Below are 115,343 nucleotides of genomic sequence, written 5' to 3'. Positions count from 1 at the left end.
CAGAGGAAAACCGATGAAACCGTTTATCGCTATTGCCCTTTCATGTTTGGTCTTTCTTGGCGCTTGGAGTCTACCTTGCTATCACGATATGGAAGATAGACGCTATCACCATAGCGTGGTTGATATTCTCCCTCATGAGCATACCGTGCGGATTGATGGCTTAACGCGGGTAAACCATCGTATCATCACTCATATTGTATCGCTGCAAGATGAATCGATGTCGAACCCAATCATTCTTAGCTTTAAAGGCAAATCAAGACCCTATTCCGATTCGAGTCTTTCTGTCTCTGGTAAAATGAATCTACTCTCCGTACAAGAAATCCGCCCTGCTTTGAACGATTCATTTCTTTCACCCTATCTAGTATTAAACGATGATCCTATCTATTTTGATATAGAAGTTCTATTACAAAATGAGGTGTTCTCTCTTATTAGAGATAAACAGACTGGACGAACAAAGCTTCTCGCTAAGCGGTAATAGATAATTTAATAAGTACACTTCATTGATAATATTTCGATACAAAGCACTCAACTATTGGCTTTTTAAATTCATTTTTCCTAATACAGTTTTTCTGAAATTACCATTTACTAATACTCTAATTGAACTTTCTACTGATTTCATTGTTTAACCCCAACGCTTTAATTAGTCTTACCTGATATAAATCATAAACTCAATTACGTTAAAAACGTATAAATCCAAATTTAGTTATCCTTTCGTTTATTTCACTTAATCATGAGTAATTATTCTAATTTCAAAATGGTTGGAGCAATCCATTTTCCATTTCATGAAAATATAAACGCAATCGATGTCATCGACTGAGAAATGACAAATGAAACAACATAACCAGCTGATTGTATGGGTAATAATATTTCAACTATTTTCAGTACTATCAATCTTATCAGCATGGAACAGTAAGCCTGTCCGCTAAATCGCGGCTCATAACACAAATAAAAATACAGTTATAAGGGAACGTTCATGCGAAACATCAACATTAGCTTATTGTCCGCCGCTATCCTTTCTACCTTCGCAAGTGGTGCATATGCAAAGATCTACCCCGACCAAATCGTACTAGACCAGCTGGGTGAGGACGTATGTCGCAGCGGTTATCGTCCACTCGACCGATATGAGGCAGAAGAACAAAAAAGTGCCTTACTATCACGTATGGGTCAATGGCAAATTACCGGACTTAAAGGGGATTGGGTGATCATGGGCCCGGGTTACAGCGGAAGAATCAAACAAGATTTACCGAATGGCAAAACCTTCTGTTACCCAGATGAAGCGCAATCTGAAATCCCCAAATACGCGGCACGCGCCGTACCTGAAGGCGGTGAAATCGACGTCCAATACGATTTAGTGACCGACCGTAGCAACTTCGTTCGTCCCTTAAGTTACCTCGCTCATTACCTCGGCTATGCATGGGTTGGTGGCAATAACAGTCAGTTCGTGGGTGAAGACATGAAAGTCGACCGCGTTGGTGATAGCTGGGTCATCCAAGGTAATAACAATGGGTCTTGTAGTGGCTACCGCTGTGGAGAGAAGTCCAGAATCACGGTCAATAACTTTACTTACACACTGAATGACAAAGACTTTTGGCATGGAGAGGTCATTGAATCCGAACGAGAATTGGTGAAAACAATTTCTGCAACAGCTCGAAACTACAGCAACACGCCACAGCAGATCGTTGTCGACCTTAAATTAGATGAATCAACTAACTGGTCGAAAACCAATAGCTATGGGTTCGCTCAACAGGTTAAAACAGAAAATGAATTTAAGTGGCCACTGGTTGGCAATACCAAACTGAGTATTACTTTTGAAGCGAATCAAAGCTTCTCAAATTCCAATGGCGCATCCACCAGCGAGCAAGTCACATTACAAGCTCGCCCAATGGTACCCGCGAATTCCGAATTGCCTGTGCGTGTCGAGCTTTATCGTTCCACTATCTCCTACCCTTACCGATTCAATGCAGACATCAGCTACGACGTAAACTTTAACGGCTTTTTACGCTGGAGTGGTAATGCATGGCACTCTCATCCAGACAACCGCCCTTATCGTAGCCATACCTTTACGATGGGACGCGGCAGCGAAAAATCTTCGGATATCCGCTACCAATGGGATCATCGTTACATCCCAGGTGAAGTGAAATGGTGGGATTGGAGCTGGGCCATTCGTGAAGCCGGACTGAGTAGCATGCAGTATGCAACTGGAGCAAGTTTACGTCCGTTCTATTCTTACGTGTCTGGTGATTTTTACGCAGAGTCACAATACGCAGGAACAATCGAAATCGGTAAAGCAACACCGCTTGGCCTTCAAGCGCGTTCAGCAAATGATGTATCTCAAAATAACACCCAACGTGTTGGAGATATTGAAGTCACGAGCAACTTTGATTCTGATGAGCTAAGTGCTCTTGGGTTCAGCAGCGCCGAGATGACGATCCACGCGGCAGAATAACACACAAAAACAACAATAAAGATCGCTAACACTTTGCCCGCGACTCCCCATCGCGGGCTTTTTTAATCAAACGAGCACGAGAATAAGCATCGGCAGAGTATCGATTTATAGAATGCCAACCAATTTAACTAACCATTCAGACATAATGCCTAAGTTTTTCAAATTGGGGATAACCGTTTGCTGTCGCAAGTAAAACCACGCCAAACCAGTATTGCTTATTCAAAAGCTAAAAAAATCATTGTCTTAAATTTAAAGGGTGGTGTTGGTAAATCAACCTTTTCTGCCAGCTTGGCAAGCAAACTCATCCATAACGGACATACGGTAGAGCTGGTCGATTTTGACAAACAACAATCTACTAACAGTTGGGCGAATAGCATTGAGGCACTGCCAAACCAAAGCTATAACCCTTCTCTGCGCAGCCTGTCTAACATCGCAGTGACGTTGAAAGTCAGCACCAACACTGATTACGTTGTGATAGATTCCCCTGCAAACTTTTCAGAAAGCGACTTAGTGCGCTATTTGCGTTACGTGGACTACATCGTGATCCCCATGCAGCCATCGCCTATCGATTTGCATGCGTCATTGCCGTTCATCAATACCCTTATCGAGAAACACGCCTTTAAGTCTCGTCAGATTAAGATTGGCTTTGTCATCAATCGTTGTGTCCATCAAGATGAGCGGATCGATCGTGTGATGCGGCTATTACGCTTTTTCCGTCAGTTTAAAACGCTCGGTATCATGAGTGAATCCCACGTCTATCAGCAACCTTTTATGGACAAACAACTCGTGGATGCCAAATGCGTTGACCCAAAATTGTGGGACAACGTCATTAAGTGGTTGAACTAGTGATTCGAACCTCCAAGCGCAAATGAAACTAACGTTGAGCAATCATAACGGATTGTTCAACACTAACTTAACCTCACACCTTTAAGCTTTTCTTTTAAAGCACTCAAAACCTCATAAGAATAATACTTTCATCACCTCAAGAGATTGATAAATAACAGAATTATTTTTCAACTATTTTCAGTGTTTTTTGACTTGTTTTATATGAAAGAGTACGCCCGCTTTTGGGCAATACGAGCCTAAAAGCTAACTAGAACTCAATCATTAAAATAAAGGACACTGTATTTATGCTGCACGTCAGTACGCCACTATCGATTACGCTTGCGCTTTCCTTCTTATCCACTTTTGCTCAAGCCAAAATCTATTCAGATCAGCTTGTTATCGACGAATTGGAAAATCATCAATGTAGATCCGACTATCGTCAGCTTACCTACCAAGAAGCACAAGAGCATAAAACAGCCATTCTATCGCGCATGCAAACCTGGGACATTGTGGGCCTCGAAAGCGGCTGGGCGATCATGGGCTCAGGCTACCATGGCCAGATCAAACCAGAACAATCGAGCCATAAAACTTGGTGTTACCCTATTCACCCAAATACAGAATTGCCCAAGCACCTTGGTATATCTATTGCGGAAGGGAGTAAGGCTGAAATTGAGTATGAACTCGTCTCCAATCAAGAGCTTTTTATTCGACCAGTGAGTTATTTGGCGCATACGCTTGGCTACGCATGGTTAAGTGGTAACGGGGGCAATTTTGTTGGCGAAGACATGGTTGTCAATCAAGTACATGATGGCTGGGAAATACAAGGAAACAACGCGGGCTCATGCAACGGTGAACGATGCTCAGAAAAAACGAAAATCACCGCCAGCGACTTTGCTTACCAGCTCAACCCTCATTACTTTTCACATGGCAACATCACTGAATCTACGGAAGATTCAACACACACAATTACAGCCTATGCGATCAACACTCTCGATCAAGCCAAACAAATCCACATTCAGTTTGATGTAGAGCAAACCGCAACTTGGTCTAAAACCGATAACTCCGCTTTTGCACAATCTGTTCATATCAGCTCCCCATTTCAATGGCCTACCATTGGAACCACATCACCTTGGTTTATTGTCAAAGGGAATCAGGCATTCTCCGACTTAACCTCTGGCACCAGTACTCTTCCTGCAACCAGAGAGGCAAACCTCACTGTGCCTGCACGCTCAATTCTCCCCATTCGTATTGAGCTCTCACATTCTAGAATCTCTTATCCGTTTCGTTTTCGAGCTGACATCAGCTATCGAGTCAATTTCGATGGGTTCTTACGTTACAGTGGTAATGCTTGGCATGCTCATCCAAAAGATAGACCGACAATCTCGCATACTTTCACGCTTGGTCGCGCCAGTGAACTCAAAGAAAACATCCGCTATCAATGGGATCATCGCTACATTCCGGGAGAAACGAAATGGTGGGACTGGAGTTGGGCGATTCACAATCACGGCTTACCCCTAATGCAGTATGCGGCTGGCGCAACACTTCAGCCATACTATTCTCATGTTTCCGGGCTCTTTGACGCCGAATCACAGCAGATAGGAATGATAGATGTAGGTCGTGAGTTGGCCGTAGATACGCCTTTAAATTGGGATAAAAACGCACACGTTCAACACCTTCAAATTGGTGATATCAGCGTTGTAACAGATTTTGATTCAAGCGTCTTAGACCGACTCGGCTTCCGCGCCGCTCACTTGTTGGTTCAACCCATAAACTGACCTACAACTAAAAAAAGAGACAAGCGGATGACTTGTCTCTTTCAGTATCAAACGTCAACTCTAAATGAATTAATCACGAAGCCATTGATGTTCCTGACTATCGCCCTGTTTATTGAAAAAAGTAGAATGCTGTTGCTTGAACTGGTCGGCTTTTATCTCTGAAATCGGCCATAGGCGGAAGTCTTCTCGAATGAAATGGTCATCAATCCCAAATTCTAGAGATTTCAACTTCGGACCGACAAATCGATAAATATAACCTTCACCCGACGCTTCACACAGCATAGGCACATGAGACATCGGTTGACCATTAACCGAAACAGACGCCCATTTGCTGGATTCAGGGTCGCAAGCGTCTTCATTCACAACATCGATTTCAAATTTGTTGTCTAAGGTCGTCCCTACAAAAACAGCGGTCGCGTCTTGCAAGTAAACTCTCCTAAGCAATAACTGCTTTGTGTCTTGTGTGCGTGTGGTTTGAATTCCATTGGAAAATGGTAAGAAATACTCCCAATGCCAATCCCACTCCATTCCTTTCTCAACAAAGTGCAATTGGGGAATAGTTTTCCACGCCACGAACGCTCCGACAGCAAATAGGAAAACAACAAAACTAATAATCAGTCGAATCAATACGCGCATTATGCTGGTTTTTCTACAAGTAGCTTAATCCCAAGGGCAACTAGTACAGCACCCGTTGCTCCTTCCATCCATTTCATAAAGCTGGCATTTTTTAATAAACTTTTCGCAGAATTGAGCGCACCTGCCAAACCACATTGCCAAACCATCGCGATCATAAAGTGAATAGAAGCCATGATCATAGATTGTAGTAATGGCGATCCTTCTGGATTTACAAATTGAGGTAGAAACGAAAGATAGAATACGGCGGTTTTCGGGTTTAACACGTTAGAAAGAAAACCTTCACGAAAAGAACGTTTACCACTGTAATCTTGGTGCGCTTGCTCAGAAACCGAGATTCCTTTATTCGATTTCATCAATGCACGTAAACTGCTCAACCCCAGCCATATTAGATAAGCAGCGCCCACCATTTTAACCATCTGAAACAGCTCTGCCGACTGCGCCAAAACGGCAGAAATACCGACTGCAGAGAAAAACGCATGCACAAACAAACCAAAACAAATCCCCAAACTTGTCGTGCAACCGTCTTTAAGCCCTGCTCGAGTGGTATTGCGGATCACCAAAGCAGTATCCAATCCGGGTGTCAGCGTCAAAATAGTGATGGCAATCAGGAATGCCTCAAAATTCAAAATATCCATATTTTTTTAATAAGTGATTAAGTATCACACATCAATACCGTCAAACCGTTTAATGCGCAAGCAACTTTTGTGATCTAAGTCGTTGAAAGTCACAGAGTGTCGATATCAAGGTCCATTAAAATGCATTGCGTATCATTGCCAACAATTCACATCGTTAACCTTCTCTCGGTTATCTATACAAGTACCTGAATTTGTGCACAATAGACCTGCATTATTTGTTAATAAATAGTAAATTAGACACACTTCTCTATCGACATTACCTTGATGCTGCATTTTGCTCTGTATCGGTGTCGAGAGATTCGAACATCACGTTCAAGGACCCCATTTGGGGCGTTTAAGGAAAGAACATAACAAAGAGTAGTCACATGAGCGCATTTCAAAAACTCGTCGAACATTCAAAAAAAGTCTCTAACTTTGGTCATTTATCTGCAATCGTAGGATGGGATCAGGCAGCCGTAATGCCATCAGGCGGTGCGGAAGCTCGCTCTAATGCGATGGCTGAACTAGAGGTTCATATTCACTCTCTTTTGACTCAACCTCATCTAGGTGATCTGTTTGCTCAAGCAGAAGAAGAGTCATTATCAGCACAAGACCAGTCGGTACTTCGTGAAATGAAACGCGATTGGCAGCAAGCGAACCTGCTACCTGAATCTTTGGTTCAAGCACAATCGCTAGCTGGCTCAAAATGTGAGCACGCTTGGCGTACCCAACGTGGCAATGACGACTGGGCTGGCTTCGAAAAGAACTGGGCTGAAGTGGTTAAGCTGTCGCAAGAAGAAGCACAAATTCGCGCAGAAGCTACTGGTACATCACCTTACGATGCGATGTTGGAATTGTACGAGCCAGGCACAACATCAGCATCTTTAGACGTGCTATTTGCAGACGTAAAGACGTGGTTGCCATCAATGATTGATGAAGCCATCGAAAAGCAAAAAGCGAGCAACATTCTGCTTCCAAACGGTCACTACCCAGCTGAGAAACAAAAAGCCTTGGGTCTGGAAGTCATGAAGCTGCTTCAATTCGACTTCGAACATGGTCGTCTTGATGAAAGTGTTCACCCATTCTGCGGTGGTGTGCCAACAGATGTTCGCATTACCACCCGCTACGATGAAACAGAGTTCGTGCAATCTTTGATGGGTATTGTGCATGAAACAGGTCACGCGCGTTACGAACAAGGTTTACCTAAATCGCTAGCAGGCACCACGGCTGGTGAAGCTCGTTCAATGGGTATTCATGAATCTCAATCGCTGTTCTTCGAGATGCAAGTGGGTCGCAGTCAAGCGTTCGTAGAGCACTTAGCACGTCTGGCCTCTAACCACTTTGAAGGCCCTGAGTTTGCACAAGACAACTTGTCAAAAATCTACACGCATGTAGACAAAGGTTTCATCCGTGTCGATGCTGATGAACTGACATACCCTGCTCACGTTATCTTACGTTACGAGATTGAACGCGATCTAATGAACGGTGTGATCAAGCATACAGACGTTCCAGAACTGTGGAACGAGAAGATGAAAGAGTACTTGGGTCTATCGACAGAAGGTAACTTCAAGAATGGTTGTATGCAAGACATCCACTGGACAGATGGTGCCTTCGGTTACTTCCCGTCATACACATTAGGTGCGATGTACGCAGCACAGTTTATGGCGGCAATGCAGCAAACCGTAGATGTAGATGGCGCAATTCTATCTGGCGACCTGTCGCCGATCTTTACTTGGTTATCTGACAATATCTGGAGCAAAGGCAGCCTGTTCTCGACCGATGATTTGGTGACTCAGGCAACGGGTGAAGTGTTAAACGCGAAACACTTTAAAGCGCACTTAGAAAGCCGTTACTTAAGTAAGTAACTCACGCCAAGTAACTAAACTAAAAAAGGCTGGTTTGATACCAGCCTTTTTATTTGCGCTAGAGTCTACTCAAAGCGCCCAGAAGCTTATCATTAAGCTAGATTACGTTTCACCGTACTCTTCATATTTTGCATGAAGTTTCTGAAGTGCGGCATGAAATCAGCGAATAACGGATGCTTGCGATCTTTCATCATCACAGGACCAAGCAGACGAAGTGCAACACCAACGCGTGTCGCATCTGCAGGTTCTAATCCGCTGCCCTGACCGATCTTATCTACGATATTCAACATGTCTTCGCGATCTTGGACTTCAAAGCTCAAGCTTTTTGCTTCACGGCCTTCTTCTACGTTTACTTCTTCAATAGTAATGCGGTAGTGGTTGTCTTTTCTCATCTCATTTCTCCAATCAATATTCACTCGCTTTTTAGAAAGCGTTCAATCTTTGGTTTGATGGTCATGGATGTAATGGTCATCAACACCATTGCTACAGGTAACGCAGCGAAAAGTCCTTTTAACCAAGCAGATCCAAATACGGATACGTCCTCAAACCCTATGTTGTTAGCAGCGGTGATAAACGCCATAACGGATTCCATAATCAGCGCCATAAAGACACCAACGACAAGGTTTTTCTGCTTTTCACTGGCTCGGCTAAATAACTTGCCAACCAGTTTGGTCATTAGCGTCATCATCACCATACCCGTTGGCACAAGGACGACAATCGCCATTAAGAATGAGTGCAGCCAATCGCTGAAGAAAGAATCGGAATAGCCTACGTTCATGTAAGTCATTACGCCTGTCAGTGTCCCTCCCATTAGTGTCATCATCCCTAATACAACAGCAATTTTATGAATCAGTGGCGTCTTCGCCGGTTGTGTCAGTTCATTCGACATGGTCAAGGATTCTGTCATTCAATTCTCGCTCTTGAAGTTACTCTCAATTAAGTTGATAATGTCAACTATAGTTATTTAGTTGACAATGTCAACCACTTTTGTTTGGAGTGTTACATGTCGAATCCAAAATCGCTGGATAATCTGTTCCATCTTGTGCACGTCTTAAAGCGTCAACTGCACGAGCAAATTGAGCAACTAGAACTCCCTATCGCGCCTATGCATGTGCGGGTGATAAAAATCATTAGCAAACAGTCACCATGTACTGCAATGGATGTGGTGAACTTCTTAAACCGAGATAAAGCACAAGTCACACGCTTAATTAAGACATTGATTGAAGAAGGCTTTATTGAGAAGAGACCGAATCCAGAAGATAAACGCAGCCAGTGTTTGTTGACCACCGAGAAAGGCAATGAAGTGTTATCGAAGATCAAAGCCGTCGATGCTGAGATCTTTCAAAAGATGACGTTAAATGTGTCCGAGGAAGAGCTAGAAGCGTTCCAACTTGTCGCTGGGAAACTGGCTGAAAACCTGTCGAAAAAGCCAAGCTAAAAAATGGTAATCATTTAGAAATCAGTTCAGCTATTATGGATTATTGGCTGAACTGAGGTATAGAAAGCACTAGCAAACCACCTCTTCTAGCGCGTGATAAACGAGTTTTCCATTAACTGTTTTGCTTTCCATTAGAGCGATAGAATAAATGGGAAGTAGTAAAGGTGATATCTCGACAGCATAAAGTGACGCTTGTTGATCGACATGGCGAGCAAGTGTGATGTGAGGAACATAGTCACGCGACTCCGTCACAAAGCCATGCAGTTCTATTGCCTCTATGAGTTCGTTTTGCAATGTTGTAACCGCTAAATTATCTTTAATCCCCAACCACGCCAGTTGTCTGCCACTTTGGCGAAATGAACCTAGATGATCGACGGTAATCTGCTCACAACGACTGCGAAGTTGATGAAAAATATCAATAAGACGCTGCGTTTCTTCTTCTGTCGATTCACCGATAAAGGCCAACGTGATATGAAAATTATCTTCGCAAGTATAGCGCCCTGCTATACCTTGTTGTTGAAGCCTATCTTGGATTTGCTTGAGCAGTGACTTACTGCGTTGATCAAACGTCAGTGCGAAAAATAATCTCATCTAAACGCTCCTACAACCACTCTAAATCTTCATAAGACTGATACTTTATGCTCTCTAATCGCGAGTGCAAATCACCACTGTGGATTTCTAATTTATGTCCATCTGGAGCTAAGAGATAAAGCGAATCCCCTTCACTCTTGTGTGTCATTATTGTTGCAAACAACCAAGCAGAAATGAATCGACAGATAAAAGAAAGCCCAGAGCGAACGTCTGGGCTATTGAACTACATTGCAGGAGCTAACTGAGGCTTATACAAACAGCACTCGCCGCTCGGTCTGGTTTTAAAGCGTCTGTGCAACCACATATATTGGCTTGGACTCGCTAAAATAGATTTCTCTACAATCTTGTTTACAAAGGCGGCAGCTTGGTCTGGATCGTTTTTCGGGAATCCTTCAACCGGAGCACTAATGGTTAACGTGTAGTGCCCGTTGTCACCTCGCACCATAGTAAATGGCACAATGGCACAGTCTGTTGCGTCAACCAACAAACTTGTACCCGTTGTGGTGCAAGCACGCTTAACCGCAAACAAAGGCGCAAACGTTGAACGACGCGTCCCGTAGTCATGATCCGGCGCATACCAAACACGTTCGCCAGTATTCAGCGCATTCAGCATAGCTTTCACATTTTTACGATCAATCAACGTTCGGTTGGAACGCGAACGGCCTTGATATTGAAAATAGTCAAAACAGGGATTGTTATTTGGACGGTAAACGCCCATACCTGATTTTTTAATGCCAAACGCTCTTGCTCCTAACTCTAGGTTCATAGAATGAACGGCAAGCATTAAAGCACCTTTGCCCTGTTTTTCTAGAGCTTCGATGTGTTCCATCCCCTTGATCGTCACGTGTTTGTTGACACGTTTATCAGACCAAAACCAAGCCATTGCGGTTTCAAATAGCGCAATACCCGCGTTGTCGATATTGTCTTTTAAAATTGCTTCACGCTCTTGAGCACTCATGTCGGGAAAACACAGCTCTAAATTACGTTTGATCGTGACTTGACGCTTTTTCATCAGTCGCATAGCAATACGACCAATTCCGCTTCCTAACGATAGCTGTACACGAAAGGGAAGAAGGCTAAGAAGATACATGATCCCTATGATGATCAATGTACCCCAATAGCGAGGAGCCAGAAATTCTGCCTTGAATTTTGGTGTATTTTGCTTATTCATGAATGTGTCATCAGACGAAACTCGCCTATAAAATCCTTAAAAACAACGATAAATGAAAGTAACTTTTATCATTGAGTGTGCTTATTATAGAAACTAAAGCGCGCGGATTTTATGGTTGTTCGACACAGGACACAATAAGAACTTTCTGATCTTGCGGTCGTCCGTAGCAAGTTAGACAAAAAAGAGGTGATTTCGCTCGAATCGCAACAAAAACACCGCACATAATGCTTACAACGTGCGGCATATGGCTAACTGACTTTTAATACCGAAGCATCCAATATCCCCTTCTCAACCAAATCTGTAAGGATGACTTTAGTTTTTTCTCTGAACAGATCGCGTAGCAATCTCACTGTTGGCGTAATTGACTGACGGCTCGGACAAATCAACCACAGTTCTGTCGGAGTGGGTTTATATGCACTCATGACATTGACGACATTTCCGGTAAGCAAGTCTTGCGACATATCCAAACAAGACTTTATCGCTAAGCCCTTCCCAGAAACACACCAACGCCTAACGAGATCGCCATCATTGGAAGCGCGATTACCTTTGAGTTTAATTTTGTGCTCGTTATGGCCATCATTAAATCCCCATACGTCCTGCAATGTATCGTGCAGTTGGTACAGCAAACCATTGTGTTCGATTAAGTCTCGCGGAGTCTTTGGTGCGCCGTGCTCTACAAGGTATTCAGGGGTTGCGCACAATAGCCTAGGCACATTGCAAATTTTAAAGCCGTACATGTTGGAGTCTGTTGGTGCTCCATAGCGCAGCGCCATGTCTACCGAGTCTCGGTAAAAGTCCACGTTACTGTCGCTGATGTTGCTTCTCAACGTGACCTTTGGATAGCTATCCATAAATTCATCGAGCCAAGGTGTAACTAAATTTCGCCCTAAATCGGAAGAGAGCGCGATTCGAACTTCTCCATCGATAATATCCAGATCTTCACGCATATTCTGTTTCGCGTGTTCTAACATTTCTAGCGCTTTTTCACACTGAGGAAGGTAACGCTCACCCGCACTGGATAAACGCAAATGACGTGTAGTTCGAACAAATAATTCTACCCCTAAGGAGGCTTCAACTCTCTTCACCGCCGCGCTGGCAGTTGCCGTTCTCATGTCTAACGCCGTCGCGGCTCCTGTGATGCTACGAAACTCTGCAACTTTGAGCACGACTTGAAGATCTTCAAGCAACATATTATCTAATCCTATTTGATAATCTTCGAAAAATTATGCGGTTTGAGCTAGGTTATTATGCTGCATCCGAACAGGAAGGAAAGAGGAAAAATAAAACCATATAAATTTACGCCAGCCAGCACACAATCACGATCGTTCTTCAAATCTGTGAAAAACACTGGCTTTCGTAATAAGCGCCATTTGTTTTTCCCTGCACGCAAGTGTACAGTCTCGCCTATCTTAGGTGATGCCAATCTTTTGCTTTAATTGGAATAATAATGAATCTCGACACCTTGCTCGCTTTTGGCGGTATTGTTTTCTTCCTTGCTGTCATTCCCGGTCCCAATGCTTTGCTGATTTTATTTACTGCACTCACGCAAAGCCGCCGTTTCGCGATCGCCAATATCCTCGGTGTTGCGCTTGGTTTTTTAATCCATGCGTTTGTTTCCGCAAAAGGATTGAGCTTGCTGCTCTCTCAGTCTGCACTTGCATTCAACATTCTAAAATGGATGGGCGTAGCGTATTTGATTTGGCTTGGTATCAATAACCTCAAAAGTGGCTTTAAGCTCGCAGACAAAAAATTGAGATTCGACCGTAAGATTGAAAAGCACACCTTGAAGCAAGCATTCGTTAAAGGCCTTCTGACAAATTTACTCAACCCGAAAATCGTCCTTTTTTACTTGTCTATCTTTCCGCAATTTGTCAAACCAGAACATATTCTAGAGCAGAGCATGATGCTAGGTGCGTTACAGGCAAGCATTGTGGCAGGCTGGTTCTTGTTTGTGATTTTCTTCGCGACAAAAGTAAAGGCGACACTGACCTCTCCTAAAACCAGTAAATGGCTTAATTACGTCAGCGGCGGTTTGTTTATTTTCTTCGGAATTGGTTTGGCCAATACCCGCTTCTAAGTAATCTAATCAAACACAACACTCGCTTTAGGGCGTGTTTGTGTTTGCTCGCTTCTAACCGAAGAACGCCGCTAACAGCAAGATAACCACAAACAACAAAGCCATTAACCCTAATAAATAGGACAGTTTTCCCGTGCCGCCTTTCGGTGCTTGATTGCAACATCCCATCATATTCTCCTACTTCTGTTTCATTCGAGTCGCACTCAATCTAGACCTTCCCCTAAGGGCAGAGTCAAACAATGGTGTATTTTCATCAAACTTCTAGGTTTCTGGTAATAATTAAATCGCTATAAACACCTTTACTTATATGCATTTTTTGATTCAATTTTGCGTTTTTTAAACAACGCAATCGATTATATTGATTACGAATAAACCACTGAGATTTCGGTTCATTTTTGAGTAAATACATACCATTTTTGGCTATATACCCGCTGATTCTCACAGACCTACAATACGCTCGTCTTACTTGTAGCACGCGGGTTCTACGACCCAAACGCGTGGCTCAATCACTAAAGGTATCGAATGAGCAATATCGCCAAATCCGCCGTCAAACTCAGTGTCTTTTCTGTCATCATGATTACGGTTACGTCCGTCGACAGCATAAGGAACATTCCGGGTGCCGCCTTATTTGGTAGTCACGCAATTTCTTTCTTCTTGTTGGCTGGGTTGTGCTTTTTCGTCCCGACTGCTTTAGTATGCGCAGAATTGAGCACCACTTATCCGCAGCAAGGTGGCGTATATTTATGGGGTAAGGAGACCATTGGGCCAAACTTCGGGTTTGCTACCGTGTGGTATCAATATGCGGAAAATATTGTTTATTACCCGCCACTGATTTCGTTCATTGTCGCCACAGGGACATATCCATTCTTCCCTGAACTAGCACAAAACAACATTTTTATGCTGGTGATGATTAACGTTATTTTCTGGGCACTAACCTTGGTGAACATCTTTGGGTTACGTTTATCATCAATCATCACCAATGTTTTCGGTACTTTAGGACTTATCTTCCCTATTCTTCTGATCATCGGTCTTGGAGGCTATTGGGCCTACACAAACCCTAGTGAGTCGCATATTTCACTGCGTCACGCATCAGATTGGTTACCCGATTTTTCACAAGATGGCATTGGGGCTGGCTTTACTGCCGTGGTATTGTCATTAACCGGCTTGGAGATCACCACATCATACGCCAGTGAAGTCGACAATCCGCAAAAGACCTATCCAAAAGCATTGATTTTCTCTACTGCTCTCATCTTGGTGTCCTTAACAGCATGCTCACTGTCTATCTCTTCCGTTGTATCGAGTGATCATTCAAGCTTGAGTGAAGGTGTCATTCTGGCATTTAAGGCTTTCTTTGATGACTTGAACCTGTCCTTCATGCTGCCAGTTATCGCACTCGCCATTGTCTTCGGTAGCCTAGCAAGCTTGAACAACTGGATCATCGCGCCGACAAAAAGTTTGCATGTGGCGGCAAAAGATCACTTCATGCCGATGGCGTTATCTAAGGAAAACAAAAACCAAGCGCCCGTTCCTCTGCTACTGCTGCAAGGTGCGATTGTCAGTGTTCTTTCACTGGTGTTCATCTTGGTGCCAAACGTCAATCAAGGCATGTGGTTGCTGAATATTCTGATGACACAACTTTACATGGTGATGTACATCTGTATTTTCGTCAGCTTTTTGGTTTCTCGTCGTAAGCACGCCGACATTGAACGTCCATTCCGAGTGCCTGGTGGGAAATTAGGGATGATGTTAGTCGCCACTTTAGGTTTGATTAGTTGCATGGTAACTATTTTTGTTTCTTTCGACGTGCCTGCTGGCATCAGTGAGAAGACTGGAGCCTACGCGCTTATCCTAGGCTTTATAGCATTCAGCTTACCTGCCTTGGCTGCTGTGATGTACCGAAATCGTAAACGCCGTCGACAAGTAGAGCTCATTGAGGCAATGGCAAATTAATGTGAATTAACCGCCTCAATCAATCAGAAGTAAGTAACAAAAAAGCCGCAGCACATAACGTGTTGCGGCTTTTTGCTGTTTCATTCTGCCGTTTAATGCCCGGCAGTTTTAGAAAGTAAGTTAACAATCATCACACCGGTGAGAATAAAGCTGATCCCAACGATCGCCGCTAGGTCGAGTTTTTGCCCGTAAAGGAAATAACCTACAGCAGCAACCAAAACGATACCTGCTCCACTCCAAATCGCATATACGATACCAACAGGCATGCTTTTCACTGTTACAGACAGTAGGAAGAAAGCAATCCCGTAACCAATAATGACAATGGTGCTCGGCATCATTTTGGTGAACTGTTCAGTTTTAGGGATTGAAGAAGTAGCAATCACCTCACATACGATAGCGATAGACAAAGCAACCAGTGGAGGCATAGAAACAAGCATTTTGAACATAAGGCAATCAACGCTCAATAAAACCTGAACTCGATGACATATCGAGTCTCTGAGCGGCGCATTATAATCAAAATCCTTTGATTAGCTATAAAAAGTGATACAAATCACATTTACGTGGACGTAATAATCAAACCTAAAAGTCATTATCTTCTAAATTGATAACACAGCTAGAGCCACTACGAGCAACAAGTAAAGATTCTGGGTCCGCGTAAACAATGTTGTTCAGCCCCAACTTTTGCATATCATCGATATGGTACGTCCACGCAGCATCGTCAGTATCACAGCCGGCTTTTTGCAACTTTTCACGCTTATTTATATGGCCATACATTGTGATTTTAGGGTTAACATCGACCAAAGCAAAAAATGCGTCTTCTTGTTGACGCCATAGACTGAGCGATTCGTGCCACTGCTCAAGTTCTTGCTTATCAAACCCGTCTTGCAACCATTCATTGCTCATCGCTCCGCCAAACCACAAAATCTCGGAACCCTTCATGACAAGTGTACTTGGTGCAGCGGTCAAAACGTAGTTTGCACAAGCCGACGCACAAACACCATTGACGATAAGGTGTATCTGATTGTTATACAACCAACGTCCAAGCTCCATGGCCGGACGATACTCACCGGAGTCACTGTCAATCATTAATGCAACAACACCATTTGGCTGAACATTGGCAAGATCAATCACTTGAGCGACTTTTTCTGCAGTGATTTCACCGTTAAAATACAAGGTTCGACCTTCGATATGTACCTCTTCAGACAAACTGCACCCAAACAAGCTCACGACCAACCCCGCTGCTAGACACTTATTCATGCATCCTCCATGATCCTAGTTCCAAAAATTGGTTAATCAACTAGAAATGAGTATTAGACACATTGCATATGTAGATCGTAAAAAGTGGCATAATTTTGACCGATGTCAACATATGCACACTAGCGCTTATTAATTTCAATCTTAACGATGAAGAAATAGAGTGATTGAGGTGCGTGGACGGATGACACTTAGCGGAGGGTCCCAGCAGATTCCCAAACCATTATTGTCGTCTCGACTCCGTTATGATTCGCTTTGTGTAAAGGACGAAAACCATGCCTAACATATAAGGCTTGGTTATGTGCTTCACATTGTAAGAAAAGCTTTGCGATACCAAGTTGAAGGACATGGTTTTGAGCGTGAGTGACAAGCGCTGCTGCATAACCTTTTCCTCTTGATGAGAACTCCACATACACGCCACCTAACCAATGTTCATACTCTGGAAAATGAACATTTTCACGAATTTTTAACTCCGCCACAGCAGCAAGCTTGTTGTACTCATCATGAAGAACAAAGGCCAAAGGAAATTCACGTCGACTGTTGGCTTTGAGTAAAACCTTTTCTTGAACTTGTGAAGGCGTAACACCCGGAACTGTGTACGCCCACTCATCAAAATACCACTGAGCAATAATGCTAGTTTCATCAGGGAAATCAGCAAGAAAATGGATGTTAAAATTCGGCCCTGACACTAGTGGCTGCCACCCACACTGCTCTCGACAACCTTTGCTTCATTGCCGACATCAACTTGGTTTGTATTAAACTCAGGTTGCTGAGCAAGTTCAAAGTATATGTGCATATCGATAGGCTCGGGTGTGTTGAGCAGCATCTTGCCGACTTCTCGCTGAAAATGACCATAATTACCAAGCTCTTCCGTTAAACCCAGTCGTTCATAACTGACTAAGTTCGCAAACATGCCATAAGCGTATTGATACCTCGTAGCATCCGCATGCTTTTCATGACCGAGTTGATTTAACGCTTGGTCAATTTCTTCTGGCGAGTAAGCTTCCTTATCGCCAAACTCTTTCAGCAAGAGAGTTGGTACCTGATGCGCAATACTCTGAATCGTCTCTTTCTTTTTAAACATACCGAACATGATGTCCTCCACTGACGATGATGACCCAAACAACGCACTTAAAGCACGCGTCGGTTAGCTGATTAAGGTATTTATTAGTATCACAGCTCAAGAATCATACTAACTTGATATCATAATAACCTACAAATGCTAGCCGACACGTTGCAGTAAGATGTAATCAGAAACCTTGCCGCAATCACAATTGGTCGTTCACTTAATCGGATATTCAATACGCTTTCGTTAAGCGTTATCGTCATCCGATTCCCATTATCAATAGAATCTAAAAAGTGTTTTGCAATCCTTCTTGCTTATCACAATCGCTTTATCTCATTACACTAAAATTCATTGGTCAGAGCACAAATAAGGAGCAAACCGTGACCTATTATTCTGTACTAGATGTAACCCCTACCAGCCAAGACTGGGTACCCGCTTATGTAAACGTTTCAAACGATTTAGTTGAGAAACACGGTGGCAACTACATTGCACGTACTAATGTTCATGAACGGTTGGAAGGAACGGGAGACTCACCAGCCCTTCGAATCATTATCGAATGGCCATCTCGGCAGGCTGCGCTCAATTTTATGAATGACCCAGATTATATTCCGCATCTTAAAGCTCGTACCGAAGGCTCGGTCAGTAATCATTATCTAATTGAAGGTAATGACCAACTTGCTTAGCTATTACGCCCAGTTAACCACTGGGCATTTTGTTTTATTGGGCAAAAGAAATCTTGTGCAAAGTCACATTTCGTATCGACATCCGTAAGCAATTGCGTTAGCTTTAGATGTATAGACGTCTAAAAAGTGAAGCTTAGGGAGAGAAAGCCGTGCCAATTAGAATTCCAGATCAGTTACCCGCTAGCGATGTATTAAGGACAGAGAACATCTTTGTGATGAGCGAGAGTCGAGCGGCAAGTCAGGAAATCCGTCCATTGCGAGTGCTTATCCTCAATTTAATGCCAAAAAAAATTGAGACCGAAACTCAGTTTCTTCGCCTACTTTCAAACAGCCCTCTGCAAGTAAATGTCGAGCTACTGCGTATCGATAATCGTCCAAGTAAGAACACACCAACTGAGCATCTTGATACCTTCTACCGTCAATTTGAAATGGTAAAAGGTAAAAATTTCGATGGCATGATCATTACTGGGGCGCCACTCGGTTTGGTCCAATTTGAAGATGTCATTTATTGGGACCACTTAAAAACCATCATGGAATGGGCAAAAGACCACGTGACCTCCACACTGTATGTGTGTTGGGCAGCACAAGCAGGTTTAAAACTGCTTTACGATTTACCCAAAAAAACCCGCAAAGAAAAGTTATCTGGGGTTTATCATCATAAAATTCACAACCCTTACCACCCAGTTCTGCGTGGTTTTGACGATACTTTCTTGGCGCCACATTCTCGTTATGCAGATTTCTCACGAGAGTTCTTAGAAGAACATACCGATCTCGATATTCTCGCCACGTCTGATGTTGCGGGTGTTTACCTTGCAACAACCAAAGACAAACGTAACGTCTTTGTCACTGGTCATCCTGAATACGACTCTCATACGTTACATAATGAGTACATTCGTGATTTAGGTGAAGGCATGGAGCCCGCTATTCCTGTTAATTATTACCCGAACAACAATCCGGATAACGGCCCTGTCGCAAGTTGGCGTAGCCATGGTCACCTGCTTTTCTCAAACTGGCTAAACTACTGCGTTTATCAACAAACGCCTTACGACCTGGACCATTTCAGCGAAGCCGCCTTTACCAAAGACGATTAATTCACTCGTAGAGATTGTGAACCAAGCCGCCAACTGGCGGCTTTTTCATACGAGTTTGCAAACCTGATCGCATTGTGTTTTTTCCTCATTAGGCTTTTGCACTGTAATTCATATCATGCTGAAAGAATTAGGGATGTGGGAAAGACAAATGAAGATCATAAAACTCAGCGCTCTTATACTGGCGACTCAGTTTGGCCTGCTCGGTTGTGTGACCGTGAATGAAGATGGTAATAGTCCAGTTGTAAAAGCCGACCCGGTCGCCATGGCTGAGTCTCGTATCGCACTTGGTTTGGGATACCTAGACGGTGGCAACATGATCCGAGCACATGATAACTTCCAACAAGCCCTCACCCACGCTCCAAGCTACTACCGTGCTCAGCTTTCTATGGCTCATTATTACGAAACGGTTGGTGAAGACAAAAAAGCAGAAGAGATGTACAAACGTTCTCTGCGACAACATTCCAAAAACGGTAACGTACTTAATAACTACGGCACATTCTTATGTAAGCAAGGAAGTTTTGAGAAAGCGGATAAAATGTTCAACCGCGCCATTGAACAGCCTTATTACTTCCTTATCCCTGCTAGTTATGAGAATGCAGGCTTTTGCGCACTCAAATCCGACAATACAGAAAGAGCAAAATACTATTTCACGCGCGCTATTGATCATGACCCTCACCGTCCAAAATCCATTCTCCAGTTAGCAAAGTTAGAAATAGAAAGCGGCAACTACACAGATGCACGCATTCGTCTTATGCGCTTTAATCAAATGTATGGGGTCAAAAAACCTTCGCTTCGTTTAATGGTTGAACTTGAAGGCGCAGCAGGTAATGAAGCACTTAAAAAGAAATACCAAACACAGCTCAATCGAATGTCTTAACTGTTGAACTTCAGCACACCACTTGGTATTCAGAAACAAAGAATACCAAGTGTTCCTTACTCCGTTTTATTCTTCGTTCATTTCTGCTCAGGGTAATGTAAGCTATTATTTAAAAAAGATTTTTTAGTTAAGGCTAATTTAGCACACCCCTATATCTGACGTTTTATATGATGCCAATCACACTTGATTGCATATTTGTTGCACAATCAGACTCAAAATTTATACATTCAAGTAGCTTATATAAGGATTAATAAAAACAAATAGAACCATATACCCTAGTAACCTCAAAATGCTTGGCTCAGCGAGATTGGCTCGGGTATATATCACAGATGTAAGGACACGTTATGTTGAAGTATAAACAAGCAGCGTTATTAACCGCCCTCCCTATTGCACTGCTAGGTTGCGGTGGCGGCGGAGGTGACAGCACAAGTTCCGCGACGAGCAATGGTCTTTCTTGGTCTGCAGGTGATTTCTCGCAGACAGCAGCCAGCTTAGCCAATAAATGCAGCGTAGCAAGAACGGGCACCGATCCGTATACCGGAAAAAATTACCCAGATAAAGCAGGCTCAACCCTGTATGAAAAGATGTTCCTTCGAGCATTTAGTAACGATACCTACCTTTGGTATGACGAAATCCCAGACAATAATCCAAACAATTATCCGTCTGTCGTCAACTACTTTGATTCACTCGTCACATCATCGACCACAGCAAGCGGCCAAAAGAAAGATCGTTTTCATTTCACACGTTCATACGACGAGGTGATGAAATCTCAACAAGCTGGTCTTGTTGCTGGTTTCGGTTTCAACTGGAAATTCGTTAATAGTTACGCGCCTCGAGAGGTGCTTATTTCTTACACAGAAGATGGTTCACCAGCATCACTCAATGGCGTTGAGCGTGGAGACAAGCTATTAAAAATTAACAGCGTGGATGTCGTTAATACCTCTTCCCAAGCAGAAGTGGATCTCATTAACCAAGCATTGTTCAACCCAGAGTTAGGACGTAATTACACGTTTACCTTTGAAGCGGTTAATGGCGGTATGAAGATCATTACACTCACCTCTTCTGATGTGGCAACAAGCCCTGTACGTAATGTAAAAGTTATCGACAACAACGGAACAAAAGTCGGCTACATGCAATACAACGCATTTGAAGTCACGGCACAGCAACCGCTTATCAATGCATTCAACCAGCTTTCAGCCCAAAATGTGGACGAAATCGTCATGGACTTGCGCTACAACGGCGGTGGCTTGATTTGGCAATCAGCGCAAGTCGGTTACATGCTGGCGGGTTCTCATCCAAACGCGACGTTTGGCGAGTTAATCTATAACGACAAGATCATGAACTCTGGCCAGGTACGAGATAACGTTTACAATTTCGTCGATAAAGAAATCAACTGGGCAACAGGAACGCTCACTAACAACCCTCTACCGACGCTTAGTGCAGAGCGCGTATATGTCTTAACGACGGATAACACTGCGTCTTCAAGCGAACTGCTGATCAACGGCTTGCGTGGTATCGACGTTGACGTTATTCAAATTGGCACAACGACAACAGGTAAACCTTACGGCTTCTCACCTCAGCAGAACTGCGGTAACGTGTATTACACCATTCAATTTAAATCTTCGAATGACAAAGGCTTTGGTGATTTTGCAGATGGATTTACCCCTACGGCAAAAAATCTTGTATCGTCTAACATTGGTATAGATGACAAAGTGGAAGGTTGTGTAGTGGCAGATGACTTAACCAAACCATTGGGTGATCCATCCGAAGGTATGCTGTCTGCAGCGCTAAACTACATGACAACGGGGGGAACTTGTCCTCCAGCACCTGCAATGGCTCGCTCATATCAAGCAATGCCGAGACTAGGTGGCACTCCACTGACTCAAGAAATTGACCCACTTCGACAAGAGGCGATTCATGTCAAAATTAACTAAAACAATGACCTTACTCACTGGAGCTGGACTTAGCCTTGTACTGATGGGGTGTTCAACATCAAGCAACAGTGATGCAGTTAATGCGTTAAGTATTAAAACCTCCGCAGATACCGTGAGCGAAATCCAAAGTGCAATTAACACGATTCAAGGAACACAAGCACCGACGAAGATCGCATCGAATACCTTTGAGACGAACTCACACTTATTGATCGTGTCGGGGCAATTAATGGAAAAGCACAACATGCCATTAAACGGAGCAGAAACTGAGTTGCCCGCTCAATATACCCTACAGTTACGCGGAGAAGATTGCGGGGTTTACTACGAGAAGGACGATAAATTTGTCCCTCTCACGAATATTCAATGTAGACCGAATCCAATTCAGGATTAATGAAAAAGCGCGCCGTCACTTTATCCAAAAGAACGGCGCGCTTCTTTTATTATCTATTGATTGCTCAATTTCTTTCTATAAGAAGTGGAACGTCAAGTTACCCGTGATGCTGCTTACTGTATCACTGTCTCCATCAATATCCACCCCAAAGGCTTGATAACTGGCACCGACAGAAATGTTGTCTAACAAGAAGTATTCCGCGCCAACACCATACATGTAAGAGACACCATCGTCTTTGTCCAAGTTGCTAAGGTTACCATTGTATTCGACGTTAAATGCGTTGATACCACCCTTCGCGTAAACGTGCAGAGGACCAAAATCGATACTTGGTTTAGCTGCTAGATAAAATGACGAGAAGTCCACATCGCCTCGATTACCGCCTAAATTCAAGTCAACTTGGCCGTGATTAAAATAACCTACTTCAATGCCGATCAGTGGCAAGATCCCCGTCCCTACATGAATGCCGTAGGTCGTGTCGTTTTCACTGTCTATGTCTGATTGACCAATTTGACCACCAGCATATAGCCAAGAGTCAGCAAGTGCTGATGTTGAGCATAGCGCCAAAGCCAATAACGAGAGTTTTGTTTTCATAGTTATACCTTTCCTGTTCGATTCCTGAACGGAACATCACGCGAACTGCATCGCGTTCCTTATGTAGCTAGCTAAATACTATATGCGAAAGTTTGATGGTTTTAAGACCGAGAAATGAATAATTTATGCTCAATATTGATTTGTGTGATTTACAGACAAAAAAACACCGGCGCGTTGCCGGTGTTTATCAAATAAATCTTCGAAATGTTCGACGATTATAGGAAGTGCAATGTCGCGTTTAGAGAGAACGTACCGATGTCGTCTTTACCCGCTGTGTAGTTCATGTAGCTTGCGCCAACAGACATTGGACCGAAAATGAAGTATTCAGCGCCTACACCGTACATTAGATCCAGATCATCGTCGTCTTTACCGCCAGACACTTTCTTATCCCACTGGTGGAAACCGCCTTTCGCGTAAACATGCAGAGGACCGAAGTCGATGCTTGGTTTAAGCGCAGCGTAGTAAGAAGTCAGTTTAGTATCTTTGCCATCTACTTTGAATTCACCGTGTTGAGTAACACCCGCTTCGATACCGATGATAGGCAGAATACCTGTACCTACGTGTACAGAGTATGAAGTGTCAGTCTCGCCTTTGAAGTCAGACTGACCTACAGAAGCACCACCATAAATCCATGAATCTGCCATTGCTGCAGAAGAAGCACTTAGAAGTGCCACTGCCAATAGAGTTTTCTTCATCATCAACCTTTACTCTTTATAATTACCCACTCCTGCACCGTCGCAGAGGTTGGTACTGCAAACACAAGGGAGGCGAATCATTGCCTCCCTTGTGACTTAAAATAACTTGTGAACAATTCTTAGCAAATACTATACCAATAGCGACCTAAACTGGACAAACCATTGATAAGTCGATGAACCTCACAAGAAAAACTGCCGCTATTGTACTTAGCGCTTAGCAAGCATCAATCGCATTTTTGACTCGTTTATCAGAAACCGGATACGGAGTGCCTAATTGTTGAGCAAAAAGGCTTACTCGAAGCTCTTCGATCATCCAACGCACTTCTTTCACGTTTTCTGGAATCACCATGCCTTTCGGAATCTTATTAAGTAGTTCTTTGTAATCACTCGCCACTGACTCGATTCTCAACATGTGTAAACGGTCTTTGTTTGGATCGATCGGTAGCTTCTCCATACGACGTTCAATCGCACGCATGTAACGCAGAATGTCCGGAAGACGCTTCCAACCACACTCTGTTGCGAAGCCTTTGAAAATCAAACCTTCCACTTGCGCTTTAATGTCAGATAACGCAAATGCCATGGTGAAATCCACTTTGCCTTTCAACTTTTTGTTGATATTGAAAGCCGTCGTCAGAATGGTTTCGACTTGTTGTGCAATATCCACAACTGTGTCACCCAACTCTGCACGAACGTGTTCTTTCAGCGCATCAAACTTCTCTGGCTCCCAAACCAAACCGCCCTGCTCTTCGATAAGCTTATCGACACCACAAGCAATACAGTCATCAATCAGATCAAGCACTTTCCCGTAAGGGTTAAAGTACAGACCCAACTTCGACTTGTTCGGTAAGTTAGAGTGCAGGTATTTGATTGGCGACGGCACGTTTAACAAGATCAGACGACGCTGACCCGCTTGCATAGCCGTCACCTGCTCGTATTCAGTTTCGTACAGTTTGATTTCTACACTGTCTTTGGAATCCACAATCGCCGGGTACGCTTTAACGTCGTAACCACCGCGTTTTTGTTGATATACCTTAGGCAGTTCACCAAAGCTCCAAGTATGTAAGCCTTGCTGCTCAATGTCATCATCGGCGACCTTAGACAGCGTTTCTTGAACTTTGTCTTTCAGGCTTTCTTTCAACGCATGAAGGTCGCTATTTTCCTTCAACTTGCGATTTCTATGGTCAACCGCGCGGAAAGTCACCTTCAAGTGCTCAGGAATTTGATCCATATTCCAATCTTCGCGCAGAACTTCCACACCAGTCATTCGACGAAGCTCTTTTTCAAGCGAATCTAATAAAGGTGCTTCCATTGGCGTCGAGCGAGCTAAGAAAGCATCAGCATAGTTTGGTGCAGGAACAAAGTTTTTACGAATCGTCTTCGGCAGCGATTTAATCAAGCTCACCACAAGCTCATGGCGCAGACCAGGGATCTGCCAGTCAAAGCCCGCAGGCTCAACTTGGTTAAGGATCGGCAGCGGTAAGTGTACCGTCACACCGTCGCTGTCTTCGCCCGGTTCAAACTGGTAGCTCAGCTTAAGTTTTAGGTTGTTTTGGTGCCAGAAGTTCGGGTAATCCAAATCGGTTACGTGGCTAGCATCGCCTTTGAACAGCATCTCTTTCTCGAAGTTCAGCAGCTCTTTGTTGTCTTTCGATGCCTTCTTCCACCATGTATCGAAGTGCTTACCAGAAACGACTTCCGTACCCACACGTTGGTCATAGAAATCAAACAACTCATCATCGTCCACCAAAATATCGCGGCGACGAGATTTATGCTCAAGCTCTTCCACCTCTTGCAGAAGTTTGCGGTTTTGCTTAAAGAACGCGTGTTTGGTATCCCATTCGCCTTCTACCAACGCGCTACGGATAAAGATCTCACGGCTCACCGTTGGATCGATACTTCCGTAGTTCACCAAACGGTTAGGAACAATCGGTACCCCGTAAAGCATCACTTTTTCGTGTGCCAAGACTGCTGCGCGTTTCTTCGACCAATGTGGCTCGCTGTAGCTACGTTTAATCAGGTGCTTCGCTAATGGTTCAATCCACTCTGGCTGAATCTTAGCGATGATGCGACCCCAAAGTTTTGAGGTTTCCACCAGTTCAGCAGACATGATCCACTTAGGCTGTTTCTTGAATAGACCTGATGCAGGGAAGATATGGAAACGAGCGTTACGCGCACCTTGATATTCATTCTTCTCTTGGTCTTTCATACCGATGTGCGACAACAAACCCACAAGAATAGAACTATGAACGCCATGGTAAGACGCAGGCTCATCGTTGAGTTTGAACTCCATTTCACGCATGGATTGGTGAATTTGGAAGTACACATCTTGCCACTCACGAACGCGCAAGTAGTTCAAGTAATCTTGCTTACACTGTTTGCGGAATTGGTTGCCCGTCAGCGCTTTTTGTTGCTTCTGGATGTAGTCCCACAAGTTCACCAACGTCAGGAAGTCTGATTCTTCATGGAAGAAGCGTTTGTGTTTGTCATCTGATGATTGCTGCTTGTCACTTGGACGCTCACGCGGGTCCTGAATCGACAATGCCGCTGCGATAACCATGACTTCTTTCAGCGCGCCTTGTTTTGGAGCTTCCAATACCATACGCGCTAAACGTGGGTCGATTGGAAGGCGGGCAAGTTGACGGCCAATACTGGTCAGGCGTTTCTTATTACCTTGAGAATCGGACGGTTTCGCTTCTGCGTTAATCGCACCAAGCTCTTCCAGCAAACGAACACCGTCTTGGATGTTACGTTTGTCTGGCGCTTCCACAAACGGGAAGGCTTGAATATCGCCCAAACCAAGTGCGGTCATCTGCAAGATAACCGACGCTAGGTTAGTACGCAGGATCTCAGGATCGGTAAACTCCGGGCGTGACTCAAAATCTTCCTCTGAGTACAGACGGATACAGATACCCTCTTCCACACGACCACAACGACCTTTACGCTGGTTCGCACTCGCCTGAGAAACTGGCTCGATTGGAAGACGCTGAACCTTAGTACGGTAACTGTATCGGCTAATACGCGCCGTACCTGGGTCGATAACGTACTTGATGCCCGGAACCGTCAACGAGGTTTCTGCTACGTTGGTTGCCAGTACAATGCGGCGACCAGCATGAGGTTGGAAAATCTTGTTTTGCTCACCCGCCGACAAACGCGCGTAAAGCGGCACAATTTCTGTGCTCTTCAGGTTACGTTTAGACAATGCATCAGCGGTATCACGGATTTCACGCTCACCGTTCATGAAGATCAGAATGTCACCTAAACCTTCATCGCACAGTTCGTCTACCGCTTCGAAGATACCTTCAAGTTGGTCACGATCATTATCGTCATCACCGCTTAGTGGGCGGTAACGCGTTTCTACTGGGTAAGTACGACCTGACACCTCAATGATTGGTGCGTTGTTGAAGTGTTTTGAAAAACGCTCTGGGTCAATGGTTGCCGACGTGATGATCACTTTCAGATCAGGACGACGTGGCAGCAACTCTTTCAAGTAACCCAAGATGAAATCGATGTTAAGGCTGCGCTCGTGCGCTTCATCGATAATGATGGTGTCGTATTGATTTAAGAAGCGGTCATGCTGAATTTCAGCCAGCAAAATACCGTCCGTCATCAATTTGATTTGGGTGTTTTCAGAGATCTGATCGTTGAATCGAACCTTGTAACCAACAAACTCACCAAGCTTGGTTTCCATCTCTTCAGCAATACGGTTTGCAACCGAACGCGCCGCAAGTCGACGAGGCTGAGTATGACCAATCAGACCGAATTTACCGCGACCAAGCTCAGCACAGATTTTTGGTAGCTGAGTGGTTTTACCTGAACCGGTCTCACCTGCAACGATAACCACTTGGTTTTCTTCGATCGCTTTCGCAATGTCGTCGCGCTTTTGGCTGACAGGCAGGATTTCAGGATATTCAATCGTTGGCTTGTAGCTACTACGTTGCTCCACAACCATCATGGATTTGGCGATGTCTAATGCGATTTCATCAAACACAGCGGTACGCGCTGCGTCTTTTTTGATTTTGCTTGCACCAGAGATTCGTTTACTCAAGCGGAAGCGGTCACGCATCATGCACTGGTTAAGCGCCTTGCGCAGTGACGCCGCGTTATTTACTTGAGCCTGAGGCGCAGCATTCTGAGAAGCTTGTGCTTGAGATGCATTAGCCTGCTTCGCTTTGGCATTTTGCGCACCATTTGACGGTGCCGCTTGCTCTTCAGCGGGATTCTTTTTTGGGGGCTGTGACGAAGTCAAAGCGTTTCCTATTCTTTTCATTACATAAAACTGCGCGGATTGTAGCACATAAGGGCTAGAACAAGATAACGGAAAGCAGCATCCGGCAATCATTCAATTTTTTCGAACAACTTAAGCGAATCCATCGGGTTTTGAGTCGCTGAGCATTGCCTATAATGCATCACATAGCCGAAAGCACTTATTAAAGGAAATCCATATGTCTCGTGTACTAGCTCTTAAATCAAGCATCCTTGGCGATTACTCTCAATCAAACAAACTGGTTGAAGACTTCATCAAAAATGTAGACCAAGATAAGCTAACGGTTCGTGACTTAGCTGCAAATCCACTACCAGTTTTAGACTTTTCAGTTGCAACAGCACTTCGCGCAACAGAAGATCTTTCGCAAGAACAACAAGTGGTGGTTGACCTATCTGATACCTTAATTGAAGAAATCAAAGCAGCAGATACTTTGGTTATCGCAGCACCAATGTACAACTTTACGATTCCAACTCAGCTTAAAAACTGGATTGATTTGATTGCTCGTGCTGGCGTGACATTCAAATACACAGAAAACGGCGTTCAAGGCCTGATTGAAGGTAAGAAAGCAATCGTCGTCACCACTCGTGGCGGTCTTCATAAAGACTCACCAACCGACAGCATGACACCATACCTACGCACAGTATTGGGCTTTGTTGGCATCACAGATGTGGAATTTGTTTACGCAGAAGCGCTAAACATGGGCGAAGACGCTGCAGCAAAAGGCATCTCAGACGCACAAAGCCAATTGGCAACCTTGGCGTAAGATTAAATAGAATTGAATACAAACAAAAAGGGATTGGTTCTCGCCAATCCCTTTTTTATCGTTTTAAGTCAAAGCTAATGATGCTGTTGTAGCAACTTTGCGCGCATTGTCCGCAACCTTTGCATTTGGCAGCGTCAATTTTAGGTTTGACATCATCTTGCCATTGCAAGGCATCATAAGGGCAACTGTCCTCGCAACTGCCGCAATAACCGTATAAGTTTTCGCAGCTGTTCGAGATAGTTGCTATCAAGCCTGTAGACTCTGTTTGGTTTGAAAGTGCTAATGTAGGGCACGCCGACTTACACGCGCCGCATAAATCACATGCTGAGTAACTGATGTCTAACGCGGCAACGCCATCAACCATTTCTATGATTTGGCTTGGACATGCAGAAGCGCATTTTCCGCATCCATCACATAGCCTTGTGAACATCGACTCTTCCACCGCATACGGCGGTCTCGCTTTAACACGAGGCTCTTGAGCTTGCTCTACTGGCGCGCGACGGAACGAAAACAGACGTCGCTTGCTTAGATCAACCGATTCAGACTGGCGCATCCGAGTAATCTCTCTTTGCTGGCACAACGACTTGGTATTGCTCACTCAAGGATTGAAGTAATTCTTCAGTAAGGTTCGACAGTTTTGAGTAAGGCGTGAGAGTCACCGCTTTTTTGAAGCGCTTGTTGAAAAAGCCAAACCACGTCATCAAGTGTTCGCGTAGCATTTCAGCCGCCAGTTTTTGCTGTTCAGTTTCAATCAACATGCCTAACACCATCAACATCAAGCCAATCTGGTCTTCTGGCTCGCGTTGGTCAGACTCCAAAGCAAAACCACAACGCTGCAAGAAGTAACGATATTCAATGGTTGATTCACCAAACAACACCGCTTCTTTATCTAGATAAGCCGAACCCCAAGGTGGCGCTGGCATCTCACCAATACCGGCAAACATGCGATCGTGCTCCATTTGCAGTGCCTCTTCGCTCTCGTTTTGAAAGCTGCGTAGCATGTCATTAAGCGCTTCAATTGGTGTATCAGTATTGCTTAGCAACGTATCGAGATTTGCCGCTGGGTAATCTTTTGGTTGGTAGTAAAACAGTGCACCAAACAGCTTAAGAACGATGCTGGTATCTTGTGGTTCAAGTTGAGAAATTTGCATGAAGTACCTTTGATGACTGGTGTTTTTCTTCTTCGATTAAGTAAAACGGAAAAGAGGTGGGACGAACACTCGCCCCACTCCGCTAATTGTTATCAGTACAAATAACGTTTATCAGCACAAATAACGGCTATCAGTACAGACCAGATGTAAAGTGCATGCCGTAGAATACGTTGCGACCCAGAATCTCTGCGACGAACAAGGCAACGAATGCCACAATAACCAGCAAATTCTTCTGACGACCTTCTGTGGTAAACAACTCAGCGAATACCCAAAGAGCAGCAGCAACCACAAGCAACAACACATGACCAGCAACATAGCCAGATAGCATGGTGATTTGCTCCAAGCCACTGTGAATCGCCGTTGAGATACCTGCAAAGTAAATGGTCTGCATTACTGAGAACGCTAGGTTCAGCGCAATCAAGCTCACACCAGCCCACATTAGGCGACGATTGGTTTTCTCAGCCGTCACGTCCAATACGTTGATCAGCGTGTAACCAAACATCAGGCCCGAAGTCACGACCGTGAACCAAAACGCTACCGTGGTCATTGGTGAGTACCATGCTGGCACTGTCTCGATTTGGTAAACATTCGCCATCGCGAACATGAAAATCACGCCGACGGCGATAGACAACCAGTTCACGATTTTACGAACGCCTTCGCTACCGATTTTTAGAATCGTCAGCAACCAGTACAAACCCGCTAGAGACAGAAAGCTTGCACCCGTTAAGATCTCGTTAGATAGCGCTGCACTGCCAACACGGTTTAATGCGTTGAAGGCACGAAGCGGGCTACCTAAGTGAGTGGTTGAGAACAAGAAACCCAATCCCATTACAACCAAGATTGCGAAACGAGCGATGTTCATACGAGGTTCTGTCACACGTGGTGGCTTACCGAATTTCTCGAACGCATTAACCGTTAGGTGCGCGCCAACCGCTGTTTGAGCAAGAACCGTAAAGGCAACTAATGGTGCTTCGTATAACATTATTTCACCTCTCTTGGATTCTGTAGGAAACCAGTGCGGTCATTGGTTGGACGACCATTTGGATTTAGCTTCACGATCAGGTTCGGGCTCGTAATGCGAGAATCTGGCAGTGGTGCCACATCCGCGTTTGAACCGTATTTCGCGCGTAGCTCATCAATTGGACCAAACTCAATCGCACGCAATGGACAGCTATCAACACACACTGGCATTAAGCCTTCTGCGACACGTTCGTAACAGCCATCACACTTAGTCATGTGACCTTTTTCTTCGCTGTATTGAGGTGCGCCGTAAGGACACGCCATGTGACAAGATTTACAGCCGATACACACGCTTTCATCAACAACAACAAAGCCATCTTCTTCACGCTTGTGCATTGCACCTGATGGACAAACCTTGGTACACGCAGGGTTAGTACAGTGGTTACAAGAGATCGATAGGTAGTACGCGAACACGTTTTGACGGAACGCGCCATTTTCTTCCGTCCAGTTGCCACCTACGTATTCGTAAACACGACGGAAGTTACGGTCGATACCCAGATCTTTGTTGTCTTTACAAGAGAGCTGACATGTTTTGCAGCCAGTACATTTGCTTGAATCAATGTAAAAGCCATACTGCTTCGCTGTGCTCATTATTTAGCCCCCATTTTCTTAATTAGCGTCACTTCAACGAGGTTGGTATGGCTCGGGTTTGATTTTGCCAACGGGCTTGGACGTTGTGTCGTCAATACGTTGATTGAACCCGCTTGGTCAACACCTTTACCATTTGGTGAGTACCATGCGCCCTCACCTAAGCCAACGATGTGTGGCATGATGCGTGGGGTTACTTTTACGCGAACGTTCATTTCACCAAACTTGCTGCGCACGCTAACCAAGTCACCGTTGTCGATGTTGCGTGACGCTGCATCAATTGGGTTGATCCAAAGTTCCTGTGGTGCCGCTGCTTTTAGGATGTCGACGTTGCCGTACGTAGAGTGCGCACGAGCTTTGTAGTGGAAACCCGTTAGCTGAAGTGGGTACTCTTTACGATCAGGAGAATCCCAGCCATTAAACGTCGAAACGTATTCTGGTAATGGCTTGATTGATTCATCTTCGTCCAATTCCCATTCTTCGTTGATCTTCGCTAACGTCTCGGAGTAGATTTCAATCTTGCCCGATGGCGATGGTAATGGGTTCGCTTCTGGGTCACGACGGAAGTCTTCGTACGCCACGTGTGGACGGTCGAATTGCTTCTTGTAGATACCCTGCTTTCTCATCTCATCGTAAGACGGCAAGTTTGGATCGTTGTTTTGTTTAACGGTCTGAGCGTACATCCATTGCAGCCACTCTTCTTGAGTGCGACCTTCAGTAAACTCATCAAACACGCCCATGCGTTTCGCCACACCAGACATAATGTCGTAGATAGGTTTGCATTCGAAACGAGGCTTGATCGCTTGGCTTGCAAAGATGAAGTAAGGCATTGATGCAGCTGCACCATCCATACAGAAGTCCGATTGCTCTGACGTTGTACAGTCTGGCAGTACGATATCGGCATACTTCGCAGAAGACGTCATGTGGTTGTCGATCACCACAATCATTTCACACGCTTTTTCATCTTGAAGAATTTCGTGTGTGCGGTTGATGTCTGAGTGTTGGTTAATCAGACAGTTACCTGCATAGTTCCAGATAAACTTGATGTTGTTTTGTAGCTTCTGCACGCCTTTAATGCCGTCGGTCAGATCTGTCATTTCCGTACCGCGGTAAATCGCGTCTGTCCAAAGGAACATTGGGATAGACGCGCTGATTGGGTTTGGCACTTTCGGGAAGCGTTGGAATGGGTATGAGTGGTTACCTTCACGAGCACCAGTACCACCACCTTGCAAGCCAACTTGACCACGTAGCAATGACAACATCATTACCGCTTTACACGCTTGCTCACCATTTGCTGAGCGTTGTAGACCCCAACCTTGGGTAATGTAAATGCGTTTAGCATCGCCAACTTCACGTGCAAGTTTCAAAATCACATCTGCTGGAATGCCCGTGATAGGCTGTGCCCACTCTGGGGTTTTCTCGATGCCATCTGGGCCAGTACCCATGATGTAATCTTTGTAGCTGCCGTTTTCTGGCGCTGATGCCGGAAGCGTTTTACGGTCGTAACCCACACAGTAACGGTCAAGGAAGTCTTGATCGACTTTATCTTCCGTAATCAATACATGGGCGATGGCTGCAATTAAAGCTGCATCTGTACCGTGCTTGATAGGAATCCACTGGTCTTCACGGCCTGCAGCAGTGTCAGTGTAACGAGGGTCGATACAAATCGTGCGAGTGTGACTGATGTTTTTCGCATCCACATAGTTGTGAACCTGACCACCACCCGACATACGAGTTTCTGCTGGGTTGTTACCAAACATCAGACATAGGTCTGCGTTTTGAACATCATCAATCGAGTTGTTATCAACGAACGAACCGTAGAAGTACTCTGACATACATTCGATGTTTGCTGCAGAGTAGTCACCGTAGTGATTTAGGTAACCACCACAAAGGTTCATCATACGAGCAACCAATGTCGCGCTCGGATCCCAACTCTTAGTTACTGTGCCACCAAGCGTACCTGTACCGTAGTTTAGGTACACCGCATCGTTTCCGTGGTCTTTAATTATGCGTTTTAGGTTATCACCAATGAGGTCAAAGGCTTCATCCCAAGTGATGCGTTTGAACTTACCTTCACCACGCTTACCAACGCGAAGAAGTGGGTATTTCAAACGGTCTGGCGAGTAAACACGGCGACGCATAGAGCGACCACGCAAACAAGCACGAACTTGGTGATTGTGGTTGTAAACATCATCACCCGTGTTGTCGGTTTCTACCCATTTGATTTCACCGTCGACCACGTGCATACGAAGCGGACAACGAGAACCACAGTTTACGGTACATGCCGACCAGACAATTTTTTCGTTTGGTTTTGCTGGTGTTTCTTTGGCAACCGCTTTAGTTGCAAACGGGAGAGAAAGCGCGTTTCCTGCTAGCGCTAGAGCGCCAAGTGCAGAACCACCCTTTAAAGCATCACGCCGAGTAATATTAAACTTACCATTTTGACTCATGGTTTTTTCCTAAATTACGTTTTTGAATTTGGTCGTGGCGCTTAATTAATAGCTTTAAGTGGGGAAATAACACTTGTTAGAAATAAAAGACATAGAGATTGTATTTTCAAAATAGGCATTCATTGAAAATATCTAATTTCGCTTTAATTAATACACAAGGCAAATCAAAGCAACATTTCTACAAAACCATCAATTAAGCTAAACAGCACAAGCCTTGAGCAACTAAGGCATGGCCACCCGCCACTATTAATATCCTTGTAGATTTAAGGGGTGATAATCTTGACCACAGTCAATTATTAAAAAATACAAAATGCAATCTTATATTTCATTTCAACGTTTTATATGAATGAAATATTAATAGGTCAGAGAGGTGTCAATTCTATTAAATATTAAAATGGTTTTAAATTAAATGGATAATAAATAAGAATACAGAAGAATGGAAATAAGAATAATTACCAATTAACAGAAAATAAATAAGCCTCATGTCAAGATGAGGCTTATTCGTATTTGTTTTCAGCTGAGCTTAAAAATCGTACTGGAAGTAGATCGTATTGTAGTTACTACCGCCTTTGATGCGGCCAAACTGAGAAGCACTCTCGAAGATAGCACTACGGTGATGTAATGAGTAACCTACCCACATGTTTTCCCAATCTTTCTGGTTAAACAGATCACCTACATTCACATCAAATGAGAAGTCGAGATAGTTCAGCAAATTACTTGCGGTGTAACCTTTCTCTTCCATCTCAGTACCTTCGATGTAGGTGATGTTATCGATGTAAGACATACCCTCTGCGACACCGAAACGCCATTTGGTCGGCCAATCAAAGGTGTAGTAAGCCTTAATCGCCATTACATACTCAGTACTGGACGATTGAACTTCAGATGACCAATGATGAACCAAACCTGGTGTTAGATAGATATCAATTGGGAAACCGAAGATTTCATCCGTCAATGGGTGTCCGTAGAATAATGAGGTGAGCTGGTTGTTGTACTCGTCCTTCTCGGCATTAAATTTGAAAATATCGCCAATATTGGAAGGCGTTGCCCAGCCGTGTGCAACACGCAGATACGGACGGTTGCTCAACTCTGATTTACGAGCCTTCCCTTTGTCATTGAAAAAACCAAAGCCAACGAATACTTCACCCTGATAGCGGTCTTCAACAATTTGGCTGTTGTACGCTTCACTGTCGAGACGAGTAATGCTCGTTTCGCCGAGTAGGTACAAATTAGAAATGACGTGGTATCGGGCTTTAATGCCTAAGTTCGCATCAATACCTGCACCAATTTTCTCGCCCGTTACTTCATCAAACGAGTAATAAGTACTGTTGAAATCGGCATCTTTATAACGAATGGTAAAAGAAGGTTCCAACTCCCAGTCGCCTAACTCATAGTTAGCCGCGATACGGTAGTTGGAATGAAATTGGAATTCGTCATCCGTCATCACTTCGAATTCGGCGCGCCAGTTCTCGTCAAAGTTGTAACGAATTTGGCCACCGAAGTCGACACGATCGCCCTCAAAAGCGTTTTGAACCGATTTAGGTATGTCAACAAAGCGCAAGCGCATGATCGCACTTGCACGCCAATCTGAGTCGTCCTCATCATATAAGAACACACCACCTTCAAGGCCATCAATGTAAAGGTGCTCATTCTCAAAGAACATCATTGGCACAAACGTGCTTACCGTCGAGTCATCGTCAGCAGTATAAAAAGGAATCGCAGCAGTCCGGTACATCGCAGCAATGCCCCACTCTTGTTCAGCATGCTTCGACTCAGCAAATGCGGCTCCGTTTAGCAATAAGCCTGAGCAGGCTAGCGATGTTCCTAGTAGGTGTTTCATAACTCTCCTATGTCGCTGTAATTAGAGACAGTATTCAATCACAAAGAGTATATCTGACTTTATTCGTCTATCGGTTAAAAATTCCTACAGGACTACTTAACCTCGTTATAACCGCCCATATTTTAGGCGATTTATAAATTTGTTTTGAATTAACCTCAAATATTCAACCAATTGCACTTACGCATTTCTGGATTTTATCTTTAATCTGCAATCGCATTTTTGCTATGAATACATACACATAAGAAAATACACAATCATAATCAAAGGTTAATTATGCGAAACGTCACTTTATTATCGCTTGTCCCTTTCGCGTTCGCCTCGCAGGCAGCACAAATTGTGGAACACTCTCAAACTGACCTCTCTGAAGCACTCAATATTGCTGGTGAATCATCCTATATGCCAGCAAGTACCGAACTGAGTTATCAGAACATCAACCGAGTAGAAATAGGTCAACAAACGTTAGTTCGTAAGCAACAATTGCATTACGGCGTACCTGTATATGGTCACTCTGTCGTCGCAGATCTCTCCGCAAAAGGCTTTGCTCAATCGATTGACGGTAATGTGGTGGTTGGAATCGACAACGACTTAGACTCGACGCTGCCAATGATCAGCGCAAACCAAGCGATTGAAATCGCAATGGGCACTCAGCAAGGTTTTGCATCTAACGAGTCGACAGAGAATGATGCTCGTGCGGAACTAATGGTTTGGCTAGACGAACAAAATACCGCGCACCTTATCTACAAAGTCGATGCGGTGAAAATTGTTAATCTACGTCCCTCTCGTCCTATTACGCTGGTCGATGCAAAGTCAGGAGAGATCATGGACCAATGGGAAGGTCTTGCATTTCTTGAAGCAGAAGGCCCAGGCGGCAACCAAAAAAGTGGCCGTTATTACTTTGGTCCAAATACAAAGTTTGGTGGATTCCAAGTTGACCAATACTGTCAGATGAACAGTGATAATGTCGAAACGATCAACATGAACAACCAACAATGGGGTGGTCAAGTTCATCGCTTCAACTGCAACGTGAATAACTACCGAGAAATCAATGGAGCGTACGCGCCAATGAACGATGCACACTACTTCGGCCAACGTGTATTTGACATGTACCGTGAGTGGCTTGGCGCACGTCCTATTCAACAAAAACTCACCATGCGCGTTCACTACGGCTCAAACTATGGCAACGCGTTTTGGGATGGTCGTCAGATGACCTTTGGTGATGGCAACAGCTCTATGTACCCTCTTGCGACTTGGGATGTTATCGCACATGAAGTCAGCCACGGTTTCACCGAGCAAAACTCAGGGTTGGAATATCGCGGCATGTCTGGCGGAATGAACGAATCATTTTCTGACGTCGCTGCTGCTGCACTTAGCCAATACGTGCATGGTAGCTTCAACTGGAAGATGGGTGAACACGTGATGAAGTACTCACCCGCTATGCGTTACTTCATCAACCCAAGCCATGACGGTTCCTCGATCGACCATATAAACCAATACTACAATGGCATCGATGTGCACCACAGCTCAGGCATTTTCAACAAAGCCTTTTACCACCTAGCGACAAGCTCAGGCTGGAGCATCAAAACAGCATTCATGGCTTACGCAACGGCGAACCAGTTGTACTGGACGCCAAACTCAACCTTCCAGCAAGGTGCAGAAGGCGTATGTAAGGCAGCGCAAAAGCTGGGATATGAAAGCTCCGCTGTCACGTCTGCGTTCTCTCAAGTGGGTGTTCAGGTGATGAACTGTGAAAGCGGTCAACCTAATCCAAACCCTGGACCGGATACTGGCATGACCGAGCTTTCGCTCAACATACCTGTCGCGATCCAAAGAAACACGGCAGACGAGCAACAGTTCGTTCTGCGTCGAGCCTCTAGCGATGATGTTTGGGTACAAACTTACAATGGCTTTGGTAATGTGGAACTTTATGTAGCGATTGATCGCCCAGCAACACCTTCAGATTACGACTGCTCATCGACCAATATGGGTAATGAAGAAGCGTGTGGTTTTGGTGGTATTCAAGGTTCAGACATTTATGTCACTGTAACAAATACGCAGAGCGCTTCTGACGCCTACCTTGCCGTCAGTGAGGCATACGGAACGCCACAGCCAAACCCAGAACCACAAGACCAGTGCGCATCTCTGCAAGAGTGGTCACCTTACAATTACTACCCTGCCGGTTCTTCAGTGAAGTATTGGGGCAACCGCTTTGTTGCGACACAAGATAACTGGGGAGCAGACCCTTATCAGAACTACTGGTTCTGGACATTTGAAGGCAGCTGTAACGACTATTAAGCAATGATAAAGAGAGCCCGCTACGATAGCGGGCTCTGTATTTATCTCAACTATTCCAAATACCACTCACTGCCTTGTACATCGGCTTCAACTAGCCAAGTGCGGTCATTCCACTTCAACGAATTATCAAGGCGGTTCTTTATCTGCCCGTTTTCCCATCGCCATTGTTGGGTAGGAACATCCCCACACTCCTCAAGAGTAATCTCGATACCTTTCTGATCGAGGCACAATTCTGAGTTACTTCGACTCATGAGCTTCCCTGCAGAAGTTAACTTCCACTCTTGGTTATCCCCATTATGACAACGCCAACCAAATACTCTTGAGCCCTCACCTGATGCGCGGTACTCCACATCAAGACACTGCGAGCCACTCTCCGTGTTGGTTTTTATTTTTTTCCATCCATCTTGGTCATCCTGCTTACCTGACGAAGCGGTAAACAGAGCTTCGACGACTGCCGTCATTGGTTGTGTGTAGCGAGAAGCACGTGGTGCTTGGTACTGCCAACTCTGCGGAATCGGTAAAGACATATCCCATTCGCCATTTCCATCATAATAGGATTTCGCCATCGCTGCTGGTGTTGGCGTCCAAAGAAAATCTGGGTGACGATTTTGATACCACTCCCCTCCAATTACTTGTCCATTTGCATCGATTTCAAGGTCGTAGTAATACGTCACTCGTGATACGCCATCATAACGGGGCATGTCAGTCGAGCGATGCGTAGGATTCGTTTCAACCATGTATTCGACTTGCATTTGAACACCAACAATGGAAGCTGCGCGACGTGAGCGATATGCAGAGAAACGATCTTTGTCGTAAGATTCCAAGCTGATCATGACATCTGCAGGGTCGGAGGCCGAGCGGTACGTTTGTGGATTAAAATATTGCAAGTTGTAACCTAAAACAGGCTGGTTCCAAACTTGATAATCGTAAGTAGCATCCATGATCAAGCTACGGCCAGATAACCCCAACTGGTTTAGCACCGCTAAGTGCCAACTGGCTGGGTTGGTGTCATTACAATCCGGTTCAATCACTCGCCCATTTTCATCTTTTGCTGGGTTCTTTATGTTACATCGCCCACCAATAAAACGAGTTTCAAACGGCGCTTCTGCCCACAATAAAGTTCCAAGTGCTTTGATATCAGAAGGGTAAAACTTTAAAGGCTCCCCATTGGCATCTGGCACAGTGACGGATTGCGTTGGTCGAGGAAGCATATAAGCCGCAGCAGCCCATCCATGGCACAGTCCCATCCAGCGTTCTACACTGCCATTCGATTCGTAGTACCCTTTGCCAGAGTCCCACGAACGTTTTGATAGCGTAAATTGAGTATCCCCCACCAGCAAATCGTATTTTTCTGCCGGAGATAAATCCTCTCGATCCTGTCCTTGAACCGAGACTACCGGTTTTTGAATGTGCGAAAAGTCAAAATACTCTTGCCAATTGCTCGCACTGAGTTCCCTGTCGCCATAACGCCAAGCAGCAGCACCAGAATACAGAGGCCAGTAGGTGTCGGACCAAGGTTGTACTTCAAGTCGCTTTGAATTCGGTATTTGACGGTGAAGCTCATCGAGATTGCGAATCAAGCCAGTCCCCACATCCACCAAACGCGCCGGGTTGTCATTATTAAGATTTGCAGAAAATGAGTGATGAGATTCTGATGTCGCTCTCTCCATAATGACATCACGCACGGATGCTCGAATGGATTCCGATTCTTCAACAATGATGGGAGACGTGTCGCCTTCTTTCTGGGGTAACTCGTTCATTACTTTTGAAGGATTCTCATGAAAAGCATTCATGAAAGATTCAATCTTGTTATCAGCAGCACTCACACCAAATACAGGCGCTAAGCAAAGTAAGGTCATTATTCGTTTCATTTCAAAACTCTATTTATACGTCAGTCAAATTAATTATCGATAATCATTCTCATTACCGATTGGTGACGTAGAGTGCTGAGATTTGTTGATGAAATCAATCTACTCATCGGACCAATAATTGAATTCGTGATTTCACCTTTGAAGATTGATTAGTTATATCTCCTAATTTATTTAAAGTGAAAGTTATCGATATTTGGCGGTCTACTCACAACAACAAAATGATGACAATGCAAGCAATTAAAACGTTTCGATGATGAAAGGGCTTAGTTTTTTCCGGTTTGGTCGATACAATAGAAAACCAATGACCAAATCCGCAGTTTATCGTGAAAGCATCTGAACTCATCTCCCTTATCAACAATTTGCCTGATGGTAGCGATCCCGATATCGTAATGGGTGAAGAATGGCTACCAGAGCGTTTAGAGAGCACCACGCTTGATGGTGATATGCTGTTTATGCATTTCGATAATGCACCAGAAGATGGCCAAGGCGAAGAAGAAGGCCGTGGTTTTGTTGAGCATGAAATTGACTTGATTCGTACTCGCCTACAACAAATCCTTGATGAAGATAGCGACAGTGCGTCAAAAGCCGACGCCATGTTAGGTTTGTTTCTGATGGGACATGAACTTAGCAGCTCACAAGTTATCGAAATACTCGAAGAAGATTCAGAACACTGATTCAAAATACTAAGGAACCACTTTGCCAACATCGCTCAACACCAATGAACTTTCCTCTCTTCCCCTGATTGTTGCCGGCCCGATTTTAAGAAAGGTCACCGCGAAGGAAGTGAATATTTGGTTGGTGACCACGCAACCTCTCGAAGGCTTGGTTGAAATCAGCGATGCTGGCACGGGTGAACAATACTATTCTCAGCCTGTTTCAAAAGAGCATCTATTACAAGTCGGTAAACGTGCTTGGGTTTGCATGCTGACGCTGCAAGGCGAATTTCCTACCCACCGTACACTGCGTTATCAGCTCCATACTCAATCCGGTTTGTTAACCGAGTTGATGCCCCATCTTATCTATGGCGAAGATAAGCAAACAGAGCAAGGTGTAGAATTCTTGATCAGCGAGAAAGCTGATTATGTATTGCACGGTTCTTGTCGTAACCCACATCATTTTAGTAAGGACACACTCGTCCAAGCAGACGCTAAAGTTGCTAGCCAGCAGATAGAAGACCGCCCAGATATGCTGATCATGAGCGGCGATCAAATCTATGCCGATCATGTGGCGGGGCCAATGCTGGACGCCATCGAACAGTTGGTCGAGTTATTGGGCTTACCTGATGAAGAGTTCGCTCAAGCACCAATAAGAAACACGCAAGAACTGTATCAAAGCCCAGATTGCTTTTATGGTCGAGATATCATTCTGCCCCACTACGTTGACAATGGCAGCTTACTTAGCAAGTTCTTCCCCCATCGTGGCACCCCTATTTTCAGTTCACGTGAATGTGAAAATCATCTCATCAGTTTTGCCGAACTGTTTGCGATGTACCTGCTCGTTTGGTCTCCAGTACCATGGACGCTAGTCAATCGTGAACGTTTATTGGAAAGAGAATTTACAACGGGCGGAAAAGCGTTAGAGCCGAAATGGCAGCAGCATTGGCGTGATGAGAAAGTCCACATCGATGCTTTTGTTGAAGGCTTGAATAAAGTCCAACGTTTGCTTGCTCACGTTCCTACTTACATGATCTTTGATGATCATGACGTGACCGACGATTGGAATCTCACGGTTGGCTGGGAAAAAGCTGCCAATGAGAACCTCTTCTCACATCGCATCATCGGTAACAGCCTGATCGCTTACTGGTTATGCCAAGGTTGGGGAAACGCGCCAGAAAAATTCAACGCCCCGTTTATGGAGCATGCGCGCCGTTACTTTGAAGAGCTGAGTTCAGAATCTCAAGACGAGTTCATAAAGTACCTCTATCGTTTTGAAGATTGGCACTACACGATTCACACCTCACCAAAAGTGGTGGTACTGGATACACGTACTCGTCGTTGGCGTTCAGAGTCTCGTATGAACAAACCATCAGGCTTGATGGATTGGGAAGCCTTGATTGAATTCCACCAAGAGTTGATGCATCAAGACAAAGTGATCATTGTCTCTGCCGCGCCCATGTTTGGTGTGAAGTTTATTGAAACGCTGCAACGCATCATGACGGGCTTGGGTCAGCCATTACTGATTGACGCAGAAAACTGGATGGCGCATCCGGGCAGTGCAAATACTTTGATCAGTATTTTCACTCACACCAAAACCCCAACTAACTTCGTGATTCTCTCTGGCGATGTGCACTACTCTTTCGCTTATGACATCAAGTTGCGCTTCCGCCGCAATAGTCCAAACATCTATCAGATCACTTGCAGTGGGATTAAGAACCAATTTCCTGCACAACTGCTGAACGCATGTGATGCAATGGATCGTCTGCTGTATAGTCCTCGTTCACCATTGAACTTGTTCACAAAGCGCAAGCGTTTGAAGATTTTTAAACGCGCACCAAGCAACCACAATTTTTATCGACTCGTGAACCAAAGTGCGATTGGCGAGCTGAGGTTGGATGAAGACGGAAAGCCAAATAATATCAGCATCTTAACGAGTGAAGGCGATTCAATCGATTTCCCGCCGACAAAGGTTGAGGAATAAATCTGCTTTTTGGCGGTCAAATACTGTATTGAGCAAAAATGTCATCTCAATCGTATGAGATCTTGATCAAATTCAATCAAGACCTTGAGATTTGCTCAAACCATTACCATCTTAAATAAACAGATAACAGCTTGGTGCTCAACATGTTTAATTCGCTTACTTCATTATTTAAACAACTTATAGAAGGCTCGGACCTTAGCCAATCCAACACACTGTCACCCAATATGGCGATAGCATGTTTGCTTTGTGAAGTAGCTGGTGCGGACCATCAAATCGATGAAAGAGAGCAAGCGACCAAACGCTCTTTGATCATGAAATTGCTTTCCCTAACAGAAGAAGAGACCGACACCCTACTGAATCAGGCTCAGAACCGATCGAGTGAGTCGACTTCCCTTTATGACTTTACGTCTCAACTGCGTGAGCTTTCACAAGAAACCCGCTATGAACTGATCAAGAGTATGTGGGAAGTAGCGTACGCTGACGGTGAAATTGACCCATTGGAAGATGCCGTCATTCGAAAAACAGCGGAGCTGCTCTACGTCGACCACAGCGACTTTATCCGTGCGAAATTACAGTCTCAGTAAAGCGCTGCCTCAATAAAATACAGCCTCAACAAAAGTAAGAACCAATAAAAAACGCGCTACATGAGCGCGTTTTTTGTGTCTCTAGTCTGGATTAAGCCGAATCAAACATCGTCATCTCCGCAAGAGGCTAGCCAACATTGTTGTTATTTACTAACAACCAAAGTAAAGCCGGCTTATGACGAGAAGACTGAAATCCGATGAAAGATTTATGAAAACAGAAGCTTATAGCATGGTCAGTGCAAGTTTCGCCAAGTTGTATGCATCTACATAACCGGAATGCTGGCGACCTTCCCATTCGATGCCTTTGGCCTCTTGTGCGGCTTTATGACCAATGCGTTTTTCTTTCAAGCGGTTTTGTATGCGATACAAGGTCGCTAGATTAATGAACTCACTAAACGGGGCATCAATGCCTTTTTGTTGGCACTCTTCAAGCAAGATGAGGTCATCACGTCCCCAAGAGGCATAGATCTTATTACGACCGCCAAAGTTCTTCAGCATCGACTTCAGCACTTCCTCTAATGGTCTGCCCTGCTTTTCAATTTTACGTGGTGTGATACCAGTTAATTCTGCACAAAACAATGAGACTTCATCATGTTCAGGCTTTACGTAGTATTGAGCGCGCTTAACGATTTCACCTTTCGACAAATCTATTTCAGCCAAACCAACTTCAATGATTTCACCCGTGCGACCTACGCCGTTTTCACTCCAGCAGCACATTTCTAAATCGAAGCAGACGATACGGTTATGGTTCATAGTTTGTCTTGATTCCTAACGTAAATTTGAAAGCGTGAGATTCTACCGTAACCAATCTCAAAACTCGAATTTGCTCGCTGAATTAATCGCCGATCGATACAGAGTTTCGACCATTTTCCTTACTTTGGTAGAGCTGCACGTCCATTTTGTGGAATAAACTCTCAGGATCTTCATCTTTATGCACTGCTGCACCAATGCTCAAAGAACAGATAATAGGAGTTGCCCCGTATTCAAAAGGAGAGCTGGCGACAATACCACGCAGTTTCTCTAAATAAGCAGCCAACTCTTCTTTATTGGTTAAACGAGAGAGTATGCAGAATTCATCACCGCCAGCTCGGTAGAAGCGATCGCCTTCAAGTAAATTCGCATTGACCAATCGAGTAACATGGAGCAAAGCTTCATCACCAGCTAAGTGACCGTGCTTATCATTGATGCGTTTAAAGTGGTCGATATCAAAGCCAACCAAACTAAAGGCAACGCCAGTATTAATATAATGCAGTAAGTTGTCGTTAAATACGCGACGATTGAGTAACTGAGTCAACGGGTCTAACTCTGCCATGCGTTTTAGTTCTACCGTTTTATTATCCAGCATGACCGCTAAACGCTCTTTTTCCCGTGACTGTAGATTCACTATATAACTGATCAAAAGTGCAATAACCAAGCCCGCAATCCCCGTCCCGTAAAGCACGGAGCGCTCCCAAGCAGAAACGGATTCCGTTAGCTTGAATTCTACCTTCCATTCTCTATTGGGTAGTTGAATCTTGCGGCTAATAGTTTTCCCTTTCAGGTCACTCCAATTATCGCTCTGAAACAGCAATGGGTCGTCGTATGCATCAAAGCCTAAATCTTCCACCTTAATCGACATATCAAGCTCTGTCGCTGTCTTGGTGATCAACTCGTCGAAGTAGACAGTGCTGCGAACAACACCGACGACAACGCCCAGAAGCTCGTGGTTGTCGTAGCTAAACACTGGGTGATAGACCAACAATCCAGTTTTATCGAGGGATTGATCGTATCCATCTTGAAGCAAGCGCACTTTATCGGAAATGTTGGCTCTACCCTGAGTAAGAATGTCATCTAGAATCAGTTCAAAACGCAAACGCGAAGAATAGAAGCCAAGCAGAGAAAGGTTCTGCGGCGTTCTTGGGTAAATGTCGGTTGCAATAAACGCCGGAGCGCCATCTTTTAAGATGTAGCCATTGGTTTTAGGCCCATCTTTTGGCACGGTAAAGATATGAAAATCAGGAAACGTTTTACGCGTTTTTTCCAAGAAGCGATCGAGATCTTGTGGGTCAACACGCTCCATCCATTGCAGACCAACTAGGCTTTTGGAACCATTAACGACTTGTTTGGCATACAAGGGAAATTGTGACCAGTATGAGTCATCGACAGAGTGAAAAAAATTCGCGCCTGCCCCGATAAACTCAAGGTCATTTTCTACCGAAGATTTTAAAGATTCAGCTTGGCGATCCGCCAAAGTATCGAAGATGGTCATCGTATAGCGCTGCTGGATTTTATAAGCAACACCAACCATAGCCGCTGTCACGATAAGCACCGCAATGAAAGCGACAATAGAAGCAGAATACCGTTTGAGAATGCTCTGTTGAGCCGTGCTGTATGTCATTTAGTGTTCCACGTTAATTACGTGCAAAGCTTCGATAATGATGGAAATACTGCGCCACATGTGGATAAACATCAAGCAACAACGCTTGCATCCCTATCTAATCGTTGATTTTTCATGCTAATCATGCGGTATATTCACGAATTATTACAGTCTTAAGCCTTGAATATGCTACCATCCACCATCATTTTAATGTCTAAACTTGGTGCAGGTCGCAAAGCCGATCCTTTTAGTAAACACACATGAGCCAATACTGAGCACCAGTAAATCAATAGAAAGAGAAAAATGTCATGAACATTGATTTGAACCTAATTCCTCAAACGTTCGATATGTTGCACGCAGGCCTTGCGGCTTCGAGTGTTTTACTTCTTCTAATCGCGGTATCTCGCAAATCTAAAGTGATCGAGAAAGTGGTAGAAAAACCAGTCGAGAAAATCGTCGAGGTTGAGAAGCCAGTCGAGAAGATCGTAGAAGTAGAAAAAGTCGTGGAAGTAGAGAAAGTCGTCGAGCGTGTTGTAGAAGTTGAATCTAAGCTTGCTACTGCATCTACAGACTCTGCAATGCAGCTGCTTTCTATCATGCAGCAAGAAGCTCGTCTAATTGACTTCCTAAAAGAAGACCTAACGTCATTCTCTGATGAGGAAGTTGGCGCAGCCGCTCGCGTAATCCACACTGGTGGTCAAAAAGTATTAAGCGACTACGTGACGCTAGCACACGTTCGTAACGAAGACGAAGAAACTCGCATTACTGTTGAAGAAGGCTTCAACCCACAAGAAATCCGCCTAACTGGCAACGTAACAGGCAGCGCGCCATTCAACGGCACGCTAGTTCACAAAGGTTGGAAAGCAACATCAATGACGTTGCCTAAACTGGCTGAGAACTACGATGCATCTGTGATCGCTCCAGCTGAGGTTGAGCTGTAATGGAACACATGAACCAAGAAAACCATTCTCAAGAAGCGTCTGTTGAAACTCAACAGACGCCTAAATTCAGTGTTGGTATCGACTTAGGTACAACACACTGTGTCATGTCTTTTGTTGATACACACAACGAAGACGCTCGCGTTGAAGTGATGCCTATCCCGCAACTTACTGCGCCGGGCACGGTAGAGACTCGTAGCCAATTAGGCTCTTTCCTTTACCAACCACACGAGCACGAAATGAACCCGCAATCACGCGTTCTTCCGTGGTCGAGTGAGCCAAAAGCTCTGGTTGGTGCAGTTGCACGTAACCTAGGCTCGAAAACGCCAATTCGCCTTGTTGCAAGTGCGAAATCTTGGCTTTGCCACGCAGGTGTGAACCGTCGTGATGCTTTCCTGCCAGCAGGTAGCCCAGAAGAAGTGGAAAAAGTATCCCCTCTTCGCGCGACAGAGCTTTACCTAGAGCACCTAAAAGACGCTTGGAATCACACGAATCCAAATCACAACCTTGCCGATCAAGACGTGACTATCACGGTACCAGCTTCTTTTGACCCTGCTGCCCGCGATCTAACTGCAGAAGCAGCACGCAATGTTGGTTTTGTGCACCTAACACTGTTAGAAGAGCCACAAGCTGCGCTTTACAACTGGATCGATAACAGCAACGACAAATGGCGCGACGAAGTTGAAGTTGGCGACATCGTGCTTGTGGTCGATATCGGTGGTGGTACAACCGACCTTTCTTTGGTGGAAGTAACCGAGGAAGACGGTAACCTAACTTTGAACCGTATCGCGGTAGGTGAACACATCCTACTTGGCGGTGACAACATGGACCTTGCGCTTGCGTACCGCTTGAAGATGAAGCTAGCGCAAGAAGGCAAAGAGCTACAGCCATGGCAAGTTCAGGCAATGACGCACGCATGTCGTGACGCGAAAGAAGCGTTATTGAACGACAGCGAGCTTCAGTCAGTGCCAATTGTAGTACCAAGCCGAGGTTCTAAACTGCTTGGCGCAACGCTGAAAACAGAACTGACGCAAGAAGAAGTACAACAAACACTGGTTGACGGCTTCTTCCCTCAAGTTGCGATTACTGATCACCCTGTTCAACGTAACCGTGGTGCACTGACGCAAATGGGTCTGCCTTACGCGCAAGATGCGGGTATTACTCGTCACATTGCAGCGTTCTTGTCTAAGCAAGCCAATGCGCTTTCTGCTTCAGGAAATGGCGGCGAAGCAGCAGCTCAAGATTTCAACCCATTTGCTAACATGCCTGGTATGCCAGGTGCGGATGCAGCGCAGTCAGCTGACTTCATCAAGCCAACCGCAATCCTATTCAACGGTGGTGTTCTGAAATCGAAACTTCTAGCAACTCGTCTAGAAGACACGATCAACGAATGGCTACTTGAAGCAGATGCTGAAATGGCGAAACGCCTAACAGGTGTGGATCTAGACCTTGCGGTTGCTAGCGGTGCGGCTTACTACGGCTCTGTACGTCGTGGTCAAGGTGTTCGTATCCGTGGTGGTATTGCTTCGGCGTACTACGTGGGTATCGAAAGTGCGATGCCTGCGATTCCGGGCATGGCGCCTCCAATGGAAGCACTGTGTGTAGCACCATTTGGTATGGAAGAAGGCTCAAGCGTTGACGTACCAAGCCAAGAGTTTGGTTTGATCATCGGTCAGCCAGTTAACTTCCAATTCTTCGGCTCAACCGTTCGTCGTGATGACCTAGCGGGTACTCACCTAGACTACTGGGCACCAGAAGAGCTTGAAGAGCTACCAGAAATCCAAGTAACGCTGCCAGTATCTGAAGGTCGTCGTGAAGGTGAAGTGGTTCCAGTAACCCTAGCCTCTCGCGTGACAGAGCTTGGTACGCTTTACTTAGAAGCCATTGCCGCTGATAACAGTCAAAAATGGCATGTTGAGTTCGATGTGCGCGAAGACGCGAAAAGCGACTCAAACGAAGAAGAATAAATAGAAAATCAAACGGCATCCAATCGGGTGCCGTTTTTAAATACACGAAGGTTTGTATGGCATCTCCTCGTTTTCTTGTTGGTATTGACCTTGGCACCACAAACACTGTGGTGGCGTACTGTGAAATCACCGACAACCTTGAACAATCCGAAGTATCCCTATTCGACATCGATCAATTGATTGGTCCGGGTGAAGTGGTTCGTAAGCCACTGCTGCCCTCTTTCCGCTACCATCCTGCGGTTGGTCAAATCTCCCCTTCTGACCTGACACTCCCTTGGGAAAACGAACCTGTTTCCGGCGACATTAGTAATGTGATCGTGGGTGAATGGGCTCGTGAATTAGGCGCAAAGGTAGAAGGACGTCAGGTATCCAGTGCAAAAAGCTGGCTATCGCACCAAGCAGTGGATCGTAGCTCAGACATTCTTCCTTGGGCTGGCGCGCAAGACGTAGATAAAGTCTCACCCGTCATTGCCAGTGCAAGCTACCTCAACCACATTCGCCAAGCATGGAACTACCGACACCCTAGCAACAAGCTAGAAGACCAAGATGTGGTTGTGACCGTTCCCGCGTCGTTCGATGAAACCGCTCGTAAACTCACGCTTGAAGCGGCTGAGCTGGCGGGTTTAAAGAAAATCATCCTGCTCGAAGAACCACAAGCCGTATGTTACGACTGGTACGCACGCCACCAGCAAACCGCAGCTGATGAGCTCAAAGAGTTGCCACTGATCCTAGTGTGCGATGTCGGCGGTGGTACCACCGACTTAAGCTTGATTGAAGCCAGTTTCTCTTCTCAAGATGAACTAGCCCTTGATCGTATTGGTGTTGGCGAACACTTGATGCTGGGCGGTGACAACCTCGACTTAGCATTAGCGCACCTTGCGGAAAGCCGCCTTTCTCAAAATAAAGGGGAACAAAGTAAAAAGCTCACTGCAGCAAGCCTGACTAAACTGATTCAGCAAACGCGTAAAGCGAAAGAAAACCTGCTTTCAGCGAATGCACCTGAAGAAGTGAAAATCACCATGCTAGGCAGCGGCTCAAAACTTCTTGGCGGAACAAAAAGTATTGGGCTGAGCAAACAAGAAGTGCACCAAATCGCTTTAGATGGCTTCTTCCCGCTTTCTGATTTCAGTGAAGTACCAGACAAACGCCGCAGCGCGGTTGTCGAGTTTGGTCTTCCATACGTTGCCGACCCAGCAGTGAGCAAACACGTTGCCGAGTTCTTAACGACGCATCAGCAAGTCTCTCGTGCCGCTCTTGGTATCGAAGACGACAAACAAAATGCCATTCCGGTAGGTTTGCTACTTAACGGTGGTGTGTTCAATAGTGAACTTGTGACTGAGCGAGTCACTACCCTACTGTCCGATTGGCGCGGCGCACCAGTTACGGTATTAGATAACCCACATCCAGATTGGTCTGTTGCGCTGGGTGCCGTTGCCTTTGGTAAAGCACGTCGTGGTGCACAGCTTAAAATTGGTGGTGGTGCAGCGCGTTCTTACTTCTTGCATCTTCAAGAGAAGAACAAAATGGGCAAAGCGCTCTGTTTGCTTGCAAAAGGTACAGAAGAAGGTCACGAGATCCGCTTAAGTGGTCGTCGCTTCTCGCTTACCCTAGGTGAACCCGTTCGCTTTAACCTGCTGACTTCTACCCACGACACCTTAACCAATAACACCGCCATTCAAAACGGCGTGATGGTTGACGTTGATCCGGACTTGTTTGCGCCTCTGCCGCCTTATATCACCACCCTTGAAGGTGAAGGTGCCGAACTGCAAGCCAACCAGAAAGAGCGCGTAGAAGTGCAACTAGCGTGTCAGTTGACTGAAGTCGGCACGCTTAAGATGGAATGTGTCAGCGCGGAAGACGACAGCAAACGTTGGGAGCTGGAATTCGAAGTTCGTAACAAGCAAACCGACGACAGTGAACAAGTTAAACTTCACCCTAAGCTGAACGAATGTAAGGAGCTGATCGCTCGCCTTTACAGCGGCAATAAGAAAAGCGCGGAAAGCAAAGAGATCAAAACCTTAGCCAAAGATCTTGAGAAGAAACTTGGCAAGCGCGACGAGTGGGACTTCACGACCCTACGTCAACTGTTTGATACCTTTGCACAAGGTCGTAAGCGTCGCCGTCGTTCTGAACAACACGAGAAAAACTGGCTTCGTTTGGCAGGCTTTGCACTGCGTCCGGGCTTTGGCGATCCAACCGACTCATGGCGCATTGAGCAAGTTTGGGGTCTCTACCAACAAAACATTCAGTTCAAGAACCATCAAGGTTGGACTGACTGGTGGGTGTTCTGGCGTCGTATCGCAGGTGGTTTAAGCCAAGAGCAACAAGAGACCATCTTGGCGGACATCGCGAAATACCTACACCCTGGCGCGATGAAAAACCCACAGTCAGCCAAAGCGGCACAAGACATGGGTTATGAATCCATGGTTCGATTGGCGGCATCGCTTGAACACCTAGAAGTCGAAGACAAAGTTCTATTGGCAACGTGGTTCTTGAGCAAGGCCATCAACCATAACCAGTTCGAACAAGCGCACTGGTGGGCTATGGGTCGCTTGGCATCACGTACGCCTTTGTATGGTAGCCAGCATACCGTTATTCCTCGTGAACAAGTGGAACAATGGTTACCTAAGCTGTTAGAGCAGAACTGGCAGAAAGAACCAATGATCGCTTTCGCAGCCGTAATGATTTGTCGTAAGACGGGCGACCGCCTATTCGATATCTCAGACGACTACCGTGAACAGGTACTGGCTAAGTTGAAGCAAAGCAAGGTGCCTGAATCTTGGGTATCATTGGTTGAAGAAGTCAAAGAGCTATCTGAGAGTGAATCGAAGCGTATCTTCGGTGATGCACTACCAAGCGGTCTGACGCTGGTGAATAACTAAGCTCCCATGCTTATAAACGCAACAAAGCCCTTCTCGTGAAGGGCTTTGTTTTATCTGATTCTACTTGCTGACGAAAGACGACTCATAAGGGTCTGTTGATCTTTTGCGGTTAAATTTTGTTCGAGATAAAAGTGTTTTAATCGCGGCGAGAGGTTTGTAGCCTAGTTATTCTAAGCAAAATCCTCTCAACAAAGAGTAAAACACTTTTAGCCGAACCCGTCGGGCAGCGTTTGTGGCTCCTTTCTACTGCGTTATCGGCTTATCAGGTAGGGCAACTACATTTCAAAGCCTCTGCCTTGTATAAAGAACCCACAAACTGCTGCAAAAATCAGCTCAAAAGGTCAACAGACCCTAATTCATTTCCGTATTGATCACCACATCACGCGTTTCATTATCCATATCACTGATGCCGACCACTGAGATTTCACGGTCAGATAAATTCTCAATCATGCTGTCTTCTAACCCACCATCGGTCATCCACGCATAAAATTTTTCTGCAATACGATCCGAACCTTCCCCGATAAATGTTAATGTGACCTTCTTCATTTGTGACACTCCATCAATTTACGATTCAGCCACTTAAGCGTAGTATGTTTCGCAAATATCGACATAAACTAGGACTAACTTCTTTTATGAGTATCGAAAAATTTGACGCGATTTATCAGCGTGCTGCTGAGCGTAAAGGTGGTGAAGATCAACTTGAAGCGCTTTTGTCTCATCCACTAAACAAAGAAGAACTGGCAGCGATTCCCGATGACCGTTGGCTGGCCGCTTTTTCGATGAAGGTATTCCAAAGTGGTATTTCGTGGAGCGTGGTTCGCAACAAGTGGCCGAACTTTGAAGAAGTATTCTTCGGATTTAAGATTGAGCCGCTGTTGATGCTGTCAGACGAGCAATGGGAAACCAAAGCAACCGATAAACGCATTATTCGCCACCTCACTAAAGTCATGTCGATCCCTGCCAACGCTCGAATGATCCATGAAGCAAAAATCGAATACGGCTCGTTTGGTAAAATGGTTGCCGATTGGCCACAAGAGAAAATCACCGACCTATGGGCATATTTGAAGAAACGCGGTAATCGCCTAGGTGGAAATACCGGCCCTTACACACTTCGTCAAATGGGCGTTGATACCTTCATCTTGTCTAGCGACGTTGAAGCTTACCTGCGTAATTGCAAGATCATTGAAGGTGGCAAAGATACTAAAAAATCGCTCGATGCCACCAACAAAGCGTTTGTTCAATGGCAACAAGAAAGTGGTAGAAGCCTGTCTGAGATCAGCCAAATCATTGCGTTTAGCACCGGCGATAATCGCATTTAATCCAGACTGAACACAAAATAAAAACGGCGCACTAAATATTGTATTTAGTGCGCCGTTTTTATGTTCATTGGTTCAAATACACACTTACTTTGAAGCCAGTGACTCCCACTCCGTCAGTAGCTGCATGATTCGGTGAGAATCTTCCCATGTTGCACAAGGGTTTTCTAACGAGGTACGCCCCTCTTCAACCGCTTGGCGAATATTGCGCACTTGATAGAAGAAAGCATCCCCTACCGCCGGTACAAACACTTCACGCTTCGACGTCTCGTAAATTTCCACACTAAACTGATTTTCTTGCGTTGGTAGCCATGGGTTTGAATCTAACGTAATACAACCTTTGCTACCCAGAATGGTGAATTGGTGTTTCAATCCGTGATCTTCGGCAGTGTGTACGCTCGCCGTTTGTTGCTCACCGAATTGCATCATCAAGTTCGACTCGCAGATGTTCCCATCGTTACCTCGTCGGCCAATCGCCGTCATAGAGCGGTTTCCAAAGGCTTGTTCACCCAACATGGTTTTCACCACCAAATGCACCAATGACATTGGGTAACAACCTAAGTTATACAAAGCACCTTTACTGTCTGGATTCACAAACTGTGCAATCGATGCAATATAAGACGTATGGATGGAGCGAAGTTCACCAATCTCTCCCGATTTAAGCACCGAAACCAACTCACTGATCAACGGGTGATGCAAATACATCAAACCTTCAGCAAAGAACACCTTGTGCGCTTCTACGGCTTGAAGTGCCAGCTCGGTTTTTTCCATATCTACCGAAAGTGACTTTTCACACAGAATCGCTTTTTCTTGCTCTGCCGCTTTGACGATAAAGTCATGATGAAGGTGATTTGGCAATGCGATGTAAATAATGTCGACTTGCTCATCGGCAATCAACGCATCGTAATCGTTGAACGTGTTCTCGATGCCATATTGCTCAGCGAATGCCTTTAGGTTCTGTTCTGAACGCCCAGCAACCGCGTACAGTTCACTCTTGTCATCGCCTTGGATTGCCTCAGCCATGACACCTGAGATAAAGCTTGTGCCTAAAATGCCCCATTTCATGTTCGCTTCTCCTATCGAGCTTGGGTTTCGAATGCTTGGACTAACTCTGCCATTTCAGCCGCAATAAACGCTTGTGTATGCGGCATAGCAAAATGCGCTTCAATCGCGGCACGGTTTTCATATCGCTCCCAAATAATCACACGTTGTGGTTCTTTCGAATCGTAGGTCGCATTCGCTTGCAAGCATCCCGCTTCGCTTTGCATATCAAGGCAAAATTGTTCGATGGCTTCAACCACTTGTTGTCTTGGCTTATCGACATTCATTTTCAGTTCGGCGGTAACAAAAATCGTCTCGCTCATGATGGCTCTCTTTCTCCATTCTTAATCATACGTCCACTGTAATTAACCTCATTTGATTGATAAACTCTGCTTTAGTTATTTCTTTATCAACTCTGAGTGTGCAATGGATAAATTAACAAGCATGAAAGTTTTCGCTTACGTGGTCGAACATGGCAGCTTTCGTAATGCTGCACACCACTTTGATATTTCACCGACCATGGTTGGCAAGCACGTGGGTTTTCTTGAGCAAAGCTTAGGTACACAGCTGATTCATCGCACCACGCGCAAACAGTCCCTGACCGAAGCTGGCAGACTCTACTATCAAGAGTGCCACCGTATTATTGAAGACATCACCAACGCAGAGAACCTAATCCAGACGCTGATTAACCGTCCAACCGGAACAGTAAAAGTTAACTGCCCTGTCACTTATGGTAAAAAGGTCATCGCCCCCATCGTGGCTGACTTCTTAGCTGAATTTCCCGATTTGAACGTTGAGCTGATGTTGGATAACAACTTGATTGACCCATATCGAAGCGAAGCTGACGTGATTATTCGAATCGGTGAATTGGTCGATTCGTCGTTAGTCGCGAGAAAATTGGGTGAATACCACATGACTTACTGCGCCTCACCCTCTTACCTTGAGCAACATGCCCCTATCCAATCGCTTGATGACTTAGCGCAGCATCATTGTTTGGGTTTTCAGTATCACCAAGGGGAAAGCCAACAAGTAGTGAATATGCCATCTAATACCTTTGGAAACAGCAACACCCGATTAACGTCTAATAATGGCGATGTACTTAAGTTTGCCGCGTTAAAAGGCTCTGGTGTTCTTCTGCAACCAAAGATCTTAGTTGAACAAGAAATACAATCTGGCGCATTGATTGAAATTCTCCATCAACATGCTCCCAAGCCAAAACCGATCCACCTGCTTTACCGTTCAAAACAGCTTTCCCTTAAAAATCGCACGTTTGTCGATTTTGTTCTTTCTGACACTAACTAATCCACCTCTCGTCGCCAAAAGCCGATTTCATTTACCATGACAAACTTCGCTGGTACATCAGTGATAAAAATGTCAAATTCATCAGAGGGTGTGCACGATTGAGGACATCATCTTCAACACCTTATTCCAACGTGTGTTTCACCTCTTCTTGTTGAGAGAAGACTTACTTTTTGTGTGAGAATGAATGAATTTCTTCTGTAATTTTAAGCAACTTGTTTAATAAACAAGAACCATGTTATTCATCCAAAAACTTCATTCTTTTTCAATCCTCTCCCAGCCATAATTTTGCTCCAGAATAGCAGACGATAAAAATGCAAATTTGGAGGTTGGCTGTGCGTAATACAAAAGGTTTTACACTGATAGAATTAGTGATTTGCATCGTCATTCTTGGCGTATTGAGTGTCGTCGCATTTCCCAAGTTTCTGGACATTCAAAAGGATGCGAGAGTCGCCGTGCTTTATGGGGCACGTGAAGCTTTAATGACAGCAAATAATCAGGTGTACGCTAAAGCCGTTATTCAATCTCAAGAGCAAGTCGATTCAGGTGATCTTAAAAACATCGACTTGGACAATGATGGTGTGAACGATTTGATTGGTTATTACGGTTATATCAAGAATGTGATTCCCGCTCATGATTTAGCAGGATTTGATCCGCAATTAACGATCAATCGATGGTATGGGGTTGAAGACGAAAATGAACCCTATTTCCTCATCGGTTTTGCTAACAAGCCTGTAGACATCTTTCACCTTTGCTATGTTGAGGTATATTACCCACATACAGCCGGTGGTCAAATAAAGTACGAAATTAAAACTGACGACTGCTAAAACGCCTTAAAATGGGCTTCAAGAGACTTACTTTTGAAGCCTTCCCTCTTTTACACGACAGAAACCCGCAAAACCAAGCATTAACATAAATTTCACAATATTTTGTTACATCCGGTCCTTACAGAGATAGATAAAGCTCTAAATCAATGCACCATGACAAAATCGACACATTGTATTGTTTTTTATTTCGCTCAAAAATTATGCTTGTAAACTCATCATTTCGCTCAATAATGGTTCCATAATAAATTCAATCATTTAAGCAGGAGGCGAAATGCGAATATTCTGGCAATTGCGTTGGTATTTTCGACAAAAGTGGAAACATTATGTAGGTTCAATCCTATTATTTGCTGTCATTTCCGCCCTGCAATTAATTCCTCCCAAAGCGGTTGGTATTATCGTTGACGGTGTCGTCGATAACACGCTAGAAACCCGTACCTTAGTCATGTGGTTATTAGGCCTTATCGTGTTGTTTTTTGCGATATATGCCTGCCGAATACTCTGGCGTATATGGCTATTTGGCGCGAGTTGGGAATTAGGGACCATTTTGCGTAATCGCCTGTATCGTCACTTGTCGACTCAACCTCCTCGTTTCTTTGAGCGTTTTAAAACTGGTGACCTCATGGCCCGAGGCACTAATGACGTGCGTAATATCGTGATGACCGCTGGAGAAGGTGTACTAACGGCAGCTGACTCACTGATTACTGGCATTGCAGTACTGATTGTGATGGTCACTCAAGTCAGTTGGAAGCTCACTGTCATGGCGTTGTTACCAATGCCATTCTTGGCGGTAATTATCTTCTTCATTGTTCGTATTCTTCATAAACGCTTTAAAATTGCCCAAGAAGCCTTCTCTTCAATGTCAGATATGACCCAAGAATCTCTCAATGGCGTTCGCATGTTGCGTGCTTTTGGATTAGAAAACCAAGAGCAACAACGCTTCGAAGACGTCGTTGATGATACAGGCGCAAAGAACATTGCAGTTGCAAGAGTGGATGCTCGTTTTGATCCTGCCATTCAGATTACCATTGGTATGTCATTCTTCCTAAGTGTGGCTTCTGGCGCTTACTTGGTAGATAAAGGCGACATCACTTTGGGTGACTTAACCGCATTTACCATGTATCTCGGCTTAATGATTTGGCCAATGCTGGCCTTTGCATTTTTGTTTAATATTCTTGAGCGTGGTTCTGCCGCTTGGAATCGCCTACAAGAAATCTTCGATGAACAACCTGAAATCATCAGTGGTGAGAAATCGTTAGGTAAACAGCCATTACCATTGAACATCAAAATTGATGAATTCTATTGGTCTAAGAATTTACCCACCGCACTAACCGATTTATACGTCACATTAGAACCTGGAAAGATGTTGGGTATTGCGGGACCGGTTGGTAGTGGCAAATCAACGCTGCTGACTCTCTTGCTCCGTCAACATGATATGGATAATGGCACGATTCAGTTCGGTGACATCAACATTAAAGATGCCGTATTACCTGAGTGGCGAAATCGTTTTGCCGTCGTTAACCAAAGTCCTTTCCTATTCTCTAAATCGATCTTCGACAACATCGCTTTGGGTAATCCAGATGCGTCGAAAGACGAAGTCTACCGCGCAGCAAAATTGGCGTGCATTCATGACGATATCGAAAAGTTTCCTGAAGGTTACCAAACCGAAGTGGGCGAAAAAGGCATTACCCTTTCTGGCGGTCAAAAGCAACGTATCGCGATCGCTCGTGCGATGTTATTAAATGCTCAGGTTCTCGTGTTGGATGACGCACTGTCTGCCGTAGATGGCCGCACAGAACATCAAATACTTAGGAACTTAGAAACTTATTATCGTGACCAATCGCTGATTGTCATTGCCCACCGCCTAACGGCTCTAGAGGCGGCTGAAGAAATCATCGTACTAAACCACGGTCACATTGGAGAGCGCGGACAGCACAAAGCGTTGCTTGAACGTCAAGGCTGGTACGCTGAAATGTATCAGTACCAAAAACTTGAACAGGCAATGGAGGACTAATCATGAAGCAATCAACAACATTTAAGCGGTTAATGTCTTACCCATTGTCTCAGCCAAAGCCAATGATTAAAGGGCTTTCTCTGCTGTTTATTGCGGCGTTAGCCAGTGCCGGTGGGCCTTGGTTGATCCAATACTTTATCGATGAACATATTGCCAAAGGCGACTACTCGCGCGATATTTTGATTTCGCTTGCGGCTGGTTACATCGCTTTGCAAATCATCTCCGCGACCTTCCAATACTTTCAGTCGCTACAATTCAGTATTGTTGCAACCGATACGATAAAGACCATTCGTAAACAAGTTTTCTCTGGTGTCATCAAACAACCGCTATCAGCATTCGATTACACACCTGCAGGGAAGCTGGTTTCTCGCATCACTAACGATACGGAATCGCTTCAGCAGTTTTATGAACTGCTTATCGCGACGGTGGTGAAAAATGTTGTCATGATCTTAGTCATGCTTGGCGTAATGACTTACATGAGTTGGAAGTTAACACTGGTTGTGTTGGTACTACTGCCTATCGTCGTTGGCTTTATGTACCTATTCAAACAGCTGAGTACCGAGAACTACCGCAACATGCGCGATTTGCTCACCGATATCAATGCGAATTTAAGCGAATCAATCCAAGGGATGAGTGTTGTTCAGCTCATGCAACAAGAAGCGCGTTTTAACAAACAGTTTAATGACCTAACCGAGCAGCACTTGGTTGCTTCTAAAAAGGTGATTCGTTTGAATGGCTACTTATTGCGCCCGTTAATGGACTTGTTAGCGGGCCTCGCCCTACTCTCTTTGGTGGCTATCTTTGGTTTCAACGGTATCGAACTGATTGGTGTGGGTGTGCTTTATGCGTTCATCAGTTATCTTGCTCGCGTTACCGAACCTTTAATTGAGATGACTCAACAATTGGCATTGCTTCAGCAAGCGCTCGTATCAAGTGAACGTGTGTTCGAATTGATCGATGCGAAAGAGCAAACTTACGGTGATGACCATCAGCCATTAAGAACTGGATCAATTGAGCTTAACCACCTGACTTTCAGTTACGACGGAAAGCAAGACGTATTGAAGGACATTTCTTTAACGGCCAACCACCAAGACTTTATTGCGCTTGTCGGTCATACCGGAAGCGGCAAAAGTACCCTAGCGTCCCTGCTAATGGGTTTCTACCCAGCAGAGATCGGTGAACTGCTCATTGATGGGCGTCCATTAAAGTCGTTAGGTAAAGATGTCCTTCGTAAAGATGTGGCCATGGTTCAACAAGATCCGCACATTCTCCCAGCAAGCGTGCGAGAAAATATATCTCTGGGTAGACCAATGGAAGACGCTCAGATTTGGGATGCTCTTGAAAAAGTCGGATTAGCTGAACAGATTCGTCGTTATCCGAATGGCTTGGATACGCAACTTGGCCAAGGTGAAACCAATCTTTCGGCAGGCCAAAAACAATTGCTTGCACTCGCGCGCGTATTAGTGGCGAAGCCAAAGATTCTTATTTTGGATGAAGCGACTGCGAACATCGACTCAGGGACCGAAGCGTTGATTCAGAAGAGTCTAGAAGTACTTCGCCAAGACATGACACTTGTGGTGATTGCCCACCGTTTATCGACCATTTTGGATGCCGATAAGATCATCGTCTTACACCATGGTGATTTGGTAGAAAGCGGAACCCATAAAGCACTATTGAAGCAAAATGGTCGTTACGCGCAAATGTACCAACTTCAACAAGCAAACCGCCATATTCAGCAAATTGAAGAAGAGGACGATAAGCAGTTCGAGGAAGCTGTTTAAACAGCCTATACGACAAGCCAATACTGACTTTAAAGCCCGTTAGCTATGCTACGGGCTTTATATTTTAAGGTATATGAGAAACTAAAGAAACGCCGTAATAAAACATTAAAGCAATACCATTTATATCGCCAAATAGGCTGCCCACCATAACCCACCAGCTGTAACATAAGCTCTCATCACCCAATCGAATGCCTCATTAACTGATACCAAACTGATACGGATACTTTTATCTCCCTCTTATAACTTTTCTTAGTCACCAAAAAGTTTGGTGCTAGCACGTCACCCAACCCACTAGCGGCATAACAATAAAACTGTTGGCTAAAAAAAGGAAAAATCATGAATATCTCAATAACCCCGTCTGTCGGCGTTGCTCGATTAGGAAACTCTGAACGTGAAGATTTTATACTCAATCCTACAAAGATAGGCGGTTTACCCTATGAGTGTTGTTTAGATGGGCAAGACAACAGAAATTTCGGTCTCCCTAAGTCCGAAGTCACTAACTTCAAAGATCCTGCTGGTCGTGTTCGCCGTCAGGGCCAAGTGTTTAAAATCTATGACGACAGTGATGAAGAACTTACGCTTGACTCACCAAACATCGAGAAAATAGTTTGGACAGTTCACTTAGCAAATAAAAAAGCAGCTTGGTATGAGTTCCGAGAGTTGAACGGCAACTTACTGTACGGAGAAGCAAACAGCTACGATGCTAGAGATGTGCCTTTTCGCAACAAAACTGAGAGCAATCGACAATCACTTATCATCGATCCTGGACCAAGAACTATTGCTGGACGAGCGTTGGGCCCTGTCGAATTCGATCAAAGCTCCGTCCCCGAAAGTTATAAGCATGCTTCGTTTCCCAATACCCCTGTAACAGGTGGAGAACTAGTAACAAGCTTAGGCACTCTTTTTACTGATGCAATGGGAAGGCTGATCGTACTCGGCGGGTATGGAAAATCTGGCGGTACAACGGAGCTCGAAGGTTACGGTGGTGGTGATGGCTGGCATGACGACATATCTGATGGTTCAGTAACAGCCTTTGTGAAATTCAATGACGGAACAACGCAGACTTTAGAAGCTTGGATTGTCATTGGCTCTCCAAACTTTGCTCCAGAAATAGTTAATATTTCAACGTTAAGTGACACAATGTTCGATGTTGGCGTACGTCACTTTGAGCTCGTACCTGACCTGTTCACCGATGGGAAGTTCGATCATAATTTCATCGCGAACTTCAATCGAGATATTAAGCCTATCATTGACCGAATGAGTCACTATCAATGGGTGGCAAACGTACAATCGATGAGTGCATTCTTTTGCAACCAGTTTGACTATCGCGATAATTCTGAGCGTAATAAACCACAGCGTCAGAAATACTATCAGTACTTCCGTCAGCTCGACAAAACCGTCATTGGTGACAATCACCAACCGCAGCAAGAGCTATTTGACAATCCAGAGCCTGGCGGTTTACTGCCCCTCATGCCTCTCAATTCAGGAAGTAATTCGGTCTCCAGTGCTAACGCTTACAGCCTTGAAGATAATATCGTTCAGAAGTTTCTTGCTCTCGACGAAACACAGATGTTCATGCTGAAACAATGGGCAGATGGCAGGTTTAACCATGATGACAGCAGCGAAAGCTTGGTAAACCCGATGAACCAAGCCAGTGTTGGTAACTGTGTCGGTTTACCGATGTGTCCCGGCATTGAAGTCACCTGGAACCTACAGAACAAAAATGTCTACTGTGCACCCTATCAAATAAAACACCATCAAAATGGCCTCTATTACGCTGAAAATGGGCTAGATCCAAAACGTGATGAGTGTGAAGGAGGTGGATGCGAGCCTGGGGATCTAACAAAACGCATGGCATGCCCTTGGCAAGCCGATTTCTTTAACTGCACAATTCAGGAAATCAATTTTACTCAACCAGAGGTCAATAAAGCAATTCAGAGTGAGTCTATAGGAACGGTGACCAAATATTCATGGGAGGGCATACCGAGTTCAGTCGAAATTCCTAATACTTATGAAGTCACTCTAGATTCTTCGAGCTCAGAGAACGGGCAACCTCTCCCGCCGACTTACTTTAGCTATTGGTGGCCACCGCAAAGCCCTTGGAATGTATTAGCTGGCGAATTTTCTCTGGAAGGACAACTACAAAATCATGTTGCCGCTGGTAAGCAAGTTAACTATGCAAGAGGACTCAACAGCTACTCACAAATGATCGAACACTGGTCAGCTCTCGCCTTTATTCGTGATAGAAACGTAAACAACGAAGGTTTCCCTTTCTTCACAGAAACGGAACGAAATAATGAGCTGTTCGAGTTCAAATCAGTGAAAGTAGGACAAATTACTGGCAATCCTCAAGATAACGAAACAGAGTTCCCAATATTTTTCATTAATGACAATCGCGAGTTCCTGCTCAGACACAAAACAGTCAAAGGCAAAAAAATGGCAGAGTATCTGGAGCAACGTGCTTTTAAACCAGTCAAAACCAAAAACATTCAACCTCGTTCTGGTACCAAGCTAAGGGGATAATGATGCAGATGACATATGACGTCATCATTATCGGAGGCGGCCCAGCTGGGGCTGCCTGTGCTCTAGCAATGATGACACATCACAATAAATCAGTTCTATTACTTGAACGCGGAGATTTTACAGCTCAGCGTATAGGTGAACAAGTAACGAGTAGCGTGTTCGACTTTCTCGATTACCTTAAACTCAACAAATCAGATTTCCCCGATGGCTGCTTTGGTCATAACTATGGAAAAACCAGTTTATGGGGGAGCCATGTTGAGAGCCCTCACGAAAGTATTTTCACGCCACAAACGACAACGTATCAACTTAATCGTGAAGCATTCGATGAAACTCTTTTGATGGCTGTTGTTAACCAAGGCGGAATGGTAATTCCTCGTTGCCAACCGATGGATGTAGTTAACGATGGCAACGGGTGGCAAGTCGAAACAACACATCCGACTCAAGGAGTCGTCACTTTTTCAAGCGAATATATCGTTGATGCATCTGGACGAAACACGAATCTTGGAAAAAAGCTCGGCATACAAAGAGCCCAGTATGATCAGCTCGTCGCCATTGGCGCATTCATCCAAAGACCAAAGCGTCAGTTTGAACAAAGGCAGTTCATCGAAAGTTGCGAATCTGGTTGGTGGTATTGCGCAGGTCTTTCGAAAGATCTTGCCGTCGTCACCTATTTTACAGATATGAAACTAGTGAAGTCTAATAGACTTAATAGAGTAGATAATTGGTCCACCCAATTGAAACACACTCATAAAATATCTTCACTTGTCCAAGGCTCTCAAAGCATGCACTCCAAACTGTGGATCAAACAAGCTAGTAGTGAAATCACAAGCTCTTCCTACCCTAACAACTACATTGCAATTGGTGATGCTGCTGCCTCCTACGATCCGATATCATCCATGGGGCTAGGATTTGCTTTGAGCAGTGCATGTCATGGCGCTCACGCGTTAATGGAAGGAACCCGAGAAGTTCACAAAAAATACCAAGCGAGTTCTCGTGTCTTGTTTAATCAGTACCTTCAGATCAGAGCAGATATTTATCGAAGAGAACATCGCTGGTTAAATTCCCCATTCTGGAAAGAAAGGCAACGAATGGTACTCTGTGATTGATAACGGTTTAATGAACAGTTAACAGATTACCATCACACAGTCCCCAAATTGGGCACGCACAACCTTATTCAGAAGCCAACCTTTAATTACTGGCTTCTGAACTTTTCTAGACAAGTCATTTCATTACGAATCAGCAACTTTAAACCGAAATAAGCAGACAGGTATAAAGACCAATCAAAAAGTATTGATAGAGGAGCGTTTCTACAATTTGATTTATATGCATCCTGACTCATAATATTACTTCCAAAAGTAGAATTAATTTCATTGATGGAGTACACGGATGACTAACAGGGATGGTAGGGTTCCTCTCGATATTTCTCTTCTCAAGCAACTACGTAGAGCAAAGGGATTAAGCCAAGAAAAGTTGGCGGAGTTATGTTTCGAACGTGGATTAGTCGTTTCAATTTCATCGATTAAACGTGCCGAATCAGGGGCAAATGTGTTACATCGAACGGCAGCCAATCTAGCCGAATTTTTCGAAGTTCAAGTAGAACACTTACTTGCTAGACAATCGCGTAAAATCGATTTAGTGCAACCTTCTACTATCAATGACAAAACGCTAGCCCTTATTGTCGACATCAAGCTACCTCTAACTGCTACTCAGCTTGAGCGCAAACTACAAGATGAAAGTTTAGAGATAATAACCCAAGGCCAACGTAGCGTAATAAGATGGCCAATGCACGAGTGTGATGAGTTTATTTTTGTTCATATTACTCAACTTGCTCGCCAGTTAGAGAGACAGTTCAATAACGCCATCCGGATAATTCTTACCAGTGATAATGATCCCTACTTTCATTGGCTTAAAACCAAGCCTTTTGATTTTAGCCAAGCCAATGGTTTCTTCAATCACTTAGCATGGGGCGAGGCCGCGGCTTGTTCTTGCTTTGTGTCGTCAAATTGCCTCTCCCCCAAGCAGCGTTTACATGTAAATGATCAGACCGGTCACTGGTATTTAGTGTCATTAAGCCAAACTAACAATGGGCACTTTATTGGCCGCCAAAAAGAGTTAAAGGCGCTCAGCGCCGGAATCGAATACTGGTTGAAGCATCAAACAGGTCAAGCTTTTTGCCTAACTGGTATGGCGGGAATAGGAAAAACCCGTTTACTAAACCAAACCATTGAAACCTTTGAGAGCTACTGTGATTCCATCACTCAAATCCAGAACTTAAATCATGGCCAAGCTGAACCCCAGTCACCAACCAACGTTCTAGTTCGTGCAATATGTGGCTTTTTACGAACAGATAGCGACGAACATATCAGGCGAGATATTATTGAATCTAGGATTCCATCATCTTGTCATTTGTGTCTCTATTGGTTAATGGGCATATCGCTTAACGAAACGGAAAAACGCCTCCTTGATCTGATGGAGTTTCACTCTTTACAAGAGACGATCGAACAATCAGTACCATATTGGCTCAACCATAGCCGGAGTTTACCACCTCAGTTAATTATCATTGAGGATGTTCATTGGGCTGACGACATAATGTTTACCATATTAGCTAACCTACTCCCCCACATTACGAACTCTAACGTTTTTCTCATCTTAACCTTTAGGCAACAGCAACAACTCTCACTGCCCCAACCTTGGTTCAAATATGTCTCCTTGATTGAGCTAAACCAACTATCAGAAGAAGAAGCATATCAATTGGCTAACTCAATGGTTCCTGATCAACACGAGTTAATCGAAAACTGTCTAAAGCTTGCCAAAGGTCATCCACTGTTTCTAAGACAGACCCTACTATGCGCCAAGCTTTCTACAGGCGTCCCGGAATCGCTAGAGCATGTTGTCTCGACCCAGCTTGCTCAATTGCCAATGGATGATTACCTGGCTCTACAAACTGCATCGGTGTTAGGTCAATATTTTCAACTCGATCAGCTACGCGAAATAGCCACTTTACCGAACTATGTCCCTGACACTCTGCTAGAAATGGGACTGGTGAAACTTCAAGGACTTCAATATGTTTTCCATCATGACTTGATTTGCAGTGCGATACGCAACCAAATCGAGCCATCAGAACGAGAAAAAATACACCTACGGTGTGCGACGTGGTATCAAGATAAAGACCTTTATCTATACGCCATACATACTCAATGCTCTGGTACAGACGACGCTTTTGAGATACTCGACCAAACCGCACATCACTACCTGAACAACTTTCAATTTGAAAAAGCACTTTCACTAATTGATAGGGCCACAAAAATCGCCCCCACTCATAAGTTCGCCTACGCATTAAACATGAAAGGTAACTGCCTTTACTCAATGGGGAAAGTACCTGAGAGCATCGAAGCACTCGAGCTAGCTGTAGAGAATGCAATCAACGACTTAGATAAAACACAGTTTCACCTCGATTTAATCAATCCATATCGCCTAACTGACCGCTTTGAACAAGCTATGAATATATTAGATTTAGCTCAACGGTATTCTGAACAACAAGGGCGATATAAACAACTGTGTGAGGTCCATTCAATGCGAGGCAATATGCTTTTTCCCACAGGTCAACTTAACGCTTGCGAACATGAACATGTCATTGCCTTGAATTACAGCCAGCAAGCAAATTGCGTGCAAGCTAGAGCAAAATCCCTCGGAGGACTCGGCGATTGCGCTTACGCACAGGGAAAAATGGTTAACTCATATGATTACTTAACTCAGTGCCTTGAATTGTGCGAGCAGCATAATCTATTAAGTACCGAAACAACGAACCGCTATATGCTCGCCACGGTCATGATTTATCAACTTCAGTCCTCTGAAGCCCTTAAGCACGCACAGCACGCTTCCAACCTAGCTTATCTCACAGCAAACAGGCGTGCCGAAATTGTCGCTCGATTAACCGCAAGTTGGATCTTTCTTGACAGGAATGATTTAGCGCAAGCAGAACACGAAATTGAAACGGCACTGCAGCTCTCAAGGCAGTTAGAAGCACATCGATTTGTCGCTTTCTTGTTAGAATCACGGGCGAGGCTAAATTGGTATCGAGGACACAAAGAAAATGCAAACAAAGATATAGAGGCGGGACTCAAGCTAGTCGAACGTTACAAACTGCATAATTTTATTGGGCCTTGGTTAGCCTCAACCCAAGCACTAGTTTGCGAGGAGCATAATAGCGCTTTCGCATATTTAGAGCTGGGGGAATTTTGGTTAGAATCAACTTGTGTCGGGCATAATTATTTACGGTTTTACCAACAAGCTATTCAGGTTGCATGGGAATATAAAACACCTTCACTTTTAAAGCGCTACAGAGACAAGTTAGCTACCTTTACTGCTGATGATTGCAACCCGTGGAGTGAATTCTATATAGAGCAAGCTGACATTATGCTCGCCTTACTTAATCAATCAAGCTCTGTTTCTGATCTACTGCACTTTAATCAAGCAGCACAGTTACATCACCTCGAACAGGCAAAAATCAGTGTCGATGAGTTCAATCAATGGCTATATGCGCCTGAAACCTAATTACTAAAAACTATATAACCCAACACGCTGATTTCAAATCAATACGCCGATAACTAAGCAGTCCTAGATATCGGCGCACCATCAAGAGGTTTACAGTTTAAGCCTCACTTAACTCTTTATGTGTCGCTGTAAGCTTTTCAAGGTTTTCAACTTGGTCGTTAGACTCCAAAGTTACAGGTTGGTTTTCAACGTCAACCCAGTTTCCATCGGAGTCTTTGTAGCTGTAAAAAGCAACACCTGATTTCCAGTCATCGTTAAGTAAAATTCGTAATGTGACGTTGTGCAGATCGACACCAACTGTTGGGATTCCAGGATAAGCTTGGTAACCTTGCAAATTAATCATGATATGACAGTCACGCATAGTCGCTTGATAATGATAGTTACCCGTCAGCTCAGTATGAACATGAAGCGGTGGACTCACCGCTTGGGTAATATTCCCCTTACCAGTGATCGACTGCCCTGGGCCGCCAACCAACAGTTTAACGTCAAAGCGAATACCACCAGCCAACTTATTACCAATGATATAACTCGCTAAGAAGACATCGTGCGATTGATTAGTTTGATTTTTCATTTTGTATTTTCTCCAACTGAACATGTCGTTAATGACATCTTAAAGCTAGAGAAAGGCGAGATGATTATCCGTATCACTTTAGGTTCACATCACGATTGTCAATTTAATCATCAACTTAACTACTCTGTCTAATTGGGGGATAGTAAAAGTGGCACGAACTGTATTCTTAGCGGCGCAAACCATCTCTACTCATATCGTGCTTACGCATAGCAGAAAGAAAAAGTATCTCACTAAAGGTTCGGATCTTTTATTAATCAGAAAGATGGAGCAACTGATACCAAACTGATACTAGGACTATTCTCCCTCTTGATTAAGCTCTTAGTAGGCTTACAACAACAATGGAAGAAACCATGAAACCATGTGACAAACATGAACTTATTCTAGAAACGTCAGCTAAAGCTCCTGATCCACATACTCAACGCTTAGCAGTCCTCTCAACCTTTGCAATCTCCACAAATAATGCCAAGCGTTTTGTCCAAAAAATGGAACAAGATGGATTTGATAAACACAGACTACTGACCGCTGAAGATAAGTCTCTCTCGGAAGTACCTGGGCTGACTCCCTTTCAAGTTGAGCGAATGGTGTTTAATACCCGATATCAATATCAACCCTTTGTGATCGTGATGTGTCAAAGCACTCAAGAGGTTCAACAAGCCTACCTGACCGCAATAGAATTGCAGCTTCCGATTAGGGTACGCTCAGGAGGGCATGACCATGCCGGGGAATGCAGCGGTGATAATGTGGTATTAATTGATGTCACCGGAATAAAAACATTCAAGCTCGATGAGGATGGCGTAATTGCGACTATTGGCGCTGGGTTTAGGTTTTATGAACTGACGCCATTACTGGCGGAACATAACCGAATGATCGCGCATGGAACTTGTGCAACTGTAGGGTTAACCGGTTTCATTCAAGGTGGAGGCTGGGGGCCATGGACACGAAAGTATGGTATGTGTTGTGAATACCTACGTAGTGCAACTCTTGTGCTCGGTGATGGTAGTGTTATTCGCGCTTCGAAAGACTGTTATTCCGAACTTTTTTGGGCGTTACGTGGTGGAGGTGGCATGAGTTACGGCATCATCACTGAAATGGAGATCGAAACTTTTGCTTTACCCAACGAAATTATTCGCTTTGAGCTAGAGTGGAATCCTTATCATAAAGAGGAACAAAAATGTCCACAACAACTAGAATACTCGAAACCACAACCTTGCCAAAGCACATTACATATACTTAAAGCATGGGAGCAAGTAGTCAACGAAACTCCCCAGACAGATTCCTGCCAATTACTGGGAACCAATTTAAAAATTGATGCTTTACCCGCCATTGACGACTTTCCAATCCAAGAAGACTTAAACAATATCGGTTTACTCAGCCATCACTGCTTAATGTATGGGTATTGGGAAGGAACGCCAGACTCGCTGACAGAATTCCTAAATTCTCGATTTAAGACATGCATGCCAAACGAGGTGACCATTCATACACCTCACGGTGCTAACTATCCTAACAACTTATACGATCATAGTCTCATGAGCTCTTGGGGTCGATACTCTTTGGGACAAAATGGCACTCCATTCCCTCCAGATTATGATGCGCCAGCTCCCCACAAGATCACCTCTCGTTTGGTCAAGGAAGATGGGTTGTCTGATGAGGGTTATAGAGAACTATTGTTAAGTCTGATCTCTCCTCTTATCAAACCTGAAAATCGTGAATTAGGTCTGTTTAGCTATGTGACGCTGGGCGCTATCGCAGGCGATTTCTACTCGATAACTCAACCAAATGACTTAGAGGATATTGCTTTCCCTTATCGTAATTGCCAGTACACGATTCAATATCAGACTTGGTGGAACGAAGAGATAAAGCAAAAGTTCGAATTTCAAAATAACCCTGTTTTGGTCGATGTAAACCGCGCTATGGACTGGATTGACAAAGCCCGTGAACAAAAGATAGAAGGGACAGGCGGCGCATTTATCAGCTTCAAAGATCCTTCAATACCAACCGAAATCTATTTTGGGGAACACTATGAAAGATTGGTGAAGGCTAAAAAAGTGTATGCCAAAGATCCGTTCAATCATTTACGAACTAATAAAACCATCTTTTAAACGGTGAACTAATCGAGTCATCGTAGATTTACTCATCGCTAGCCGGAGTACCGATCCGGCTTCTGTCCTCCTCGTTTCTTACGCTTGTTGTAATTAGAATACTTAATAAAAATCACAATATTTGCGTTCCAGCGCATACAAAATACATTCAGCCAATGAATATGCAACAACACTAATATCAATGTACTAGTGTTGTAGTTAATAGAGTCGACCATCTATTTAAGGTCACCAATCACATAACGATTGATTAGGAAGACAGGGCATGGAAGATAATTTAGAAGATGTATTGCTACTACATATGTCTCACCAAGATAAACAACGAAATTCAAAACAAGAACAATTCGCATGCCTACGTACAGATCTAGACACCCTGTTGCAACACACAATTCGAGAGCAACTCCAAAGACTCACAATACAACACTTTTCAGAGGCAGAGCGATGCCGAAGACTGCGAGAGAGTTTCGCGATTGCAATAGAGTGCGCATTATCAAACCAGGCTATTAATCATCAACAATTGGAGCCCCTTTTTGAAGAGATGTATTCGTGTTCAGTACAGTCTATGGCATTTTCAGGAATCACAGAGGAACAATTAACACTTCAGTACATCTGTCCAACCGGTCTACTCATGTCAGTACACAATAGTAAGCATACCATCAAAGATATATATCGAATTCGTAGTTATACTCGCGGTTTACATCAGGTAATCGAGCATAAATTAAAGCACCAAAATGACGTTTCTATTCTCTACCCTGCTTGCGGCCCATTTGCTCCATTAGTATTGCCCTTGTTTGCCTATTATAAGAATCACAGGCTCTATGAAAATAAGCACTTTCACATCACATTAATAGACGCGCAACGAGGCGCTGTTCTCGTACTGAAACAACTCATTAAAGACTTAAAACTCGATGTCACCATAAACCTTATTGAGCAAGACGCCTGCACATATGAAACGAAACATGAATATGATGTTCTGCTTTTAGAAGCCTTACAGCATGGATTTACTCAAGAGGGGCACCTCAGCATAGCTAAACATCTGATAAAATTTTTAAAAGTAGATGGAACTATGCTACCTGAGAAAATACAGGTCAAAGGCATTCTAGTACATGGAGAAACTGAATTTAATCAACAATGGAAATCCGCGGAATATGCACACTCAAACCATCAATCTATATCCGCCCAAAAAGACCGAGTAGAAATCGGTACGTTGATGGAAATAAGTAAGTCGTCTTTGCTCAAAATGAAAGAAATCGTTCTGAATAATGGTGTCAAAGTTATTCCTGCCCATTCAATTCTTCTCCCAAAAAACGTTTCTGATATTTCACAGCGGATACTGGCTATTTATGCACAGATCGATACTTACAATAAGGAACGGATCAATGCGTATGACTCAGGTATTACACATCCCAAGCCAGATATGGATTTCTATGTAGATTCAAAACCTTTGGCAATTGACAGTGCTCACTTCATTGCTCGAAGTGGCGAGCAAATCAATTTCTACTACCGCTTATCAGGTTTACCTGGTTTTGTTGCAACGAAATAAGGCGGAACAAAAAATGACTGAAAGATACGTTGTGTTTAGTGGTAGTTGTTACTGTTTGAGCCTAGTCGACTTTCTGTATCAGCATAATAAGCTTGCTGCTGTTGTTTTACCAACCCAAGAGGTCGCAGAAAACTCAGACTTAGCTCAGTTGAGAAAAACCTTGTCACAACATCAAATCCCCACGATCCAATATGACAATACCAATGTGAGTAAATGCGTATCTCAGCTTGATGAACTTAGAGTGACATCAGGTCTAATTTATCTTTTCAGACACCTCATCCCCCAGCCTCTATTATCTTATTTTTCACACGAATTATTGAATATACATCCTGGTCATTTACCTACTTATCGAGGCTCGACGCCGATATTTTGGCAGATTGCTAGAGGTGAAAAGTCAGCAATGCTCTCTTTACATCGCGCCACAGAAAAGGTGGACTCCGGTGAATTAGCGTTGCAACTGGAAGTTCCCATCCACCCTTTTGACACTTCTCAATGTTTATTCTCGAAAATGTCGCAGGCTTTACCCATGCTATTTGAACGTTATCAACAATTGAAAATGAGTGGTGAACTCCATTTTTCACCCCAGACTGAAACCGCAGTAATTTCCAAAGTTCAGGAGCACGACTTATTCATAGACTGGCAAAAACAGAGCAGTGTAGAAATCGTTAATTTTTCTAGAGCATCTAATCCCGAATTTTGTGGATCACGAGTTCTTATTCGAGGCGAAGCAATTAATCTACTTCAGGCTACAGCTACAGCCACCAGGATCAAAGGTATCGCTACTGGAACCATCTTGGCCTCTAGCCAAAATAACGGGTTGATCATCAAGACCATCGATAGTGCGATACGGTTGGATATTCTCGCTACTCAGCAGGGAGTATTTGATGGCTATCGGTTCGCTACATTGTTTGGATTAGATGCAGGGATGAACCTCAACCAATTGGTGTAACTAGAACCACGGTTAGTGCGAGTTCACCTAAATCCAATGCCCCTTAGTGAAATTCAAATCATAGGAGTGATTATGGCTACTGAACCTCTTCTAGGAACAATGACTGCCTTTGCCGGAGATTTTTCCATCAGAGGCTTTGCCTTATGTAAAGGACAAACCGTTTCTATTGCTGACAATCAGGCTTTGTTTTCCTTGTTAGGAACTACTTATGGAGGAGACGGGCGTTCGACCTTTAAACTCCCTGATCTACAAGGACGAAGTCTCGTTGGCATCGGCCAAAGGCCCGGCGGACTAAATTATATTCGAGGAAAACAAATCGGGGATGAAAAAGTAATCATTGCTATCGGGAACATGCCCGAGCATTCTCATTCGGCTATTTTTTCTCCGCTAGGTAGCACAACTTCAGCCTCTCTGAAAGTCGCCACCAATAAAGCCAATACAAAAGTTCCTGATACGGATTCCTATCTTGCCCAAAATACCTCCGAAAGCTTTTTCAAGCCTGGGTTCGAAACTGAGACTCTCACTGACATCAAAGGGATGACTCTTTCTGGAGGAATAACTGGGGGTAAGGTTTCGGTCGGAGGTACTGGAGGCTCTCAACCATTGAATATTCTTAATCCCGCGTTGCCAATCAGCTGGCAGATTTCCATGAAAGGGGCTTATCCCTCCCGTAACGACTAAGCAACGACACCATATGTAGCGAACTGTTAATTTCGTTCACATTTACGTTAGTTCCACATAACCCACAAGACTAAGAACGACATTCAAAACATTAACCAACTGAATGTTTTATTGATCAAGTCGCAATCATAAACGGAGATCTGAATATGAGATTGAGTAAGTTTGCACAAACTTTTTCTTTGGCATTCATATCCGCTGCCTTTTTCTCAGGAAGTACTTGGGCAGCGCAGAAGACGGTAGATTATTCTTATGGCTCAGGTGACAATTTAAGCCACATACAAGACGGAACTAATGGTGTATCTGATATCAGCCTAGACAATACAGGTGATGTAACGATGGTACTGGATGCTGGGGGAAATAGTGATGGAATACCATTCACAGGCCTAAACGATTTTTCTTTCGCAATCCAGTCCACTTTTTCCAGTACTATGATTAGTGACGATAATACAGACAGAGGGTTTCGATTCTATGAAAGCTCAGGCACTAACTTTAGCTTTGATAGCATTACGTTTATACAAGGCTCGGACAGATCAAACGATACAACTTACACTATTACCTTAACTGGATATTCTGACGGGCAACAAACAGTTACTGAGTCTGTAGAGTTACCTAAGGGAGGAGAGGCAAACTCTAACCTTTTTGATGCGTTTTCAATCTCTAGAGATACGGACTATATTGATGAAGCTTGGAAAGATGTAGATACGGTGACAATGGCTTTCTTCTGTACAGCCGCCCAAGATTGTAACGAATCACGCTATGCAGTTCGAGACATCACAATAGATGATGCAACGACAACAGATTCCGCAGCCCCACTCTATATCAGAACAAACTCCACTCCTATTGATGATAGCGCCAATGTATCCATTAGCAATGATATCGTTGTCGCTTTTGACGAAAACATCATTTTGGGCATTGGTAATATCGTAATATATAACGTTACCGATGATAATGACTTTGAAACCTTCGATGTAACGCTTAAAAGCGATGGCTATTCAACCTCCCCTGCCGCCGGTAGAGTAAGCATCAGTGGTAACAAGCTTTATATAAATCCAACCAACGACTTATTAGGTAACCGAACTTTTGCAATTCATATCGATGCTAACGTGATCCAAGATAATAACGGCAATTCCTTTTCAGGAATCAATGACAACACCACCTTTAACTTTATTACACTAAATACTGCACCCAACGTGGACTTAAACTCCGAAATAAGTGGGAGCGATAATGAAGTAAACTTCATTGAAGGTGGCGGAGCCGTCAACATTACAACTTCATCCTTGGTTACTGAGTCCGATAACGACACAATCAAAACTATAACCATAACTTTGACAAACGATTACCATGGTACAGCTGAAGGATTAAGTGTCACAGCATCAGCCCAAAATAGCCTGACAGGCGTATCGGACGCATCCGATATTGTATTACAAGACACCATTTCAATGTCGAATATGATGGCATCGGCTTCTGAAATCTCTGCATTTCTAGACGCTCTCACTTACAACAACACATTCATCACACCAGACGAAACATCTCGTATTGTTACTGTTGTTATCAACGACGGGAGTGCAGATAGCACCTCTCGCTCTACAACTATTAATGTCGAAGCCCTGAATCGAGCACCATCAAATGTTACATTGTCACTTACATCAATTAACCAATCCTCTACTGGCGACAACATCACTGTTGGTGCATTGAGCACTGAAGATGCCGATTTAAGTGACAGCCACACCTATTCTCTTGTGGCAGCAAACACAAGCGAAAACGGTACTTGTACTTCAGGGAGCGGTAATAGTAGCTTCGTCATCAATGGTGACAATTTGCAAACACGAAGCGCTTTGATTCCCGGAACTTATGTCGCTTGCGTACAAACTGACGATACGACGACCACCTTTCAAAAAAGCGTTACGATTACGGTTTTAGACGATGTAGCCCCTATTTCGCTGTCAATCACCACACCTATTGAAGGTGATGGCGTGATAAATTCCACAGAGGTCAATAGCGTATTGATTTCTGGTAGCGGCGCAGAAGCCAGCAACAGTATTACTGTCACTGTATCGGATAGCATCAACCCTACCGTGACGCGCAACGTCATCGCGGACAATAGTGGGAATTGGACTCTAAATGACAATGAATTGGACTTAAGCAGCCTAAATGATGGCTCACTCACTGTGTCAGCGACCCAGAGGGATGCTTCAGGCAATACTTCAACACCGTCTTCACAAAGCATCGTATTGGATACAATTAAACCAACGGTTACCACATTCACAACATCAGAAAACGCTTTAAAAGCAGGCCAAAACTCAACAATTGACATCACTTTAAACGAATCAAGCTCTAACTTTTCACTAATTGATGTTACAGCAAGTAATGGCCAACTTTCGGATTTTACTGGTAGTGGTACCACTTATGCGGCACTTCTCACCCCAACCGAAAACGCTGAAGGTAATGTGACACTAGAGATAAAAGCTGGTGTATTTTCTGATCAAGCCGGTAACGTAAATATTGCCGCAACACCACTCTCCCTCAGTTTCGATACTCTTCCCCCAAATGGACACCGTATTGAAATCGATCAAGCCTCCATTGATGCAACCAATGAATCTGCCATGAGTTTTACATTGTCTGATGCAGAGGTAGGATCATACTTTACTTATGAGATCACTGATGGCGTTGCAACAATAGCAAGTCCGGGGTCAACGCTCATTACTTCAGCGGTTCAACAAGTCACGGGGTTAGATGTCACGACATTATTAGAAACAGATTTGATGTTATCCGTCGTTCTCACTGACACTTCAGAAAACGTCTCAGAAGCGGTCACAGATACAGTTGCAAAACAATATGACGCAGCTCCTGTGGCAATGGACGATAGTTTCTCTACTAATGAAGATACAAGCGTACAGTTCGATATATTAGCGAATGACAGTGATGTTAATGATGATATCGTCGCTTCATCTGCAATTGTTCAATCGCAACCAGTGAAGGGGCAAATCAGCATTACCAACGGTGTTGTTACCTATACACCCAATGCCAATGTGTCGGGAGCAGACAGTTTCGTTTACACAGTTAAAGACGCAAAGTTAGAAGAATCGAACGCCGCTATCGCCACAATTACCATTAATGCGATTAACGACGCGCCTATAGCAACGGATCTTGTAATCAATACAGATGAAGATACCGCGAGTAACGCATTAAATGTACGTAATAGCTCTACTGATTTGGAGGATAATATCCCGACCGGTGAGCTTCAAATTGTATCCGCACCACGAATTGGCGAGGTCATCCTAGATCAGGAAGCTGGCACGATAGTTTATACACCAAATCCGAATGCATTTGGCAATGATAACTTTACATACACAGTAAGTGATAGCGAAGATTTGGTTTCGAATACTGCAACGGTTAGTGTCAATATTGGAGCAATCAATGATGCACCAATAGCTAATGCAGATAGCTTGATATTCGATGAAGATATCACATCTACATTGGATGTACTTGGCAATGATACCGATATTGAAGACTCAGCTTTTGTGCAAAGCAATATTACTCTTCAAGATCTGGGGCAAGGGAGTGGTATCTATCCCTTTGCTACCGTAAGTATCAATCAGGATGGCACTTTGAACATAGCCCCAACACAGGATATCACTGGGGTCCACAGCTTTACTTATACGCTAACAGACAGTGGACAAGCGGTATCGCATAGTGCAGTGGTGACTTTAAGCATTACCGCAATCAATGATGCTCCAATCGCAATTGATAACAAAGCACAACTATTCGAAGAAGGTCAATTTGAAGTTAATGTTTTGGGTAACGATACCGATGTTGACTCAGGAGATGCCCTCAACACAAACAGCGTTAGCGTTAGCCTAGAACCTAACAACGGCATTGTTCAGGTGACTTCCACAGGCACAATCATCTACACGTCAAAAACGGACTTTTATGGCGAAGACAGCTTTACCTATACAGTAGAAGATACGGCTGGAGCACTCTCCAACGAAGCCACTGTAACCATGACAGTGACTCCTGTTAACGATGCCCCAACGGCAACATCGCAATCATTAACATTAAGCGAAGATGAAAACCTTGATATCACGCTAATCGGCCGTGATATTGAGAGCGATAGCCTTACCTATACCATCACAACCCAACCACTTAACGGCACACTGCTCCAACTTTCTTATAACATGTGGAGATACATACCCTCCGCTGATTACCATGGTTCCGATAGTTTCGAATTCATTGCAAATGATGGTGAACTAGGCTCAGAACCCGCGACTATCACACTCAGCGTACTCGCCATTAACGATGCTCCGTTCGCCCAGCATATGGCCATTAAAGGCCGAGAAGAACAAGCTTTAACTATCACCTTAGAAGGAGAAGATGTTGAAGGTTCCCCCCTAACCTATCGCATCATCAACCAACCGCAATACGGTAATATCACGCTTAATGGTACTAAAGTGACCTATCACGGCAATGACCACTACTTTGGTGAAGACAGTTTTACCTATGTCGTAAACGATGGCGAATTAGATTCTGATCCAGCAATAATCAGCTTAACCTTGTCTAACGTACATGATGCTCCAATCATTGTTGGCACCCCGAGTACGTTGCTCAATCAAGGAGAGACTTATACCTTTACGCCGGTCGTAACCGATGTCGACAGTAGTAAATTTACCTTCAGTGCAAAAAACTTACCAGACTGGTTAACCCTTGATCCATTGACCGGAACACTGTCTGGCACACCATCAAATGACGACGTAGGCTCTGTGTCTAACCTTCTATTAACCGTTAGTGATGGAAAAACTAGTACTTCATTACCACATTTCAATCTAACGGTTAATAATGTGAACGATGAACCTCAAGCAATTAACGACATTTATATATTTACCCAAGAAGATGAAGGCACCTATTTATTAGATGTTTTAAGTAATGATAGCGACGAAGATGGAGACAATCTCAAGTTAGTATGGATAAGTAGTTCAGATGGAAGTGTTGAGGTAATAGGCAGTCAGCTAAAATTTAGCTACGACAAGGTAGGCACGACAACACTCCAATATGGCGTTAGTGATGGTAATGGTGGTAAAGCTAATGCAACCGTTGAAGTCAGCATAGAAAGTTCTGTACTTAACGCACCAAGCATTACTGCACCAACGGACATCGAAGCTAATGCAACAGGTTTATATACTAAGGTGCAACTTGGTGTAGCAATGGCCAAAGACAGCATTGGCAACGATCTGCCGGTCAGTCTGGTCGATGGACGAACTCTTTTTGCTCCAGGCATTACTACGGTATTCTGGAGCACTCAAGATTCTGAAGGAAATATCGCGCAAGATGTACAACTCGTCACAGTACATCCGTTAGTTAGTATCGAAAAAGATGGGCAAACCACTGAAGGAACTAGTCATTCGGTGAACGTTATACTAAACGGCAGTTCCCCGTCCTACCCTGTAACAATACCTTATACAGTATCTGGCACTGCAAGTAGCTCTGACCATTCTTTACGAGATGGTCAAGTACTGATTGAGTCTGGCACCACTGGAACAATTGACTTTGATGTTCTTACTGATGATGTTTCCGAGAGCATAGAAACCATTATTATTGACCTTGATGCTCAACTGAACCTAGGCAGCAAGCATCAATATGTATTGACCATCAGTGAGCACAATGTGGCACCTACTGTAGAGATTACCATCTATCAATCTGGAGAAAAGCGCAGCCGCATTGAAAAAACAAGTGATATCGTCACAGTTACTGCTACGCTGGCGGATGCCAACACCAGTGACAGGCATATACTTCGTTGGTCAACTGATAATGATGAATTAGCTACTTTAATTGCGGGGCAAGAAGCCAACGCCAGCCTATATTTTTCTGCAGAACAACTGCCTAACGCAATTTACTCCCTTACTCTTCGAGTAACTGATGATGGTGATGAGTCGCTTTCAGTCACCCAAAACGCTTTCATTGAGGTAAATGAAGCACTGCCAACACTGAGTGCATCTATCGATAGTGATGGTGATTTAATTCCTGATGCTGAAGAAGGTCATAATGACAGCGATAATGATGGGATCCCAGATTACCTTGATGCGATTTCAGACTGTAACGTAGTACAACAACGTGTCATCGATCTAAATAACTTTTTAGTAGAAGGTCAACCAGGGGTATGTTTACGCAAAGGTATGAGTACCTTAGAAAATCAAACTGGTGGTGTCGAATTGTTGGAGAGTGAATTACTGCAAGATGAACAAGCCAGTAATATTGGCGGTATCTTCGATTTTGTCGCCACAGGTTTGCCGCAAGCTGGACAAAGCTATCAATTGGTTATACCACAACGCCTTCCTATACCCGCCAATGCTGTCTACCGTAAATTCCAAGCCGAGCAAGGTTGGCAGGATTTTGTAATAGACATGAACAACTCAGTTGCATCAACACTTGGTGAGCGAGGCTACTGCCCTCCACCAGGAGGCGCGAGTTGGATTGACGGTTTAAATGAGGGGCATTGGTGCGTTCAAGTCACTATAAAAGATGGCGGGCCAAATGATGATGATAACATCGCTAACGGAACCATCATTGATCCAAGTGGGGTTGCGGTTCGAGCAAGTGACGCTGTTTTGCCACAACCCACTGATGACAAAATTAAAATTCATCGTAATGGTTCAGCTACCATTGATGTCTTGAACAACGACACAACCTCTGATGGACAAAGTCTGTCAATTAGCCATGCAACCACCAATATTGGTCGTGTTTCGATTGTCAATAATCAGTTGTATTACACTGCTGCAAATCAATTCATTGGTGAAGACAACATTAACTACAGCGTTACGGATAGTGTTGGCGGTACAGGAAGTGCCAACGTGGCTGTAACGGTAATTAACAGCCAAGCCCCTTATGCCATCGATGATTTTAACCAAACGAATGACCGCTCAATGATAACAATGAATGTATTAAGTAATGATTATGACCCCGACAATGATGCATTGAGCATAGTCTCCGCAGTCGCTATTCGAGGAACCGTTACTATCAATGACCAAGAAGCCCTACTATATACACCACCTCTTGGGTTTGAGGGTGAAGACTCAATAACTTACTTAATTCAAGATACGCATGGCTTAGAGGCAAAAGGGAAAGTAACAGTGAAAGTAACCCTAACACATGATGCCGTCGTATCGAATCAGTCCGGTGCGGGCTCGATGAATCTGATATGGCTATTTCTATTAAGTTTCTTAACGGCGATGAGATCCCACAAATTACAGTGTGCTTTTGTCGCACTTCTAGCCGTGAGTTTCAATAGTCGCGCAAATTGGTTTGTTGAAGGGGAGTTGGGCATAAGCGAAGCCGATGATAGAAATATATCATCCACAGAAACACTCTACTCCACAGATACTTCTGACCGATTTTTTTCCGTAGCTGTTAGCTACAGTATCGATCCAGACTGGTCAGTTTCTTTACGTTATATCGACATGGGCTCAGGTAGTGCACGCTTGAAATCAACGACAACAACACCCACTCAGTATCACCAAAGTGTCGCATCTATTGCTCCCATTCTTGTACAGGGCTTTGGCTTTGATACTCGCTATCGCTTTTGGCAACAGGGAGATTGGTTTACTGATGTGACACTTGGTGTAATAAGCTGGGAAACAGAGGTAGAGAGTAAATATTTAGACAACAAGATTACGACTCAATTCGATGGAATCGATTCGTATGCAGGTCTAGGCGTTGGCTATACCGTAACAGATCGAGTGAGTATCACTTTAAAGTTATCTCGGTACTTTCTCGATGAGAATGACATCGATACTGCAACAGCTATCTTACGTTATCAATGGCCCCGATAAGCATGTTAAGCGATCAAAAATCGACTTGTTACATGCATTCATATTACGTACTTAAACACTAAGACTAATATGTCGATAATCTTTGTATAGCAATGCGAGCCTTAAGTCGTCATAACGGTGAAACAATAAAGTATTCATAATCTAAACAATTTCTTTATTTCTTACCTATTATTGACATAACCCCTCGCTATTATCAGCAAGGTCGTTGTAAAATCGCGCTAACTACCGACGCAACCTATTCAAACAATACCTGTTTATGACGTTTGTGGGTTTGTGTTTGCGAATTTTCACATTGCATATTAATTTCATGACAGAAGTCCATGGACCAAGATAAGTTTACTAACATCTATCGCTTGCCAGGTTCGTTACAGATACGAATCGCTAAGTGGCAAAAGACCTTTCGCGGCACATCTGATTTAGTTCTTCATCAGGTGCTAGTGGAACGTAATAAGCAATTTAAGAAGCCGAGCTTTTTACCGAAGAGCTGGTTTATCACGCCTATTGACGAGAAAGATATCACCATCACTCATCATGGTAAGTATATCCAGACGGTAATGCGTACTATGCTCGACAGAAAAGTGTCGTACAAACGCCTTTTCTTATCACGTATGGACGCCGAAAAAGGCGAAAACGTGTTGCGTGAATATAAGCTCGAATGGGTGAGAAAACACAACCAAATCGCAAAGAAATACAACCAAATAAAGAAAAAGCAGTACATGAACTTTGCAAGGGAAGAAGAAGAAACACTATACCCTTCCATTCCTAAAGGAGAGTTCGATAAAACACTTTGGAACAAGTTAGTGGTTTCTAGTTTTGGACCAGAGAAGAAATACAAAAACCCCCACTACGTCCGTAAAGCTGATTTCTAAAAAAATCCCCCGTATGCTCGGGGGACTTTTCGTTTCGCTCTCGATGATTTACCAATCGTAGGTAAGATTCGCAATCACATTTCTGCGATCACCATACCAACAGAAGCCGTCACACGTCGCGACATACTCTTTATCAGCTAGGTTTTTCGCCGCCACCTGAAGTTTGTAATCACCAATACGATAGCTTACCGTGGCGTCCATCAAGAAATAGCCTGGGACCTTCAACGTTTCAGTGTTGTCACCGTTGGATTCACCCGTATATCGAGCACCCAGCCCGAAAGCTAAACCATCAAAAGTTCCTTCAAGGAAACGGTAATGTGCCCATGCAGAAGATACCGTGTTTGCTACTTGAGACGGCGTATTGCCAACCCAAGATGTATTTACATCCTCTTTAATTTCCGAATCCACATAAGCGATGTTACCAAGCAGAGTTAGTGACGGTGTCACGTTAGCAACCACTTCTAATTCGAGCCCTTTGTTCTCTACCTTACCAATCTGAGTCAGCTCGTTGAGGTAAATACGAGCGAGGTTCTCTTTAGTTGCTTGATATGCAGCAACGTTAAAGTAACCATCAAACGAACGAGGTTGGTATTTCACACCAACTTCAAACTGATCACCGCTTTCCGGTTTAGCGGGTTTACCAGCACTGTCCTGTTGAATGATTGGGTCGAAGTATTGTGAGTAACTAAAGTAAGGCGTAAATCCAGAATCCGTGATGTACGCAGTACCTAAGCTTAACGTCCACTCTTCATTATCCACTTTGGTGCGTGAGCCTGTGGTTACGTTATGTACTTCATTACTCGTATTGTCATAACGCGCCCCCAATAACACAGCCCATTTATCGTTGATCAACATGTGATCTTGAAGATAGATACCAAGCTGTTCATTATCCACCTTAGTACGTTGTTTATCTGCGTCCGTTAGCGGTTGAAGTGTGGTTGAGTCAAGTAACCAAACGTTGTCTGAATAACTTGGGTTAAACACATCAAAACGTGGGTCAGGCAGCATACCAATTGGCGTTGTTAAGATAGAGTCACCGTCCGCAACCAATGGATCACTGGCAAAGTCTTTGCCATCAATGCTCACCATTTGGTAATCAATTCCCACCATGAGGTTGTGTTCCACACTTCCCCATTTCATATTGTGTATCAGACGGTTATCAATATTAAACGCGTCTGATGACCCCTCTTCTGTGGTCGCTGCACGTAAAATACTCTTACGCTCGTTAAGCGGGTCAAGCAATGGACCTAGCCCTGGAACGTCTGCTGCATACACATAGGAGTACATCTGCCTCAGGTTCACCTCCATTTGGCTGTAACGCGTCGACTGCACAAAAGACGTAGTGTCGTTAAACCTGTGTGAGAACTCGTAGCCTAAAGAAAGCTGTTCACGCTCGAATGTTTCCCAATCCGTGTTTCCTATTGCAAGGCTATCACTGATCTTTCCATTTTTGTTTGGCTTTAATGTCCCCTCAACAGGTAAGAATTGCAGATAAGGATCGGAGTCATCTTTCTGGTAGCTAGTCAGCAAGGTAATTTCCGACATATCTGTAAATTTGTACGTCAGTGACGGAGCAATTAAGAACCGCTCAGCCTCGACGCCATCAACACGCGTGCCATTTTTTCTCGCCAGACCTTGAACACGGACCGCGAGCTTTTCATTCACTTCGGAGTTCACGTCTAACGAAATTTGCTTACGATCTTCAGAGCCATATTCCAGAGACACCTGTCCAGAACCACCATCAAATTGTGGGCGTTTGCTTACTAGGTTGATCACCCCACCCGGTGGGTTTTGGCCATAAAGAACAGAAGCAGCACCGCGCAACACTTCTACTCGCTCTAGTGCAAATGGGTCTATCTGCCAACTATAAAAACCTGATGAGTAAAGACGAGTGCCATCTTGGTACAAGCCGCTGTTTGCCTGTTTGAAACCTCGGATGATAAACCAGTCTTGCTTGTTATCTTCACCAAAGTAGTTGGTTTGAATGCTTGGCGTATATTGCAGCGCATCTGAAACACTGATGGATGCGCGATCATCCATTTGTTCGCGAGTCACTACAGAAACCGCGCGAGGCGTTTCATTGATCGCTAAATCCATTTTGGTTGCAGTGCGACTCTTAGCGCCAAGATAGCTAAAGTCGGGACCAACGGCACTGTCTTCTTGCAGGCCAATAACAACCAGGTTTTCATCTTCTTGAGCAAGCACTTGAGGGGTAGCTAACACCATTGCAATAGCCATTGACGCTGGTGTCAGCATAAACTGCCGATTCATTATTTTCTCCTTTAGTCGGCAACCTTTCCAACCTTTATAAGCAATATCAACGCACGAATACGATGAGGTTGGTTCCGGCATAACCACTGTTTTCCATAAATGCAAAAGCACAGAATGTGTTTTGCGAGCACTACTTAGTGGGTGATGAGAGCGATCACCCAGTCATAGAATTCTTATCAGTTGTCTTTGTTTGGGTTCGTCGTCTTGCCCAGTGGATTTAAACTCTTACAAACGACGTACCCCCCACATTAGGTACAGGCCCCCTATGATTGAGGCCATGAGACCTGCGGGTATCTCTTGAGGGTAAAGTACTTGCCTGCCTAGCCAATCTGCCAACAGCATTACGCCAGCGCCAATTAAAGCCGCGCACAACATATGTTGAGATGCTTTATTAAATCCAAATAGACGTGCCAAATGTGGCGCAAGTAAACCGACGAAACTGATAGGACCGACGACCAACGTTGCACTCACAGTGAGACAAGCGACAAGGAGTAACAGAATGGCACGGGAGCGATCTACATTTAGCCCTAATGCCTTTGAAGAAGAAGCGCCAATTGGCAAAATATCCAACCATCTTACACACACAAAGCTCAAGCCGATGAAGGTCAACGCCGACATGGCCAAAGGCAGCAAGGTATCCAAAGAAACGTAATAAGTAGAGCCAGAGAGCCAAGCTAACGCCTGATAACTACGTGGATCACCGGTAGCCAAAATAAAACTTTGTATCGCATTCATCAGCGCAGTAATCGCAATGCCTGTCAGCAAAATGCGCTCTGGTTGGAAGCCAGATTTTCTATTCAGTAAAACGATTACAAATACCGTAAGTAAAGCGCCGATCAAACCACCTATCGACAAAGTAACCACAGACGCGCCAACGCCAGTAAACATGGCAATAATTAAGCCCATTGCCGTACCAGAACTGATACCGATAACTTCAGGGCTGGCCATTGGATTGCCACTTAAGCGTTGAATAATGGTTCCTGCTATCGCCAACATAGCACCTGCAATCGCCGCGGCTAGGAGTCTTGGCGTTCGCCATTCTAAAAATAGCCATTCTTTAGTCGAGAAAAGCGACGTCCAACCTTGATTCTGTACAGAAACCGCACTGAAAAGAACCACGCCCACCAGAATAATCAGAAAGGTAAATACGATGGCGTGTTTATTCAGCTTATTGACTCGTTCGGAGTGTCGAGTAAGCACCGTTTGGGTATGCCCTTGTGTCTTTTGCGACAACCGCGGCAGTAACCAAAGTAGGAGCGGAGCACCAAGCGCAGCCGTTGCAGCTCCCGTAGGAATAAAGCTAGCCATTAGACCGGGTAACTGCTGAATAACCAAATCGGTCAATGTCAATAACATTGCGCCGATCAACATCGATATCCAAAGCTTGTGCTTGATCTGATGAACACCAATTAAACGCGTGATTGCCGCAGCAGCTAGACCGATAAAACCGATGATACCAACTGTCGCCACCACCCAAGAGGTAATCAAAGCCGCTAAACCCAGGCATACAAATCTTAGCTTTGCTAGAGATACACCTAAGCTTTTTGCTCCCTGTTCCGATAACTCCAATAAAGTTAATGGCTTAGCAAACAGAAATGCGACCAGGCCGGCAATCGCGACACGTGGGGCCAAATAGCGAAAGTCATCCCACCCACTTTGAACTAAAGAACCTGCTCCCCAAATCATCAATCCATTAAGCTTCTCGGTATTCATCATCAAAATGACCGTACTTAGCGAAGCAAAATACAAGTTAATTACCAGACCGGAAACCACAACAACGGTTGGAGACAAAGCGCGTCGCCAAGATAACAACATCACCAGCGCCATAGACGTAACACCGCCAATCAACGCAACAAGGTTGGCTGAAAAATCCAGCAACCAAGGGGCGAATAACGTCGCCAACATTAAGGTAAAATTCGCACCACTTGCGACACCAAGTGTGGTTGGTGAAGCCAGTGGATTACGCAAGACTTGTTGCATCAATACGCCAGCGACCGCCAATCCTGCGCCCGAAATAATGGTCGTGAAAACTCGCGGCCACCAGCTAAAATGCAGTAAAACCGAATCTATCGATTGAAAATTTGGTTGCCAAAGGCTTTTCAGCGCAACCGGAAATGCCGCTGTGTTGTGCAGATGAACCACACCAACAAACAGAGTAAGTGCCGAAAGTAACACCACCAGCGTCAAAGGAACGGTTTTCATTCACGTTGCTCCTTTTCTTTTTCTGCAGCCACTAAGTGCGCAAATCGAACAGCAGAAGGCATCGAACCAAAGCTCCAAACGGGAGCGACTCGCATAACGGGGTGGCCTGATTGCTCGACAATGTATTGCCAGAATTTATCACTCGCGAGTTGCTGCTGCCCTCCATGAGGAAGTGGCTCTACAATGACGATCTGTGCTGAGATTCCTGCCAATTTATCAATCCCAACCATGTTAAATCCCCAACTGTTGGTTTCTTCTTTCCATGCATTAGAGAGACCGAGCTTGGCCATCGCCTGAGAATAAAGACTGTTTTCACCAAAAACGCGTACGTGCTTGGTATCCATAAATTGAATCATCAATAAAGGAGCAGAATCTGCATCTATTGTTTGCTTGAGTTTGGAAAGTTGCACCTCAGACTGTGCTATTAGAGTTTCCGCCTGCGCTTCTTTTCCCAACTCCTTTCCAAAAGTACGGGTAAATTGAGTGAGTACCGACCAATCCGTAATGCCTTTACCATAGAGATCGATGGTAGTCACAGGCGCGATATCAGCAAGGCGCTCTTTCATAGCAGAGAAATAAGGCGCAATAAAAATACGATCCGGCTTGAGTTCATAAATACGTTCGATATTAGGTTGCGTCCTCAAACCCACATCTTTGGTTTGCACTGGCAACAATGGCGCTTTTACCCAAGCATCGTAATCTTGCCCTTGCGCAACTCCCACAGGCACAACACCAAGTGCCAACATGGTTTCAGTTTGGGTCCAATCGACAGACATAACTCGTTGCGAGGTTGCATCAACTGGGAAGGTTAAAAAGAGAGCCGTAAGGGAGGCTACGTGCTTTAACCAAGAAAAACGAAGTATGCAGTTCATTGTCGACTCCGCTTAGCTTGGCATTGCTACTGGATATCCAGCGGGGTGATCTGAAATACGCATTTCAATGCCATATATTTCTTTCAGCTTGGGCTCAGTGAACACTTGTTGAACATCACCTTGTGCAATCAAATCACCTTGATGTAGGGCTACGATGTGGTCACAGAAGCGAGCGGCTAAATTGATGTCATGCAGAACAATGATGACCCCTAATCCAAGCTCTCTACTTAACTTAGCGATCAAAGAAAGCATATCGACCTGATGGCTAATATCGAGCGCCGACAGTGGCTCATCAAGTAGCAAGTATTCCGTCTTTTGAGCAAGTAGCATGGCCAGCCACACACGTTGTCGCTCACCACCAGAAAGCGTGTCGACTAAACGATCAGCATATTTCAACGTTCCAGTCATCTCCATCGCTTCTTCGACTATGGTTTTGTCTTTTGCACTTAAACGCCCTAACAAGCCATGCCATGGATAACGACCAAAACTGACCAAATCACGGCTAAGAATACTGTCCGTCATCGGTAAGTGTTGGGGTAGATATGCGATATGTTGTGCGAATTTTTTTGCGGAAAAATGATTAATATTGTCGCCGTGCAACAAAACATCACCGTCACTGTATGCCTGCTGCTGGGCTAACAACTTGAGAAGCGTGGATTTTCCTGAACCATTGTGGCCAACGAGCGCGTACGTTTTTCCAGTTTCAAACGTCAAATCAAATGCTTTCAACAGAGACTTTCCGTTAATGTTGAACTGAAGAGCTTTGGCTTCTAACATCCCTACTTCACCTAATCCATTTAACTATCGGCATCGGTAATGCGTGATTAACCCATTCACCTATCCGTTACGTTTCATTGTTTTATTCAACAAAACGATTAATAAGCTTGGCTTTATATAACAGGGTAGATACAAATGCAAACCATTATTATTATCATTAGTTGATTATTTTATAAATTTAAAAGATGGTAAGGATCGGTGATTCAGATCGAGTGCGCTCCTTGCTTATCGATAAGGAAGATAACCAAGTGACTTCAAGAAGCAGGATTCAAAACGAAGGGGGAATTTACGTTTCGAGACGATTGGGCAAGCGGCTAAGTGATAGGCACTTGCCCATAAGATGAATTACGCTGCGGCGGTGAGAAAAAGTGGATGAGGCCCGCAGCCGTTTGATGACATTAGTGACGAGCGTCAGCGCCAAATTCTACTTCTTTATAGATATCGGCCAGCGACTTCTTACCTTGTCTGTCTTTGGCTGAACGCTTCTTAGGTTGGTAATAATGCTCTTGGTCATGCAAAGCTTCTTCGTGTTCTTTTGCAGACTCTACGAATTCATCATTCGCAAGTGCTTGTTGGCGTAAGCGGTTTACTCTTTCAAGGGTTTCCCACAACATACTTCACCTCCAAACGAGTTACTGTATACATATACAGTGTTATTTATAATGACCTCCTAGTCAACATTTGATTCCCTTCACGGTTTACTCCTCTACTTTCACATTAATCCCATGCCTGAATAATGCTCTGGGTATTTATGGATGATTTGCTTTAAGTAATCTTGATGATCACGTAAAGCGTTGACGCATTCTCTTGATAACAATCCCTGATACACAAGCTTTTCTAACTCTAATAACGCATATGGGATCGACCACGCCTGACGATATGGATGGTGGGTAGTCATCACATCGAACACATTAGCGACAGCGACAATTTTGGCCGCAATAGGAATATCGATGTCCTCCAATCCATACGGATAGCCCGACCCATTTAAGTTCTCGTGTTGATATGTCATGATTTGGTGGAACAAGGTAATGCTTGGATGCACTGGGTTACCAATTCTCGCAACAATGTTATCTGCGGCTTCTATGCATTGTTCGATGTGCTCTTGTAGTCGCGATTCTTGCTCGCGAGATAAATGATGGCGACGGCAAACAATGTCGGCTGGTAAAGCGGTCTCACTCAAAGAGTGGTACCTCGCAAACATCCCAATCTGCTCCACCACTTCATCACAGAGTTGGCAACGGTCGGCAATGTGAGTGGCGATCACTTGACTGTAAAGTCCCATCCTCTTGCTATGAGAAAACACTTCGGGCGAATAACCTGGCATCAAGCAGTGCATCCGTTCTGCAAGTATGTCGATTGCATTAACCACATGGTCCTCCGATTCCACAGCAAACTGTACCATTTCGAAATACGGTTTGAGGCCATTCAGCGCTTCTAAACTAAAGGCATTTGGTTGGATGGAGTTGAGGAACACAAAACCAGTAAAGGTTTGCTGATCATAGCAAGGGACAGCAACAGAGGAGTGATAACCGTGTTTAAGTAATGTCTGAACACGTGAGCAATGGTTAATGTCGTAGAGATCGTTAACCACACGAGGGGCGGCGTTATCAGCCGCGAGACTAAGATTGTGAAGCTTGCGCAATGGCGCTTCATGATGCGCTAGACACCAAGTATCAAACTCACTTTCAGCAAAAGATTTTAGCACACCTTGCTTAGGGTGATATTTGGCAAACGACACCCTATCAATGCATGGCAAATGGACCTGCATCCTATTTTTCAATGTTTGCATTTGCTCATTAAGCGGCTTTGCAAACGGGTAAAAACTCCGGTGCGCCATACTTCACCTCCACACCCAAGTAGAGAAATACCGAAGAAAAGGCTCATTAAAGTCAGCGTATTTGATGTGATTAGAGCGGCTTTTCTCCACCTAAATTATCGACATACCACAGTCTAAGTGTACGAAATAAAAACAGTTTTCCGCCAATATTTTCACCGAATATTCTACGGTAATTTAATCCAGATCAAAAAAAACCAGTGCGCTGTAACACACTGGCTTTCGTTTTATTCACCGTTTCTATTAACCAAGCGCAGGTAGCACTCCCAGAGTAATCAATACTTGTGCCAAAACAATGCCTGTTCCTACAATCCCCGTTACCGCCAACGCACCTTGGCCTCCTGCAACGCGGTATTCACCAGTAAACTCTTCAGATCGACGTACTTTCACCACCATCACCAGAGGTAAGAAAATCGCAAGGATTGCCAACGCAATTGCAGCGTAACCTAATGCCATAATAAAGCCTTGTGGGTAAAACAGTGCAAAGCCAAGCGGTGGCGTAAAAGTTATGACAGCCGCCACCAAACGGTTTGGTTTTTCACTATCGCCTTTGATGGTGTCACCCAGGAATTCAAACAGGCCTAAACTCACTCCCAAGAAAGAGGTCAGAAGAGCTAAGTCGGCAAATACACCAACAACACTGCCAAGATTGGACTGATGAACCGTTTGAGAAAGCTGTCCAATCAGTGCACTCAAACCACCATTTTCAACCAGTGTTTCTTGGCTTACGACGCCTAAAGTGACGATCTGCCAGAAGATGTAAATCACTAATGGAATGGTCGAACCCACAATGATCGCTTTACGTAGCGATGATGTGTCGCCGTCTAGGTAGTTCACAATCGCCGGAATACTGCCGTGGAAGCCAAACGAAGTAAAAATAACTGGGATGGCAGCAACAATCAGTCCTTGCTCTACAGGCATGCTTAATAGGTAAGATTCGGTCACATTTGGCGCAAGAAAAGACAACACTGCAATCATGGTCACCATTTTAAGACCAAACAGCACGCGGTTTACTTTGTCTACAGTGCCAGTACCTACTGTCACAACCATGGTCACAATAAGAGTAAAAATGATGGTTGAAGTCGAACCTGAAATATCTAGACCAAACCATTCGGTGAGTCTGTCACCAAACTGAGCACCACCACCAGCGATATAAGCAGCACACAATGAGTAAAACAAGAAAAGCATGGCAAAGCTTGCAACCCACTTGCCCTTCTGACCAAGAATTTGTTTCGCGAGAGTATGAAGAGTTGCACTGCTATCGGCATACTGATGAAGCTCCAACATCAATAGCGCGGTAAACGCCATTAATGCCCACAGACCCAGCATGATCAGCAAGGAAGTCGTGAAACCAATACCCGCAGAGGCAAGAGGAAGTGCCAGCATACCGGCACCAATTGTAGTCCCTGCAATAATCAGGGTACTACCAAACACTTTAGATCGACTCATTGTATATTTATCTTTACAGCTTAATAAGATTTATTAGCATCAGATCGGGCAACGGCACCATAAACCTAACACCATGTTCGTAATGAAGCTGATTCTGTAGGATCTTTAGAATAATATCAAGCAAAGTGTAAGGATAAAAAACCACTACTGTACATTTTAATTTACAAACATATCTTAAGTGCGAATTTCAGAAAGTAACTGAGCACATTCTTGCTCATTCATGAATTTGGGTACTGGGTAGTTCCAATGCGCTTCTTTCAAGATCAACGCCACTAACTCTTCTGTGTCCGAACTGTTAAGCACTGGTGTGTGTTTTTCGATGCCAATCGCTTTATACAACTGTTCGATACGATCGAGAAAATCTTGTGCACTGGCAGAATCGGCGCGACTTCCTAACAAGGCGTCACTCAAAGCAATCAGTTGTGGCTCTATCTCTGGCAGCGAAAACTTAAGAACCGGTAACAAAGCAAGACCATTCGCCATTCCATGAGGCAATCCATATTTTGCTCCTAAGTTATGGGCAAAGGCATGAACGTAACCTAAGCTCGCTTTGGTGAACGCTAACCCAGCATAATAAGATGCCATCGCCATTTTATGCCTTGCTTCTACGTCTTCCCCCTGTTCTACCACTTTAGGCAAATACTTAAAGATGAGTTTAATGGCTGCAACGGAGTAGGCTTTTGTTTCTTGTGATGCATTGCGGGATACATACGCTTCAACAGCGTGCGTCAATGCATCAATCCCCGTATCCGCCGTAATCTTTGCTGGTAAGCCCAACAACAGATCTGCATCCAATGCCGCCATCAATGGCACGAGTTTAGGGTCCATTAACGGCGTTTTAAGGTGAGTAACGGGGTCGGAAACTACAGCGGCAATGGTCACCTCAGATCCAGTACCCGATGTGGTTGGGATAACAAATAAAGGCGCTGGTGTTCTCCAGACACGAAACAACCCCGCGAGTTTTTTGATGGGACGCTTATTCGTCACTTTAGCGGCAATCACCTTGGCACAATCCATTGCCGAGCCACCACCCAGCGCTAAAATCGCATCGCATCCGGATTCCAGATAAACATCTAAGCCACGTTCAACATGGTCATAAGTTGGGTCAGGCTTCACCTCTGAGAATACAACAACCTCTAATCCTTTAGAGCTTGCGCGCTCTGCAACATGCTCTGCCATTCCGATCTGGACAAGCCCCTCATCTGTCACCAACAACAATCGCTGAAAGCCCAGATCGCTGACCGCCTCACACAGTTCATTAACGGAGCCAGAACCCGAAAATAGCGTTGGTTTTGGCAGAGGAAGAACGTGAGCGGCCACTTTGAGTCCGTTGGTATAACCGCGATAGAGAAAATGTTTCAGCATACAAATTCCTTTTGTGTTTTGGCTGAGCGTATGACTTAGTCATTCTAGATGTTTTTTCAATCACTTCGAGATCGAGAGCTCACAGAATCTTGTATTTGTTTCTCTCACAGCCCAACCCGACCAAACCAATGATTATCGACTATTCTATTACTTATGTACCAACGCTTGAGGACATGCCATGGGATACAAGCTGTTTGCTCTGATGGCCTTTTCTGGCTCAGTTTTCGCGAGTTCATTAGCGAGCTTTCCAGAAAACCTCGACAGACTTGTGCTTGTAAAACAGAGCGTTATTCCGGCCAGAGATGTAGTGTTGCCACCAAACACACCCACTTTTGTGCAAGAAACAGTGAAGATGTACAACTGGACGAATCAAGGAAGAGGCACAAACCTGAGCATATATGTCCCAAAACACAAAGTAGAAGCTTATAAAAAGCACGGCCCATATACCGATGGCTTAACGGCAGTTGCGATATACGAAGAAGAAAACATTATTTTTGTCACCGAGCATCTTGCTGGTGAAGCGCTTTACGGGAGTTATGATCGGCAGGGAAACGACATATCCGATAGTCACCCCTCTCTGAGAATTGAAGCTTGCTATCGCTGTCATAACGGATACAAAGACATCTGCGTCAATGGTACTTGTGCGGTGCCCATCATTGATGTGTTTAATGAGTAATTCATATTGTGGGAACATCAATAAGAATAAAGATCTTCCTCTCGCATTTTGTTCTCGTCATTCTCATGATTGGTGCTTTGGGTTACTACAACTTTCATAACTCAATGGACACCATCATTAAAACGACGATCGTCTCTCGTGAGCAGAGTGCGAGCGCGCTAATTCATCACATCAGCGATGCGGTTCATGGCGGCAACTATGCAAACTTAATGTTGCCAAGCTTTAAAGATGAATTGGAAATGCATACGGATTTGCGTTATCTCTACGTCAACGGCTATTCCTCAGTGTCGAAAACCCCAGTGTCCGTCACTTACAATCGAAATGCCCAAGAGATTTGGCGATCCGATTATCCCCCAACTTTTGAGCAGGACTTAGATCAACGCATTGCCAGACTGACATCCGTGAAAAAAACAGGCTCACAATCGAGTGTAAAAGTGCAATACCTGCTCGCCCGACTCAACGACGCCCGTGAGCAGTACTATTTAAGTAAAGAGTTGGAAGAAGACCACACGTTGGATCTCTACCCTTGTCGGGTAATCGGAAAAAGCCACATAAGCTTTGAGAAAGACATCCTCTATATCACATTACCATTAAACGGGGACATTCAAGGCAACATTGAATTGCTTTACGACATACAGCTCGTAAGGGATATTCGAGAGGAGTTTGTTGTCGATTCTATCCGCGAAATCGTGTTAGGAATGGCGATTTCTTATCCTCTTTTATTGCTGCTTTCTTATCACATCTCTTCGCCAATCAACAACTTATCTACTTTTATGCGTCAAAATTTTGAAACCATCAGTTTGTTTCAAGTCCCTAATACCAAAAGAAAAGATGAAATCGGAGATTTAGCGCGCGCCTTTAGCCATCTTGTCGACAAAGTTGTCCGCAAAAACAGAGAACTCGATGACATGGTGAAGCACGACCCCTTAACCGGTCTGTATAATCGCCGTTCTCTTGAAGCATCATTTCGCTCATTGTGTTATCAATCGAACAAAATGTTCATCGCGTGTTTCTTTATCGATATCGATCACTTTAAGGAGTTTAATGATCATAGGGGTCACTTGCAGGGTGATAAAGCCTTGCAAAAAGTTGCGAAGACCTTGGAATCTTTCGCCGTGCAAACTCACGGCTATGCTTTGCGCTTAGGAGGCGAAGAATTTGTTGTGCTTGCCCCTGTTCACGATACTAGAGAGGCGTTAGCGCGAGGCAACCAACTGCGCGGACGGGTTAAACAACTGGAAATCATTCATCATGATGAGCCGATCATCAAGTATCTAACGATCTCCATTGGTATTAGCCTTTCAGAGCGCACGCAAGCCGACATCATAGACCCAAACCGCCTGTTAGATGAATCAGACGAAGCCTTGTATGCCGCAAAAGATCTAGGCCGCGACCAAGTCGTGCTCTATTCAAACGAAAGCAGGGACAGCGCCTAAAACCAGCCCCTCAAAATCATTCGCTTAAAAGGCCAACCTAGTAAGTCAGCTCTGGATCGACACAGTGGAAGATCTCACCACTGCCCTGACCTTTTTCCAGCATCTCAAAAAGTAAACGAACCACTTCTTGGCGGTATACCAAACCATGCACTTCTTTAGGTTCAACCAACACACCATTGCCCGTCACTTCACCATCTTTCAAGCCACCTGGACGAATGATGGTGTAATCTAAGTCGCTGGTTTGTAGCCATGCTTCCGCTAATGACTTCTCACGCACAACACCGCCAAAACCCGCTTTAGAACGGTCAGAAAGGTATTTCCAGCTATCACCACAACCAAGTGACGTCACTAGAACAAAACGCTTTAGAGAAGCCTGACACGCAGCGTCAACCAGATGTCGATGCCCAAGATAGTCCACTGGGATATCAGCACGGAAGCTACCCATGGTACTGATGATAATGTCATCTTGATTGAGCTGTGCAACCACCGCGTTAACCTCTTCCGCAACAGTGGCATCACATGCAAACGTTGACTGACAAATCGCTTTCAAATCCGGACTTTTGTCTGGATTTCTCGCCACACCGACAACTTCAGCACCTTTCTCTGCAAAATACTGTGCAATTGCCAAACCAAGACCACTACTTGCACCCCAAACTACCACTCTTTTCATAACTTACCTTCCACACAACAATGATAATGAGAATACTTTACATCACTAATTGGTGGCTTTTCAAAGGAAGTCAATCGAACACCTAAAATTCTTTCTAAATCAATACGTAGTTCAAAGAACTGAATGATACTTTTCCCCTAGTGATGAAATTTACGTGCGACAACCAGTATTATTCCCGCCATAACTATAAACACATCCTATGCTCGTCATATTTGCTATCAGTTCGCTGCTGCATTCCCTTAAAACTAGAAAAATGAGCATAGGGAAAACAAAAACGTCGGTATTTACCATGTCGGTTTTAACAAAGAATCAGGCTTATGATTCGTCGAGTAATCACGAATTTGAAGTCGATCTAAAACAAGCCCTTATCTGGGTGGCGCGTGCGTTAGATTACGTAGGCGTCGACGATTCTCACCACAGCCATCGGGTGGCTTACATCGCATACCAATGCGCTCTCGCTTTAGGTTGGGATAATCACCAAGCCGAGTTCTGTTACTTCGCGGGAATGGTTCACGACTGTGGCGTCTCAGAAACCCGCGAGCACATGATGTTGCTCGAACAGCTCGTCCCTCAAGACGCCAAAGCCCATTGCATTCGTGGTTACCACACACTTAAGCAGTGTCGCTTGCTGGCACAATTCGCTACTCCGATTCTTTACCATCACACGCACTGGGATGAGTTGGAACAGATTGATATTCCCTCTTTCGAAAAAAACGTCGCCGCATTACTCTATCTCGCGGACCGTTTAGATTTTATGCGCGCTCACTACGTCACTAACTGCCATAGTGATCTTGTCACTTTACATGAAGAACTGATCGCTGAATGTGTCTTGGTTAATGCCGGTACCTTGTTTCATCCCGAAATGTGCCGTGCCATGGTCAAACTTATCATGACAGACGCGTTTTGGTTCGCCATGGAATCCGAACACATCGAAACTATTGGTATGCAGTTCGAAAATATCGATTGGCTGCAAAAGCAATTAAGTATCGAAGATCTCACCAGTTTAGGACTTTTCCTTGCAAGAATTGTCGACGCAAAAAGTTCTTTCACCTATCAACACTCACAAAAAGTGGCGGAACTGTCTCGTTACTTGGCGAAGAAAATGGGATTGGATGAACACGAGCAAGAGATGATTTTTATTGCGGGATTGGTTCATGATATTGGCAAGCTCAAAACCCCTGATGAGATCCTTCACAAAGAAGGCCCACTAGACAAGCAAGAATACACACGCATCAAGCGTCATACGATTGATACTGAACTAGCCCTGCACAAAGTGTTCCCGAATGCCAAGATTGCCGAGTGGGCTTCCAACCATCATGAGCGGTTAGATGGTTCAGGTTACCCTTATCATAAAACGGCGGAAGCTTTGGATGTGCCTTCTCGTATCATTGCCGTTGTCGATGTCTTTCAAGCGCTTTCTCAAGACCGCCCATATCGAGGCCGTATGACATTACAAGAAATCGCAATCATCATGGGTGAACAAGTAGATTCGGGAAAACTCTGTGCCGACGTTTATCAGGTGTTATGGTCAAACAGGCAAGCGTGTTATGAGCTCTCAGTAGGTATGTAACGCCGAGCGTTCTAGACAAACCAAACAACAAAGGGACACCAAGTGGGTGTCCCTTTGTCTTCTTGAAATCAATGAAACCGCTTAGTGAGCGATATCAAGCTGGTTGTCTTTCACACCATTAATGCGGAACCAACCTGCAATGCTAAAACGCTCTGCATTTGTCGGTAACACTTCGTGAGGAAATTGCTCTGATAAGAATACAAACAAGCGACCAGAACGTGGTGGGATCGTCGCAATCACGTTGTCATTCAAATCATAAACCACCAACTCGCCAGCATCTTCTTCGCTCCACGATTCATTCATGTAGAACACGGTTGTTAGACGGCGATTTTCATTGCCTTTAAAGCAGTCGAGGTGTTTTTGGTAGAAATCACCTTTCTCATATTTCGCAAAATGCGCTTCGTACTCAAACAAACCGAGATAGAAGTAACGGTTTGCTTCTAAGCGAATCGCTTCCATCTTGTCTAAAAATGAGGTTACTGCCGAGCCCATGTCACGCTTCAACCATTGAATCTTATCACTACGAATCGATTCAACACGTGTCACATCGTCGTTACGACCAATACGTGCTTTCTTCCAATTGTCTGGAATACAGTCACGCAGCTCAGCCACTTCTTCTTGAGAAAGGAAATCATCCCAGATGTAGTATCCGTCCGTCGATAACGCATCGATCAGTTTGTTCATTCTATTTCGTTCACTTGTAAGAGTTAGGGCGGTCTATATAAGAAATTCGTGCTACAACAACAAATTCCATTTTTAATCGACACGACAAACCCTTGCTTTTCCTTATGTCCAGACGTAAAAAAGCCGCTCAGGAGAGCGGCCAGTTTTGAGTTCGATTATCGCACTTGCAATGCAATTGAACGAGGTCGAATTGGACGAATTCGTTGAATCACTGGGCGTTGTTTTTTCTTAAGTTGGATATGACACATTTCCAACACTAAACCAAACGCCATCGCGAAATACACGTAGCCTTTGTTGATGTGAATAGCAAAACCTTCTGCCATCAACAGACCACCTAGCAAAACTAGGAACAGTAGAGCAAGGGTCTTAAAGCCGGGGTAACGCGTCACTAGGTTGTTGATTTTCTCCGCCGTTAACACCATCACAATCGCTGACGAAATGATCGCTGCCACCATGATTGGTACTTCGCTCGTTAGACCAACCGCAGTAATCACCGAGTCCATCGAGAACACAGCATCAACCGCGACAATCTGAAGCAGAACCACAGCCAGACCAGTACGAACATGAGTCGAGTGACCGTGCTCAGTATGCGTTAACCAACTCCACAACTCTTTCAAGCTTTTCGCCAGTAGGAATGCACCACCCGCAATCATAATCAAATCACGACCAGTAAACGCATAGTCGCTGAAGCTGATTAACGGCTGAGTAAGTTGCATGATCCAAGAGATCGAGAACACCAAAACAATACGCGCCATCACCGCTAGGCCAATACCTAGGTTTCGGGCAAGTTTACGCTGGTGTTGTGGTAATCGTTCACACAGAACGGAGATGAATACGACGTTATCAACGCCTAAGACTACTTCAAGAGCAAACAAAGTAGCGAAGATAGCCCACGCTTCTGGTTGCATGAAAAGTTCTAACATGAGTACGCCTCCGGTGATTGGAAGTCATACAGTGAATTGTTCAGTCGACTAAAGGGGTCGTCCATTAAGTTTTTAAAACCTCTGTTACTTAGGAAACGCGAGTAAATCACCTCCTCCAGTTGTACGCAACCCCTTATTTTGTCAGGCTTGTGTAAAGCATCTTTCGTCCTCTAAGGGATATAAGCCATACTCACCCTATCAAGTGCCGAGTTGAGCCAAACTATTACATCGAACACGAAAAGAAACGCCTCTTTTTGCGTGCTTCAACAATCGTAAAAAAATGTTTCATAATAATATTTTGATATACTGAGAAAAATCACACGAGTTAGGGTCTGTTGACCTTTCGTGATGATTTTTGCAGCAGTTTGTAGGTGTTTTATACAAGGCAGGGGCTTTGATATGTAGCTATTCTACCTGATAAGCCGATAACGCAGTAGAAAGCACCTACAAACGCTGCCCAAAGGGTTCGGCTAAAAGCGTTTTATTCTTTGTTGAGTCAATTTTACTTAGAGCCACTAGGCTTCAATCGACTCGCCGCGATTAAAACGCTTTTATCTCGAACAAAATTTAACCACGAAAGATGAACAGACCCTAGCCTTGCGAATGGATTACATAACACTCTCACGCATTAGCCTTAAACACCTTACTGTATTGCACATGCTGCTCACGACGCACAGCGTGACTCAAGCGGCAGAACAGCTCTGCGTGACCCCTTCCAGCGTGAGCAAAACGCTCAGCCAATTGCGCGACATTCTTAAAGACGACCTTTTCTACCGCGATGGCACTCGTTTAGTCCCGACTCCGTTTGCTTTGAACATCGGCCCTTCTGTTCATGGCATTCTTTCCAGCATGAACGGTTTACTCTACCAAGGCTCGTTTAATCCCGCGTATTACGAAGGTCGCTTTTCTTTGGCAATGCGTGAAAGTACCTTCGAGATTTTCGCACCCATGCTGCAAGACTTGTCTCAGCAAATGGGGAGCCGCGCACAACTCAATGTGTATGCAAAAGAACAAATGAGTTTTGATTCTCTGATCCGTGGGCAAGTCGACTTTATGATTCTGCCGCACGACATCAGCCAACCACCGACGCACAACAAAGATTTGGTTTGGCAGACGATCCTAGAAGACGAAATGATCTGTTTGATGGGCAGCAATAACCCGTTAGTGAAAGAAGAACTTTCAGTAGAGAACTACTTGTGTGCGAGACACATTGGTATTCACGATAAAGACCTATCCCAGCCTTACTTTGAGCAGAACTTAACTCAGCGTTACGCTAAACGCAGCGTCGCGATGCACGTGGCCGATTTTGGATCGGCAGCGGTAATGTGCCACCACTCTGATTATCTGTTCACTTGCTCAAAACTTTGGGCACGAATGGCACTGCAAGCCAAGGGGTTGGTAGAGAGACCTTTGCCGTTTGAGTACGGACAAGTGGCGTATAGTTTGGTGTGGAATAAAGCGAGCCTGAACGATCCCGCTTTAAGATGGCTACAACAACAAGTGCTTAAGGCTTGTGAGACCCTTGGTGGATGTCGAAAGCCGAGAGTGAATAAACTCTAAGCCTTTTTATCTTTACTGCGCTACACGTAGACCGATGGCATGGTCATTGGTCTGCTGACAAATTGACTTAATTGAGCGTGGAAACGTTCCATTTCATCTTGGGAACATTTTTTCCATTCCAGAGCTTCACCCGTGACACCATGATGCTGAAAGGCATTCAAACGAATGTTGACCGATTCTGGCAACGATTGCAGATAACGCCCCACCGTTGCAACTTCCATATCTAAATCGCTTTTACCCGGAATATGAAGCAAACGCACTTCGTACAACTTGCCTACTTGCGCTAAATACTGAATGGTTTGGAATACTCGGTGGTTATCTCGCCCGACTAACCAGTGGTGCGTTTCACTTTGCCACGATTTAAGGTCAATCATCGCACCATCCATGTACGGCAAGACTCTTTCCCAACCTACGGTGGATAAAGAACCATTGCTATCGATGAAACAAGTGAGATGCTGCAATTCAGGATCGTGTTTGATCCCTTTAAACAGCGCCATAATGAAAGGGAGTTGTAAGGTAGATTCCCCACCGGATACAGTAACACCGCTAATGAAAAAGCGCTGTTTGCGTATCAAATCGAGCATTGCCTCCACAGAGTAGTCAGAAATTTTAGGATTAGATTGGTGCTGACATATCTCTATACAATGGTCGCAGTGGGTGCACTCCTCTTTAAGCCAAACAACGTTGTTGCTTTCGTCGAACTTCAGTGCGCCAGCGGGACACTCACTCACACAATCACCACAATGATTGCAGTGATTGATAGTGTGTGGATTGTGGCAATTGATGCACTGATAGTTACAACCCTGTAGAAAGATGACTAGACGGTTTCCCGGTCCATCAACACAAGAGAACGGAAGGATACGAGTTACCTTAGCCAAGAGGTTTTCCGAACGTCTAGTCATCTTATTCTTATCCGTCACCCATTACTTAGCGTAAGTCGGTGACATTTCGTGGCTCACCACACGTGGTGAACGCTCTAAAATACCGGTGTTCTTCGCCGCTTCTGCGCCTAGGAACGTCGTATTAGTACGTGATCCTTCTGCATCGAACTTTGCGATATCTGACAGTTTGACCATGTAACCCGTTACGCGAACCAAGTCGTTTGACGCAACGTTTGCCGTGAACTCACGGTATCCAGCATTCAATGCGCCTTTGCACAGGTTGAACATCGCTTCTGGGTTTGATTTCACTGTTTCGTCGATAGTCAGAATGTCACTGATGCCAGAACGGTAGTATTGGTGATGACCTGCCGTTGCTTGCACGTAAGACACTGGATCTGGTTCGTTTCCGTAAGGAATACGAACGCCCGGTGTTACATCCAAATCTAGGCTGATACCGCCTTGTGCATGCAGCAGTGCTTTGCCCTCTAGACCAAACTTCACTGGTGTGCTTTCGACCAATTCAGACAATTTTGCCGAGATCGCGTGACCGAGCTCGTTTGCCGTTGCATCTTGGCCGTAACGGCTTGCACTGCCCTCTTTTTCTAGTAACACATTCACTGCTTCTGCCATACCGTAGATGCCATACATTGGCGCAAAGCGAGATTCTTCGATCAAGCCTTCTTGCGTTAGAAAGCCTTTGAAGAACTCAGATTTTTCATGCAAATGTGAAGCGCGTGCGTCCATCAGCTCAACCATCAAGCTGTGATATTCTGGCAGCACGTTATTAAAGAAATCTTCACGGTTGTCAGCACGATTCGCCGCTTCTTTTAGGTTCATACGCACTAACGTGTTTGAACCGCCAGCCAATGGCAAAGAGTTGTAGCAGCTCACAATACCAAAGCGAGCACCTTCGTAGGCATTCGCGTGCATTGGGTAATTCGCGATGTGTGGCTTGCTGCACTCACAAATGTTTTGTGTTGCTTGTTTTAACAAAGCGTCTGGTGTGACTGCTTCGTCGTACATGAACGTTAGGTTTGGCGCGATCTGTTTTAGCTCGGCGTCAACTTTCAAAATCGTGCGGCAAATGATGTTGTCCGTCGGACCAATGTTCACGTGCATAAACGCATCTGGCAATGTGCGATCCAGCATAATCCAGAAGTGTTTCAGTTTTTTGTAAATTTGCTCGTCAGTAAGATCACCGACGTAAGGCATCAACACATCATCAAGTTGACCTAGGTAAACCGGAATGCTCGTTACCGAAGGCACGTGATGGTAAAGGATGGTCAACATGTTGATCGCATCATCAAAATCTTCTGCTGGAGCTAACTCCAAGTATTCAGAACCTTGAGAAAGAAATTTTGCGTAGTCTGGCAAAACATAGCGCGGCTTAAACGGCGCGTGACCTTCAAACATGTCACATATGACGCCTTGTTGCATCGCTTGGCTTACCTCGTCAGAGACGGTCATATATGGAATTGTGGCTTCGGCTTCCAAAGCAAGAAAGTTTGATTTCTGTTTTGGAGACAAGTTGCTATCGGTCGCGATAGCAAGGAAACGCTGCTGAAGATCAGAAAGGCTTTGAGTCATCTAAGATGTTCCTGGAGAAAATACAACGAATACGCCCTTTCGAATCATTTGTTGATTTCAAATCATCGTTTGAGGGGACGCGTTGAATTTTACGCTCCAAGAGTCTTTGCCACTAATGAAAAAAACCAAAACGCCGATTTCCATTTTGGAAATAAGGTTTTTCTAATTTAGTCTAGGATTTAATAGCTTAGATTAATCCGCTGTTATTTAGCTTCGATGCGCGGTCGACAAAGCCACACCAGCGCTGATGAAGACACCACCTGTAAGACGGTTGAACAATTTAGCTCTTCCCTTTGCAAATAACCAGTTTGATGTCCTCACACCGAGTAATCCATAGAAGGTTAACCAACTCAGCTCGAACACCACAAACGTACTAGCAAAGATCATGTATTGAGTGAATAGCGATGCAGAAGGGTCAATGAATTGAGGAAATAGCGCGGTAAAGAATACAATGGCTTTCGGGTTGCTTGCACCAACGATAAAGCCACTTACAAACGCGCTGAGATAACTAGAAGAAGACTGTTCTAACTTTGCTTGAGAAAAATCCGTCTGTTTGGATCGTAGGGCTTGAATACCTAGCCAAACCAGATACCCCGCGCCACACCATTTGATGATGTTAAAGACCAACTCCGAAGAAGCAATCACGACGCCAAGGCCAGTAAAAGACAAAGTAAGAATGATGGTGATCGCGGCTAAGCTACCAAGTGCCGTCATAAAGGCGTGGCGAAATCCGCTGCTAACACCTTTGCTTAAACAAAGTAGCGAACTAGGCCCAGGAGAGGCAGTCAGGACAAGTATTGCGAGGGTGTAATAAATCCAAGTATCGAGTTGCATTGGCGCTCCTTTCCAATGTACGGATAAATGAGTGAATCACGTGGGATAACAGCCTTACTCAACGTTTCTATCCATGAAACATCACGTAGAGGGCTCCACATCATTCTGCTCATAACTGAACTAACTCAAAACCAATCGTACTCCTCAATAAGCGTTCCGAGTAAGGAACCAGAGCGAGAAGCCAGAGCAACAAACATGCCTCCATTTATCTATCTTCTCGTTCACGTTGAGTCGTTTAGTTATGCAATCAACATACTGATAATATGCAATCGTGTAAAGTAATTACTTATTGGACAAACATCACAAACAAGCAAACTGACTGCCTATTAATCGTAGAATGGCTTCGGATCGACTTCTAACGTCGAAGGCGCCACTGCTTTTTCGATAGTGTGGGCGCTGTTTTTCAAATCGACCATTGCCACATCAATATAGCGTTTGTATTTGCGAGAGTAGAAACACTTCACTATCGGTTTCAGAGCTTGAGATTCATTCGATGTCCAGACAATACCGACACGCCCATCACTTAACTGAACAATAGAACCGACTGGGTAAACGCCGATGCAGTTAATAAATTTGTACACCAGTTCAGGATCAAGGTGGAATGGCGTCAAACTCAATAGGATTTTGAACGCCTCTGCCGAACTCATGCCCTTTTTGTAAACACGGTCTGCGGTCAATGCATCATAAATATCGACGATACAGCTCATGCGGCCATGCATTGGGATCTGTTCACCAGATAAACCTAGTGGATAACCGGTACCATCAAGTTTTTCATGATGCATTAAGCATACATCGCGGCTCACATCGGCAAGCCCTTTCACACCCACGATAATTTCACCCGCAAACACCTGATGCAACTTCATATGCTCGAATTCTTCAGGTGTGAGTCGTGCTGGCTTATGTAAAACCTCATCATCAACTTTGATTTTACCCACATCATGAATAATCCCGCCGATAGCAAGCTGTTTGAGCGTTTCTTTACCCAAACCTAAATGCTTACCAAAAGATACCAACAAACATGCGACGTTAACGGAATGCTCAAGCAAATATGAATCTTTTTGGCGCAGTGCAGACACACATTGAAGCGCATCAGAATCAATAAATACGCTTTCGATCATGTCATCCGCCCACGATTCAATTTCGTCGACTTCAATGATCTTACCTTCAAAGGTTTGGTTCAGCAGTTTTTGAGCTAAACCTTTCGCTTCTGCAATCAGTTTTTTGGCTCGCTTGTGCTGGGCTTCTCGGGAACGAAACGCGCGCTGAATTTTGGGTGTTGTAATAACATCAGATGCCGCTAACGTGACATCATGTTCCTCTTCAACAGGGTTGAACACGCACTCCTGAGCAGAAAGTTTCTGATCAACCCACACAAACTTCACCCCACTGGCTTGCAGCTTTTTAATACCTTGCGAAGTAGAAACGCGTCCGGCATTGGCCAAGTTCACACGTTTATTTTGTTCGATTGCAGTAACGAACATACCGATACCGATATCTGCAATCGAAATTTTTATTGAGTCTTCTGGTTTGTACTGCATATCGCGAAACTTGTTAACATCTATTATTTAGCAAACGCATTATAAGGGATCTGACCATTCATCGTTATAAGAATTCACTATCAATTAAAATTAATGAGTATTAAGTCAATATATGAGACATTCGCCCCCTAAAAACCACTTTTAATTTATGGACTTAGTCCAATTTATCATCATCTCTTGTCTGATTTTTGATAATTTGGGTGTTGAATCAATAACTCTTTCGTACAAATGGTATTTACTGTTGACTAAGTTTTATAAATGCCGATTATTAGTCGCATTACTCTAATATAATTTCTATTCCACATAAGCGAAGTCAGCTCATTAACATCACAGCTAACCAACCTGAATCGACTTGTTTCGTATGCAGTGTGAAAGGATAACCGCCCAAAATGTCATCAGCGTGTAGCTCGACTTATCTATTTATCTTCAACGCTGCTAGGATTGCGGAGGAAGCATCTTGACCACCAACAAGGTTGATCAAACCATTTCCGAACACGATCGTGAGTTTCTTCAGATCGTAGAGCAACGCTTCATCCACATCTTCGATGTGTTTAGTGAAGGACTCTTTTACATGGATGAGTTCGGCACTATGGCTTTCTATAACCAGCGATTCTATGAGCAATTTGGCATCAATGCGGGCCGTATCAATCTAGATAGATGGTTGGACTTAGTGCACCCTTTAGACAGAGAGCGTCTGTCTAAGCGTGTCGATGCCCATATCAACACCGACAACACTCGTGTCACCACTACCTATCGATTGCGTAAACCCAACGGACAATACGTATGGATTGAAGGTGTTGCGATGACCAAAGAAACCGAGCACGGCCACTATATGGTCGGCAGCCATCGCGATATCTCTGAGCGAAAACTAATGGAAAGCTACATTCATCAAGTGGCCTTTCATGACAACGCTTCCGGTATGGCAAACCGTGCACATCTGCTTCTCAATATCGATGAACTCGTGAAATCAAACCGTAGCCAAGCATCGATTTTTTATATCCAGATAGAAGAAATCAAATCTTACCTCAACCAGTACGGTAGTGAGCTGGTCGATGGCTTAGTCGAGAAACTATTACAGACACTCAGCCATTTGCCTTCGCCCAACTGCACCGTTTACCGTGTTCATGATGATGATTTTGCTATTTTGGTGCTCGATGAAATACCACTCGAAGATTTGCACACTTATGCACAAACCATCAAACAGAATTATCACGATGCGGTAGTCGAAGAAGGCCAATATTTGGGCAGTAATATCAGTATCGGACTCTACCCTTCTATCGATCCTGAGCACTCAGCTGAAGAAATTGTCCGCAAGGCCGCACGCACCTGTCAATATGCCAGCGAGAAAAACAAAGATCGCATCGCGGTATACAGCCAAAAAACGCAACATGCGGTGGACCGTTACTTTTTTATCGAGCAGGGTTTGAAAAACGCACTTGAAGAGAAAACACTGAGCGTGAAATTTCAGCCGATTGTCCGAGCATCCGATTTACAAGTGGTCAGCTTCGAGTCTCTGGTACGTTGGCGCAGTAAAGAGTTTGGTGAAATCTATCCTGATGAATTTATTCCTGTCGCAGAAAATAAAGGCTTGATAGTCGAGCTGGGGTACCAAGTCTTTGAAAAAGCTTGCAAGTTCATTAAAAGCTATCGTGAACGTTATCAGAACCAAGTGCGTGTGAACGTGAACGTGTCGGTATTACAGCTTCTCAATAGTGAGTTTCCGAGCAAGATAAAAGCAATGGCGGATAAGGCAGGCGTCGAACCCAAAGCGATCGTTCTCGAACTAACAGAAACCTTTATTCTGGATAATAACCAAGCGGCTATCGCCCCCCTCAACACATTAAGTGAACTCGGATTTGCGCTCTCACTCGATGATTTTGGTGCAGGCTACAGTTCTTTGAATTGCTTCTTCGATTTACCGATGACGCAAATCAAGATAGATAAGTTAATGGCATGGAAGACTCTAACAAACCGTTCGTCTCGAGAGTACTTGAAATTCTTGATCAGCATGTGTTTTGAGCAGAACATTGAGGTGGTCATCGAAGGAATTGAAGATGCTAAAATGCGCGATTTTTTTGCTGAGATGGGTGTCGATTACCTGCAAGGCTTCTGGTTTTCTAAACCTTTATCTGTCGCAAGTGCGAGTCGATACACCTTGAGTCAATAATCACTCCAGTTAAAAATCGCGAGAATGCATCCTGAGCTAAACATCCTACTCAGCTCAGGAGCATTCGATTATCTCAAGCGGTCAAACACGACATTCTGATCTAAGTGCTCGTGGTATTCGGTGTAGTCTAAGCCCATATCGAAGATGTACTTTGTCACCAAGTTTCTCACACACTCCACCAATTGCTCTGCCTGCCAAGGTTTTTCAAAGTAACGATCAATGCCCGCAGAATTAATAGCATTAATGGTATCTGTATGTGTCGCTTGCCCGGTTAGCAATACTTTTCGAGTGCGTAGAAAACGACTGTCTTTAGAAATTTCTGTTAACAATTCCACACCAGTTTTACCTGGCATCACATGGTCAGAAATAATAAGCGCAATCATCTCTCCGTCTGCATCTAACTCATCCATTAATTCAAGTACTTCATCGGCAGACTCGCAATCTTCAATGTTGAGCCATTGGCCTAACGACTGTAAGTCTTGCAGAACCGCGCTTAACACCTCTCGCTGGTCATCAACGCAAATTAAATTAAGCTTGTCCATGTTCATCCTCTACCGGTAGTTTAATTCTAAATATGGTTTTTTCACTGTCACTTTTCACCGCGATTGAGCCGTTATAACCCGCCACGATGCGTTTCACTATCGACAGCCCTAACCCCAATCCAAACGACAGACCACCTTTCTTAGTGGTGAAGTTTGGTCGGAAAATCTTTCTACGTGTAACTTCGTCAATCTCAGGACCATTGTTGGTGATAGTCACTAGAATCTTGTTCTTGCTTACCCGCGTTTGTATCTCAATCGCTGGTGACTCAGTCTCTCTTAGCGCGTCACAAGCGTTCTTCAAAATGTTGACCCAGATTTGCACCAGTTCGGTTTGCGAGCCTACGAACAGAGGTAAATCAGCCGGACTAAAACGCACACTTACACGTCTTAAATCGCTTTGTAGCAATGCAAGTGCTTGGTTTATCGAGTCATTAACTCTGAGCCCTTCTTCTTTGTCTATGTCGGTACGACCTAATTGCTTCACTGACTTCACAATGCCAACGGTGTGCTTTGAGGCAATGCGTAAGTCGTGCAAGTCTCGGCCCATCTGCCAGTAACGAATCGCTTCTTCTGGACGCTTTAACCAATGCTCATTGAGATAATCGGTTGGCACAGCGCGAGCTAATTCTCGGGCCAGATCTTTTGGCAAACCATAGAACTTCTCAAAATGGCGCCCTCGCGTTCTTGCTTCACTCGATGAGATTTTCTGCCCTTGCATCAAACCGAAATCGAAGAACTGGCTTGCCTCAGGATGGACCTCTTCGAGCAATCCCATGATCACCGACTCCAAACGCTCTGATTTGCTGCTCACCACACCAATAGCATTGTTGAGCTCATGGGCAATGCCTGCTGCAAGTTGGCCAAGTGTTGTCATTTGCTCTGCGGTATGCAGCTTTTGCAATGCCTTCTCTTTACCCAGCGCTTCTTGCATCGCTCGGCGTTGACGGCGAGAAAGCTCGTTGACCATCACCGGCATAAACTGTGCAGTTAAAGGACCATACTTACCTGCTTCGACCGCTGGCGTATTGCGCTCAATCCACGCTAACTCAACGTCCGTTTGAGCAATCACCGTCGAAGAGGCAGTCCACGTTCCAGAGAAGAAACTGTGCACGCCAATAAACGCGCCCTTAGATGCCGCAAATACTTGAGTCTGCTTTTTGCCATCCTCAGAGAAATAACCGGCAAGCTCTCCAGACAGCACGTAGTAGAGTCGCTCGTTGTAGCCGTCTTGCTCAATCAATACCGAGCCTGCCGATACCGTAATGCGACGCTCGATATGATTGAAATAACGCTCCACCAGCGTATCTAATTTACTTTCGTACATGACTTAACCAATGTGTCCAACGGTGTGAAGGATCCACACCATCAAGAAACTGAGCAATACACCTACTACACCTAACACGACACCAACACGCGCCATTTGATTACTTTGCACATGCCCTGTCGCATGAGCCAATGCGTTTGGTGGCGTACTGATTGGCAGAGACATACCAAGCGAAGCTGCAAAGGTCACTACGAGAATCAACGTCACTTCACCACCGAGTGGTGTTAACGATGCCATTGAGGTACCAAGCGCCGCCATGATTGGCATCAGTAAGTTGGCCGTCGCCGTGTGAGACATAAAGTTCGCCATAACCAAACACAAAAACGCAGCGCCAAACAGCACCACATAAGGCGAGAATTCATCAAATGGAATGCTGTGAACCACCAGCCTCGCCAAACCTGTCTTGTCTAGTGCAAGACCCAACGCAATACCGCCAGATACCAACCAAAGCACGTCCCAAGAAATCTTCTTTAGATCTTCTTTGTTGATGATGCCCGTCAGTGAAAATACCGCGACTGGAATTAAAGCCACCGTGTATGAGTTCATACCGTGCGCCGAGCCCATCAACCAGAGCAGAATCGTGCCTGCAAACGTGATGTACACAATGATGGCTTTCGGTGTTTTCAAGAATTTACTCTTGATGTTGAGGTCAATTTTGGTCGTCTCAGCTTTGTAGAGAAAATCGATCAGGAACCACGCTAGCGCCATCATCACAATGACAAACGGCACGCCAAATACCATCCATTCACCGAAGGTAATGAGGTTATCACCCACTAGGTATTTAAGCGCAATCGCGTTCGGTGGTGTTCCAATTGGAGTACCAATACCGCCGATGTTTGCGGCGACTGGGATGCACAACGCAAACGCAATACGCCCAGGATCTTTCGGGCCAAACACCGCGATAACTGGCGTCAAGATCGACAACATCATTGCCGTCGTTGCTGTGTTCGACATGAACATAGAGAAGATTGCAGTAATCAGCATTAAACCCAGCATGACGTATTTCGGGTTTTGTCCGAACGGCTTAAGCAGTACACGCGCTAAGTTGACGTCCAATCGATACTTGGTTGCCGCCATCGCGAGGAAGAATCCACCTAAGAACAGCATGATGATTGGGCTGGCGAACGTCGCCATGATGTCACTGTATTGCAGCAACTCACCAAAATGAGGTTCTCCCTCATCAAGCCGAAAGAAAATGATGCCCTTGTTGGAAACGAGCAACAACTCAAGCACGATGATGACCACAGAGGTGGCGTAAATTGGGATCGGTTCAAATACCCAACAAAGTGCAGCGAGCAAAAATATCGCGATAACGCGCTGCTGAATGATGGTCATACCTTCGAATGGAAACGCTGACAGTGGCATCAGCAAAATGAGCAAAGGGATCACCGTTGGGATGATGTATTTGAGATAAGGGCGCATAGTACTACTTCTCTTCCTGAGATGGTTTGCCGTGAGATAACTGACGTAAGGAGCTGTTTTAACTGGCTTCCTTTCGCCACTCCGAAAAGAAATTATGCGCGCGCTTTTGAGGAGGAATTCTGGTGTTAGATCAATGAACTCTTATTCACCGCAGAAAACATGCGGTATCTGTGTTCAAGCTCACTAATTGAGCGAGGATTATTTATTGATCACACATCCTTTTTGTCTAAGTGTCTTTCCATTACATAGTTGGTTAACGTAGCACCGCGGACTTCGATTTGCTGCTCGTTCACGACAGTAAAACCCATGCGCTCATAGAAAGGACGAGCGGTAATACTCACTTCTGAATAGATCCTATCCAGCCCTTTTGCGTCTGCTTGCTTGAGTACATGAGTCATCAATGAACGCCCTACGCCTTGTCCTTGATATTCATGGTGACAGAAAAAGTGATCGACTAACCCGCTTGGCTGTACATCGCTATAACCAACGATGACACCATCTAACTCAGCGACAAACGGCTGGATAGATATCATCTTCTTTAACCAAAGCTGAGAGTCAAACCCCTCCTGCGCCCAAGCCTTCACTTGTTGCTCGGTGTAATCTCTGCGATTAACGTTTCGCACTGTGTTAAAGAAAAGAGCCCAGAGCATCGGGGCATCTTCTTCTTGAAAGTCACGAATTGTGATCATATGTACTCCAATAAATCGATCTGCATTAATTGCCCACGTTCACCTGCTTCCCCCACCGGATGCCAGCCATTTTTGTAATAAAAACGTTCACCTGCATCATTACCGGGTATGTAGCGTAATCTCGCGTACGTACAACCACCATCAGCAAAACGTTTTAGCAAGAAGTCTTGTAAATGCTTGCCTAACCCTTGATTTCGAAACTTGGGTAGTAAATAAAGCAGATTAATGTAGCCAAATCTTAACCCTTCATCATCAAGAATTGGATGCCGGCATTCCAGTTGACCAATAATTTCACCATCTTTGCTCACATGAAAGAACCCCGCTTCAGGATCTTCTGCAATAGACGCAAACCAAAAGGCAATTTCTTGGGTATCAAACCCATTTTGATGTCCAAAACTCACCTCATACGCATCTCTGCGAAACGCGATGCATAAATCCAAGTGAAGAGATAAATCGACAGGGACAAATTCCATTTAAGCTAACCCTTTTATTGCTTAATTATTCGCTATATAGATATTCGTTATTTTATATAACCATAAATTCAAGAATTTTATATTTCAACCGTCGGTCATTTAAAAACATGCTTTTATAGGAGAAGTTATTATGCATGCATCATCTGTTTCCCAAAAACCGACACAATTTGGTTATTACCTTGGCGTATTTGGCGTTGCCCTTGTTCTTATTTGGTTAGGTATTTATAAATTCACTCCAACCGAAGCAAAACTCATTGAACCTTTGGTGGTAAATCACCCTGCCATGTCTTGGCTATATGGCATCATTTCCGTTCAAGCCGTGTCTAATATCATTGGCTTAACCGAAATCATCGTCGCACTCGGCCTATTGGTTGGATTAAAAAAACCAACCGTAGCCTACTGGTCCGGTATCGCTGCAAGCGTTATCTTCCTCGCGACACTGAGCTTCCTAGTTACGACACCAAATACATGGAAAGTTTCCGACGGTGTTTTGATCGCGAACTTTTTCCTTGTAAAAGATATTCTGTTCCTAGCGATTTCAATCAGCGTGGTTGAGCGAAACAAACCAAGTTTGACGCTAGCTATCGCCTAGTTTTAGGAAAAGTATCGAGAGATAGAAAAGAGAAAGCGCCATGACGATATGGCGCTTTTGTTTGCCGTAAAAACGTTTAACCCAATATCATCACAGCTTATAGCCCACCCCGATAGTATCAGCAGAGCCTATTGATGAGTTTCTACATTAAAAACGAAGGCCAGTCAGAAACTGAGCAACAGCGAATAAAGGGACGGACCACGCGATGACGCTTCGATAAGGCAACATATGAACGAGGAGAGACGGATAACGTATCAGTTCCATTATTTGAAGGTGAGTAAGTAAATGCTGCTCTGGGCTTGAAAAACATGCCCAAAATCGCCGGGTAAAAGGGTGAACACAGATAGCGTGCAAATAGCTGGAACAGATTGACCATATTCCTAGAAAACCAACTAACTCAACGAGAAAGAATACTTCTAGGCTAATAGGTAACACGGAAGGTCCACTTAGCAATACAATGGCTAGAAAAAGCCAAATCTTACGGTTCATCTGCACTCCTTGTTCCATGCTCTCTTAGCGCATTTAATCCTTCCAGCGCCTTTAACGTTGATGCCTTCAGAAGGGGCTTGTCGTATTTTTTTCTGATATTGAGAGCCGTATTAAACAGCGATTCTGCCTCTTTCAATCGCCCCTGCTCCACATACAACTTGCCCAAATGCTGATAACTAAAGCTCAAATACAGCTCAGTGGCAAACGCTTGGCTTTGTATAAACACGCTCGTCGCCTCATCATAGTCCCCTATATACTGTTTTGATGTTGCGACAACGTGCAAAGCCCAAAACTGATGCTTGTTACTCAAAGCGCGTTTCACGACACGCTCTCCGATGTTTATTGAAGTTTGGTAGTTGCCTAGCACTCTTAAGCTGTCAGATAACAAAATCTGTTGCCATTGTAACGCCTCTGGCTGCCTTCGAAACCAAAAGAGAAGACATTTACTCCCGCTTTTACACAATCGAGTAACCGCACCTAAGCTGGGCCTATCTCTTTGAAATTTCATCATTGCCATTTCGGATTGTGATTTGTGCGTCCTCACTGCTATAAATGACTTTGCTTGGCTTACCATCAACAAAATGCAGCGCGGCATAATCACTGAGGCCGTAGCAGGTCGCATCAAGATGACTATGAGCAAAGCGCTCGAATAGGTCGTGTTTCTCGTCGTTCTCAATAAAGTGAGCAGATGCTAAACCTCGTAAAAGACCGATGCCTTTGATGATGGAGTAAGCCTCTGGATCGCTGTCTGTAATCCCATAATCAAACCAACAAATGGCGCCTGCACTCATCCCACAAAGTATGATGCCGCGGTTGTAACACTCTTTGAGAATGTCGTCGATACCCCATTCTTTCCATAGAGCCAGCATAGAACGGGTATTGCCACCGCCAACGTAAATCACATCTTGCTCTAGCAACTTGGTTCGCCAGCCTTTCTCTAACTTGAACAGAGGAAAGTGTGTAAGGTGTTCGCTCAGCTTAGCATTGTGGAAACGGGTGATGACTTCTTCCGAATCTCCGGTGGCGGTAGAGAGATAACAGATTTTGGGGTTATTCTTTCCCACTAGTGACAAAATGTATTGGTCGAGTTGGCTTGGGAGCTCTCCCATCATCCATCCGCCTCCACCCAATACGACACAATGTTTTTCCAAAAGTTGACTTCCTTCTATTTTGGCTCAAACCGATAATAACCGGTGATAGGATAATCAAACAACATATCCTCCAGTACGACACCTCCTCCTATATTGTGAACAATCAAAGGTCGTCGTTTGTCTGTCGATAAGTCATCGGCAACGATACCAATATGAGGGAGGTTCCCAAGGAGCATCCACGTGACAATGTCACCAGGCTTGAAATTATGACCATCATTCGAGATAGGTATTTCTACCCCATGACGTTGAAAGAACATTTGTAAATTTGGAACTCTGCGATGATCAATATTTCTATCAGTACGAGTTAAGCCCCAGATTCGTTTGGATGGATATGCAGAAAAGTTATCTCTCATGTCTTCATGAACAAGGACTTGGAGATCGACACCTAGTTTTCTATAGCTACGAATAATAACATCGGTACACACCCCGATATCAGAAGCAACATCGCCATTCGGGTAGCCAATTTGGTAATAACTTCCATCATAAGTAATGTCGTACTGTGTTCGTTCTTTTGCTGCCTCAGCAAGCGAAGTAGATTGTTTTGCTATAGCTGGCAAGCCAATAAGAACCGCCCACATGACAATGAATTTTCCCATAACAAGTTAAAGTCCTTTTCATCAAAGCCACCCAATACTTCAACACTATTTTATCGGTTGCAGAGAGATTGACTTTAGGTTGTTCGATAAGACCAGTAAGAATTGCTTTTAAACTGCGTAAACTTCTCGGTAGAGTCAAATTCACCGACGGGCTTTTTATCTAATGTAGGACACGCTTCAAATTGATTTCATATAGTTTGTACGACCAGAATCAAAAAGCTACCCCGAGATTAGCTTTACGCTTTTTCGACCACATGAACAACTTTCCCGGTTGTAAACAAGCTACGAAGAGTGAATTCCTATCACTATGATTTACAAGTCATTTAACTCCCACCAACGACTTTGTTACTTCGCACCACGAATTTATATCAGACCACTTTTCTGTGATTGGGGCTTCTGAATTTCGAATTGTAATCGAATACAATACATATGCACCCCGTGCAATAGAAAAGGAATTATATGAAAACGCTTATTTATGACACGCTTGTCAACCTTGCTAACCAAGAACCAGAACACCACGCGAAAATACGCCAGAACCTTTATGAGCAGTTAGATCTGCCCTTTGATAAGCAGCTTGCTCTGTATGCATGTGCACTCGGTCCTGCGAGCTCTGGTAAACTGGAAAGTCGTCAAGGTATCGACAATGCGGTAGATAGTGCAGTTAGACTATTAGCGACTCCTGAACGTTAATCAACTTTGCACTTTTAACGGCCCTACTCCCCTGGCGGGCCGTTTTTCTTCAAGGAAATAAACTCTCCTCTGTCCTCAACCAGAGATACACTGCCCCATAATCCCAAACGCACTCCCCATCGCGATTGCCCAAGAAATTGACCGTAAAACTCCGAAGTTCAATAAATAAAGAACATGGTAAGCGATTCTAAAAACGATATGCGCTAACGCTAAGAGCTGAATCTTCTCATTTACTGCACCTGTCGATATTGCAAGTAGAACAGCAGAGGCAAAAACTATCAAAGATTCAAAAGCGTTCTGATGTGCCGCTAATGCTCTAGCGCCAAATCCTTTCAAGCCAGCTTGCTGCTCGCGAGGGCAATTATTGTTATAGCCGCCCGCTTTATGCATAGCAATTGCCACAGGTATTTTGGCTACATAAGGTAAGAAAGCCGCTACGATTAGACAAAAAATCAAAATATCCATGTTTCATCCTAGTTGGTACCGCGAGAGGTTAATTCTAAAATTATGAGCGATACTTTCACTATAAGCCGGATTACTCATGATTTAGTACCTAATTTGACTGCATTAGTACAAGTCAATTGTAAACTCGTTCCATAAGTTGTTCCTTAGAAGTGGGCTCTCTATGGCA

General features: G+C 44.4%; 94 protein-coding genes and 1 pseudogene (1 of these 95 cut by a window edge). 43 read left to right on the top strand and 52 right to left on the bottom strand.

Annotated elements, in window-relative coordinates; translation table 11 throughout:
* From C1S73_RS01395 to C1S73_RS01375, 5 genes are all read left to right on the top strand, one after another.
* A protein-coding gene (locus C1S73_RS01395; protein WP_038872473.1) for a winged helix-turn-helix domain-containing protein crosses the window boundary here: on the top strand, positions 1-17 show its 3' portion. The gene continues 733 nt to the left of window position 1, outside the view; 17 of the gene's 750 nt are visible here — the last part of the coding sequence; its start codon lies beyond the left edge, outside the window; its stop codon occupies positions 15-17.
* Positions 14-475 (top strand): hypothetical protein, encoded by a 462-nt coding sequence (locus C1S73_RS01390; protein WP_038872374.1) that lies wholly within the window; start codon positions 14-16, stop codon positions 473-475. The genes C1S73_RS01395 and C1S73_RS01390 overlap by 4 nt, the downstream gene beginning before the upstream one ends.
* A gap of 498 nt (positions 476-973) precedes the next feature.
* Positions 974-2,446, top strand: coding sequence for an aerolysin family beta-barrel pore-forming toxin (locus C1S73_RS01385; protein ID WP_038872373.1), 1,473 nt, complete (start codon positions 974-976; stop codon positions 2,444-2,446).
* A 177-nt stretch (positions 2,447-2,623) separates the two neighbouring features.
* Positions 2,624-3,292 carry a ParA family protein gene (locus C1S73_RS01380; protein WP_038872371.1) on the top strand — a complete coding sequence of 223 codons (669 nt, stop codon included), beginning with the start codon at positions 2,624-2,626 and terminating at the stop codon, positions 3,290-3,292.
* A 284-nt stretch (positions 3,293-3,576) separates the two neighbouring features.
* Positions 3,577-5,046 (top strand): aerolysin family beta-barrel pore-forming toxin, encoded by a 1,470-nt coding sequence (locus C1S73_RS01375; RefSeq protein ID WP_038872369.1) that lies wholly within the window; start codon positions 3,577-3,579, stop codon positions 5,044-5,046.
* Positions 5,047-5,115: 69 nt separating this feature from the next.
* On the opposite strand, the gene C1S73_RS01370 is transcribed toward C1S73_RS01375, so the two are convergent.
* Both C1S73_RS01370 and C1S73_RS01365 read right to left on the bottom strand, forming a co-directional pair.
* Entirely contained in the window at positions 5,116-5,682 is a 567-nt protein-coding gene (locus tag C1S73_RS01370) for a hypothetical protein (protein WP_038872368.1), read from the bottom strand.
* The gene (locus C1S73_RS01365; protein ID WP_038872365.1) at positions 5,682-6,317 is read right to left on the bottom strand and encodes a LysE family translocator; all 636 of its coding nucleotides are present in this window, start codon (positions 6,315-6,317) and stop codon (positions 5,682-5,684) included. Before C1S73_RS01365 ends, C1S73_RS01370 begins: the two co-directional genes overlap by 1 nt.
* Positions 6,318-6,682: 365 nt before the next feature.
* Here C1S73_RS01365 and C1S73_RS01360 point away from each other — a divergent pair, with 365 nt between their 5' ends.
* Entirely contained in the window at positions 6,683-8,161 is a 1,479-nt protein-coding gene (locus tag C1S73_RS01360; protein ID WP_038872362.1) for a carboxypeptidase M32, read from the top strand.
* Positions 8,162-8,253: 92 nt separating this feature from the next.
* On the opposite strand, the gene C1S73_RS01355 is transcribed toward C1S73_RS01360, so the two are convergent.
* Complete coding sequence (locus tag C1S73_RS01355) at positions 8,254-8,553, bottom strand: DUF3861 domain-containing protein (protein WP_020197642.1); 300 nt, start codon at positions 8,551-8,553, stop codon at positions 8,254-8,256.
* A 20-nt stretch (positions 8,554-8,573) separates the two neighbouring features.
* The gene (locus C1S73_RS01350; protein WP_038872358.1) at positions 8,574-9,068 is read right to left on the bottom strand and encodes a DUF2798 domain-containing protein; all 495 of its coding nucleotides are present in this window, start codon (positions 9,066-9,068) and stop codon (positions 8,574-8,576) included.
* Positions 9,069-9,164: 96 nt separating this feature from the next.
* Between C1S73_RS01350 and C1S73_RS01345 the strand changes: the two genes are divergently transcribed.
* Positions 9,165-9,599, top strand: a complete 435-nt coding sequence (locus tag C1S73_RS01345) for a MarR family winged helix-turn-helix transcriptional regulator (RefSeq protein ID WP_038872355.1) — start codon at positions 9,165-9,167, stop codon at positions 9,597-9,599.
* Positions 9,600-9,668: 69 nt separating this feature from the next.
* Here the strand turns inward: C1S73_RS01345 and thpR are convergent, their stop codons facing one another.
* The 4 genes and pseudogenes from thpR to C1S73_RS01325 all read right to left on the bottom strand — a co-directional run bounded on the left by thpR (position 9,669) and on the right by C1S73_RS01325 (position 12,551).
* Positions 9,669-10,190, bottom strand: coding sequence for an RNA 2',3'-cyclic phosphodiesterase (thpR, locus tag C1S73_RS01340; protein WP_038872351.1), 522 nt, complete (start codon positions 10,188-10,190; stop codon positions 9,669-9,671).
* Positions 10,191-10,200: 10 nt separating this feature from the next.
* Positions 10,201-10,332: pseudogene (locus C1S73_RS28070) on the bottom strand (glutathione transferase); the annotation flags it as partial.
* Between the two features lie 81 nt (positions 10,333-10,413).
* Positions 10,414-11,361, bottom strand: coding sequence for an LpxL/LpxP family Kdo(2)-lipid IV(A) lauroyl/palmitoleoyl acyltransferase (locus C1S73_RS01330; RefSeq protein WP_038872348.1), 948 nt, complete (start codon positions 11,359-11,361; stop codon positions 10,414-10,416).
* A 248-nt stretch (positions 11,362-11,609) separates the two neighbouring features.
* Positions 11,610-12,551 carry a LysR family transcriptional regulator gene (locus C1S73_RS01325; protein WP_038872346.1) on the bottom strand — a complete coding sequence of 314 codons (942 nt, stop codon included), beginning with the start codon at positions 12,549-12,551 and terminating at the stop codon, positions 11,610-11,612.
* A gap of 257 nt (positions 12,552-12,808) precedes the next feature.
* On the opposite strand from C1S73_RS01325, the gene C1S73_RS01320 reads away from it, so the two are divergent.
* Both C1S73_RS01320 and C1S73_RS01315 read left to right on the top strand, forming a co-directional pair.
* Positions 12,809-13,438 (top strand): LysE family translocator, encoded by a 630-nt coding sequence (locus C1S73_RS01320; protein WP_038872344.1) that lies wholly within the window; start codon positions 12,809-12,811, stop codon positions 13,436-13,438.
* Positions 13,439-13,960: 522 nt separating this feature from the next.
* Positions 13,961-15,388: an APC family permease gene (locus C1S73_RS01315; protein ID WP_038872338.1), complete on the top strand. Its 1,428-nt coding sequence runs from the start codon at positions 13,961-13,963 to the stop codon at positions 15,386-15,388.
* Between the two features lie 92 nt (positions 15,389-15,480).
* Here C1S73_RS01315 and C1S73_RS01310 read toward each other — a convergent pair whose 3' ends face one another.
* From C1S73_RS01310 to C1S73_RS01295, 4 genes are all read right to left on the bottom strand, one after another.
* Positions 15,481-15,813: a DMT family transporter gene (locus C1S73_RS01310; RefSeq protein WP_063344241.1), complete on the bottom strand. Its 333-nt coding sequence runs from the start codon at positions 15,811-15,813 to the stop codon at positions 15,481-15,483.
* Positions 15,814-15,967: 154 nt separating this feature from the next.
* Positions 15,968-16,645 carry a hypothetical protein gene (locus tag C1S73_RS01305; RefSeq protein ID WP_038872333.1) on the bottom strand — a complete coding sequence of 226 codons (678 nt, stop codon included), beginning with the start codon at positions 16,643-16,645 and terminating at the stop codon, positions 15,968-15,970.
* Between the two features lie 188 nt (positions 16,646-16,833).
* Positions 16,834-17,331 carry a GNAT family N-acetyltransferase gene (locus C1S73_RS01300; RefSeq protein ID WP_038872330.1) on the bottom strand — a complete coding sequence of 166 codons (498 nt, stop codon included), beginning with the start codon at positions 17,329-17,331 and terminating at the stop codon, positions 16,834-16,836.
* Positions 17,331-17,735, bottom strand: coding sequence for a hypothetical protein (locus C1S73_RS01295; RefSeq protein WP_038872327.1), 405 nt, complete (start codon positions 17,733-17,735; stop codon positions 17,331-17,333). The genes C1S73_RS01300 and C1S73_RS01295 overlap by 1 nt, the downstream gene beginning before the upstream one ends.
* A gap of 353 nt (positions 17,736-18,088) precedes the next feature.
* Here C1S73_RS01295 and C1S73_RS01290 point away from each other — a divergent pair, with 353 nt between their 5' ends.
* From C1S73_RS01290 to C1S73_RS01270, 5 genes are all read left to right on the top strand, one after another.
* Positions 18,089-18,391: a DUF1330 domain-containing protein gene (locus C1S73_RS01290; protein ID WP_038872324.1), complete on the top strand. Its 303-nt coding sequence runs from the start codon at positions 18,089-18,091 to the stop codon at positions 18,389-18,391.
* 149 nt (positions 18,392-18,540) lie between these two features.
* Complete coding sequence (gene metA / locus C1S73_RS01285; protein ID WP_038872321.1) at positions 18,541-19,482, top strand: homoserine O-acetyltransferase MetA; 942 nt, start codon at positions 18,541-18,543, stop codon at positions 19,480-19,482.
* A gap of 148 nt (positions 19,483-19,630) precedes the next feature.
* Positions 19,631-20,359: a type IV pilus biogenesis/stability protein PilW gene (pilW, locus tag C1S73_RS01280; RefSeq protein WP_038872471.1), complete on the top strand. Its 729-nt coding sequence runs from the start codon at positions 19,631-19,633 to the stop codon at positions 20,357-20,359.
* A gap of 344 nt (positions 20,360-20,703) precedes the next feature.
* On the top strand, positions 20,704-22,293 hold the full coding sequence (locus tag C1S73_RS01275) for a S41 family peptidase (RefSeq protein ID WP_038872319.1): 1,590 nt from the start codon (positions 20,704-20,706) through the stop codon (positions 22,291-22,293).
* Positions 22,277-22,681: a hypothetical protein gene (locus C1S73_RS01270; protein ID WP_038872317.1), complete on the top strand. Its 405-nt coding sequence runs from the start codon at positions 22,277-22,279 to the stop codon at positions 22,679-22,681. The genes C1S73_RS01275 and C1S73_RS01270 overlap by 17 nt, the downstream gene beginning before the upstream one ends.
* A gap of 75 nt (positions 22,682-22,756) precedes the next feature.
* Here the strand turns inward: C1S73_RS01270 and C1S73_RS01265 are convergent, their stop codons facing one another.
* The 3 genes from C1S73_RS01265 to hrpA all read right to left on the bottom strand — a co-directional run bounded on the left by C1S73_RS01265 (position 22,757) and on the right by hrpA (position 28,033).
* Positions 22,757-23,272: an outer membrane beta-barrel protein gene (locus tag C1S73_RS01265; RefSeq protein WP_038872315.1), complete on the bottom strand. Its 516-nt coding sequence runs from the start codon at positions 23,270-23,272 to the stop codon at positions 22,757-22,759.
* Between the two features lie 215 nt (positions 23,273-23,487).
* On the bottom strand, positions 23,488-23,967 hold the full coding sequence (locus C1S73_RS01260; RefSeq protein ID WP_038872468.1) for an outer membrane beta-barrel protein: 480 nt from the start codon (positions 23,965-23,967) through the stop codon (positions 23,488-23,490).
* 214 nt (positions 23,968-24,181) lie between these two features.
* The gene (gene hrpA / locus C1S73_RS01255; RefSeq protein WP_038872466.1) at positions 24,182-28,033 is read right to left on the bottom strand and encodes an ATP-dependent RNA helicase HrpA; all 3,852 of its coding nucleotides are present in this window, start codon (positions 28,031-28,033) and stop codon (positions 24,182-24,184) included.
* A 376-nt stretch (positions 28,034-28,409) separates the two neighbouring features.
* Between hrpA and C1S73_RS01250 the strand changes: the two genes are divergently transcribed.
* Positions 28,410-28,994, top strand: coding sequence for an FMN-dependent NADH-azoreductase (locus tag C1S73_RS01250; RefSeq protein WP_038872312.1), 585 nt, complete (start codon positions 28,410-28,412; stop codon positions 28,992-28,994).
* A gap of 55 nt (positions 28,995-29,049) precedes the next feature.
* Here C1S73_RS01250 and C1S73_RS01245 read toward each other — a convergent pair whose 3' ends face one another.
* The 6 genes from C1S73_RS01245 to C1S73_RS01220 form a co-directional block, all read right to left on the bottom strand.
* Entirely contained in the window at positions 29,050-29,547 is a 498-nt protein-coding gene (locus C1S73_RS01245; protein ID WP_038872310.1) for a 4Fe-4S binding protein, read from the bottom strand.
* Positions 29,534-30,145, bottom strand: coding sequence for a TorD/DmsD family molecular chaperone (locus C1S73_RS01240; protein WP_025818388.1), 612 nt, complete (start codon positions 30,143-30,145; stop codon positions 29,534-29,536). The genes C1S73_RS01245 and C1S73_RS01240 overlap by 14 nt, the downstream gene beginning before the upstream one ends.
* Positions 30,146-30,275: 130 nt before the next feature.
* Entirely contained in the window at positions 30,276-31,127 is an 852-nt protein-coding gene (locus C1S73_RS01235; protein WP_038872300.1) for a dimethyl sulfoxide reductase anchor subunit family protein, read from the bottom strand.
* Entirely contained in the window at positions 31,127-31,756 is a 630-nt protein-coding gene (locus C1S73_RS01230) for a DMSO/selenate family reductase complex B subunit (RefSeq protein WP_005433785.1), read from the bottom strand. Before C1S73_RS01230 ends, C1S73_RS01235 begins: the two co-directional genes overlap by 1 nt.
* Positions 31,756-34,203, bottom strand: coding sequence for a DmsA/YnfE/YnfF family dimethyl sulfoxide reductase (locus C1S73_RS01225; protein WP_005442705.1), 2,448 nt, complete (start codon positions 34,201-34,203; stop codon positions 31,756-31,758). The genes C1S73_RS01230 and C1S73_RS01225 overlap by 1 nt, the downstream gene beginning before the upstream one ends.
* 523 nt (positions 34,204-34,726) lie before the next feature.
* Positions 34,727-36,040 carry a MipA/OmpV family protein gene (locus C1S73_RS01220; protein ID WP_038872297.1) on the bottom strand — a complete coding sequence of 438 codons (1,314 nt, stop codon included), beginning with the start codon at positions 36,038-36,040 and terminating at the stop codon, positions 34,727-34,729.
* Positions 36,041-36,313: 273 nt separating this feature from the next.
* Between C1S73_RS01220 and C1S73_RS01215 the strand changes: the two genes are divergently transcribed.
* The gene (locus tag C1S73_RS01215) at positions 36,314-38,332 is read left to right on the top strand and encodes a M4 family metallopeptidase (RefSeq protein ID WP_038872295.1); all 2,019 of its coding nucleotides are present in this window, start codon (positions 36,314-36,316) and stop codon (positions 38,330-38,332) included.
* A gap of 50 nt (positions 38,333-38,382) precedes the next feature.
* Here C1S73_RS01215 and C1S73_RS01210 read toward each other — a convergent pair whose 3' ends face one another.
* Positions 38,383-40,191 carry a ricin-type beta-trefoil lectin domain protein gene (locus tag C1S73_RS01210; RefSeq protein ID WP_102778938.1) on the bottom strand — a complete coding sequence of 603 codons (1,809 nt, stop codon included), beginning with the start codon at positions 40,189-40,191 and terminating at the stop codon, positions 38,383-38,385.
* A 335-nt stretch (positions 40,192-40,526) separates the two neighbouring features.
* On the opposite strand from C1S73_RS01210, the gene C1S73_RS01205 reads away from it, so the two are divergent.
* The 3 genes from C1S73_RS01205 (at position 40,527) to C1S73_RS01195 (ending at position 43,424) form a co-directional block, all read left to right on the top strand.
* Complete coding sequence (locus C1S73_RS01205; protein ID WP_038872292.1) at positions 40,527-40,877, top strand: VC1380 family protein; 351 nt, start codon at positions 40,527-40,529, stop codon at positions 40,875-40,877.
* 22 nt (positions 40,878-40,899) lie between these two features.
* Entirely contained in the window at positions 40,900-42,840 is a 1,941-nt protein-coding gene (locus tag C1S73_RS01200; RefSeq protein WP_038872290.1) for an alkaline phosphatase D family protein, read from the top strand.
* Positions 42,841-42,983: 143 nt separating this feature from the next.
* Positions 42,984-43,424, top strand: coding sequence for a tellurite resistance TerB family protein (locus tag C1S73_RS01195; RefSeq protein ID WP_005451837.1), 441 nt, complete (start codon positions 42,984-42,986; stop codon positions 43,422-43,424).
* Between the two features lie 222 nt (positions 43,425-43,646).
* Here C1S73_RS01195 and C1S73_RS01190 read toward each other — a convergent pair whose 3' ends face one another.
* Positions 43,647-44,177 carry a 3'-5' exonuclease gene (locus C1S73_RS01190; protein WP_038872287.1) on the bottom strand — a complete coding sequence of 177 codons (531 nt, stop codon included), beginning with the start codon at positions 44,175-44,177 and terminating at the stop codon, positions 43,647-43,649.
* Between the two features lie 82 nt (positions 44,178-44,259).
* A complete protein-coding gene (locus tag C1S73_RS01185) occupies positions 44,260-45,801 on the bottom strand; it encodes a sensor domain-containing diguanylate cyclase (protein WP_038872285.1) in 1,542 nt (513 codons plus the stop codon).
* Positions 45,802-46,088: 287 nt separating this feature from the next.
* Between C1S73_RS01185 and C1S73_RS01180 the strand changes: the two genes are divergently transcribed.
* Genes C1S73_RS01180 through C1S73_RS01170 form a run of 3 tightly spaced genes read left to right on the top strand, consistent with a single transcriptional unit; the run spans position 46,089 to position 51,567 of the window.
* On the top strand, positions 46,089-46,721 hold the full coding sequence (locus C1S73_RS01180; RefSeq protein WP_038872281.1) for a DUF2760 domain-containing protein: 633 nt from the start codon (positions 46,089-46,091) through the stop codon (positions 46,719-46,721).
* The gene (locus C1S73_RS01175; protein ID WP_038872278.1) at positions 46,721-48,685 is read left to right on the top strand and encodes an Hsp70 family protein; all 1,965 of its coding nucleotides are present in this window, start codon (positions 46,721-46,723) and stop codon (positions 48,683-48,685) included. The genes C1S73_RS01180 and C1S73_RS01175 overlap by 1 nt, the downstream gene beginning before the upstream one ends.
* A gap of 56 nt (positions 48,686-48,741) precedes the next feature.
* A complete protein-coding gene (locus C1S73_RS01170) occupies positions 48,742-51,567 on the top strand; it encodes an Hsp70 family protein (protein ID WP_038872275.1) in 2,826 nt (941 codons plus the stop codon).
* A 351-nt stretch (positions 51,568-51,918) separates the two neighbouring features.
* On the opposite strand, the gene C1S73_RS01160 is transcribed toward C1S73_RS01170, so the two are convergent.
* Positions 51,919-52,113, bottom strand: a complete 195-nt coding sequence (locus tag C1S73_RS01160) for a hypothetical protein (RefSeq protein ID WP_038872273.1) — start codon at positions 52,111-52,113, stop codon at positions 51,919-51,921.
* A gap of 86 nt (positions 52,114-52,199) precedes the next feature.
* On the opposite strand from C1S73_RS01160, the gene C1S73_RS01155 reads away from it, so the two are divergent.
* Entirely contained in the window at positions 52,200-52,886 is a 687-nt protein-coding gene (locus tag C1S73_RS01155) for a DNA-3-methyladenine glycosylase I (RefSeq protein ID WP_038872270.1), read from the top strand.
* Between the two features lie 84 nt (positions 52,887-52,970).
* Here C1S73_RS01155 and C1S73_RS01150 read toward each other — a convergent pair whose 3' ends face one another.
* The gene (locus C1S73_RS01150) at positions 52,971-53,948 is read right to left on the bottom strand and encodes a Gfo/Idh/MocA family protein (RefSeq protein ID WP_038872268.1); all 978 of its coding nucleotides are present in this window, start codon (positions 53,946-53,948) and stop codon (positions 52,971-52,973) included.
* Positions 53,949-53,959: 11 nt separating this feature from the next.
* Positions 53,960-54,247, bottom strand: a complete 288-nt coding sequence (locus C1S73_RS01145; protein ID WP_038872263.1) for a putative quinol monooxygenase — start codon at positions 54,245-54,247, stop codon at positions 53,960-53,962.
* A gap of 103 nt (positions 54,248-54,350) precedes the next feature.
* Here C1S73_RS01145 and C1S73_RS01140 point away from each other — a divergent pair, with 103 nt between their 5' ends.
* The 7 genes from C1S73_RS01140 to C1S73_RS01110 all read left to right on the top strand — a co-directional run bounded on the left by C1S73_RS01140 (position 54,351) and on the right by C1S73_RS01110 (position 66,919).
* On the top strand, positions 54,351-55,226 hold the full coding sequence (locus C1S73_RS01140; protein ID WP_038872261.1) for a LysR family transcriptional regulator: 876 nt from the start codon (positions 54,351-54,353) through the stop codon (positions 55,224-55,226).
* A gap of 332 nt (positions 55,227-55,558) precedes the next feature.
* Positions 55,559-56,050, top strand: coding sequence for a prepilin-type N-terminal cleavage/methylation domain-containing protein (locus C1S73_RS01135; protein WP_038872259.1), 492 nt, complete (start codon positions 55,559-55,561; stop codon positions 56,048-56,050).
* 271 nt (positions 56,051-56,321) lie between these two features.
* Positions 56,322-58,061, top strand: a complete 1,740-nt coding sequence (locus tag C1S73_RS01130) for an ABC transporter transmembrane domain-containing protein (protein ID WP_038872256.1) — start codon at positions 56,322-56,324, stop codon at positions 58,059-58,061.
* 2 nt (positions 58,062-58,063) lie between these two features.
* Positions 58,064-59,842: an ABC transporter transmembrane domain-containing protein gene (locus C1S73_RS01125; protein ID WP_038872253.1), complete on the top strand. Its 1,779-nt coding sequence runs from the start codon at positions 58,064-58,066 to the stop codon at positions 59,840-59,842.
* A gap of 336 nt (positions 59,843-60,178) precedes the next feature.
* A complete protein-coding gene (gene lodA, locus C1S73_RS01120) occupies positions 60,179-62,365 on the top strand; it encodes a CTQ-dependent lysine 6-oxidase LodA (RefSeq protein ID WP_038872250.1) in 2,187 nt (728 codons plus the stop codon).
* Positions 62,365-63,471, top strand: a complete 1,107-nt coding sequence (gene lodB / locus C1S73_RS01115; protein WP_038872247.1) for a lysine-epsilon-oxidase maturase LodB — start codon at positions 62,365-62,367, stop codon at positions 63,469-63,471. Before lodA ends, lodB begins: the two co-directional genes overlap by 1 nt.
* A 280-nt stretch (positions 63,472-63,751) precedes the next feature.
* Complete coding sequence (locus C1S73_RS01110; RefSeq protein WP_038872245.1) at positions 63,752-66,919, top strand: AAA family ATPase; 3,168 nt, start codon at positions 63,752-63,754, stop codon at positions 66,917-66,919.
* A 97-nt stretch (positions 66,920-67,016) separates the two neighbouring features.
* Here C1S73_RS01110 and C1S73_RS01105 read toward each other — a convergent pair whose 3' ends face one another.
* Positions 67,017-67,490, bottom strand: coding sequence for a DUF1842 domain-containing protein (locus C1S73_RS01105; protein ID WP_050566731.1), 474 nt, complete (start codon positions 67,488-67,490; stop codon positions 67,017-67,019).
* Positions 67,491-67,840: 350 nt separating this feature from the next.
* Here C1S73_RS01105 and C1S73_RS01100 point away from each other — a divergent pair, with 350 nt between their 5' ends.
* From C1S73_RS01100 to C1S73_RS01075, 6 genes are all read left to right on the top strand, one after another.
* Positions 67,841-69,589: an FAD-binding oxidoreductase gene (locus C1S73_RS01100; protein WP_038872242.1), complete on the top strand. Its 1,749-nt coding sequence runs from the start codon at positions 67,841-67,843 to the stop codon at positions 69,587-69,589.
* Positions 69,590-69,851: 262 nt separating this feature from the next.
* On the top strand, positions 69,852-71,129 hold the full coding sequence (locus tag C1S73_RS01095) for an SAM-dependent methyltransferase (protein ID WP_193788888.1): 1,278 nt from the start codon (positions 69,852-69,854) through the stop codon (positions 71,127-71,129).
* Between the two features lie 13 nt (positions 71,130-71,142).
* On the top strand, positions 71,143-72,078 hold the full coding sequence (locus C1S73_RS01090) for a methionyl-tRNA formyltransferase (protein ID WP_038872239.1): 936 nt from the start codon (positions 71,143-71,145) through the stop codon (positions 72,076-72,078).
* 72 nt (positions 72,079-72,150) lie between these two features.
* Positions 72,151-72,759 carry a phage tail protein gene (locus tag C1S73_RS01085; RefSeq protein ID WP_038872236.1) on the top strand — a complete coding sequence of 203 codons (609 nt, stop codon included), beginning with the start codon at positions 72,151-72,153 and terminating at the stop codon, positions 72,757-72,759.
* A 146-nt stretch (positions 72,760-72,905) separates the two neighbouring features.
* Positions 72,906-80,579 (top strand): tandem-95 repeat protein, encoded by a 7,674-nt coding sequence (locus tag C1S73_RS01080; RefSeq protein ID WP_050566729.1) that lies wholly within the window; start codon positions 72,906-72,908, stop codon positions 80,577-80,579.
* 320 nt (positions 80,580-80,899) lie between these two features.
* Positions 80,900-81,448 carry an MSHA operon transcriptional regulator gene (locus C1S73_RS01075; protein ID WP_038872233.1) on the top strand — a complete coding sequence of 183 codons (549 nt, stop codon included), beginning with the start codon at positions 80,900-80,902 and terminating at the stop codon, positions 81,446-81,448.
* A gap of 48 nt (positions 81,449-81,496) precedes the next feature.
* Here C1S73_RS01075 and C1S73_RS01070 read toward each other — a convergent pair whose 3' ends face one another.
* From C1S73_RS01070 to C1S73_RS01035, 8 genes are all read right to left on the bottom strand, one after another.
* A complete protein-coding gene (locus tag C1S73_RS01070; RefSeq protein WP_038872230.1) occupies positions 81,497-83,719 on the bottom strand; it encodes a TonB-dependent siderophore receptor in 2,223 nt (740 codons plus the stop codon).
* 225 nt (positions 83,720-83,944) lie between these two features.
* Positions 83,945-85,921, bottom strand: a complete 1,977-nt coding sequence (fhuB, locus tag C1S73_RS01065; protein WP_038872227.1) for a Fe(3+)-hydroxamate ABC transporter permease FhuB — start codon at positions 85,919-85,921, stop codon at positions 83,945-83,947.
* Positions 85,918-86,793: an ABC transporter substrate-binding protein gene (locus C1S73_RS01060; protein WP_038872225.1), complete on the bottom strand. Its 876-nt coding sequence runs from the start codon at positions 86,791-86,793 to the stop codon at positions 85,918-85,920. The genes fhuB and C1S73_RS01060 overlap by 4 nt, the downstream gene beginning before the upstream one ends.
* Before the next feature lie 12 nt (positions 86,794-86,805).
* Positions 86,806-87,570, bottom strand: coding sequence for an ABC transporter ATP-binding protein (locus C1S73_RS01055; RefSeq protein ID WP_038872222.1), 765 nt, complete (start codon positions 87,568-87,570; stop codon positions 86,806-86,808).
* Positions 87,571-87,968: 398 nt separating this feature from the next.
* Complete coding sequence (locus tag C1S73_RS01050; RefSeq protein ID WP_038872220.1) at positions 87,969-88,184, bottom strand: hypothetical protein; 216 nt, start codon at positions 88,182-88,184, stop codon at positions 87,969-87,971.
* 98 nt (positions 88,185-88,282) lie between these two features.
* The gene (locus C1S73_RS01045; RefSeq protein ID WP_038872215.1) at positions 88,283-89,407 is read right to left on the bottom strand and encodes an HD-GYP domain-containing protein; all 1,125 of its coding nucleotides are present in this window, start codon (positions 89,405-89,407) and stop codon (positions 88,283-88,285) included.
* A 240-nt stretch (positions 89,408-89,647) separates the two neighbouring features.
* Complete coding sequence (locus C1S73_RS01040) at positions 89,648-90,853, bottom strand: aromatic amino acid transport family protein (protein WP_038872212.1); 1,206 nt, start codon at positions 90,851-90,853, stop codon at positions 89,648-89,650.
* A 174-nt stretch (positions 90,854-91,027) separates the two neighbouring features.
* Positions 91,028-92,218, bottom strand: coding sequence for an iron-containing alcohol dehydrogenase (locus C1S73_RS01035; protein ID WP_038872210.1), 1,191 nt, complete (start codon positions 92,216-92,218; stop codon positions 91,028-91,030).
* Between the two features lie 178 nt (positions 92,219-92,396).
* Here C1S73_RS01035 and C1S73_RS01030 point away from each other — a divergent pair, with 178 nt between their 5' ends.
* Both C1S73_RS01030 and C1S73_RS01025 read left to right on the top strand, forming a co-directional pair.
* Positions 92,397-92,894: a hypothetical protein gene (locus C1S73_RS01030; RefSeq protein WP_038872208.1), complete on the top strand. Its 498-nt coding sequence runs from the start codon at positions 92,397-92,399 to the stop codon at positions 92,892-92,894.
* Positions 92,895-92,959: 65 nt separating this feature from the next.
* Complete coding sequence (locus tag C1S73_RS01025) at positions 92,960-94,330, top strand: GGDEF domain-containing protein (protein WP_045421401.1); 1,371 nt, start codon at positions 92,960-92,962, stop codon at positions 94,328-94,330.
* Between the two features lie 37 nt (positions 94,331-94,367).
* Here C1S73_RS01025 and C1S73_RS01020 read toward each other — a convergent pair whose 3' ends face one another.
* On the bottom strand, positions 94,368-95,000 hold the full coding sequence (locus C1S73_RS01020) for an SDR family NAD(P)-dependent oxidoreductase (protein ID WP_038872204.1): 633 nt from the start codon (positions 94,998-95,000) through the stop codon (positions 94,368-94,370).
* A 289-nt stretch (positions 95,001-95,289) separates the two neighbouring features.
* On the opposite strand from C1S73_RS01020, the gene C1S73_RS01015 reads away from it, so the two are divergent.
* Positions 95,290-96,570, top strand: a complete 1,281-nt coding sequence (locus C1S73_RS01015) for an HD-GYP domain-containing protein (protein WP_038872202.1) — start codon at positions 95,290-95,292, stop codon at positions 96,568-96,570.
* An 81-nt stretch (positions 96,571-96,651) separates the two neighbouring features.
* Here C1S73_RS01015 and C1S73_RS01010 read toward each other — a convergent pair whose 3' ends face one another.
* Both C1S73_RS01010 and C1S73_RS01005 read right to left on the bottom strand, forming a co-directional pair.
* Complete coding sequence (locus C1S73_RS01010; RefSeq protein ID WP_038872201.1) at positions 96,652-97,254, bottom strand: 2OG-Fe(II) oxygenase; 603 nt, start codon at positions 97,252-97,254, stop codon at positions 96,652-96,654.
* Positions 97,255-97,409: 155 nt separating this feature from the next.
* Complete coding sequence (locus C1S73_RS01005) at positions 97,410-98,177, bottom strand: TerC family protein (protein ID WP_038872199.1); 768 nt, start codon at positions 98,175-98,177, stop codon at positions 97,410-97,412.
* A gap of 603 nt (positions 98,178-98,780) precedes the next feature.
* On the opposite strand from C1S73_RS01005, the gene C1S73_RS00995 reads away from it, so the two are divergent.
* Positions 98,781-99,737: a LysR family transcriptional regulator gene (locus C1S73_RS00995; RefSeq protein WP_042605818.1), complete on the top strand. Its 957-nt coding sequence runs from the start codon at positions 98,781-98,783 to the stop codon at positions 99,735-99,737.
* 20 nt (positions 99,738-99,757) lie between these two features.
* On the opposite strand, the gene C1S73_RS00990 is transcribed toward C1S73_RS00995, so the two are convergent.
* From C1S73_RS00990 to C1S73_RS00975, 4 genes are all read right to left on the bottom strand, one after another.
* Entirely contained in the window at positions 99,758-100,639 is an 882-nt protein-coding gene (locus C1S73_RS00990) for a YjjW family glycine radical enzyme activase (RefSeq protein WP_038872197.1), read from the bottom strand.
* A 21-nt stretch (positions 100,640-100,660) separates the two neighbouring features.
* Positions 100,661-102,205 carry a YjjI family glycine radical enzyme gene (locus C1S73_RS00985; protein ID WP_038872193.1) on the bottom strand — a complete coding sequence of 515 codons (1,545 nt, stop codon included), beginning with the start codon at positions 102,203-102,205 and terminating at the stop codon, positions 100,661-100,663.
* A 207-nt stretch (positions 102,206-102,412) separates the two neighbouring features.
* The gene (locus tag C1S73_RS00980; RefSeq protein ID WP_038872190.1) at positions 102,413-103,039 is read right to left on the bottom strand and encodes a LysE family translocator; all 627 of its coding nucleotides are present in this window, start codon (positions 103,037-103,039) and stop codon (positions 102,413-102,415) included.
* Positions 103,040-103,365: 326 nt separating this feature from the next.
* A complete protein-coding gene (locus C1S73_RS00975) occupies positions 103,366-104,577 on the bottom strand; it encodes an HD-GYP domain-containing protein (protein ID WP_038872187.1) in 1,212 nt (403 codons plus the stop codon).
* Between the two features lie 457 nt (positions 104,578-105,034).
* Here C1S73_RS00975 and C1S73_RS00970 point away from each other — a divergent pair, with 457 nt between their 5' ends.
* The gene (locus C1S73_RS00970; RefSeq protein WP_038872184.1) at positions 105,035-106,744 is read left to right on the top strand and encodes a putative bifunctional diguanylate cyclase/phosphodiesterase; all 1,710 of its coding nucleotides are present in this window, start codon (positions 105,035-105,037) and stop codon (positions 106,742-106,744) included.
* Between the two features lie 68 nt (positions 106,745-106,812).
* Here the strand turns inward: C1S73_RS00970 and C1S73_RS00965 are convergent, their stop codons facing one another.
* The 5 genes from C1S73_RS00965 to C1S73_RS00945 all read right to left on the bottom strand — a co-directional run bounded on the left by C1S73_RS00965 (position 106,813) and on the right by C1S73_RS00945 (position 111,194).
* Positions 106,813-107,286 carry a response regulator gene (locus tag C1S73_RS00965; protein WP_038872181.1) on the bottom strand — a complete coding sequence of 158 codons (474 nt, stop codon included), beginning with the start codon at positions 107,284-107,286 and terminating at the stop codon, positions 106,813-106,815.
* Positions 107,273-108,610: an ATP-binding protein gene (locus C1S73_RS00960; RefSeq protein WP_038872180.1), complete on the bottom strand. Its 1,338-nt coding sequence runs from the start codon at positions 108,608-108,610 to the stop codon at positions 107,273-107,275. The genes C1S73_RS00965 and C1S73_RS00960 overlap by 14 nt, the downstream gene beginning before the upstream one ends.
* A 3-nt stretch (positions 108,611-108,613) precedes the next feature.
* Positions 108,614-110,032 carry an SLC13 family permease gene (locus C1S73_RS00955; protein ID WP_038872177.1) on the bottom strand — a complete coding sequence of 473 codons (1,419 nt, stop codon included), beginning with the start codon at positions 110,030-110,032 and terminating at the stop codon, positions 108,614-108,616.
* Between the two features lie 209 nt (positions 110,033-110,241).
* Positions 110,242-110,721, bottom strand: coding sequence for a GNAT family N-acetyltransferase (locus tag C1S73_RS00950; protein ID WP_038872174.1), 480 nt, complete (start codon positions 110,719-110,721; stop codon positions 110,242-110,244).
* Complete coding sequence (locus C1S73_RS00945; RefSeq protein WP_038872171.1) at positions 110,718-111,194, bottom strand: GNAT family N-acetyltransferase; 477 nt, start codon at positions 111,192-111,194, stop codon at positions 110,718-110,720. Before C1S73_RS00945 ends, C1S73_RS00950 begins: the two co-directional genes overlap by 4 nt.
* A gap of 130 nt (positions 111,195-111,324) precedes the next feature.
* On the opposite strand from C1S73_RS00945, the gene C1S73_RS00940 reads away from it, so the two are divergent.
* Positions 111,325-111,786, top strand: coding sequence for a DUF417 family protein (locus C1S73_RS00940; RefSeq protein ID WP_038872168.1), 462 nt, complete (start codon positions 111,325-111,327; stop codon positions 111,784-111,786).
* Positions 111,787-112,264: 478 nt separating this feature from the next.
* Here C1S73_RS00940 and C1S73_RS28065 read toward each other — a convergent pair whose 3' ends face one another.
* From C1S73_RS28065 to C1S73_RS00920, 3 genes are all read right to left on the bottom strand, one after another.
* Positions 112,265-112,597: a tetratricopeptide repeat protein gene (locus C1S73_RS28065; RefSeq protein WP_227740565.1), complete on the bottom strand. Its 333-nt coding sequence runs from the start codon at positions 112,595-112,597 to the stop codon at positions 112,265-112,267.
* A gap of 166 nt (positions 112,598-112,763) precedes the next feature.
* Entirely contained in the window at positions 112,764-113,426 is a 663-nt protein-coding gene (locus C1S73_RS00925; protein ID WP_038872163.1) for a Type 1 glutamine amidotransferase-like domain-containing protein, read from the bottom strand.
* 14 nt (positions 113,427-113,440) lie between these two features.
* Complete coding sequence (locus tag C1S73_RS00920) at positions 113,441-114,022, bottom strand: DUF1287 domain-containing protein (RefSeq protein ID WP_038872161.1); 582 nt, start codon at positions 114,020-114,022, stop codon at positions 113,441-113,443.
* A gap of 459 nt (positions 114,023-114,481) precedes the next feature.
* Between C1S73_RS00920 and C1S73_RS00915 the strand changes: the two genes are divergently transcribed.
* A complete protein-coding gene (locus tag C1S73_RS00915) occupies positions 114,482-114,712 on the top strand; it encodes a PAS factor family protein (RefSeq protein WP_038872158.1) in 231 nt (76 codons plus the stop codon).
* A 75-nt stretch (positions 114,713-114,787) separates the two neighbouring features.
* On the opposite strand, the gene C1S73_RS00910 is transcribed toward C1S73_RS00915, so the two are convergent.
* Positions 114,788-115,177, bottom strand: a complete 390-nt coding sequence (locus C1S73_RS00910; RefSeq protein WP_038872156.1) for an MAPEG family protein — start codon at positions 115,175-115,177, stop codon at positions 114,788-114,790.
* Positions 115,178-115,343: the final 166 nt, after the last annotated feature.

This window comes from Vibrio jasicida 090810c (genome assembly GCF_002887615.1).
GTDB classification, from domain to species: domain Bacteria; phylum Pseudomonadota; class Gammaproteobacteria; order Enterobacterales; family Vibrionaceae; genus Vibrio; species Vibrio jasicida.
The sequence above is the reverse complement of the archived record's forward strand: the minus strand, read 5'-3'. Positions and strand labels throughout refer to the sequence as shown.

Coding starts and splice junctions, on each gene's coding strand:
- C1S73_RS01390 (WP_038872374.1), top strand. CDS start 14: ATGAAACCGTTTATCGCTATTGCCCTTTCATGTTTGGTCTTTCTTGGC.
- C1S73_RS01385 (WP_038872373.1), top strand. CDS start 974: ATGCGAAACATCAACATTAGCTTATTGTCCGCCGCTATCCTTTCTACC.
- C1S73_RS01375 (WP_038872369.1), top strand. CDS start 3,577: ATGCTGCACGTCAGTACGCCACTATCGATTACGCTTGCGCTTTCCTTC.
- C1S73_RS01370 (WP_038872368.1), bottom strand. CDS start 5,682: ATGCGCGTATTGATTCGACTGATTATTAGTTTTGTTGTTTTCCTATTT.
- C1S73_RS01365 (WP_038872365.1), bottom strand. CDS start 6,317: ATGGATATTTTGAATTTTGAGGCATTCCTGATTGCCATCACTATTTTG.
- C1S73_RS01360 (WP_038872362.1), top strand. CDS start 6,683: ATGAGCGCATTTCAAAAACTCGTCGAACATTCAAAAAAAGTCTCTAAC.
- C1S73_RS01355 (WP_020197642.1), bottom strand. CDS start 8,553: ATGAGAAAAGACAACCACTACCGCATTACTATTGAAGAAGTAAACGTA.
- C1S73_RS01350 (WP_038872358.1), bottom strand. CDS start 9,068: ATGACAGAATCCTTGACCATGTCGAATGAACTGACACAACCGGCGAAG.
- C1S73_RS01345 (WP_038872355.1), top strand. CDS start 9,165: ATGTCGAATCCAAAATCGCTGGATAATCTGTTCCATCTTGTGCACGTC.
- thpR (WP_038872351.1), bottom strand. CDS start 10,190: ATGAGATTATTTTTCGCACTGACGTTTGATCAACGCAGTAAGTCACTG.
- C1S73_RS01330 (WP_038872348.1), bottom strand. CDS start 11,361: ATGAATAAGCAAAATACACCAAAATTCAAGGCAGAATTTCTGGCTCCT.
- C1S73_RS01325 (WP_038872346.1), bottom strand. CDS start 12,551: ATGTTGCTTGAAGATCTTCAAGTCGTGCTCAAAGTTGCAGAGTTTCGT.
- C1S73_RS01320 (WP_038872344.1), top strand. CDS start 12,809: ATGAATCTCGACACCTTGCTCGCTTTTGGCGGTATTGTTTTCTTCCTT.
- C1S73_RS01315 (WP_038872338.1), top strand. CDS start 13,961: ATGAGCAATATCGCCAAATCCGCCGTCAAACTCAGTGTCTTTTCTGTC.
- C1S73_RS01310 (WP_063344241.1), bottom strand. CDS start 15,813: ATGCCTCCACTGGTTGCTTTGTCTATCGCTATCGTATGTGAGGTGATT.
- C1S73_RS01305 (WP_038872333.1), bottom strand. CDS start 16,645: ATGAATAAGTGTCTAGCAGCGGGGTTGGTCGTGAGCTTGTTTGGGTGC.
- C1S73_RS01295 (WP_038872327.1), bottom strand. CDS start 17,735: ATGTTCGGTATGTTTAAAAAGAAAGAGACGATTCAGAGTATTGCGCAT.
- pilW (WP_038872471.1), top strand. CDS start 19,631: ATGAAGATCATAAAACTCAGCGCTCTTATACTGGCGACTCAGTTTGGC.
- C1S73_RS01275 (WP_038872319.1), top strand. CDS start 20,704: ATGTTGAAGTATAAACAAGCAGCGTTATTAACCGCCCTCCCTATTGCA.
- C1S73_RS01270 (WP_038872317.1), top strand. CDS start 22,277: ATGTCAAAATTAACTAAAACAATGACCTTACTCACTGGAGCTGGACTT.
- C1S73_RS01265 (WP_038872315.1), bottom strand. CDS start 23,272: ATGAAAACAAAACTCTCGTTATTGGCTTTGGCGCTATGCTCAACATCA.
- C1S73_RS01260 (WP_038872468.1), bottom strand. CDS start 23,967: ATGAAGAAAACTCTATTGGCAGTGGCACTTCTAAGTGCTTCTTCTGCA.
- hrpA (WP_038872466.1), bottom strand. CDS start 28,033: ATGATGCGTGACCGCTTCCGCTTGAGTAAACGAATCTCTGGTGCAAGC.
- C1S73_RS01250 (WP_038872312.1), top strand. CDS start 28,410: ATGTCTCGTGTACTAGCTCTTAAATCAAGCATCCTTGGCGATTACTCT.
- C1S73_RS01245 (WP_038872310.1), bottom strand. CDS start 29,547: ATGCGCCAGTCTGAATCGGTTGATCTAAGCAAGCGACGTCTGTTTTCG.
- C1S73_RS01240 (WP_025818388.1), bottom strand. CDS start 30,145: ATGCAAATTTCTCAACTTGAACCACAAGATACCAGCATCGTTCTTAAG.
- C1S73_RS01235 (WP_038872300.1), bottom strand. CDS start 31,127: ATGTTATACGAAGCACCATTAGTTGCCTTTACGGTTCTTGCTCAAACA.
- C1S73_RS01230 (WP_005433785.1), bottom strand. CDS start 31,756: ATGAGCACAGCGAAGCAGTATGGCTTTTACATTGATTCAAGCAAATGT.
- C1S73_RS01225 (WP_005442705.1), bottom strand. CDS start 34,203: ATGAGTCAAAATGGTAAGTTTAATATTACTCGGCGTGATGCTTTAAAG.
- C1S73_RS01220 (WP_038872297.1), bottom strand. CDS start 36,040: ATGAAACACCTACTAGGAACATCGCTAGCCTGCTCAGGCTTATTGCTA.
- C1S73_RS01215 (WP_038872295.1), top strand. CDS start 36,314: ATGCGAAACGTCACTTTATTATCGCTTGTCCCTTTCGCGTTCGCCTCG.
- C1S73_RS01210 (WP_102778938.1), bottom strand. CDS start 40,191: ATGACCTTACTTTGCTTAGCGCCTGTATTTGGTGTGAGTGCTGCTGAT.
- C1S73_RS01195 (WP_005451837.1), top strand. CDS start 42,984: ATGTTTAATTCGCTTACTTCATTATTTAAACAACTTATAGAAGGCTCG.
- C1S73_RS01190 (WP_038872287.1), bottom strand. CDS start 44,177: ATGAACCATAACCGTATCGTCTGCTTCGATTTAGAAATGTGCTGCTGG.
- C1S73_RS01185 (WP_038872285.1), bottom strand. CDS start 45,801: ATGACATACAGCACGGCTCAACAGAGCATTCTCAAACGGTATTCTGCT.
- C1S73_RS01180 (WP_038872281.1), top strand. CDS start 46,089: ATGAACATTGATTTGAACCTAATTCCTCAAACGTTCGATATGTTGCAC.
- C1S73_RS01175 (WP_038872278.1), top strand. CDS start 46,721: ATGGAACACATGAACCAAGAAAACCATTCTCAAGAAGCGTCTGTTGAA.
- C1S73_RS01170 (WP_038872275.1), top strand. CDS start 48,742: ATGGCATCTCCTCGTTTTCTTGTTGGTATTGACCTTGGCACCACAAAC.
- C1S73_RS01160 (WP_038872273.1), bottom strand. CDS start 52,113: ATGAAGAAGGTCACATTAACATTTATCGGGGAAGGTTCGGATCGTATT.
- C1S73_RS01155 (WP_038872270.1), top strand. CDS start 52,200: ATGAGTATCGAAAAATTTGACGCGATTTATCAGCGTGCTGCTGAGCGT.
- C1S73_RS01150 (WP_038872268.1), bottom strand. CDS start 53,948: ATGAAATGGGGCATTTTAGGCACAAGCTTTATCTCAGGTGTCATGGCT.
- C1S73_RS01145 (WP_038872263.1), bottom strand. CDS start 54,247: ATGAGCGAGACGATTTTTGTTACCGCCGAACTGAAAATGAATGTCGAT.
- C1S73_RS01140 (WP_038872261.1), top strand. CDS start 54,351: ATGGATAAATTAACAAGCATGAAAGTTTTCGCTTACGTGGTCGAACAT.
- C1S73_RS01130 (WP_038872256.1), top strand. CDS start 56,322: ATGCGAATATTCTGGCAATTGCGTTGGTATTTTCGACAAAAGTGGAAA.
- C1S73_RS01125 (WP_038872253.1), top strand. CDS start 58,064: ATGAAGCAATCAACAACATTTAAGCGGTTAATGTCTTACCCATTGTCT.
- lodA (WP_038872250.1), top strand. CDS start 60,179: ATGAATATCTCAATAACCCCGTCTGTCGGCGTTGCTCGATTAGGAAAC.
- lodB (WP_038872247.1), top strand. CDS start 62,365: ATGATGCAGATGACATATGACGTCATCATTATCGGAGGCGGCCCAGCT.
- C1S73_RS01110 (WP_038872245.1), top strand. CDS start 63,752: ATGACTAACAGGGATGGTAGGGTTCCTCTCGATATTTCTCTTCTCAAG.
- C1S73_RS01105 (WP_050566731.1), bottom strand. CDS start 67,490: ATGAAAAATCAAACTAATCAATCGCACGATGTCTTCTTAGCGAGTTAT.
- C1S73_RS01100 (WP_038872242.1), top strand. CDS start 67,841: ATGAAACCATGTGACAAACATGAACTTATTCTAGAAACGTCAGCTAAA.
- C1S73_RS01095 (WP_193788888.1), top strand. CDS start 69,852: ATGGAAGATAATTTAGAAGATGTATTGCTACTACATATGTCTCACCAA.
- C1S73_RS01090 (WP_038872239.1), top strand. CDS start 71,143: ATGACTGAAAGATACGTTGTGTTTAGTGGTAGTTGTTACTGTTTGAGC.
- C1S73_RS01085 (WP_038872236.1), top strand. CDS start 72,151: ATGGCTACTGAACCTCTTCTAGGAACAATGACTGCCTTTGCCGGAGAT.
- C1S73_RS01080 (WP_050566729.1), top strand. CDS start 72,906: ATGAGATTGAGTAAGTTTGCACAAACTTTTTCTTTGGCATTCATATCC.
- C1S73_RS01075 (WP_038872233.1), top strand. CDS start 80,900: ATGGACCAAGATAAGTTTACTAACATCTATCGCTTGCCAGGTTCGTTA.
- C1S73_RS01070 (WP_038872230.1), bottom strand. CDS start 83,719: ATGAATCGGCAGTTTATGCTGACACCAGCGTCAATGGCTATTGCAATG.
- fhuB (WP_038872227.1), bottom strand. CDS start 85,921: ATGAAAACCGTTCCTTTGACGCTGGTGGTGTTACTTTCGGCACTTACT.
- C1S73_RS01060 (WP_038872225.1), bottom strand. CDS start 86,793: ATGAACTGCATACTTCGTTTTTCTTGGTTAAAGCACGTAGCCTCCCTT.
- C1S73_RS01055 (WP_038872222.1), bottom strand. CDS start 87,570: ATGTTAGAAGCCAAAGCTCTTCAGTTCAACATTAACGGAAAGTCTCTG.
- C1S73_RS01050 (WP_038872220.1), bottom strand. CDS start 88,184: ATGTTGTGGGAAACCCTTGAAAGAGTAAACCGCTTACGCCAACAAGCA.
- C1S73_RS01045 (WP_038872215.1), bottom strand. CDS start 89,407: ATGGCGCACCGGAGTTTTTACCCGTTTGCAAAGCCGCTTAATGAGCAA.
- C1S73_RS01040 (WP_038872212.1), bottom strand. CDS start 90,853: ATGAGTCGATCTAAAGTGTTTGGTAGTACCCTGATTATTGCAGGGACT.
- C1S73_RS01035 (WP_038872210.1), bottom strand. CDS start 92,218: ATGCTGAAACATTTTCTCTATCGCGGTTATACCAACGGACTCAAAGTG.
- C1S73_RS01030 (WP_038872208.1), top strand. CDS start 92,397: ATGGGATACAAGCTGTTTGCTCTGATGGCCTTTTCTGGCTCAGTTTTC.
- C1S73_RS01025 (WP_045421401.1), top strand. CDS start 92,960: ATGATTGGTGCTTTGGGTTACTACAACTTTCATAACTCAATGGACACC.
- C1S73_RS01020 (WP_038872204.1), bottom strand. CDS start 95,000: ATGAAAAGAGTGGTAGTTTGGGGTGCAAGTAGTGGTCTTGGTTTGGCA.
- C1S73_RS01015 (WP_038872202.1), top strand. CDS start 95,290: ATGTCGGTTTTAACAAAGAATCAGGCTTATGATTCGTCGAGTAATCAC.
- C1S73_RS01010 (WP_038872201.1), bottom strand. CDS start 97,254: ATGAACAAACTGATCGATGCGTTATCGACGGACGGATACTACATCTGG.
- C1S73_RS01005 (WP_038872199.1), bottom strand. CDS start 98,177: ATGTTAGAACTTTTCATGCAACCAGAAGCGTGGGCTATCTTCGCTACT.
- C1S73_RS00995 (WP_042605818.1), top strand. CDS start 98,781: ATGGATTACATAACACTCTCACGCATTAGCCTTAAACACCTTACTGTA.
- C1S73_RS00990 (WP_038872197.1), bottom strand. CDS start 100,639: ATGACTAGACGTTCGGAAAACCTCTTGGCTAAGGTAACTCGTATCCTT.
- C1S73_RS00985 (WP_038872193.1), bottom strand. CDS start 102,205: ATGACTCAAAGCCTTTCTGATCTTCAGCAGCGTTTCCTTGCTATCGCG.
- C1S73_RS00980 (WP_038872190.1), bottom strand. CDS start 103,039: ATGCAACTCGATACTTGGATTTATTACACCCTCGCAATACTTGTCCTG.
- C1S73_RS00975 (WP_038872187.1), bottom strand. CDS start 104,577: ATGCAGTACAAACCAGAAGACTCAATAAAAATTTCGATTGCAGATATC.
- C1S73_RS00965 (WP_038872181.1), bottom strand. CDS start 107,286: ATGGACAAGCTTAATTTAATTTGCGTTGATGACCAGCGAGAGGTGTTA.
- C1S73_RS00960 (WP_038872180.1), bottom strand. CDS start 108,610: ATGTACGAAAGTAAATTAGATACGCTGGTGGAGCGTTATTTCAATCAT.
- C1S73_RS00955 (WP_038872177.1), bottom strand. CDS start 110,032: ATGCGCCCTTATCTCAAATACATCATCCCAACGGTGATCCCTTTGCTC.
- C1S73_RS00950 (WP_038872174.1), bottom strand. CDS start 110,721: ATGATCACAATTCGTGACTTTCAAGAAGAAGATGCCCCGATGCTCTGG.
- C1S73_RS00945 (WP_038872171.1), bottom strand. CDS start 111,194: ATGGAATTTGTCCCTGTCGATTTATCTCTTCACTTGGATTTATGCATC.
- C1S73_RS00940 (WP_038872168.1), top strand. CDS start 111,325: ATGCATGCATCATCTGTTTCCCAAAAACCGACACAATTTGGTTATTAC.
- C1S73_RS00920 (WP_038872161.1), bottom strand. CDS start 114,022: ATGGGAAAATTCATTGTCATGTGGGCGGTTCTTATTGGCTTGCCAGCT.
- C1S73_RS00915 (WP_038872158.1), top strand. CDS start 114,482: ATGAAAACGCTTATTTATGACACGCTTGTCAACCTTGCTAACCAAGAA.
- C1S73_RS00910 (WP_038872156.1), bottom strand. CDS start 115,177: ATGGATATTTTGATTTTTTGTCTAATCGTAGCGGCTTTCTTACCTTAT.